Consider the following 90,063-nt stretch of genomic DNA (forward strand, 5'->3'; position numbering starts at 1 on the left):
GCGTCCGGTCAACCTTCATCTGGAAGGATTCCGTGCGCTTGGAGCCAATATCGATATGGACGGCGGATATGTGATAGCAGAAGCTCCCGGCGGCAGGCTTCCGGGTGGTTCCTTTGAAATGAAACCGAGCAGTGTCGGGGCCACGGTGAACCTGGTACTGGCTGCGGTGCGGGCCAAAGGCACCTCGGTCATCCGCAATGCTGCCATGGAGCCTGATGTGGTGAACCTGTGTCACAATCTGAACAGGATCGGCGCGAAAATACACGGTGCGGGTACGCCTGTGCTTGAGATAGAAGGTGTTGAGAGCCTGTCCGGAGGTACGCTTGACAACATTCCGGACCGTATCGAGACCGGCACGTTCATGATTGCAGCGGCAATGATACCGGACTCGGATGTGACACTGACCCGGACATCAAAAAAGGATCTGGGTTCATTTCCGGAAACATTTGCAAAAACCGGCGCATCGGTATCTTACAATGACAGCGATATCCGTGTCAAGGCTCCCGACCGTCTGCCTCCCGTTTCCATTGAAACAACCATCTATCCGGGCTTTCCGACCGACCTGCAGGCGCAATGGGCAACCATGATGACCGGTGCCGACGGGAAAACGACCGTTACCGATCATATCTACCCTGACCGGTTCAGCTATGTTCCTGAACTGGCACGGCTCGGAGCACAAATTGAGCGCCATGACAATACGGCTGTTATCAAGGGTCCGCAGCCTCTGAAGGGGGCGTCGGTGATGAGTACCGACCTCAGAGCCAGTGTGAGTCTTGTCATGGCCGGACTGGCTGCCTCAGGCGAGACGGAGGTGCTGCGTGTCTACCATCTTGACCGGGGATATGAAACACTGGAAGACAAGCTTAATGCCGTTGGTGCCGATATAAAACGGGTTTCTGAGTAACCTTCAGTCTGTCCGGCATTAATCCGGTTTTTAAAAAAAAAGCGCCGCCCGGAACGGGATTATCCGAACCGGCGTCTTCATACATTGTTCATACGCGGAATAATATCGACTGTCTTTATTCTTAATTTTACATTATATTGATGGTCAATGTATCGGTATTCTCAGTAAACACAAATTCCGTAGCCGGATTGTCGGTATTTTATACCGGCAGATGAAGTGTCCGGCACTTCCAAACCCGATACACTGTGTTTGCATACACGTTAATGAAATTTTGTACAGTTGAATCTTCCTGCAGATCTCTGATTGATTTGCACATTGCAGCCGGAGGCACATGCCAGAATCACGGCTGCCTCACAAGCAGGAAAGAAATAATGCGACTGTAGTTGAAATATCATTTTTTGAAATTTTCTTTATAAGCAGATTTGCATGTTCGAGTCAATAAACATTACGACATCAACTTTATTGAATGACAGAAATCCACTGACCTGCCCAATCAGAGATCTGGTTTTTGATTCCTGCATCGTCTGCTTATCAACCTGGAATCAACATGAAAAACCAAATCATAATACACGCGGCGGCCAACCAAACCCGTGTGGCTCTGATTGAAAATGGTGAATTAGCCCAACTTTTTATAGAATCCCCCGAAAACCAACGCACCGTTGGCAATATCTATCTCGCCGAAGTACACAAGGTGATGGCGGGCATTCGGGCTGCGTTCATCAATATGGGAACGCAGAAAGACGCGTTCCTCCATTTTTCAGATACCGGTGAGCATCTGGAAAATTACCTGATCATGCTCAACGGCAAAGATGCCCTGCCTGACCGGTCGAAGCAGGAGGAGAAAGCCAAACAGATCAAAAACACCGGTAACGGCTCGGTCACCGAAGAGCAGAACCGCATGGGCGCCCTGCTCGCACCCAAGCAAAAAGTGCTCGTCCAGATCGTAAAGGAACCCATTGGTTCCAAAGGCCCCCGTGTTTCGACGAACATTACGGTAGCCGGACGGTTTCTGGTACTCATCCCCATGGGAGAATATGTGGCCGTTTCCAAACGGATACGCAGCCACAAAGAACGCCGGCGGCTGCGGTCGTGCATATCCTCCGTCCTGCCTGAAGGTTTCGGCGTTATTGTCAGAACACTGGCTGACGGGCAGACCGAAGAGGCACTTCACGAAGATCTCAAGGATGTGCTCGACAAATGGAACGCCATTCTCGAAAAACTCAAAGAAGCCAAGCCTCCGGCCCTTCTGCATCAGGATATGGACATGACCGAGAGTCTTGTGCGGGATCTGTTTGCCAAGGATTACAGCCGTATCCTAATCGATGACGCAAAGATTTTCCGGTCCATCAAGTCCTATATCTCCCGGGTTGCGCCGAATATGGTGCCCAATATTGAGCTTTACAAAGGGTCGGAGCACATTTTCGACTACATGAAAATTTCGCGGGATGTGGATTCGGTATTCAGTCCCCGCGTTAAAATGCCCAGCGGCGGATACCTGATCTTCGAGCAGACGGAGGCGATGTATGTGGTGGATGTCAACTCCGGTCGTTATGCTGCCAAGCGGGAGCAGGAAGAGAATTCGCTGAAAACAAATCTCGAGTCGGCCAGGGAAATTGCCAAACAGCTGCGGCTGAGGGATATAGGTGGTATCATTGTGGTCGACTTTATCGATTTGCGGGAGGATTCAAACCGCAAAAAAGTGTATGATGAGCTGCGCCGGGAGTTCCGCAAGGACAGAGCCAAAACCAATGTTCTGCCCATGAGCGACTTCGGTCTGGTACAGATTACCCGGCAGCGCATCCGCCCGAGTGTGGTCAAGTCGGTCTCCAAGGTCTGTCCCATGTGCGGCGGATCCGGCAATATCGTATCCCAGAACACCGTGGTGGCCGACATCGAAGGATGGCTGACCAAGTTCAAGTACAATTACAAAGGCCACTATTCGCTGGATCTTCATCTGAACCCCTATCTGAAATCCATGATTCAGAAAGGATGGTTCAGTCAGAGAATCAAGTGGCTGTTTAGCTACCGCCTGAATATCAATATCCTGGGCGATGAAACGCTCTCAATGAACGACTACAAGTTCATGCTGCCCAATTCGGAAATCGACATCACCGATACAGTTCTGAATGATCAGCCGCTGGAGAAGGCCATAACGGAAACCGATCTGCGTATAGATGATTCACGCGGTGAGAAAAAGAATGATGATCCGGGACTGGATTATTTCCAGAAAGACCAGAAAAAGGCAAAACCCTCCGGACAGGGCAGCGGTCGTCAGGGGCAGCGTAGTACTGGCAGTACAAAACCAGGAAGTCAAAAAGGCAAACCCCCTTCCTCGCGGCAAAGTGATAAAAAAAAGCAAGCCAGACAGGAACAGTCCGGAAAAGACCCGGTGGGTCCAAAAGGCAAGCAAAAGCCGGCTTCCGATTCAGTAAAATCAAAGGCAACGGACAGCAAACCGGCTGACAGCAAGGAAAAAAAAGAGCCGCAAACCGGGAAGCAGACCGGGAAAAAGACCGACGTACCGCAATCTGCGCCCAAAAGATCCGGCTCCAAAGCGAAGTATTATAAATCCAGCCGGGACGACTCCGGTCAGGAAACGGCCTCTGAAAAGCCGGCAAAGCAGTCCGGGGCCCCTGCTGAAGACAAAGGGCAAAAGGAACAGCCGTCAAAAGATCAAGATGATACTGCCGGACTGCCATCTGCCGTTGAGGTAGCAAGACAGCACCGACTCGAAAAAGAGAAAGAAGAGGCTGCGAAAAAAGAAGGAGAAACCGGAGGTGATAAAGACTCCGCAGGAAGCAAAGATTCCGGTGAAAAAAAGACTTCTGAGCAGAATCAGGATAAACAAGAGACTGAAAACCAGACAGCTCCGAATGAAAGCGAAAAGTCAACCAAATAATCCAACGAAAACAGAATGACATTTAACCTTGATGCAACCACCGTACTTGGCATTATTCATGACGGTAAAGCCTGCATCGGTGGCGACGGTCAGGCCACTTTGGACAAGGTAGTGATGAAGGCCAATGTCCAGAAAGTGCGCTTTCTCTACAACAAGCAGGTCCTTGCCGGTTTTGCCGGATCTACCGCAGACGCTTTTACGCTCTTTGAACGTTTTGAAGATAAACTCAATCAGTACAACGGTACCATTGAACGGGCAGCTGTAGAGCTTGCCAAAGACTGGCGCAAGGATCGTTACCTGCGCAAACTCGAAGCCCTTCTGGCGGTCATGAACAAGGAGCGCGGACTCCTGATATCCGGACAGGGCGATGTCATCGAACCTGACGACCACATCCTTTCCATTGGCAGCGGCGGATCGTACGCCCAGGCAGCGGCAAGGGCTCTCAAGCAAGATGCCCCGTCCCTGTCGGCAAGGGAAATGGTCGAAAAATCACTGAATATAGCTGCCGATATCTGCATCTACACCAATCACAATTTAACCCTGCTTGACCTTGAGTGATCAGAATCTCATACAAAAGGAAAACAGTCTGACCCCGCGCCAGATCGTCGAAGCGCTGGATACCTACATCATCGGACAAAGTGATGCCAAAAAATCTGTTGCCATAGCTCTCAGGAACCGGTGGCGCCGTCTGAATTCAGACGAATCCATCCGGGACGAAATCGTGCCGAACAATATCATCCTGATCGGCCCCACCGGCGTGGGAAAAACCGAAATTGCGCGGCGGCTCGCCAAACTTGCCAAAGCACCGTTTATCAAAGTTGAGGCTTCAAAGTTTACTGAAGTTGGTTATGTCGGGCGTGATGTCGAATCCATGATCCGTGATCTCACGGATATTGCCGTTTCCATGGTAAAATCCGAAATGCAGCAGCGGGTAATGAAAAAAGCGGCTGAACAGGTGGAAGAACGCCTGCTTGACCTGCTCATTCCCCCAATCCGGAAAACCTCCCGGGATAAAAAAACAGGTTTCGAGACCACAGACAGCTCATTTGATCCGGAAAGTGCAACGGATGATGAACTCAACCACCGGACACGTGAGAAATTCCGCGAGAAACTCCGCAACGGCGATCTTGAAGACCGGAAAGTGGAAATCAACGTTCAGCCATCCGGACAGAATCCGATGATGCAGATTTTCGGGCCCGGCGGCATGGAAGAGATGGGGATGAACCTGCAGGATATGCTCGGCAGCCTGACCAAATCCCGCTCAAAAAAACGTCAGATGAAAATCAGCGATGCCCGTCCCATCCTCCTTAACGAAGAGACCGAAAAACTGATTGATCACGATGCGGCAAACCAGGAGGCCATCGAGCGGGTCCAGAACTCCGGTATCGTATTTATTGATGAGATTGACAAGGTGGCCGGCGGCACGACAGGTGACGGCCGGAGCGGTCCGGATGTCAGCCGCCAGGGCGTTCAGCGCGACATGCTTCCCATAGTGGAAGGTTCGAATGTATCAACCAAGTACGGCATGGTCAAAACCGACCACATTCTTTTCATTGCATCGGGCGCATTTCATACCGCCAAGCCATCCGACCTGATTCCCGAACTTCAGGGGCGGTTTCCGATCCGTGTGGAAATGGATTCGCTCACCGAGGAGGATTTTTACAACATCCTGACCAGGCCCAAAAATGCCCTGACCAAGCAGTATATCGCCATGATGAAAAGCGAGGGTGTTGACCTTCAGTTCTCGGATGACGCCATACGCGAGATCGCCAAGGTGGGAGCCGAAGTAAATGCCGCCATCGAAAACATCGGAGCGCGCAGGCTTCACACCATCCTCTCTACTGTGCTTGAGGAACTGCAGTTTGCTATTCCTGATGATATCGGAAGCGGCAACATCACAATCGACAAGGAATACGTCGACCGGCAGCTTGAAAAACTTACCCGTGACAAGGATTTGAGCCATTATATACTTTGATGAAAGTGGCTCAGACTGCTTCACGTATCAGCCTGAAATTTCATAACCCTGACGCAATAACAATGTTCCTGGAATGCCGTTACCTACTGTGTGCGTTATAGGAAACCAATGGCTGGATTATCTGGTTGAAACAGCCTTTCTTTTTATTTATCCCGAATGAACCGCAAGCAAGATAACCTGAGCATGACATTCAAACAGTTTGTAACCCCACCTCTGGTCTCTGCAATCATCCTGACACTGCTTTATCTGAGTGGTGTGGACCGTGTTGCCGCCATTGACAAAGACCATGAAACCAATCTCAGAAAATACACTGAGGTTCAGCGTAAAATCATCGAAAATCACGTCGAGGAAACCAGCATTGACGAACTGTTCAAAAACAGTATGAAAGGCTTCGTCAGAAATATCGCTGACACCACGATGGATATTTCGGGAACACCGCTGGACACTACCTTTACGGATGTTGAAATCGGTTCAATCAGGGAATCATTCTCGAAATTCGAAAACGCCTACATGTACCTCATGAACAATTCGGGTGAGGATGAAGACATGGTAGCGCTGGTTGAGCATTCCATCCGTGAAATGTTCCGTCCTCTTGATCCGCATTCGGTCTACATCAAGCCTGAAACCAGCGAAAGTATTCAGGAGGAGTTTTCCGGAAAATTCGAAGGCATAGGAATTCAGTTTCAGGTTATCGATGATACCATCACGGTTATTTCTGCGATTTCCAACGGACCCAGTGATCAGCTGGGCATTCAATCCGGTGACCGTATCGTAAAAATCGACGGCGATTCGGCTATCGGTTTCAGCGAACAGGATGTTGTCAGCAGCCTTCGCGGTCCCAAAGGATCGAAAGTAACCGTCGGCATTCAGCGTCCCGGCAACAATCAGCTGCTGGATTTTGAGATTACACGCGATGAGATTCCGTTGTATACACTCGACAGTTCATATATGCTGGATGATGAAACCGGTTATATCAGGATCAACCGATTTGCAGCCACGACACATGAGGAATTCACCGAGGCTATGAAGGACCTCCGGAATCAGGATATGGAGCGGCTCATCCTTGATCTGAGGGGCAATCCCGGCGGCTATCTGGAGCAGGCTGTAAGAATGACCAACGATTTCTTCCCGAGAGGAACCAAACTCGTTGCAACGGAGAGCAGACACGCCCGCTTCACCTCTGAATACAGAGCACGCTATGACGGTCCCTACCGTGATATCCCGCTTATTGTTCTTGTGAATGAAGGTTCCGCATCCGGAAGCGAAATTGTGAGCGGTGCTGTGCAGGATCATGACCGCGGACTTGTCGTTGGCCGGAGGACATTCGGCAAAGGCCTGGTTCAGCAGCAGTATGAGCTTGCCGACAAGAGCAACATCCGGATCACCATTTCCCGTTATCTCACACCTAGCGGACGTGAAATTCAAAAACCGTTCAAGGACGGACGCGAAAAATATCTCTATGAAATTTACTCCCGTGATGACAGCGCAAGTGGTGATGTGGATCAGTTCGTGGAGAATGTCCCCGACTCACTAAGATATAAAACTGCTTCCGGCAGAGAAGTTTACGGCGGCGGCGGCGTTGTGCCGGATCATATTGTTGATGTCGACCGGTCCAATGAGCTTTTTGTACTTATGAGACGCAACAATGTCGGATCAACGTTTGTGCGCAACTATATAGACCGACAGGGCGATCAGTTCCGTTCCGACTGGAAAGACCGCTTCGGGGAATTCCGGAGTGATTTCAAATGGAGTGAAAATCAGCGTGACGACTTTGTCAGGCAGCTTTCCGACAATGGTCTCGTACTCGCTGACACAGTAACCACCGCACACTTTGATGACAACAAGCTTTACCTGAATGATTCGCTCCTTGAGGAACAGCTGGAAATTCCGCTTGGCTGGATGAAAGCCGACCTGGCACGTCAGGTCTGGGGCAACGAGTATTTCTATCCCGTAATCAATGATGAGGTGGATATGACGGTTAATATCGCATTAACGTTGTGGCCGGAAGTTCAGAAACTGCAGGTGATGCGCGATGAAAGCGAATCTTCGGGTGATATGCTTGACAATATCATTCCCCGCAGAAATTGACCTGCAGAAATCATGTCTTCCGGACAGACAAAAAGTCACCTTTAAAAGCATAAAAGCGGTCTTACCTGTTGCCCGCCCGGCCCGCTAAAGACCTGTAGCTGAATCGGTAACCGGTTGCCGGCTCGTTAAACTCCGGCAAGCGTCAATAAAGCACAGGCTGCCGTTTCTGTTCGCAGTCTGTTGCTGCCGAGGTTTACAAACTGTGCTGCCGAAGCAATAGCCTGATCCTTCTCTTTCCCGGAGAACCCTCCTTCCGGACCGACCATCAGCAAGGCGGGATTCCTGCCCGGGTGCCAATCCCGCGAAGTCACGCCCTCCGGATCAGCCATGATCACGGTCCGGTTATCCCGGTATGCAGAAAGCACGTCATAAAAACTATCACGCTCCTCCCATACCGGCAGATGGCATCTCCTGCTTTGCTTCATGGCAGAAATGATGGTTTTTTCTATGCGGGCTGGCTTGACGGTCATCGTTCCGGAATGATCAGAATGGACCAGCACCAGCCGGGTGACCCCCAGCTCTACCGCCTTTTCGACAGCAAACTCCAGCCTGTCGCGCTGTCTTATCAGTCCCATTGCAAGAACCCGTTCCGGTCCGGCCGATATCTCCCGGGATTGCACAATTTCACCCGCGGCCTTCTTTTTGTCCACGACTATCAGCTCCACATCCAGCAGTCTGCCGGTGCCATCCGTGGCCTGGACAAAATCTCCGGCCTGTTTGCGGAGTACTTTTCCGATGTGCCTGACTTCCTCCTCCGGAAACCACATCCTCTCTTCCCGGATATCCTCCGGAGGTATGTAAAACAAAAAATGCTCATCCATGCTCATTCATCCCTTTTACTCAAAGCTGCATTACCTGATTGCGGCTGCCTGATGCCTGTTGCTGAAACCGACATTATCTGCTGACCGCTGACTGATCCCTGAAATGTTTTCCAAGTTTAAGTGCCTGACCCTGATAATTACTCTTAAGGTCCTCACCATAAACATAATCCGGCAGCAGGGTGTTCGGTTCGAAAACCATCCGGAAAAACGTCTGTCCGTCTTCCACCAGAAACGGCACGTCATGGGAACGGACTTCAAGAACCGCCCTGGCCCCGCCGTCCTCGATCGATCCGCCAAATCCGCTGTCAAAAAAACCGGCATAATGCGTGCGCAGCTCTCCCGATCCGGTGTCATAGGGAACCATCTCGGCAGCAAGGTGTCTCGGAATGCGGCAACGCTCTTTCGATGCGAATATGTAGAAGGCCTCCGGCTCCAGAATCAGATAGTCATCTTTTTGCGCATAGATGGGATCCCAGAACTCCCTCACTTCATAATGGTCTGTCTTCTGCAGATCGATCAGATCACGGTGCTTTTTTGCCTTGTACCCGACAATCGCCCCTTCCGGTCCCTGAAGGCTCACCCGCATGAACAGTCCGTCCCTCACATTGAGGTCGTCAACAGGCAGCGCACTTCCGTTCTCATCAAACAGGATGGGATTCTGCAGGTGCGTATGAAGGATATCCTGGTCGCTGAGCAGAGCCTGCCCGTGACGGATACGCAGCTGATTGAGACGCTGGCCGGTCTGCACACGGACCGGAAACGACTTCGGCACCACCTCCAGGTAGAGACGACCGCTGTAACCCTGGGCGATTTCCTCGAACCGGTGAGAATAGTCGGTGATCAGCCGGGTGAAAATATCCAGTCTCCCTGTGCTGCTCTTCGGATTGGCTTTGGCAGTGAGCGGTTCTTCAGTGATGATCGGGCCGTCGGGTTGCGAGTTCACCGGCAGGTGCAGCTCTTCAAGCAGCGGAATCAGATAGGTGCAGTTCTGTTCGAGTACAGCTCCTTTTTTCAAATCGATGGTGTGCTGCGAGAGGCGGCGCATCTTGCTGACCACGGTTTCATTCTCCGGAAGAAAACTGCAGCGCACGCGGTACGCTTTCTCCCCGAGACGCAGATCCATGGAATTGGGCTGAAACTGATCATCGTGAATCGGATAGCGCGGATCAGATTTCAGCACACCGAATTCACGCAATTTCTTCAGCTGCTGAATGGGAAGGATGCCGCGGGTCCGGATGACCAGCCTGTCGCGGGAGGCGGATCTGCTGCCGGGTTGTCCGGTATCCTTTCGGTCATTATTACTCATATCGGATCTCTGCCGGCCAGTTCGTGAACAATATTCCACTCCTGCTCTGTTACCGGCTGAATCGACAACCGGCTGCCCTTTTTGATCAGCATCATGTCCTCAAGTCCGGCTGTTTCCTTGATCTGCTCACGGGTTACCGGTGGATCAAACCTGGCAGTGAACTGCACATCGACCAGCATCCACCTCGGGTTCTCTTTTGTGCTTTTTGGATCAAAATACTTTGAGTCAGGGTCAAATTGAGTCGGGTCCGGATACGGTTCACTTGCCACATTCATTGTGCCGACCACAGCCAGCGGCTTTGCCCTTGAGTGATAGAAAAGTACACCATCGCCCGGCTGCATCTCATCCCTCATGAAATTCCGGGCCTGATAGTTGCGGATTCCGTCCCAGTGAACGGTACTGTTTTCAGCTTTTATCAGATCATCTATGCTGAACTCATCAGGTTCAGACTTCATCAGCCAGAACTTTCTTGCCATTGCTTCTCCTTTTGCATTCAATTTTTCTTGTTACGATGGATATACCACCGGACTGTTTCCCTGAGCTGCTCATCAAACTGCATCAGGGGTTTCCAGCCCAGCTCTCTTTCGATTTTGCCCGGATCGATGGCGTACCGGAGGTCGTGTCCTGCCCTGTCTGTGACAAAGGTAATCAGGTTTTTGTAATCTCCATCCGGCCCTTCGCCTTTTTCCTCATTGAGCAAATCACAAAGCAGCCTGACCAGATCAATATTTTTCCATTCATTATGTCCGCCAACGATATACGTCTCACCCTGCCTGCCGCTTTCGAAAACACTCTGAATAGCACGGCAGTGGTCGGTGACATACAGCCAGTCCCGCACATTTTCGCCCTTGCCGTAAACGGGTATCTCCTCGTGGTTCAGCGCTTTTCGGATAACGGTCGGGATCAGCTTCTCATCGTGCTGATGGGGACCGAAATTATTGGAGCAGTTGGTGGTAACCACATTCATGTTAAACGTCTTGTGGTAAGACCGCACCAGAAAATCACTCCCGGCTTTGGTCGCGGAATAGGGTGAATTGGGTGCATACGGCGTCTCTTCGTTAAACGTGCCCTCATCACCGAGGGAGCCGTAGACTTCATCGGTTGAGACATGCAAAAACCGTTTGTCAGCGTATCCGTTGGGATCGGACAGCCACAGCTGGCGGCACTCTTCAAGTATATTGAAGGTTCCGACGACATTCGACATCACAAATGGTTCGGGCCCCTTGATGGAATTGTCGACATGAGACTCTGCGGCCAGATGCATCACCCCGTCAGGCCTGAAATCATTGACGATCTCCCGCACCGCATCGCGATTCACAAGATCCACTTTTTCGAAGCGGTAGGACGGATGATCCTCAACCGGTTCGAGAAACGAGAGATCGGATGCATATGTAAGCTTGTCGATATTCAGCAGCGTGATGTTCTGATTTTGCTGCATCAGATGAAGAACAAGATTTGACCCGATAAATCCTGCTCCGCCTGTTACCAATAATCGCATAGGAACTGATCGAATTAATTATGTTGGTACATGGAAATGTGATCCATTGTAAAGTACGGGACATCTGCTGCCGGCCGGATGCTGCTTCATGAGTGCTGCTTCATGAGTGCAGTTCCCGCAGTACTATTCCGGCAGGTCCTGTTCTCCGATATCCGAAAGAAACGGAAGTTTTTGATCTTTTTCAGATAAAACAGGATCCGCGTCCGGCCAGTCGATGTTGATATCGGGATCATCCCACCGGACCCCCCGCTCCCCGGCCGGATTATAATAGTCACTGCATTTATACATGAACGTGGCCTGTTCAGACAGCACAAAAAAACCGTGCGCAAACCCTTCCGGGATGTAGAGCATCTCGCGGTTTTTATACGACAGCACACAGCTTACATACTTCCCGAAATTGGGCGAGTTGCGGCGTATGTCGACGGCTACGTCCAGAATCTCTCCGGATGTCACCATAACAAGCTTTGCCTGCGGATTCAGAATCTGATAATGCAGCCCCCTGAGTGTGTTCCTTACCGATCCGGACAGGTTGTCCTGCACGAACGGTTTCCGGATGCCGGCCTGATTGTATTTGTTAAGCCGGAACGTCTCGGTAAAAAAACCGCGCTTGTCCTCAAAGACCCGCGGACGGATAATGATAACTTCTTCCAGTCGGGTAGGGATGAATTCCATGAATTGTGTTATTCAGAAACGTTTTGATGATTGATTACAGACATTTAGAAGAACTGCCTGCTGCCTGCTGCAAACATAGCGCAATTGTAATGGCCGGACAAGTTCATTACCCGGTTTTTAGAGATTTCAGAAGGATTTCGGTCTCCTGCTGCCATGGTAATAAACGATTACCCGGCAAACCGGACAAAGAGCCCGTATCAAGGAGTGACCATGCCGGTCTTTTCGCCCTGGTCGGAAATTCGGAGCTCGGGACCGGCACTACTTCCACGTTTTTTTTTGCAAGACTGAAAATCAGGCTGGCAAAATGGTACCATGTTGTTTCCCCCCGGGATGTGACATGCCATGTGTTTCTTGCTCCCTGCTCGAGCAGGACGAGCGTATTGTGGACCACAGGTGCAGTAAAAGTGGGAGTGCCAAACTGGTCATTCACAACGGTCAGCCGGTCCCGCTCTTCTGCGAGTCTGAGCATGGTATGGACAAAATTGCGGCCTGACTTTCCGCACAGCCATGATACACGCAGAATAAGATGCGGTCCGCCGGCACTCCGGACCGCCTGTTCTCCCAGCCACTTTGTTCGTCCGTATGAATTGACCGGTTCGGGAGGAAAATCAACCGGATAACCCGCAGGATGTCGGACGCGGTCCTCCATCCTTCCGGGAAAAACATAATCCGTAGAGTAATGAACAAGCATACGGTCATCAGCAGCGCAGAGGGCGGCCAGATGTCCGGCCGCATCCACGTTGATACTGCTGGCCGACTCTATTTCGTCTTCAGCCTGGTCAACTTTGGTATATGCCGTGCAGTTAATAACAACATCGGGGTCATAATCCGACAGAGCCCGTTCCACCGCAGTTTTGTCGGTAATATCCAGCTCCTTCCTTGTAAGCCCGAGATAATCAGCCCCGGATCGCTCCATCCATTCCACCCATTCGCTTCCCAGCTGTCCGCCTGCACCGAGAATCAGCCACCGCCTGTAGTGCTGCGGAGGCCTTGCAGGCTCCGGAACCTGCTGCGGTGACAGATCTTCATTGCGCCCTTTCATCAGATCACCCACCATCAGTACGGTGCATCAATTCATTGGCGCGCCACAGTGACTGCGGGGTTCCGGCGTCGGTCCACCAGCCTTTCATGACGCTGTAGTACATCTTTCCTTCCCGGATGTAGTGGTTGTTGACGTCGGTGATTTCAAGTTCTCCACGGCCCGACGGCTTAAGAGTCCGGATATAGTCAAAAACCTTTGCATCGTACATGTATACTCCGGTGACGCAGAGGTTGGATTTCGGCTTTTCCGGCTTTTCCTCGATCCCGGCAATCCGGTCACCGTCCAGTTCAACCACGCCGTAACGCGTGGGATCCTCCACCTCTTTGAGCATAATCCCGGCGCCGGAACCGGGATAGGCCGCCATGGCAGCCGAAAGATCATCCTCAAAAATATTGTCTCCCAGGATGACGGTCATGGTGTCACCTCCAGCAAAGTTTTCAGCCAGACCGAGCGCCTGGGCAATTCCGCCGGCTTCATCCTGAACCTTGTATGTAAAACGGCATCCGAATTCACGGCCTGAACCCAGGAGGCTGACGACATCGCCCATGTGTTCCGTTCCAGTTACAATCAGAATTTCCTCAATCCCGGCGCCGGTGAGCTTCTCGATCGGATAATAGATCATGGGTTTGTTGCCGACCGGCAGCAGGTGCTTGTTTGTGACTTTGGTCAGCGGATACAAACGAGAACCTGTTCCGCCCGCAAGTACAATACCTTTCATGTGTTTAAATGTTTGGATTTATGTCGTCACATGTAATGTCATGACCGTATGTAATCATGCGCCTGTGTGTCCGGGCGCCGACCCGGTCATGTTCATTTCATCTGTTTAAAATTTTTGGATTTATATCGTCACATGAACCGAAGGTCACCAAGTGAAATGCCATGACTGTCATGACAGTTTCAATCACACGTTTGTGCAGCAGAGCCTATGCCCCGTCATGAGTTTTTCATAATACACTGTTCGTCAGATCTTAGATGTCGTCGTGATATTTCATGTCTGAAGTTATTCTGACGCACAATGGTTGTCCGCATAATAGGATATTCGCAGGAATACATAAAGCGGACGTGTCATATTTTTTCGGGCCGGGTCACCAGCAGCACAAGCCGGTCCTGATGGTCTGACAGGGCAAACAGGTGGGCATCATCGCCCATCTTCAGATTTAGTTTACGATAGAGCTGATCAACAGTGTGCGGAAAACCACGCTGATGAATATGCACCCTCTCATAGCCCTGTTGTTTCAGCCGGGTTTTGACTTTGCGCGGTTTGAATTCCAGTATTTCTTCGATTTTGTACACCTTTCCGGGAAAGTCTGACGCAAGATGACTGCCGGTCAGGTAACCGGCATCGCGATGCAGCCTGCCGAGTCCGAACTGCACGGCAACCTGATCGATGAGTTTCATTTTATGCAGTGCAGGATCGGGATCGTAAAGCCACTCATCCGGCGGCATGATATCGGCGGCAGCCCGGTCGGCCTTGTCTGCGGGGCCGGTCACCCGGAATTTCTCATAACCCCGGCTGTCCAGCAGTACCACCTCCGGAACAGGACGGCTTAGTTCATGTTGATCATCCGGTTGCTCAGACTGATCCTGATGCAGGCCCTGATGCTTTCCCTTCCGGACGCCATGATGCCCGATGCCCTCAACAAGCAACTCCTTGACCTCCCCTTCGACTGAAACGGCAACAATCGTCCGGCATCCCTCAAACTCACGCCCGGCAAGGTTAGCATCCATCATCGGCGACAGTTTCACCAGATACCTGCTTCCCGCTGAGCGGATGAGATCCAGATGCTGCAATACAGGCGGTTCGCTGTCATCCGGCGTAACGACACGCCTGCCCCGGCTGCGACGCGACGGATCGATATAAACGATATCACAAAATGGTTCCCCGGGTTTTTCCCCGGACCTGGATGCCAGCCAGGACACAGCATCGTCATTCATGTGGAAAATCTTTCCTTCAAGTCCCAGCAACCGGTGATTGTGAGCGGCAATTTCAGCCAGTTCTGTATTCTTTTCACAATAGTACACCCCGGTACCTGCCCGTGCCCACGCAGCGCTATCGATCCCGAGTCCGCCGGTCAGATCAGCTGCTGAAGATGCGGACCAGCGCCTGGCACGATATGTTGCTGCGGCAAATCCGGACGACTGCTCCAGGGGTTCCCGAAGATAGATCATTCCCGGAGTGTGCAGATCGAGCAGCTTGCGTTCGGCGCGCGGATAGCAGTGCAGCTGTTCGGCAATCTCCCGGACCGGCCACTCCTTTTTCCCGGAGTAGTTCAGCGCAAACGCAGCTGGTGACCAGTCGCGGTGCTGCTCAAGAATATCTGTCCAGCCGGTAGTGTGTATTAAAAGCATCAGTCAGGAAGCCACCTTTTTTGTTATCCACCATTCCCTAAACGGAAACAGAAAAGTAGCCCTTTCCGCCATCATGCCCAAGTTCTGCTCGAAAATTCACCTGGCCGCCCTCATGCTCTGTAAAGCCCAACCCTATGATTTTTCAGCCCTTGCAATAAAATCATTAGATATTGGCTTATAATTTTTGTATTCTTCAATTTCTGTGTGGTTTATGAAAAAACGGACCAGAACGTTCGCTTTCCGGGATAGCATCACACTGACACATATGCCTCCCCGGTTGGTTTATTCAGAACATCTGTTTGGATACTATTACTTATGACACTTGTACATTCGTTTCACATCCCGGTAATGGGGACGGGACACTCCATTGACACCCCCATTCGAGTAGCTCCTTTTGGTATTGATTCTGTCATTTCCGTTGTGGATGACCTGCTGGTTGAGAAAATCCGCAAATATTATGCTGCCCAATACGATTTGCCTTACGAAAACATTCCCCGGAATGCGGATGACGGACGGGCCAGAAGAATCACCGCCTATCTTGATACCGTTGAGGATGTCGTAAAAAAGAAATTTTACGAGATCCGCAACCAGCCCTTCTTCTCCGAGAACGACAAGGCAAAATTCTTTGAAATGCTTCCCGATGCATCAACGCTGAAATCAGGCTGGGAACAGCTCAAAAGCATGGCCCCTTCTTTTGAACGGGAGAAAATGGAGGAAAAACTCACTGCCATGATGAAACCCGGCGCTATTGATGTCAACATCATGGCCAAGGTCGACCGGCTGCTGAACGACGACAGCGGCACCCCGATGAGCAGTGAATTCAGTGACGCAAATGCCGCATTCCGCGGATTCGCAAAAAGCAAACTCCGTTCTTCTGTCGTACTCTCAGCGGGCTTCAACCCCCGCCTGTACAACTACATGTCAGAATTCCGCGACTTCTACCGCGATGCGTCCGGTGATCTGAAGAAGAAGATCATTCTTAAAGTCAGCGATTTCCGCTCGGCCCTGATCCAGGGGAAATTCCTGGCTAAAAAAGGTCTGGAGATTGCCGAATTCCGCATTGAATCCGGACTGAATTGCGGCGGACACGCTTTCGCATCAGACGGACAGCTTCTGCCCGTGATACTGGATGAGTTTCGTGAAAAAAAGGAGCAGCTCAGCCGCACCTTCCAGCCCCTTATTACCTCCTTTTATGAAAGTATGGGCTGGGATTATCCCGAATCAGCTTACACAGAGGAGCCGCTCATAACCGTTCAGGGCGGCATCGGCACAAGCGGTGAAAACCTCAGGCTGCTCGAAGAATACGAAATGGACAAAACCGGCTGGGGAACACCATTTCTGCTTGTGCCGGAAGCGACACCGGTAGACGAACCCACCCGGGAATTGCTCCGGAATGCCGGTGAAGATGATCTGTATCTCAGCGGAGTTTCGCCGCTTGGGGTCCCCTTCAACAATGTCAGAAATACCGGTTCGGAAAACTGGACAGCCCGGCGCTCAAAAACCGAAAAGCCGGGTTCCCCTTGCCCGAAAGGGTTTCTACAGTTCAACACCGAGTTCACCAACAACCCGATCTGCACCGCATCAAGTCAGTACCAGATTCTCAAGATCGATGAGATCAATCGTTCGGAGCTGGATGAAACCGCCAAGCAAAAACGCAAGGCGGAAGTCCTCGAGAAAACATGTCTCTGTGACCATCTTGGCAACGGTGCACTGATCGCACTCGGGATTCAGGGAGAAAGCCGCTCGCCCCAGGCCGTCTGCCCCGGCCCCAACCTGGCCTGGTTTAACGGTATCTACTCTCTCCGTGAAATGATTGACCATATTTACGGGCGGGAAAAATCTCTGGTTCCGCGGGAACGTCCGCACATGTTTGCCAAAGAGATGGCCATGTACGTGGATTACCTTTCCCGCCAGCTGGAACTGGCTGATACATCGGACGAAAAAGAGATGAAGCGCATTAACAAGCTTTTCAAAAATCTTCGGAGCAGTATCGACTACTGTGAGGAGATAGCCGGTGGCAAAGCATACGTAGATGAAAATCTGGCTTCACTGCGGGATGCCGTCAGTGTACAGCGCGCCCGGCTTGAGGAGCTTTCTCCCGAAATGGTGGCAAACTGATCAGAAACCCCATGGCGGAGGCGGCGCCTCGACCGGTGTGGTGAGATCAAAATCCACCCGGAACGTCCACTCGTTGCCTCTCATGGTGCCATAGGTAAATCGCTCGTGGGGATGAATCTCAACCCGCCAGCCCATGAACTTGCCGACTTCCTCGGTCCTGGGAGGATATATAAAGCGCTGCCAGTTCCCTTCACCTTCAACGGCATCACCGCCATACCAGGTTTCTTCCTCTTCGGAGCCATCCTCATGGCGATGGTCATGACGCAGCTCCAGTTCGTCATCCCCGTGATTGAAAAACACCCATGTCCGCGAACGGTCCCATTCCCCGGTTGCGGTTTCAATATGAAAAGGCAGCCGGGTTTCAAAATCGGTGCAGCTCCGGAAGTGCACGATGATGGTCTCACTGCCATCAAGCAAATCAACACCTTCGGCAGCTTCGGCGAGTTCCCCTTCAAAAGCGAGCCCGCAGTGTTCATGCAGTTTTGACCAGAAAATCTCTTCGGATGTGGGTTCACCCATGCTTTCAAGCATTTCCTGCTCTTCCTGCGTCATATCTTCTGGGACGTCGGCGGACGCATCCTCATTATCCGGCTGCTCTTCGCCGCATCCGGCAAGCATCACAAATACAAGCATCAAGACAGTCAGGACAGAAGCATTCAGGTTAAACATTGCAGATGATTGCATATCAGTCTCCTATCATATAGTCACCGGTAAGATGAAAAGGCAGTCGGGTTTTATCTTTAAAAGCGGGATGATCAATTTTGACATCGCCGTCTCCGCGGATGTCATACTCCAGCTTTCTGTTTCCCCTGAGCATATCTATCACCGTGCTCCCCAGATCACCAAGTCCGAAGCTGAAACGAACAGGCACTTCGGCATTTTCACCGGATTCAAAGGAGATATCACCGACATTGATGTCGGCTAGTTCCGTTCCGCTTACCGTTGCTCCAAGATTCAGATCTGAAAGTGTCATTCCAAGCGGGTTCGGATTGGACACATCCAGATAAAGTGACACATCTACTCCGGAAAATGAAAAATCGTGCACTTCAAAACGCGAAAAGGCGACTTCCGGCATTCTGAGCACGGGAAGATCTCCTTCCACCCTCACGGGGATTTTTGCATTTCCATATACCGGGATATCCACACTGACTTCCGTGTCCAGTGCATAGGAAAAACTGTCGGACCGCACCACCGATGAAACCGACTCATAAAGGTCCTTGTAGGAAAGTGTCAGGGGAAGCGATACTGTTGCTTTGGAACGCGACTCCACCTCCAGCTTTTCCGTGTGTGTTCCTGACAGAAAATCGCTGTCATTAATGGCAAGAGAGTAGATGTACTCTTCAAGCTTCACCCCTACCCTGTTGGGATTGTCAACTTCAAAATGAAACATCAGATCGATGCTTTCAAGGGATATGCCCTCGACACTCACATCCTTGTAGGACACATCCGGAGACTCGTATCCGGCTAATCCCCTGATGGTGCTGCAGCCTGAAACGGTCAGCAAGACCACCAGCAACAGTATCCCCGCACGGTTCATATTCACACTCCATTGTCGTATTGTCGTCAAATACCAATCCGGCTGAACCGGATGGCTGAAATTGTTACAGGTTCAATAAAATACGACATTCAGCCTAAATAAACAGACAAGCAGCAATACGCAGGTGGATCACCGCCATAATAAGCCGGGAATGTTATTATCTGCCGCTACAAATTGCACATGCCGCCGGGGCAGCATCCGCCTCCGGTATCAGGCGGCAGGTCATTTCCACCGCTGCTTCCCTGAGTCAGGGCTATCCCTCCAAAAACCTGCGAGAAACTCCGGGATCCGCAGTCTTCACATATGAGAGATCCTGCCATTTCTGCTTTGTTATCCATGGATGACCGGAACTCTGTAACTTTTCCGCAATCTTTGCATTTGTACTCGTAAAGTGGCATGACTGTAATACGGTTAATAGTTTAGTAGTGTCCGGTTTGCTGTGGCAGCTGCCTCAGGGCTTTTTGACCTCCAGCTGAACAGGCGCACCGGTATTTACATATATACTTATTTATATAATAACAAATAATTTCTGCCCCGTCAACCTGAATAACTGTTGCCCGTGTGCCGGTTTATGAAATTTGAAAAACTTTTCCCGGTTTTACAGGCCAGACAGGAGTCTAACGCATTTTCAGCGCGCGGCAAATTTGCCGGGTTGCCTGACGGATGCGATGGGTGTTTTCGACCAGGCTCATGCGAACATATCCTTCGCCGGCACTGCCGAATCCGGTTCCGGGCGTGACCAGCACCTCGGCCTCATCAAGAAGCCATTCGGCAAACCGGTACGATCCGGCTTCACGGAATGGTTCAGGCACAGGTGCCCAGACAAACATGGCCCCTCTTTTCCGTGGAATGTGCCACTCACCCCGGGATAATCCATCGACAAGGGTGTCACGACGGGCCTCGTATTTTTGAGCGAGTTCCCTTACTTCGTCCTGATCTTTTCTGAGCGATACAATCGCGGCAACCTGTATAGGTGTGAACATTCCGTAGTCAAAAAACGCCTTGATCCGGCTGAGCAGGGCAATAATCTCCGGATTCCCGAGGCAAAATCCGCATCTCCATCCGGCCATATTGTACGATTTGCTCATAGTGAAGAACTCCACCGCTACATCCCTGGCTCCCTCAACCTGCATGACACTCGGCGCCTGATAGTCACCGAATGTGATATCCTTGTAGGCAAAGTCGTGGATCAGAATAACCGAATGCTCACGACACCAGCTGACCATATCTTCGAAAAAAGAAAGATCAACCGTGGTTCCGGTGGGATTGTGGGGATAGTTGAGATACAGAACCTTCGGTGTTTCGGGAAGCGCCTCGATTGAGGCGATAAGCTCTGCCGCATCATCGGTAACCGGAATGTTCCGTACCTCGGCTCCGGCGATGACGGCACTCCACATGTGTACCGGAAAATAGGGCTCCGGTACGGCGCAGGTCTCGCCGGGTCCAAGCAGGGCAAGTGAAAGATGGGACAATCCTTCCTTGCTGCCGATCGTCGATATAATCTCCGACTCCGGATCGAGCGTTACGCCATACACATTTTTGTAATGATCAGCCACGGCATCCAGCAAATGAGGAATGCCTGTTGCGCGTGAGTATCGGTGAACCTTGGTATCATCCAGAACCTCCCTGATCTTTTCCACAGCATCGCGCGATGCCGGCATATCGGGATTTCCCATTCCGAAATCGATGATATCGATCCCCCGGGAGCGGCGGTGCTGTTTCTCGGCATTAAGCCGTCCGAACACATATTCGGGCAGCTGCTGCATGCGCGAGGCCGGTTTGATAAATTGCTTTTGCTGTTGAGCACTCATGGTTTGATCATTTTGTAGATGTCGGTGTGTACAGATAACTGAATCGTATCCGGCAGGATGCTGGTATAATAACCCAGTTATCGCAAAGAATCTTCCAGGGCCAGGGATGCATCGCTTTTTTCATCCCGGTATTTGATTATCAAAGCGCAGTTCATCTGGAATCCTGCCTGGCTCGCCCATGAGAACCGCCCGGAAACCGGACGTGTTCCGGAGACAACCACTGCCCGTTCCGGGACAGGTTCACCCCGGTCCAGCTGCCGCTCGTTAACACAATCAAAAACCGGCACACCCTGCGAAAGCACCACACCCGGGGCAATAACGGCATTTTGCAGCACCTGCACCCCTTCCACCAGTATCGCTCCGGCACCGATAAAAGCACCGTCCTCGACAATAACGGGCGACTGATTTACCGGTTCCAGCACGCCTCCTATCTGTACACCTGCCGATAAGTGGACACTCCTGCCAATCTGTGCGCATGATCCGACCAGCACATGCGAATCGATCATGGTTCCTTCATCTACATATGCTCCGATATTGATGTACGATGGCGGCATGACAATCACTCCGGGCGCCACATAGGATCCGGTCCGTACAGCGCTTCCGCCCGGCACAACCCGGACCTTCCGCTCAACCGTAAATTTCTGCGGCCTAAGATTGTGCTTGTCTACAAATTCATCCATTTCGGTCAATTCACCGGCACGAAACGCATCCAGAATTGCCTGTTTCACTTCCGGATTGGCCTTCCATTCACCGTTTTCCTTCCGGGCACTCCGGACTCCCCCGGCCTGCAATCCTTCCAGAACCTGCTTCCAGTCACTCATTTCTAAAATCCTTCTTTATAATTATTTCGATTTTCATTTTTTGCTATTTATGCTATTTATGCTGCCGTACCTGCCGGTTTATGATAGCCATTTCCGTTTTGCGATCATAAACTGGCGTCAACTGCTTTACCGGACTTCCGCCGGTTTTCTGCTTCTTTCTGCATGCCAGTCAGTTACCTGGTCTGAAACTGACCTCAGATATTCAAGACGAACCATATCGTCTCTGTGCAGTGGCAGCTTTACCTCATCCGTGCGGATACGCTCCCCTGCACAAAGCAGCGCCTTGGCCGGTACCGGGTTTGACGCAACAAAAAGTGCTTTTGAAGCCTCCTGCCAGAAAGAACGCTCAATTTCGGACAGCTGATTCTCCAGTGCCAGCTCACAAAACAGCCGGGTCGCTTCCGGCCAGACATTGCCGGCCACGGAAACTACACCCGCAGCGCCGTGCGGTGCAAATTCGGGCAGCATGGCATCATCGCCGCTGTAAACCAGTGCATCTCCGGCTGCCGAGCGGTACCGGCGGAACTCCTCCACGGACCCGCTTGCCTCCTTGATCGCCCAGAAATTGCGGTGATTTCTAAGCCTTTCAACAGTTTCAAGATGAAGAGAAGTGCCGGTCCTGCCGGGAACATTATACAGCATGACTGGCCGGCTGACGAAATCCATCAGTGTTGTAAACCAGTTATACTGTCCTTCCGGACCCGGTTTCGCATAGATAGGTGTCACCATCAGATAGGCATCCACCGCTTTGGTTTCGAGGTAACAGAGCCATGAAATAATATCCGGAAGATGATGGCCTCCGACACCTGCCATAACAGGAACATCCAGGTTCAGCGACGTTGTGAAATCGATGATCAGTTTTCTTTCAGATTCACCGAGATTAAGCGCCTCACCGGTGCTTCCAAGAATCAGTACACCGTTGCCGGCATTTTCCTGTTCCCGGAGCAGCGATTCAAGACTACTCAGGTCCGGCTGGCCGGATGCGGTCAAAGGGGTTACAAGGGCCGTCCACAGGGGGTTTTGAAGGTCAGTTTGTGCTGTCATAATATGATTTGTTGTTTTGGAAGTGACAGATTATCAGTTTCGGGACTGGATATGACGCAGGACAAATTGCTGGATGTCATAAAGTCCGGGTTCAAGCCTGTTTTGATCTGACAGCAGGCGGGATGCTGTCCACAAGGCTCCGGATGCGAATATCTGCCGGTCTTTGGCCATGTGGTGGATACTGATTTTTTCAAAAGGTGTATCCAGCGTAAGTGTATGCTGCCCGACTACATCGCCTGTTCGCTCCGATGTGATGGTGGCAGGCTGATCCAGCCAGCGCTTCCAGGCAAGGGCCGTTCCGCTCGGGGCATCCTTTTTTTGCGCATGATGGATGTCAAGAATCGAAAAGCGGTGTTCGTCGTACATGGTTGCCGCCATTCCCATGATCTGGATCATCTCGTGGATGAGATTCATTCCCAGGCTGAAGTTGCTGGCATGAATCCACACCAGCCCGGCACCGGCGATGCGCCTGGAGAAATCCTCGCGTCCATCCGGCCAGTCAAATCCGGTTGATCCCGAAACAACAGGTTTTCCGGATGCGATCAATTCCGGGATATATTCGGCAAAGGCATCTCCCGGAAGGAAACTGATAATGACATCGTGTTCAGCGAGCAAGTTGCGTTCGGGCGGACGGGATCGGTTAAAAACGGTAACGGAAATGCCGGACTGTCCGTCGGCCAGATCATTGACCCGGCTTCCGGTTTTTCCGTTTCCAAGCAGTGCAATATTCATCAGGGTGATACTTTAGAGAAACCAGTGCCGCTGTAAAGGCAGCAAACAGGTTTCCGGTTCAGGTTTGTAACATGCACCTGAAAAGCATCACGACGGAATCATTCGCCGGGGCAGGATTAAGGAAGGCAGAAGGCGAATTACTGTGTCATGCACTGTTCATCACTCCTAAAGCACTCCACGACCTGCTCGCAAATGAGTCAGCGTGACAGTCCCAGGGATTCAACCACTGGACCCAACTTTTCAAATCACCGGCGGACTTGAAAAGCTTCGGCAACAACGCCCCCTGGCCATCGGTCACTGGCAGCTCCCGCAACGGGAGTCCGGCACCTCGCGATGGTTGCCTGACGGTTGCACCTCTTCAGGTAACAATATTTAAGGAACAATAAAAAAGTGAGAGGGCGTCATTGTCACACTGCCTGTACGGATGGGCTTGTGCAGGTGTGATCAAACCCGAATGAGAAAGGGCCAGAAGCACTCCACAAGCTGTTTCGCACTGAAACAGTGTGACAGGAACCGGGATTCAGCCCGAAAACCCAACAAACCGGAAAGCCGTTTTCCCGGATTGCTTCGGCAAGTCATCCCCTCACCGTCGGTCGCAGGTTATGTCCGTTTCCGGACCGGCACCTTGCGACGGCTGCCTGATGCTTGCACCTCTTCAATCAAGTCTCAATTATAATGATCCCATTATTAAAATCAAAATAAAAAATGAGCTACGTTGAGAACCCCTCCAAATCCTTGCCCATGGTCAGCTCGTCCACATAACGGCCGTCAATGCGCATGGATTTCGGATGATGCCCCTCGATGCGGTATCCCATCTTTTTATACAGGGCAACCGCAGCTTTGTTTTCCTCGATCACGGTCAGACAGATACGGTTGATTCCGTGCTTTCTGCACCAGGTTTCCAGCTCACTCATTAAACGGGTTCCCACCCCCCTTCCTGCGAACTGCTGAAGAATTCCGATTACTATGTAGACTCGATGACGTACCTTTTGCCAAGGCATCCGCCGCACTTCCAGATAGCCGGCCATTCTCATTTCACCGTCATGACCGATGCCTTCAGCGGCAAATACCGTCCCGTTTTCAGGTGGCTTCATGGACGTTAATTTTTTTTTCCACTCCCGGACATCTGCCGGACGTTCGCCCGGTTCATACAGCAAATACTTTGTCTCCCGGTCAAGCTGCAGCATCAGCTTAACCAGTGCTTCGGCGTCATCGCCGGTTATTTCCCTGATTTCTATCATTATTCCCCGTAATTTTGTTATTCTTGATGCTCCGGCTCCTTCACAGCCGGGGTAATGCCATTATATTACCGCCGGTATCCTTTTTCAAGCAGCTTTTGATTCATGATGCAATATTCCCGAAACGCACTGCTGATGCTCTCCCTCGCATCGGCTGCAGTTTATGTCTCACTGACACTGATCATCGTGCACTATGCACATGACGATGGTATTGCGTCACTGTTCGACCATGGATTCCCGCTGGCCGGGCAGCTTGTTTCGGGATTTTTGTTCGGCATACTGGCTGCCGGATTCGTGGCATTCGTCATGTTCCGCACCCCAGTTTCGAGAATTCTGCGTGACTATACCATCGTTGACATGCTTTCGGGCATGAAGTTCCGCCGGTTTGACCGCGCCCAGGTCTCCTTTTTTGCGGGCGTCGGCGAGGAGCTTTTGTTCCGCGGTGCGCTTCAGCCGGTTATCGGGCTCTGGCTGACCTCCCTGCTGTTTGTCGCACTCCACGGATATTTCAAGTTCACTTCGATACTGCATGTGCTTTTCGGAGTGATGATGTTCGGGCTGAGTGTCGGCCTTGGTTTGCTGTTTGAATGGGCGGGACTGATTGCCGCAATGACCGCTCACGCTGTATATGACTACATCATGCTCATCATCGGGGAAAAGTATGAGTTCGGTGGGAAGGAACAATCCGGGACATACGAACAGTCTGATTCACCTGAAAATTTCGAGTCACCTGGTCAGTCTGAATCAACCGGTCATTCTCAGAAACCGGATTGACCGGAATTGCGGGTCAGCAGGTACCACATGATCATTCATCCCGTTCCCTTTCGCCGGAACCGGGGGCAAAATCCGGCGGAATCTTCTCATGATAACCGGTTGCCATTTGCCAGGCCCGTGCCAGTGAAAGCACGGTTCCTTCATCATAAAGATGGCCGTTGAATGTAATGCTGACGGGAAGTCCTGATTCCACATCAAATCCGGTCGGAACGGAAACCGACGGATGTCCGGTCAGATTGGTAACCTGCAGATTCCCCCCCACAAATGAAGGCGATACATAGACATCGACATCACTGATGGCCTCGTCCATCTGCTTCATCAAAAGCGTGCGGATCCTGTTTGCCTGAATATATTCCACGGCGGGCACAAAACGGGCAGCCCGGAACACATTTGGCCAGGCATCTCTCACCTGCCGCACCATCATGGTGTCTTTACCGCTTCGGGTCACCTCATCGAAAGCAGCGGCTGCCTCTACGTTCAGGATAATGCGCATTGGCGCTGCAGTAATTTCCGGTAATGAAACCGGCACCAGTTCCGCCCCCAGATCCCTGAGTTTTTCAAGCACTCGTTTGTCGAATTCATGATAGCCGTGTTCGGATTCAAATGCATCAGCGATGTATCCGATGCGTTTGTTCTCAAAATCAAACTCAGGGTCGTAATTAAACGGGATATCCCGTACCGACGGATCTTTTTCGTACCCGCTTCCGGTGGCATCGCCGCCATCGCCGGAGGCATCCGTTCTGTTCGCCGGACCATAAATGGCGTCAAAAACAATAGCGGCATCGTGAGCCGAGCGGGTAACCGGACCGATTTTGTCCATACTCCAGCTCAGAGCCATGACCCCCTGGCGGCTGACTCTTCCGAATGTGGGGCGGAACCCGGTCACTCCGTTTCTTGTGGCCGGCGAAATGATAGAGCCCAGGGTTTCGGAACCGATCGAAAATGGAATGAGTCCCGCGGCCACGGCGGATGCCGAACCGGCGCTTGATCCGCTGCTGCCGTACTGCGTATTCCAGGGAGTCCGGGTCATTCCACCGAACCAGACATCGCCCCAGGCAAGTTCGCCCAGTGACAACTTGGCGACATGTACTGCTCCGGCTGCTTCCAGCTTGCTGATGACCGCAGCCGTGTAATCGGGCTCCCGCCCGGCATATATCTTCGAGCCCCAGGATGCAGGATACCCTTTCAAGTCCAGCAGGTCTTTTGTTCCGTACGGGATGCCGTGAAGTAAACCGCGGTAATTGCCTTCAGCAATCTCCCGGTCAGCCCGGCGTGCCTGCGCAAGCGCAAGCGAATCCGTCAGTGTAACCACGGTTTTGAGTTCATCATCGTACCGGCGGATGCGCTCAAGGAACATGCGGGTAAGTTCTTCGGAAGTCACAGCTCCGCTTTGAATGAGCACAGCCAGTTTTTCAACCGGATAAAACGCCAGTTCTTCGGGTTCATCAGGCAATTCAACCTGCTCATCAAGCATCCAGTCGATGGAATGCTGCTCTTCTTCGGACTGATGCCACGGAAGCATCGGATCGAAGTGCATGGCTGGCATCACATCATTTCCGATATCATAGCCTCTGAGTTCTTCATAGTATCCAAGCTGTGTGATCACGTCTTTCATCATGGAGTCACGATGGGCATCACTGAATGACAATCCGTACAGCTTTTCCGCTTCCCTGATACTTTCTGCTGTAAACGACGGCAGTGTATCCTGCATATTCCGGTACCGTGCTGATTCACTCACGGAATCATAACCGCCTCCGATGGAGGTAATACCGGCCAGAGGCCCCCGGTCCGCAATTCCGATGAACATCAGCGATGCGGCCATGACTCCGGCGAAAAAAAAGGAAGCTGCGGTTTTCCAGTGTCTGATAAGGTGTGTCATATATCGAATTTCGGAGTGATGCTTCAGGCGGGAAGCCGGACCGGAATGACCCCCTCTAAACATCCCGCCCGGTTTTATCCTTCTGCCCTGAGAACTTCAAGCGGTTTGCTTTGCAATATACCACGGAAATTCAAAAATCCGACAATGAGTGTCAGAGCGATCACAACCACTGAAGCAGCCAGCAGTGCCCACAGGTCAGGCACAAAAATCAGATCGAAATACAGCAGCGCAAGCAGCCATCCGGCAATCAAGGCCAGCAGAAGGCCGGTCAGGCAGGACAAGGCCCCAAGCCAGAGATATTCCACAAACTGAATCCCGAGAATCTGCCTGCGGGTAGCTCCGATAGTGCGAAGCAGAACGGATTCTTTCAGACGCTGAAACCGGCTTATGGCGATGGCACTTGCAAGCACGATCAGACCGGTCAGAATACTGAAGAGAGCCATAAACTGAACAGCCATGGCAACCTTGTCCAGAAATGTCTCGACACTTTGCAGCACGAGTCCGACATCAATGGCCGACACATTAGGATGGGATTGAACAACAGCCTGCTGGATTCGTGCCCCGGTCTGCTCATCCGGCGTCCTCAGGGTCAGTGCATGGAACTGAGGCGCCGATTCCAGCACACCGGCCGGAAAAAGCACAAAGAAATTGGGCTGGGGGCGCTGAAAATCGACTTCGCGTATCGAGGCCACGCGGGTGTCCACGGGCACGCCCTGTATATCAAATGTAAGTGTATCACCAAGCCCGGCAGCGAGATCATCCGCCAGCCGGTAATCCAGTGAAACCGGAACCGGTTTCCCCGAGCCGATGCCTTCCGACTGTCCGATCCATTCTCCCTCACGGATGGTTTCCGCCTCGTTCAACTCCTCACGGTAGGTAACCCGGTATTCTCTGGTCAGCGCCCAGGAGCTTGCCGTACTTGTGGTATCATCCCTGATCTCGCGGACCGGACGATGATTCCGGTGTGTTAGCCGCATGGAGACAATCGGGACCGTTTCAAGCACCCGTGCGCCTTCATCGCGGCTGATATCCGTGACATCGTCCAGCTGGTCTGACTGGATATCATAAAACACAAGGTTGGACTGGTCCTCACCGGTCCGGAAGTCAATGCGCTGCAGTATCATTTCCTGTGACAAATACATCGAGCCGATCAGAAGCATGCCCATACCCAGTGTCGTTACCAGTACAGAAGTCTGGTTGTTGGGCCGGAACATGTTGGCAATTCCCTGGCGCCAAACGTAGGACAGAGACCGCAGCCTGAGCGAGCGCACGGTACGGATCAGCAGGGATGACATGGCAAGCAGTACAAGTATCGATGCGATAATACCTGCAATGAATAATGCGGCAGCCGTAATGCTCTGCAGAAGTGCGGCAAGAATCAGTGTCAGGGCCAGAATCACTGTTGCACCAATGCCGGTCTTGACCCGCCGTGAAACGTGGGCAAGCGGGGAAAAATCGGTGATTCTGACGGCAAGAAGCGGCGGGATGCTGCTGATGCTCATCAGCGGCATGACCGCCAGTGCAATGCTTGTTGCCATGCCCGTCAGGAGTCCCAGCCCGACTGCCGGAAGGGATACCTGCTGAACCAGCTCAAAAGGCAGAAAATCGGTGAACAGAAGCGGCAAAAACCGCTGGACAAGCAATCCGAGCAAGGCACCGGCAACAGCTCCGGCAAATCCGAGTCCGACCACCTGAATGCCGAATATGTACAGCACCTGCCGTGAGGAAGCCCCAAGGCAGCGGAGAGTTGCCACTGTTGCACTTTTCCGCTTGATGTAGACGTAAACGGCGCTTGCCACACCGAGGGCTCCCAGCATCAGAGCTATGAATCCGACCATACCCAGAAAGCGGGTCAGGTTGTCTATGATCTGCGCGAAATCCTGTTTTCTGGATGCCACCGTTGTAACATTGATCCTGCTGTCCCCGGCAATCTCACGCACTTCTGACGCCATCTGCCCGATCTCATCTTCATCCGGAATATGCTCCCGGCGGACCTCCTGTCCGTCACGGGTCACTCCCGGTTGTGAATGGCTTCCGAACCGGAACCATGTCTTGTACTGCACCCTGCTGCCACGATCCAGCAGCCGCGAACCGGCTACTGCATCCTTCGGTACAATTATGCGGGGACCGATGAGTGAAAAAGCAGCCGATTCACCGGGCACTTCCAGTATTTTTCCTGAAATCCGGATCCATTCCGTGCCAAGGCGGATGGAGTCTCCGACCTGCAGATCAAGCTGCTCCATAATCGGCCGGTCAACAAGCGCCTTCCGCTCCTGCTGATAGGTTTGCGCGGCTGTTTCCGGACTGGTTTTGATTTCACCATAAAACGGAAATGGACCTTCGATTGCACGTATTTGCGACAGCCGCGTCACATCCCCGTACATCACCATTGACGAAAATTCAATCGATCGGGCCTGGTCACCTCCCACCGAATCAATCCAGGCAACCAGTTCATTGCTGTAGGGCCGGCCTTGCGAAATCTCGAGATCGGCCCCGAGCAGCTCGCGGGACTGCTCATCGACGGTCATAAGCACATCACTCCGGAAGGAAAGGATGGCTACGAGCGCCGCCACGCCGGCCACAATACCGCCGCAATAGACCAGCAGGCTTTTGTACTGGGAGCGGGCATCACGCCAGGCCGTTTTAATGCTGAAAATATCGGGCATCAGAGTCATGTGGAGACTCCCTGTTTCAGATCTGTTTGTTCCGGAATACTGTCAGTCTGCAGGCTGTCGTTCGCAATACGCCCGCCCTTCAGCCGGATGGTCCGGTCACATTTATCTGCCAGTTCGGAATCATGAGTTACGATAACCAGTGTGGTACCTTCTTTTCTGTTCAGCTCAAACAGGATCTCCTCCACTTGTGCTCCAGTTTCTGCATCGAGGTTCCCGGTCGGTTCGTCGGCAAAAAGAATATCGGGCTTGTGGATAAATGCCCTGGCAATACCCACACGCTGCTGCTCACCACCGGACAGCTGCGAGGGATAGTGATGGAGACGTCCTGCGAGTCCGACCTCGCCAAGAAGCCGGCGTGCCCTTTCCGCCACATCCTCATAGCGGTCGCCCCGCAGCTCCAGCGGGACCATTACATTTTCCAGCGCTGTCAGTGTGGGGATGAGCTGAAATGACTGAAAGATAAACCCGATGTGCTGATTGCGGATGGCTGCGAGCCGGTCTTCATCCATCCGGCCCAATTCATGCTCTCTGAGATGCACCTGTCCGGATGTCGCCTTGTCCAGGCCGGCACAAAGGCCCAGGAGTGTGGTTTTCCCGCTTCCGGATGGTCCCACAACAGCGCAGATCGTTCCGGCTTCAATTGTGAAAGTTACATGATCAAGCACGGTGAGCGAGCCTGTTCCGCTGCGATAGGTTTTTGTGAGGTCGGTTACTCGGAGCATAGCTTTTCCGGATCAAAAATATTGCTGAAAAAAAATCTTGTTACAGGTAGATCCCGCACACTAAATGATAAAACTTAATCCGTCGAAAAATCGTTGACTGAATAACAGATATGCTCAAAATAATTACCATGCTTCCATGATCACTGCATTGCGAATATTATACGCCGGATGTCTGCTGACAGTTGCGCTGCCTCTTATGGTTGCTGCGGTACCACGGACAACAGACGTCGATGCCAGCAATAACTCCGGTTCTGACGAAACCACTACCATCCTTTTTTTTGGTGACAGTATAACTGCAGGCTACGGACTTGACATGGATCAGGCATTTCCGGCCGTAATCCGGGAAATTGCAGACTCGCTTGGATATAAGATTGAGCCGGTCAACTCGGGGGTCAGCGGCGAAACATCAGCCGGAGGTTTGCGGCGCATTGACTGGGTTCTTCAGCGGCCGTTCGATATATTTGTGCTGGAACTGGGCGGCAATGACGGACTCAGGGGAATTGATCCCGGACACACCATGGAAAATCTCCAGCAAATCATGGACAAGGTCAGGGCGGAGCGGCCCGACGCACAGATTGTGCTGACCGGCATGGAGGCCCCGCCCAATATGGGAGATTCGTACACCAGCGCTTTCCGGAATATTTTCAACGAACTTGCCGAAAATAATGACGTGGTTTTCATGCCATTCATACTTGAAGATGTGGCAGGAGAACCGGATTATAATCAGGAGGACGGGATTCATCCCACTGCGGAGGGGCATCGCATTATTGCAAATAATCTCTGGGATGTACTCGAACCGCTGTTGAGATAGCAGAATCAACTGCACCGGTCAGAAACAAATGGCAGACACAGGAAACCTGAATCATAACACTAGTGTGAAATAATGGCGCGATTTCTGATTCTTGCCGGCATTATCTTTTTGATTGTGGGGATTATCCTGCAAATGTATCCGGGATTGATGAACTGGCTTGGCCGGCTGCCCGGAGATTTGCGATTTGAATCCGGAAACACCCGGATATATTTCCCCATTACTACCATGATACTTGTGAGTATCATCCTTACCATCTTGCTAAATCTGCTCCGGCGCATATTTTGAACCCAGCGCACCATTAATTGTCACTTTTAACATCGGAGAAACACTATGTCAGACCGCCATCGACTGCTTGAGCCCGAGTTTCGTTATATCGGCTGGTCTCCGGGTTACTCTCTGTTTCACAAACTGTACCTGAGCCTGGAGTTTATTTTCCTTTTTCTGGCAATTCCGGCTCTGATTTTCTATGACTTGGTTCCGTTCTCAAAAATCGGATTGCTGCTTGGATTCACGCTGCTTTGTGCCTTCATTCTCTGGCGGGACGGTCGGTTCAACAGGAAGAAACTCTGGAACACGAAGGGTGTGCGTAAATCGGCCCGGGGCATTTTCATGCGGTTCATTCCTGCGGCGGTTTTCCTGGCCATAATCATACTGATGCTCGAGCCGGACCAGCTTTTCAATATGGTCAGGAATGACTTCGGGTCCTGGTTGTTTGTGGTGATCGCCTATCCGCTTTTTTCAGTGTACCCCCAGGAGGTTATTTATCGCGGTTTTGTATTTCACCGCTACGAACCGATCTTCCCAAAGCAGCGGTTTATGATCCACGTAAATGCCCTTAGCTTCGGTTATCTTCACATTATTTTCGGTAACTACCCGGCTGTTTTTCTCACCTACGGAGCAGGGTACCTCTTCGCCAGGACCTACGCAGAAACCAAATCATTACTTGCCGTATCGCTGGAGCACGCTCTGTACGGCATACTCATATTCACGATCGGGTTCAACGACTACTTCCTGAACTCGGTGGTCCTGGATCTGGATATCTTTTTCCGTTGAACCCGATGCTGCAATTTGTGAACAAGTGTACCTGCTCACATTGAATTATTTAGCGTAATTCCCTGCCGGATTCAGAACACTACCTGAGTTTCCGTAACAGTAAAGGGAGCTTCCAGTCCGTCAACACGCAGAACGAATCCGCCCTCCTCTACAATCCACTCATTATTGTCATTGACAAATGCCAGCTTGCTGACCGGCACCCGGAATGTCACTTCTTCAGTCGCGCCGGCTGCAATTTCGATCTTCTCAAAATCACGAAGGCGTTTTACCGGAGGTGTGATAGATGCATAATCCTGGGAGGAAAACAGCATGACGGTTTCTTTCCCGTCACGATCAGATACATTCTGAACTTCCACAGTCACCTCAATGATGTCATCCACTCCGTAAGAAGAAGCATCTGTTGACAGAGAGACATACTCAAATTCGGAATAGCTCAGGCCGAACCCGAATTCATACTGAGGATAAAACTGAGTGCCGGTGGGGGTGCCTTCAAGCTCCAGGTTTTCCGTGTGCTTGTGGTAGTAGGGAATCAGCTTGTTCGGATAGCGCGGATAGGTGTACGGCAGCCTTCCGGAGAAGTTGGATTCACCGAAAAGCAGAGACACAAGTGCTTCACCGCCATAATTGCTGGGCAAATAGGCATTGACGATGGCAGGCACCAGCGGTTCTACTTTGCTGATAATGCGCGGGCGGCCCTGGGCAAGCACCATGACCACCGGTTTGCCGGTTTCCGCAGCTACACGAACCAGCTTTTGCTGATAGTCCGACAGATAAAGGTCGTCCAGGTCTCCCTCACCCTCGCAATAGGAGTTTTCTCCGACAGCCAGTACGATGACATCCTTGTCTTCGGCTTTTTGCCTGAAAGCATCAAAATCATCCACAAATTCATCATCAAACGCACCGTCATGATCGAAGCGGACGGTTTCGTACAGGGTTACATTTCCTTCGCCCAGTTTCTCCGAAAAAGCGTCGTAAATCGTCAGGTAATCTTCGGTAAACTCATCCACCAGATCTCCCTGCCAGGAGTAGCTCCAGCCGCCGTTGAGCGGCCGCATGGTGTTTGCGGCGGGACCGGCAATCAGTGCGGAAATATCCGGATCAAGAGGCAGAACATTGTCTTCGTTTTTGAGCAGCGTGATGGATTCCAGTGCGGTCTGACGCGAGGCATCGGCAAAAGCTTCGGATGCAAATTCCGGATAATCATCCAAAACCGTATAGGGAGTTTCAAACAGTCCCATTTTCACCTTTACCGTCAGTATCCGGCGCACAGCATCATCGATCCGGTCCATCGGGACCTCTCCCTCATTGACCAGTTCCACAAGATATCTGGAAAAGTCAAAATCGTAGGGAACCATGGACATATCCACACCGGCATTGATGGCCATTCGTACAGCGTCTTTATAATCGGCGGCGACGCGGTGGCGGGTATAGAGGTAAATGATATCCTGCCAGTCGGTCAGAACAAAACCTTCAAAGCCCATCTCCTCTTTCAGCAGGCCGGTAATCAGTTCTTTGCTGGAGTGAAACGGAATCCCGTTGATCTCTCCGGAGTTGAGCATGACGGTGAGCGCACCGGCATCGATACCTCCGCCTTCGAAGGGAGGCACATGGTACTCGCGAAGCTGTGACTCGGGTATCCATGCTGGTGAACGGTCGCGCCCGCTGAGTGTATGGGAATATCCCAGAAAATGTTTGGGGCAGGATGCAATCTGATAGGGGTTGCCAATGTCATTGTCTTCACCTTCATATCCTTTCACCAGTTCGTACCCCAAAACTTCAGACAGATAGGGATCTTCGCCGAAGGTTTCCCAGTGCCGGGGCCATCGCGGATCGACACCAAGGTCGAGTACGGGAGAAAACGTCCATGCCACACCGGTAGCCCTTGTTTCATAGGCTGTTATTTCACCGGCCCGGCGCACGAGTTCCGGATTCCAGGTAGCGGCCATGCCGATTTGCTGGGGAAAAAGCGTGGCGCCGTCGACATAGGAAGCACCGTGGATCATGTCCAGTCCGTATATGACAGGAATATCCTGTCCGGACTCTTCAATGGCATATCCCTGAATTTCAGACAGCAGTTCATTCCAGAACTCCGGAGTGCGGGCGCGGTTGTTGGCGGTGTTCAGTACCGATCCCACCTGGTAGGTACGGAACGCCTTTTCCATCATTTCCGGATCCAGCTCAAACGGTTCATAGCTGCTGTATACATCCTCTCCCTTGCCAAGTACATCGAGGGTGATCTGGGTCATCTGTCCCACTTTCTCCTCAAGTGTCATTTCGGCGATCAGCCCGTCCACCTTCTCGCGAGTTTCGGCTGATATGACGGATTCTGTTTCCGCCTGATCGTGTGCCGCCTGTTCCGTTCCGGCTGCGGCATCCTCCCCGTTTCCGTCATCTGCGGCCGTCTGATTCATCGCGGAACCGCAGGATGCGATCAGGAACAGCGCCAGAACAAGCATGGTTTTGTTTAGAAATTGCATGGACCGGCTTAATAAGGTATGGATGATATCAATCCGCCCTGATGACACAACCGACTGATTCTCTACTGTTTTGAAAGTTTTCATATAATTATTTTTAAAGTTTTTAAACTGGCAGGAATAATTCTTTACCACAGGAATGTACCAAGAGTCCGGCCGGCTAAAGAATACCGGAATTTACCACTATTTGACCGAACCTGAAAAGTTTGTGCCTGCTGCGACCGGTTTATTATCACCAGTTTGTGCTCTCCTTCTTCATTGATAAAAGCCAGATAGTTCAAATCTTGCTGAGGCGCGGTAGACTGAATCCTGTAATCTCCCGGTCTCACATGCCTGGCCATGTGCGCCAGTATGTAATACTCTTCATTGCGTGACAGGAACTCCTCATTTTCCGGAATGGTAACAACACCGCGGCAGTTCGGACATCCCCCGTTCTGGGGCCCGTCCTGCTCGTCCAGTGCCAGGTTCCAAAAAATTGCATTTCTGGAATAGTTTCGCACGGAGCCCAGAAAGATGTGATCCATATTCCAGGTTATATTCTCCCAGAAATCAGTAGCCCAGCCTCCTCCGGAAATTTCCGTAAAATAGAGATGCTTGTCGGGGTGTGCCTCGGCCACGTGTGACATTTGTCCGACGTCACCTCCATAACCGTGAAATGCAGAACCTTTCACATACTGCCGTGTGTCTTCATCATCAAGTATGTTAATGGGATATTGAAAATTGTCCCAGTTGTGATCATAAATAATAATATCTGTCTGAATGTTTTCCTTTTCAAACAGGGGACCCAGATAATCACGGATCAGCTTGCTCTGATCCTGCCAGGGCATGTACATGGTCGGATACCCGGAAGTTTCATGAAGCGGCTCGTTTTGAACCGTAATTGCATGGATCGGAATACCTTTGTCTTCATATGCCTGAATAAACATTTTCAGGTATCGTGAAAAGTTTTCGAAATGCTGTTCCTCCAGACGCCCGCCTCTCATACTGTTGTTGTTTTTCATCCAGCCCGGGGCGCTCCAGGGACTTGCCATAATCCACAGATCAGGATTGATCTCAAGAACTTCCTGCATGACAGGTATTACATCCCTGAGATCGACTTCGGGAATCCGAAAATTTTCCAGCCCGGGTTCATCGCAGTAAGAGTACGTTCCCAGTGAAAAATCGGATGAACCGATTGTAAGACGGATATTGGATATACCTATTCCCTCTTCCGGATCAAAAAGTTCTGTGAGAAGCTCCCTGCGATCCTCGTTATCCATCTTTTTCAGCAGGTAAGCCGACGAACCGGTCATGGCCGCACCAAAACCCGTGATTGACTGCATACGCTGATCTGCATCAACTTCGATCACAATACTTGCGGAATCATCCGAAAATGCAATGGGATTTTGCCGGTCATTGAGTGCCAGTCTGTTGCCGGATGTCAGATAAACGGTTACGTCACCCGTTACCTCCGAATTGTCATTCCCGTTCTCACCCGGTTCGCCGCCATTGTTTGACGACGTAGGGGAGTCATCGCTGCAGGACAGCAGGACAAATACGGCAAGAATCATCACAAGTGGCCGGATCCGGTTCAGATATGCTGCGGTCATTTCATTACTCCTTATTTCAAAAGCCTACATTTTGTTCAAGTTGCGGATTTCTGTCCAGTTCTGTCTGAGGTATTGGCCAGACCAGTTTAAATTCAGCAACATCATAATCAAGAAGACTGCCGTCTGCACCGCGCAAATTGCTCATGATCTCCAGTGCCCGGCCTGAACGCTTCAGGTCGAAGTACCTGTGACCTTCAAATGCCAGTTCCAGCCGGCGTTCATGAAGCACCAGGTCCAGTGCCTCTTCCGATCCGGATGCCGACACTTGCGGCAGGTCAACGCGGGCACGAACTTCATTCACAAGATCCATGGCCGGACCAACCTGATCCATTCTGGCGTATGCTTCGGCTTTCAGCAGCATAATATCTGCAAGGCGCATCAGAATAAAATTTTGTGAGCCGGTTGTATTACGATATTTGTTGACGAAAGGATAATTGCTCACATCCCAGTGCCGGTCTGTCCAGAGCCCGCTGACATCCCGGAACCGGACCGATGAGTTCAGGCGAATGTCATCTCCTTCAACTTCAAACGCCTGAACCAGATCCCAGGTCGGTGTATTGAACTTTTTCCAGTCGGTACCCTGGAACATGAATACACCCCAGTTACCTCCGGTATCAGATCCGTAGTAGTTAACCTCAAAAATTGCTTCATTTGAGTTCTCTGCGGACCCGTCCCAAAGCGCATCATAATCCGGCAGCAGCGAGTAATTGCCGTTCATTACCTGACCGGCGGCTGTCACCACTTCCGACCAGTTGCCCAACTCGGCATGGACTCTCGCTGTTAACCCCTGTACCGCTCCGGTAGTTGCATACCCTTTGTCAGGAGCCGTTGAGCTCACCCGGGGCAAGGCGGTTTCCAGGTCGCTCAAGATCAATTCGTAAGCCTCTTCAGGTGTGCTGGGCGACGGGTACATCACTTCATACACTTCTTCGATGTTACCAGCATGAATTCCTGAGACATCCCTGGTAATAATCGGAATGTTTTCCCATAACCTGGCAACATCAAAGTAGGCCCAGGCTCTGATGAAAGAAGCCTCTCCAAGGATTCTGTCGCGCTGATTATCAGTAAGCCCTGATACTTTGTCGATATGCTCGATTACCGTGTTGGTTTTGGATATCATGCCATAGAGGTATCCCCAGTCGCGCTCGACAACTTCATTCGTAGCCGATACACGCCACTCTTCCATCTCAAACATGGCAGGGTTATCAGCTCCGGCGTGAGCATTATCTGACTGGGCATCACCAATGAGATAGTAATCCAGCTGAAAGTATTCTGATTTAAAATCGTTATATGCTCCGCCAAGAAGACTTTCGATTTCACCAGCAGAATAGCTCCTTTCATCAATATCGGTTTCGTCTACACCGAGATCTTCATTGGAAAAATTTGAAAGTGGCTCTCTGGTCAGAAAATCATCGCAGGATGTCACCAGCGGCACACACAGTAAAAAGGCAAGTATGGTTGCAATTACATTTTTCATGGCTGACTCACGTTATTATAAATCAATATTAAATCCGAATATGATGGTTCGGGACTGGGGATAGGTACCGTAATCAACGCCCAGCTCGACACCGCTGGTCCCGTAGGCATTTACTTCCGGATCAAAACCGCTGTAGCCTGTGAATGTGTATAGATTCTGGCCTGTCCCGAAGACCGTGAGGTTGCTCATCCTCAGCGGGCTTATCCAGCGGTAGGGAAGCGAATAAGAAAGCGTCAGTGTTTTAATACGCAGGTAGGACCCGTCCTCAACAAACCGGGTGGAATTTCTCACATTTTCCATGCTTGAAGTTGCCCTTGGAATATCGGTAACATCACCCGGCTCCCTCCAGCGGTCGAGCACCTCCGTCGACTGATTTCTGTGATCGAACATTCCCTCAGTATCAATCCGGGATGCATTATAAATATCGTTGCCCTGCACTCCCTGCAGAAATACCATCAGCTCGAATCCGCGGTAACGGAACGTATTTGTCATTCCATAGATAAAATCAGGCTGCGCATTTCCGATTACCGTTCGGTCTGCAGCAGTTATTGTACCCGTTCCGGTCAGGTCACGATACTCAATCATTCCGGTTTCCGGATTGACCCCGTCCGAAATATAGCCGTAGAATGTTCCCAAACTCATACCCGGCTCCATGCGGATCACATTTTCATTGTTGGAATAAATCTGTGCGTAATCATATACCTGATTCAAACCAAGCTCAGTAACCTCATTCCGGTTGAATGAAATGTTAAACCCGGTATCCCACTGAAACCTGTTGCCGGTGATGTTTCTTGTTTCGACAACAAATTCGAGGCCGCGATTTTCCATTTTTCCGTCATTTCGGGTAATATAGTCTGCGGACCCGATGCGTGGAACCACCACATTGAGCAGGAGATCATCGGTTTTCTTCAGATAGGCATCGGCTGAAAAGGTAATCCGGCCGTCAAATGCCATGATGTCCAGACCAACATTGGTTTGCGTTGTTGTTTCCCATTTCAGATCCCGGTTTTCAAAACTGGTCCGGAACATGGAAGGTCCTGACAGCGGCTGGGTCGGAGGGCGCCTGCTGGTGCCGAACAAGCCATACGAAGCATAATTGCCAATTCCTTCCTGATTCCCGGTCACACCCCAGCCGGCACGAATTTTCAGGTCGTCAAGAAAATCCACTCCATTCATGAAAGACTCCCCGGTGACACGCCAGGCAGCGGAAACCGAAGGAAAGACTCCCCAACGGTTGCCCTCGGCAAGCTTCGAAGACCCGTCATACCTGATCGTCGAAGATATGATATAGCGGCTCTGGTAGTTATAACTCACCCGGCCGAGGAATGATATCAGCGCCCAGTCAGCGGCCACTGTACCGGCGTTGATAATCTGATTGGCGACATTCAGTGTCTGAACTGACGTGTTGGACGGGAAGTCATTGACGCTTATGTAATTCTGATCCCATCGGTTATGCTGCATGGTAAACCCGCCAAGGGTTCCGAAGCTGTGATTGCCAAGTTCAAAATCGTAGGCCAGTGTGTTTTCAAGCAGCCAGTTGTACTCCCGGTTTTCGTTATCGGTAGCCTGTCCGTTCTCCTGGCGGCCGAAGGAGGTCTGAATCGGATCAATGAACTGATACCAGTTCCATCGGTTATGGTCGACTCCGAAATTGGTTCTCCAAAGCACATTTTCGTGCAGATTCACATTGAATATGACGTTTCCTGACAACCGGTCACTTCTGTCCCAGCCGGCCCGTGACATATAGGCGAGCGGATTTTCCCACGATGGCTGATAGGGGTTGGGCATAAACTGGCCGCTCCTTTCAGGATCCGTGCTCCAGACTTCAAGGAACGGTGGGGTGTTGATGGAGCTGAGAATGGTACCTCCTCTCGCGACACTCTGACTGTCCTCGGTGTCTCTTCTCTCCCTTCTTGAGTACGACAAATTGGTGGATACCTTGAACCAGCTGCGAATTTGATTATCCAGGTTCACCCTGAAATTGTAACGTTCATTTGAGGCCGGACTGACGATACCCTCTTCACTCAGATATCCCAAAGAAAGGTAATACTGCATGAAGTCGGTTCCGCCGGATGTTGAAAGCTGATAATCCTGGTAGGCTCCGGTTCCGAAGGTCTTGTCCATCCAGTCCGTATCCGTTGTTATGGATTCCGGTACGGTGCCCGGCCCGGATATTTCGGTCATCAGTTCACGATACTGGGCGGTATTCAGTGCATCCATCTGTATGGGCAGGTCGGAAAAACCAAAGTTGGTCTGAAAATTGACTGTGGACTCGCCTTCCCGTCCCCGCTTGGTTGTTATCAAAACTACCCCGTTTGCGCCTCTTGACCCGTAAATGGCGGCAGAAGATGCATCTTTCAGGATTTGAAGGGAAGCAATATCGTTGGGATTGAGATTCTGAATGTTATTTGTCGGCACTCCGTCCACAACATACAGAGGCTCATTGCCGGCCTGCACGGAAGTAGACCCCCTGACCCTTACCGTCAGGCCGGTTCCCGGTTTGCCTGAAGGCTGGCTTACCTGTACCCCGGCCGCACGGCCCTGAATGGCCTGACTTACATCGGTGATCGGCGTTCTGCCCACCTCATCCATACGAACAACAGAAACAGCGGTACTCAGATCCCGAATTCGCTCTGTCCCGTATCCGACGACTACAACATCATCCATCCACAGAACATCTTCACTCAGTTCAATCGTGATCTCCGACTGTCCGTCTACCGGTACGGCCATCGATACAAATCCGACATAGGTTATTTCCAGAACGGCATCGGCGCCCGGAACGGTCAGACTGAACTCACCCTGCTGGTTGGTGACGGTTCCGATGGTTTCATCCCTTACCGCTATGGTAGCTCCAACGAGCGGCTCACCGGTGGCAGCATCTGTGACTTGTCCGGTTACGCGGTGATTCTGGCTTTCCTGATTCGGAGCAGGTGCCTCTGCGGCATTGGCAGCCCCGTTTATCACGATCATGTTACCATTAATCGCGTAACTGACATCCAGATCGGTGAAAAGCTGCTGGAGCAGTTCTTCTACCGAACCATCTTCAACATGCACTGAAACCGATGGAGCGGATTCAAGATCAACGTTCCGGTAAAAGAAACTGTAATCTGTTTCTTCTTCGATTATTTTCATGGCATCAAGCGGACTGATCTGATCCGTTATGATCGTAACCTGATGCTCCTGAGCTGCCGCGTCAGCAAAAACAGGAGTGATTGCATGCATAAAAAATGCAGCAATGAGCAACCTCTTCATGTACTTCCAGAGCGTCAAATTGTCTGAAATGATGCGGAAGGCCCGGTAAAAGTAACTTGCATCCATGCGTACACCTGTGTTTTTAAGTAATGAGTTTACATTGTATGAAAGGGCTTCCACATCGGGACACAGTTGTGCTGCATGAGGAAACCGGTAAACAGATATTTTTGCCGTGCAGAAACCGCCAGGAACTGCAGAAATATCACTTACAATAATTTATGGATCCGAGGATTCCATTCGTCGTGCTTTGCTTCGATCGTTCTGCTACTTAATAATTACTTTGTTGTTTTCAGTCCTGTATTCAAAAGGAGTAGTACTTTTTATGGCTTCCAGTACCTGGTCAATGTTTTCACGATTCCGGAAAGTGCCGCTGTATTCGGTATCGTTAAACTTGTCGATGTCATAAGAAATCTCAACATCAAACCACATTTCAAGGCGATTGGCCAGCTCATCAAAAGTAGCGTTCCGGAAGACCAGGACACCATTTCTCCAGGCTGTGTACTCCATGGTATTGATATCTGAAATTTCCAGCATATCATTTGACTTGTCGTAAACAGCCCGCTGGCCTGGTGACAGTGCGGCAAGCTTTTCCGCCGAACCATTCAGGTTTGAATTCAGGAGTTTCACACCCCCTCTTTCGAGCACGGTTTCAATGCTGTTCTCATCGGGATAAGCCCTCACATTAAACGCTGTACCCGTAACCTGCACATCCATGTGTGACGTGGACACCACCAGATTTCCGGCCCTGCTTTCCGGAGACTCGAAATAAGCCTCACCCTCGAGTTGTAATCTGGTTTCTCCTTTATAATCGCCGGCGGCATGAGTGAGTCGTGAATCGGAGTTCAGCCAGACCCGGGTACTGTCTGCCAGCATAAACTGTGAGCGTTGTCCCATTTCTGTCTGTACCGATACAATAGCTGATTCCATTGTATCTCCGTATCGCACAAACAGAACCGCTGTGGTAATGACCAGCGGGAGAAACAGTATGGCTGCCGCATTGCGAATAAAAAAGAGTACGCTGGTCTTTCTGGCGTTCGCGTTTGCTTTCTCCTTATTCTGAAACTCTTTCAGATCTGTGCTGCTGACAATGCGATCCCATGCTGCCTGCTCATCGGGATTGAATTTATTGGAAAGATCCGAGCTGGCTACATTCCAGGCCAGACTGATCTTTTTAAATGCTTTCCGGTTGGATTCTGATTCAGCAAGCCACTCATCAAGCAGCTTCTGTTCACGATCATCTAATGAATCTTTCAAGGCTTTATGAATCAGACTCCAGGGTATGTGCTCACTTTTTTTCATTCTATTGCTTCGTTCCGTTTCCGGGAAGACACGGAATTGCCGTAATCCCCCCAAAAATTATTTAATTCCCCACACGATGGTAGCTGCGCTCTGCGGCGGGATTTCAGCCAGGGCGCTTTTTCCTTCACTGGTCAACCGGAACTCTGAAACAGTTTCAGCCGGATTGTACATAATTAAAACTGTGCCGCCGTCTGGCCGCCTGAATGCTACATTGGGCAGTTCCTCAGTATCAGTGGAGTAAATCCGCACCGATCCCGGATGCACGAATTTTGAGGCATGTGCTATGAAATAATAGGCGTCATTACGGGTCACCTCATCGCCGTCGATCGTGATGGCCCCGAGACATAGTGTGCAGCCACCGTCGGTATGCGGCTCAAGATCCGGATTCGAAACCATATTCCATTGCAGGACATTCCTGCTCCAGTTACGGGGAGCGCCTATCATGAGATTTTGCATATGCCAGGGCAGGTTCTCTGAAAACTCACTGTTGGCACCAACCCATTGCTCTGTAAAATAGAGCTTTTTCTCAGGGTATTGTTCGTGCACCTTGCTCATTGATTCAATTTCCCCGCCATACAAATGAAAGGCCGTTCCGTCTACATATTGAGCCGCCTCAGCATCACCAAGGACATCCAGAGGGTAGTCGATACGGTCAAGGTTGTGATCGTAAATAATAATTTTTGTATCAATGTCATGTTCTTCAAAAGCCGGACCAAGATGATTCTTTATAAATTCAGCCTGTTCATCCGCTTTCATCAGCAGGCTCGGGTTGTTTCCCGGATGGAGCGGCTCGTTCTGTACGGTGATGGCATCTATGCGGATCCCCTCCTTTTTCATTTTCTGAACATACCTCACGAAATAAAGCGCATAGGCATCATAAAATTCCGGGAGCAGGCTTCCGCCAATTGAATGCTGATTGCTTTTCATCCACACCGGCGGCGACCAGGGTGAGCCCAAAATGGGGATGTCAGGTGCCAGCTCCAGAATTTCTTTCAGCATTGGAATCAGGTACTTGCGGTCGGGGTCCAGGGTAAAGTGCTCCATTTCCGTATCCGTTTCTCCCTTCTCAAGATCGCTGTAGGAAAAAACATGCGGATCGAGATCAGAAGCACCGATACTCACCCGCAAATAACTGACACCAATTCCCTGCTCATCAGTAGTAAATAATTCTCTCAGCAGCTCAGACCGGGCCTGATCACTCATTTCAGAGAGCCATAATGCACTTCCACCAGTTAAGGTATAACCGAAACCATCCATTTCCTGATAGGTCTGCTCCGGATTCAAGGCAATTTCGGTGATATCACCATCCCCCCTCTGCGTATTAATTTCCGAAAACGAGATCTTTTGTTCCTGCTCCTCAAATAAAAAAGACTTGTCAGCACTTGTTATCCAAACAGATGCGTCCATGGACGGACTTTCATTCTGGCAGGAAACGGTCAGCCAGCTTGCTGCTGCAAGCAGCGCCGCCGGAAACAAAAGCAGTCTTGTAAATACGTTATTTTCAGCCTTCATAAGTAATAAATTAGGTTTGGAAGGTAGTTAATTTGAACTGATCGCTGCAACTGCAGGTGAAATAATGTAATAGCTGCTCAGCGATTTTGTCAGGTTAACACACCATCAGGACACGGCCGGACGGACTTACCCCCAATCACAGATGCAGGTTCATACAAACTGAAACAGATGCAGCAGCACACTGCATGTTATTATTAAAATTTTGTCCAGGTGCGGACCAAGGTTCATCCGAAGCTTCTTCAATGCTATCGTTATTTGGTTTTCAACGGTTTTTTCAGACAGGCCGAGCTTTTGAGCAATTTCTTTATTCGTCAGTTCGGTATTCCGGCTCATATTGAATATCAAGCGGCATCGTTCCGGCAATTCCCTGATCGCCTGCAACGCCAGACCGTGAAGGCTGCGCATTGCCTGATCGTGTTCGTCGGCTTCAAGTTCCGGTTCCGTTTCATCTCCCGGCATGTCATCCTCCAAATCAAGGCGATCCAGATTAAACCGCCGGTTGTCTCTTAAATAATTAAGGCTTCGGTTGCGCGTGGAGCGAAATAGATAACTCCTGACAGAAACAGTTATGGATATGCTTTTCCGGTTATTCCAGAGTGTGATAAAAAGATCCTGAACTATATCCTCGGCACATTGCTTATCCCGGACAAAGGTAATGGCATGCTGGCAAAGCGAAGCATACCACTGGTCAAACAGCATCCGGAATGCCTCAGCGTCATCATTTCGTATACGGGTAAAGAGCTTATCTGAGTCTCCGCGAGCCATGGCTGCTATCTGGAAATTTTACTTTTGGACACAAACCTGAACAAACCTCTGACATGTTGTCATATCGACACGCCCCTGGCAGCGCGCAATCAGTTTAAATAATATCGCAAAACCGATACCAACTGAAACAACAAGTTAAAACTTTTTCACAAACCGGCAATTATAATCAAAACGCCCGCCCCGCAAATTACAAAAATCACTGTCATACAAACCCCTGTTTCGCATCTCCCAGGTTATGTAAAATCTTGTTTGGGGGTATGCTTTATCAATCGTGTCATCCTAAAAAGGATGCTTCATCCTTATTTAATAACTACAAATCCATCACTATGAAAAATGTATACAAGTTCACGCTTCTTGTTTCCTTTTCGCTTTTCCTGACAGGAGCGGCACTGGGACAGGATAATGTTCTCCAGGGAGCAGATATGGAGAATGAAGATTATTGGAATGTTACGCTTGTGGGAGGATCCGAGGCAGATCATCCCGAGTATGAGTTCAATTACACGGATGCCACACCCGCTCACGGTGATGGCGGCGCCCTGCGTGTCGCCTCGGTTACTCCTCACGGCAGCATCCTGTTCTGGCAGGAGGTAACTCTGGAAGGCGGTAAAACCTATTCCTTCGATGGCGCTTTCAAAGATCATGGGGGACTGGATAATTTCTGGGGTGAAATCGCCATATCTGACCGGGTTCCTGAAGCCGGGGAAGACTGGGGAGAAGGTATTGCCTTTTCCGGATTCAATACCTGGGATGGCTGCGGCCCCGGAGTTGACGGTACTTTCACAGAAGACGGATGCGTTGGTGACGGCATATTTACTGTTGAAGGTGAAGGAGAACAAAATCTCATTTTTGGCATGAAGTTTGGCATATGGGATGGTGAAATGGATTTTTTGGTTGACAATGTCTTACTTGTTGTCACCGACGATGCCGTGTACCATGATGTGACCTTTAATGTGGATATGTCCGGTGCCGACGGCTTCAATCCCGATAATCATGTCGTTTACGTATCCGGCAGCATGGCAGGCTGGGCAGAGCCCGGTTCAGTTGAAGATTACAGAATGGAAATAGTAGAAGATGGTTCTGACTATCACACATTGACCATTCCGATTCTCGAGGGAGAAATTGAATACAAATACTTCTGGGTTGCAGAAGGCGAAACCGGCTGGAGCGGTGAAGAATGGGCGGGTGACCCTAACCGCCAGCTCATGGTTACTGGGGATACCGAAACCAATGACGTTTTCGGAGATCAGCCGCCTCAGGATACCGGTGCTGATCAGATCTCAGAAAGGCCTGTGGCAGTCAGCCTGAATCAAAATTATCCGAACCCCTTCAATCCGACTACCACCATCTCATTTGACATTCCTGAAGAATCCGGTATCGTCAGTCTGAAGGTTTACAATGCACTCGGTCAGAAGGTTGCCACACTGGTGAACGAGTCACTCAGCTCCGGTTCACATACGGTGACCTTTGATGCCGGCTCGCTTTCAAGCGGTATCTATATTTACCAACTTCATACCGGAAACGGTGTCGTATCACGAACCATGACACTGTTGAAGTAGCACCCGGATTGAGAACAGAGGTGATAAACCTCTGAATTATTGCAAAAAGGGTATTCCTTCTTACGGGGATACCCTTTTTTTATATCCGCCTGTCTTTCAGTTACCTGAAAAATCCTTTCCTGAAATGATGAAATGCTGTCCAGGCTGCCGGGGTTTTATTCTACACTGATGCTTTTCACTGGCTGCAAATTCACGCCGTCAGGTTTGCAAATAACATGAAGCATTGTTACAATTTGAGTTACTGCTTGATATATTCTACAGCTGCGATAGACGTAACTGCTTTCTGTAACCCGACACCCTGCCATGGCCAAACTCAAACTTGACCTGCACGATATTTACAACAAGGGGCACCTGATCGATCAGGAACTGAATAATATTATTGAAGAGGCTGTTGAGAAGAAGATCAAGACAGTGGAAATCATCCCCGGCAAAGGCAGCGGCCAGCTGAAAAAACGTGTGCTTAAATTTCTGGAGCAGCCGGAAATCAAATCTCAGTACCACCGGATCGACAAAGACAGCAAAAATCACGGACGGATTTTTGTCTATTTCAAAAAATAGAGGTTTCCGTTTGCCTTACCTTTAGGCCGGATGTCCGCTCCACAACCGGCCGGCTGCTAAGGCTGCAATCCGCGAATTTCTTCAAGCCCGGTCTTCAGCTCATTGTCACTGAATGTGTGGTCGGAAAGAACGCCCTCAAAATAATCCTCGTACGCTTTCATGTCGACAAATCCGTGTCCGCACATGTTGAACAGGATGGTCTTCTGCGTTCCTTCTTTTTTGGCCTGTTCCGCTTCGCGGATGACCTGGGCTACGGCGTGAGTCGCTTCCGGTGCCGCAATGATTCCCTCTGACTGTGCGAATGTAATGCCGGCCCGGAAACACTCAAGCTGCTGCAGAGCAACGGCTTCGATCAAATTATCCTTTAGCAGCTGGCTGCAGAGGACACTTGCGCCATGATAACGCAAACCTCCGGCATGGATGGCAGCCGGACGAAAATTATGACCGAGAGTGTACATGGGCAGCAAGGGGGTGTACCCGGCAGAGTCGCCATGATCATAGAGAAATTCGCCCTGCGTAAGCTTGGGGCAGGATGCCGGTTCTACGGCGATGCACCTTGTATTTTTACCTTCGGTGATGTTTTTGCCAATAAAGGGAAATGAGATTCCGGCAAAATTCGACCCGCCTCCAAGCGGTGCGATGATGACATCCGGATAGTCACCGGCGATTTCAAGCTGCTTTTCCGCTTCCTGCCCGATGACCGTCTGATGGAGAAGTACATGGTTCAGCACCGAACCCAGTGCATATTTGTTGGTTTCATCCTTCAGAGCCATTTCGATGGCCTCCGAAATGGCAATTCCAAGACTACCGGATGACCCGGGATCTTCAGCCAGCACGTTGCGGCCCGCCTGAGTACGGTTGCTCGGCGACGGAAATACATCCGCCCCGAAGGTATTCATCATAATCTTGCGGTACGGCTTCTGATCATAGCTGATCCGTACCATGTACACTTCACAATCCAGTCCGAGTTGTGTGCAGGCAAAGGCGAGAGCCGTGCCCCATTGTCCGGCGCCGGTCTCTGTGATCACTTTTTTGACGCCCTCCTGCTTGTTGTAATAGGCCTGGGCAACAGCGGTGTTCGGTTTGTGAGATCCGCTCGGGCTGACACCTTCGTACTTGTAGTAAATTTTTACGGGTGCATCGAGTGCCTTCTCGAGTCCGCGTGCACGATACAGAGGCGACGGACGCCAGATATTGTAGATATCCTGCACCTCATCCGGAATTTCAATCATTTTTTCGGTTGAGACCTCCTGCTGGATGAGTCCCATTGGAAAAATGGGAGAAAGGTCATCGGGTCCCGCCGGCTTTCTGGTGGCAGGATTCAGCGGTGGCTGCGGCTTGTTTGGCATGTCTGCCGCGATGTTATACCAGTGTGTCGGTTTTTCTGATTCGTTCAGAAATATCTTTCTGCTTTCCATAAGGTTATCTGCGTTTGAATCCGTTGTGATTCTGTGATCAAAATTCCTGCAAAAAATCCTGCAACAAGTTTTGCAGTCCCGGAGCAGGTGTTATTGCGGACAAATCCGGCCCCTTTTATCCGTACTAACGGCGAAACAGAATAACACATAATCCGAAAAAATTCCTGAAAAAAATGATAAAGAGGATTTACACAGGCACAACAACTTTCTCTAAGCGTATATAATTCCATACGTTCCCGTTAACATTCCACTTATTTGTATGATGCAGAAAAAATACCGCCAAAGTGTGCTTATGCACGGCACATGAATACTCTTTTGGTCTCATATTCGTTTGCAGACAAAATCAATCACCTGTATAACTAAACATAACATATGAACTGGACCATCTATCTCGCCGGTGAAATTCATTCTGACTGGCGCACGCAACTCATTGAAATGATCAACGAGCGCAACATGCCTGTACTGTGCACGGGTCCTGCTATTGACCATGAAGCCAGCGACAATTGCGGTGTGGCCATTCTGGGCGAAGAGGAATCTTCCTTCTGGAAAGACCGCAAGGGTGCCGGCATCAACGCCATCCGCAACCGGACGCTCATAAAGCAGGCCGATGTTGTTGTTGTCAAGTTCGGCGAAACGTACCGCCAATGGAATGCTGCTTTTGATGCCGGTTATGCAGCCGCACTGGGCAAACCGGTAATAACTGTTCATCCCGAGGAACTCGATCACGCATTGAAAGAGGTCGATGAAGCGGCCAACGCGGTGGCCCGCGAACCCGGGCAGGTTGTGGAAATCATGCAGTATGTACTCACCGGAAAACTTCCTTGATGCCTGAAGCACAAAGCGTTTCCCGAACGGCTTGACGACACAACCTCAATTCCGGCATCCGGCAATCACCACCAGCGCAGAAATTGCTGCTTTTGATTACCCTGCCCGGATATTCACATATTCTAACACATCCGTATGCCCACAATCATTATCTTTAGCGGATTTACAAACCCTTTTCATCAAAATCATTACTATGGTAACAGATATTAGAAGTATAGCACTGATCACATCTGTTTTTATCCTGCTCAGCGGATGCAGCCCTGAAACGGCTGATTCTATCGAGTCAGAGTCCCGGGAAGATACCGAAGAGCAGCCGGAAGAAAACCGGCCGGAGGACCTGATTCCCGATGCATCCGAGCTTGGCTCCGGCATCAACCGGGAAAACATGGATCCGGAGGTTCCGCCCCATGATAATTTCTACCGCTTTGTCAATGGCCGTTGGCTCGAAGAAACCGAAATCCCGTCAGACAGATCCCGCTGGGGCAGTTTTGACGAACTCCGGGAAACGGCGGAGCAGCAGGTTCTGGAAATCATAACCGAACTTGCAGAAGAAGAGGCTGAATTCGGATCCGACAATCAGAAAATCGGTGACATGTTCCGCTCATTCAAAGATACCGTCAGAATTGAAGAAGCCGGTTTGTCACCGCTTGAAGAGGAGTTTCAAAATATTGATACCCTCTCCTCACATCAGGGCTTGCTCGCATTCTGGGGACACTATCAGCCCTACCGTTTTGGCGCACCCTTTTCGGTTTCGGTCGCACAGGACCTGAAGAAATCCGATCAGTACATAACCTATTCCGGACAGTCGGGCCTCGGTCTGCCTGATCGCGATTTTTACCTTAACGATGACGAGCGGTCGCAGCAGTTGCTGCAGCAGTACAAAAACTATATTTCCAGAATCTGGGATGCTGCCCGATGGGAAGGCGGAGAAGAAGCGGCTGAACGCATTCTTGACCTGGAGACGAGCATTGCCGAAATTCACTGGACCAGAGTGGAAAACCGGGACCGGCAGGCCACCTACAACAAGAAGAGCCTGGATGAACTAACCGAACTGGCCCCTGCGATTGACTGGAAGCTGTTCCTCGATCAGGCTCAGCTGGATGAAATCGACGAAATTGTGGTTCGCCAGCCCAGCTATCTCGAAAACCTTTCCGAACTGTGGCAGGAAATCGATCTCGAAGACTGGAAAACCTATCTCAGGTTCCATCTCATCCGGCAAGCTGCCTCCAATCTGAGCAGTGAGTTTGCAGATGCCCATTTCGATTTCTACGGCCGTGTTCTGAGTGGTCAGCCTGAGCAGCGAAGCAGGGAGCGCCGGGCAGTATCGGCAACGGAAAGCGCCCTTGGCTTTCTTGTCGGTAAAAAGTACATCGACCGTCACTTTCCTGAAGAGGCCAGTGCGCGGATGGATGAAATGATCGATAACCTGACGGTGGCTTTTGAAGAGTCGATCAAAGAGCTTGAATGGATGACCGACGAAACCAAAGAAGAGGCCCTCAACAAACTGGATAACTTCAATGCCAAAATCGGCTATCCGGAAGTCTGGCGGGATTATGATTGTGTCGAGATTCAGCCCGATGATCTGATGGGCAATATGCGTCGTGCAGCGGTTTGTGAATACGAGCGTAACATCGGCCGTCTCGGCGAGGAAGTGGATCCCGAAGAGTGGGGTATGACACCTCAGACGGTCAATGCCTATTATAGTGTATCACTCAACGAAATTGTCTTCCCGGCTGGAATTCTGCAGCCACCGTTTTTCGATGTGGAAGCGGAAGATGCAGTCAATTATGGCGGCATCGGAGCTGTCATCGGACACGAAATTACTCATGGGTTTGACGATCAGGGCCGGCGGTCTGACGGCGACGGCAACCTGCGTGACTGGTGGACCGACGAGGATGAAGAGCAGTTTGAAAAACGAGCCCAGTTGATGATCGATCAGTACAATGAATATAATCCGGTCGATGACATGAATATCAATGGTGCGCTTGCCCTTGGAGAGAACATTGCCGATCTGGGCGGTGTCAATGTCGCCTATCGTGCCTACATGAATTCTCTGGATGGTGAAGAATCGCCCGTCATTGACGGTTTCACCGGTGAACAGCGGTTCTTCATGGGCTGGGGACAAGTCTGGCGGATCAAGTTCCGGGACGAAGCCCTTCGCCAGCAGCTTATGACCGGCCCCCATTCCCCCGGCAAATACCGGGTCATCGGGGTACTGTCCAACATGCCGGAGTTCTATGAAGCCTTTGATGTCTCCCCGGGCGATGAAATGTACCGTGAAGAGGAAAAGCGGGTCCGGATCTGGTAAACCCGGACCGGGCTCTTCCTGACGGGTCAGGCTTTTGCCGGATGACAATTTTCACCAAATCACGTTTAGCAGATCGGGTATTTCACCAGAACCAGATTACGATAGCAAACGTAACTGCAAGAAGCAGAATCGACTGGATGCGGTAATTCTGGTACCATGGTTTGTTTTTCAGTTCGATGGTTTCCTGCCGGTATGTTTCCGGAGTCCATATGTATGATGCAATGGACGATCTTTCGGGTGCAGTTCCGGCAAGACTCCATCCTGCTGTGACCGCAAGCGAGCTGATCAGAATGATGGGAGCCACATATAAAAAGTGGATGTCAATCACTTCAAAGACCATGATCATCAGGAATAGCGCCAGCGATACCAGATGTCCGGCTATGAGTCCGGCAAACGCACCGTGCCTGTTCATCCGGACGGAAAATATGCCCAGAAGGAGCACCGCAACAAACGGGGGACTCTGATAGGCAAGCACGGATTGCAGGTACTCCCAAAGTGTCGGGAATTGCGTAATGACAGGAGCCCAGGCAGCCGCAATGACCATGAAGATGAACGTGGTAACGCGGCCGGCGACAAGAAGCTGCCTCTGATTCCATTCCGGCCTGATTTTTTTGGAAAAATCCATGGTGACGAGTGTCGAGGCGGAGTTGAGCGTTGAATCAATGCTCGACATGATTGCGGCAATGAGGGCAATGAGTATGATGCCGCGCAACCCGACCGGAAGCAGATCAAAAAGCAGCACCGGGAATACCATATCCGGCGAAAAGTCTTCCATGGCCGTCAGTTCGGGGTACAGATGCAGTGCAAATATCCCGGGCAGCACCATGATGAACAGCGCCGGCACTTTTAACAGGCCCGCGAAGATGGCTCCCCAACGGCCGTGGTCAACCGAACGGGCTCCCAGCACCCGCTGCACCATGAACTGGTTGGTACACCAGAAATAGAAACCAAGCAGCGGAACCCCGACGATAATACCGGGCCAGGGCAGGAAATCATCATCCGCAGGCTGAATAAGACTGAGCATCTGCGGATCGGTCTGTTCCCTGACCGTTTGCCAGGAACCGATTTCGCCGAGGGCAAGGATACTGACAGCTGTGCATCCGGCCAGGAGCAAAACCGCCTGCAGCAAATCGGTATAAATTACCGCACGGAGTCCGCCGGCAATTGTGTACAGACCGGCAAGCACGGCCAGAATGACCACTGAGTAGATGAAAGGGATTTCCGGATAGAGCAGCGAGACTACCAGCGCTCCGGCATACAGGGCTCCTGCCGTGTCGATAAAAATGTTGCCGAATATGGTGAATGCAGAAAAATAATAGCGAGAGCGGTGATCAAAACGGCGCTCCAGGAATTCCGGCATTGTGAAAATCCTGTTGCGCAGATAAATCGGCAGGATGAACACTGCAAACAGCACCATCAGCACCGCCGCCATCCATTCATAATTATAGACCGAAATGCCCGTGTTGAAGGCACTGCCTGCCATGCCAATAATGCTGGTGCTGGACATGTTCGATGCCAGCAGGGAAAAGCCGATCAGCGACCATGTCAGTGACCGTCCGGCCAGAAAATAGTCGGTGGAATCCTTGACCCGACGGGACACATAGAACCCGATGGCAATAATAATCAGCAGGTAGATCCCGATACTGACCAGATCGAGTGTGTGCAGGGAAAAGTCAGGCATGCGGCTTTTTTTTCTGACGCTTGTATCACAGAAAACCGGGCAATCGGTTTCTGCAAATATGCACAAATTGTCTCTCTATCTCAAAATGGAGTCCTGTGGCTTGTTTCAGGTGGAAACACGGACGGATTATCAGACTGACGAATATGGATTTATCCGGATTTCCCGATGCAACGGCTGTCCTTTTCTTTTTGTTTTGAAGGTAGATATTGGCAAGCAGCTATCAGTTATTTACTGTGTCATGAAGTGATCAACACATGAAATACCCATGGCGGCTTACCGCCACACAGGAGCATGATTATAGCCAACATGGGTATTTCACTTCGTGACCTTCGGTTCATGTGACGTCAGAATCATAAATTATAAACACATGAAAACAGGCATCAACATATTCGGAGAACCGCTGAAACCGTGCAGTAATGATCCCAAAACCGGATTTTACCGGGACGGTTGCTGCAATACGGGCGATGATGATTTCGGAATGCATACGGTATGCGCCGTCGTTACCGATGAGTTTCTGGAGTTCAGCAAAAAGGTCGGCAATGATTTGTCAACACCGCAGCCCCAGTGGAAATTTCCCGGACTCAAGTCCGGAGACCATTGGTGCCTGTGCGCCAGACGCTGGCTCGAAGCCTACAGCGCCGGCGTTGCTCCGAAAGTGGACCTTGAAGCCACCCACGAAAAAACATTGAAAGTGGTGCCGATGAATGTGCTGCTGAAGCATGCATACAAGCCCCGGACTGATTAAGTGGAGCTGAAAAATATCTTAATTCACGGATGCCGGAGTCCGGGGATTTTTTATTTTACGCTTGAGCACTGCAAATGAATGATAGTAACAGAACGATCATCCATGATTACCAAACAACCAGCCTCCGCCGCCTATGTATGGTTCCTTGAAAGACGATCTTCAGAAAGAGCTTGACACCATCAAAAAAGATGGACTTTACAAAACAGAGAGAGTCATCACATCCCCGCAGGGTGCGGTTATCTCCACCGATGACGGCAGGGAAGTTATCAACTTCTGCGCCAACAATTACCTGGGGCTCTCCTCCCATCCCGATATCATTGCGGCAGCCAAAAAAACCATCGATGAACGCGGCTACGGCATGTCATCCGTCCGTTTCATATGCGGCACCCAGGACATCCACCGCGAACTGGAGAAAAAAATCGCAGACTTTGTAGGGATGGAAGATGCGATTCTCTATGCGGCGGCCTTTGACGCCAACGGAGGTGTTTTTGAGCCCTTGTTCGGACCCGATGACGCTATCATTTCCGATCAGCTCAACCACGCCTCCATAATCGACGGGGTCAGACTCACCAAATCGCGACGGATGGTCTACCGCCATAACGACATGGCAGATCTGGAAGACAAGCTCAAGGAAGCATCCGATGCGCGTCACCGCATCATTGTCACCGACGGTGTATTCTCCATGGACGGCACCATCGCACCGCTGGACAAGATTTGCGACCTCGCAGATCAATACGATGCCCTGGTTATGACGGATGAATGCCATGCCACCGGTTTTGTCGGTAAATCGGGACGCGGTGTCCATGAACTGCTTGGCGTGATGGACCGGGTCGATATTGTCACCGGAACATTCGGGAAAGCCCTTGGCGGTGCATCCGGCGGTTTTACCGCTGCCCACAAAGAAATTATTGATCTGCTTCGGCAGCGATCGCGTCCCTATCTGTTTTCAAATACCCTCGCCCCTTCCATTGCCGGCGCCTCCATCAAAGCGCTGGAACTGATCGGCGAAACCAGCGAGCTTCGCGACAGGCTGGATGAAAACACGCGTTTTTTCCGCTCGGAGCTCACAGCGGCCGGGTTCGATATCAAGAAAGGTCGTCACCCCATCGTACCGGTCATGCTGTACGATGCCAAAGTGGCTCAAACCTTTGCCGGTGAACTGTTGGATGAAGGCATCTATGTGATCGGTTTCTATTACCCGGTGGTCCCCAAAGGCCAGGCCCGGATCAGGGTTCAGCTTTCAGCCGTTCATGAGCGTGAACATCTGGAGCGCGCCATCAGCGCATTTAAAAAAATCGGTAAAAAACTTGGAGTCATATCGTGAGTAAAGGAAACATATTGATCACCGGATCGGCCGGACAACTGGGAGTGGAACTGGCAGCTCGTCTTCGTGAGATACACGGGACGGAGCGGGTGATCGCAACCGATATCCGGGAAAGAAACCGTATCGAAGAGGCGGGTCCGTTTGAAATCCTGGATGTGCTGGACCGCGAACAGCTTGCCGGTGCCGTCTCAAAACACAACATCGGCACCATTTACCACCTGGCCGCCATACTCTCGGCAAACGGAGAAAAGCAGATCGGGAAAACATGGCAGCTCAACATGGACGGACTGCTGAATGTGCTTGATCTCGGCCGCAATGATGAAAACAATCCTGCAGGATCCCAAAATGCGGTTTCTCACATCTTCTGGCCGAGCTCCATTGCCGTGTTCGGTCCCGATGCCGACCGGGAAATGACGCCGCAAAACAGTCCGCTCAATCCAACCACCGTTTACGGCATCAGCAAAGTTGCCGGCGAACAGTGGTGCGCCTATTATCATCGCCGGTTTGGTGTGGATGTTCGCAGTCTGCGCTATCCCGGCCTTATCGGATACAAATCAGAGCCGGGCGGCGGTACAACCGACTATGCAGTGGATATGCTGCAGGCCGCTGCCGGAGGAAACGCATACACCTGTCCGCTCGGATCCCATACGCGCCTGCCGATGATGTATATGGATGACGCGGTCAAAGCAGCACTTGATCTTATGGCAGCACCTGAAGAGCTGGTGGATGTGCGCACCAGCTATAACGTCAGTGCGATGAGTTTTACGCCTGATGACATGGCCGGTGTGATTCGCCGGCATGTCCCGGATTTTGATGTTGATTATGCCCCGGATTCGCGCGACGCCATTGCCGCAAGCTGGCCGGACAGTATCGACGACGGCAAAGCCAGACAGGACTGGAACTGGAAACCGGATTTTGATCTCGGCGCGATGGTGAAACATATACTGGATCAACAGGCTTTGTCTTCTGAAGCCTGAATTCTGACTGCACTGTCGATATCATCTGAAGTGCGAATTCTGGCTGAACTGTGAATTTTGGCTGAACTGTCATTCCTATCTGAACTGTGATTTCCGGATGAGCCGGGCAGCCACTGATCTTGATTGTCAGAAAAAAACAACTAAATTTATTATCAATGTGGTGACCGGGACTATGGTCTCCGGATATCACAAAAAGTCATCCAAATTATTTTCAGGAGGGATGGAGTGCATCAGTTACTATTGGCCAATTTCACCAAACGTATTTACTGTCAACGGGAAGCCTTATGAAAAAATCATTTATTTCCGGCGTCGGACACCACCTCCCCGATCGCGTGGTCACAAATCAGGAACTTGAAAAGCTGCTTGAAATCGATGACGCTTCCATTGTGAAGCTGAGCGGGATTCACACTCGCCGCTGGGCGGAAAAAGGTGATACGGTCAGTGGAATGGCCGTTGAGGCATCCCGCATGGCACTCGGCAGGGCCGGCCTGACACCGGCCGATATCGGAATGATCGTTTTTTCATCCATGGGTTCCGATCATCAGTTTCCGGGCGGCGGAGGTGATTTGCAGCGCAAACTCGATATGCCGGGCATTCCGGCGCTGGATATCCGCAATGCCTGCAACGGGTTTGTTTACGGGCTTTCCATTGCCGATCAGTATATACGGACCGGAATGTACAAACATATTCTGCTTGTCGGATCGGAAATACAGAGCACCTCGCTCGACCTGACACCGAATGGCAAAAATGTATCCATTCTGTTTGGCGACGGAGCTGGTGCTGCGGTCATCAGTCAGTGCAGTGACAACAGCCGGGGTATTTTGAATACCCAGATGTATTCTGACGGACAGCATTACAGAAAACTCATCATGGAAGCACCGTCACCCAATGACCATCCGCGTATTTCGGATGAAATGGTTGCTTCCGACCGCATCTACCCCTACATGGACGGCAGGGCTGTGTTCAAGCATGCGGTCACCCGGTTTCCGGAAGTCATCCTCGAAGCCGTGGAAAATGAGGACATGGACATATCCGACCTTGATCTGATCATTCCGCATCAGGCGAATTTGCGGATCAGTGAAATGGTAGCAAAAAAGCTGAAGATTGACAGAAAAATGGTCTACAGCAACATCCAGCATTACGGCAATACGACATCCGCATCCATCCCGATTGCCATGAGTGAAGCCGTCGAAAAAGGCATGCTGAATGAGGGCGATCTGGTTTGCGCCGCCGCATTTGGAGCCGGATTCGCCTGGAGCTCGGCTCTTATTCGCTGGTAACCATCGGGAGCCGGTCAGTCCTGCCTGCCTCCGGGCATGGGAACTGCCAGGCCTTTGCGGAACAGCTCCCTGCGGTTTTTCGATATGCCGATGACAATGGCCGGAACAACGAATAATGTAAGTATGGTGGCAAAAGCGAGTCCGCCGATCACTGATTTTGCGAGCGGGCTCCAGGTTTCTGATCCCACCCCTACCTCAAGTGCCAGCGGAATCATGGAAAAAATCGTGGTCATGGCTGTAAGCAGAATTGGCCTCATTCTGCGTTTGCACGCCTGAAGAAAAGCTACGAGATACACCCGGTCCGCATTGAGTACCGCTTTGGATGACGCGCCGGACTCTGATTCTTCATCAGTCAGTTTTCCTCTGTGATCCAGACCACGCGCGGTTTTCTGGTGAATGAAATCCACCAGTACAATACCGTTGTTGACCACAATGCCTACAAGGATGACAATACCAATATAGGCCGGCACGCTCAGGGCGGTATTTGTCATAAACAGGAACACCAGTGATCCGAAAAAGGCAAGCGGCACGGTGAACATGATGATAAACGGATCCCGGAAGTTTTCAAACAGCGAGGCCATGACCATATAGGTCAGAAGCAGGGCAAACAGGAATGCGATCCCCATCTCCCTGGCACTGTCATCCTGCATTCTCATCCTTCCACTGAAATCGTAACGGTATCCGTCGGGAAGTACGATATCATCGGAGATGATGTCAGCAATGACGCTGCGATAGGCCTCCGGATTTTCCCTGGTCATGATATTCAGGTCAAGCACCACTTCGCGGTCACGACGGCTCAGCCGCTGCATGCTTTCCGTAAGTTCGAAGTTGCCCAGGGATGTGATTGGCATGCGGACGTCATCCACCTGAAGCAACTCCAGGCTGAACATGTCGCTCCGGTTCTGAAACGTTTTGCGGTCATTCCGGACTTCGATCGGAATTTCACGTCCGTCTTCCCTGAAATATCCGGCACGGCTGCCCCTTGACTGGGTACCAAAGGCACTGGCAATCTGACTGGTCGGCACATCAAGACGCGCGATACGCTCCCGGTCGGGATGGAACTCAAACTCGGGGCCGGGGCGTGTTCTGGGGTTGGAAACAGACATGACTTCCGGTTCCTGGAGCATCCGGTCCTCGATACGATAGGAAATATCGCGCAGCACCTGCATATCGGAGCCATAGAGGGTCAGCTGAACACCACGGCCTTCCCCCCATCTGCCGCCACGCATCCCTCCCGGACCCGAACCGGCGATAGAAAATTCAAGATCAACCCCCGGATCATCAAAACGCGACTCCACTTCCTCCATTACCTCGTCGGTTGAACGGCTTCGCTCACGCTGATCGACCAGAAGGACATTCAACTGTCCGACATTGCTTTGCCTTGACCACCGCTGCCTGCCGATGCTGGTGATAACGGTACGTATTTCCGGCATTTCGAGCAGTTCGTCGGTATAGCCTCTCAGAAGTTCCGCAGTAGCCGGCAGTTGTGTACCGGCAGGCAGGTCCACCCTGACATCAAATTCGCCGGTATCGCTTTCGGGGAAGAATTCTCCCGGAATGGTCCGGAAAAAATAAAATGAGCCGAAAATTATGGCAACGACAAACAGCATCACTACGTATTTCCGGCGGAGGATCCAGAAGAGAATTTTTCCGTAGTTTTTTTCAACCTTTCCGATCAGCCGGAACATGAAGTTCCTGTTGTCAAATTGTCCCGGTTTCATGACGATTGATGCCAGCACGGGTATCAGAATGATGGAAGCCAGAAAAGAGCTGGTGATAGCAATCGAGATGGTCAGAGCCAGATCCCGTGTAACGGTGCCTGTTACTCCGGTCACTCCGAGAATTGGGATAAATACGGCGAGCGTGGTAAGTGTTGAGCCCAGCAAAGCGCCTCCGACTTCATTGGTTCCATCCAGCGCTGCCCGGAAACGGCCGTGACCCTGCACCATTTTGTAGGCGATGCTTTCGGTGACAACAATAGAGTTATCAACCAGCAGGCCGATTGCCAGGGCCAGACCTGTGATGGATATAATATTCAGTGTGATTCCGGCAAAGTACATCGCTGCAAATGTGGCTGTTAGCGAAACGGGGATACTCATGGCCACGACAAAGGCAATCCGCCATCCGCCCATGAAGATCAGGAGAATAATAACAACCACGGTCAGGGCGATGAGGGCTGACTGTGCCAGGTTGTTGATAGAATTGGCTATGAAATCACCTTCGTTGCTGAGCACCTGCATCGTCACGCTTGATGGCAGCAGGCTGGCCATGCGATTCATTTCGGCCACGGCACTTTGCGCAACGTCAAGAGTGTTGGCATCAGATTGTTTCTGAACCTGGACGGTAACACTGTTTTTGCCGTTGACCTCTTCCACCGAGCTGATGTCGGCAAAGGTGTTTTCCACATTCGCCACATCAGATACGCGAACCGGAATACCCTCATCATTCTGTCGGATTACCGTTTGCTCTATTTCTTCGAGTGATTTGAAAATAGCTTCGGCACGGACACTGTAGCTGATGCGGTCGGTCGTCAGATTTCCTATGGGTTGATTGACGTTGTTGTTTCTGAGCGCTGAGAGAACTTCTGAGGGCATTACCCGGTGACGGCTCAATGCATAGGGATCCAGACTGACAAAAAAGTTGCGTTCAAGTCCGCCCTGGGTTTCTGCGGATGCCACTCCGGGCAGCCGTTCAAATCTGGGCTCAATAAATTCAACGGATAACTGGCGCAAATCATCCAGCCCCAGCACAGATGATTCGACACTGAACTGCACAATGGGAGCACTGTCGGGATCAAACTGAAATATGACCGGTTCGTTGGCTTCCGAAGGCAGCTGGGCCCGGATCCTGTCCATCGCTTCCCGCACCTTCATTTCCGTTGACTGGATGTGGACTCCGGGCTTGAGCCTCAGAATGATAAATGCTCCGCCTCTGCGTACGTTCGACTCCAGCTCGTCGATGCCTTCGACACCCATAATCGCCCCTTCGATGGGTTCTACGACCAGCCGGGACATATCTTCCGGTGCCACGTTTGAATAATTTACCGATACCGCCAGTACCGGGATGTTGAATTCCGGCATAAGGGTCACACGCAGGTTGGTCAGCGAAAACAGACCAAATCCCACCACCATCAATGACAGCATAAATACCGTCACCGGGCGCTTCAGGATTTTCTCTGTTATCGTAATCTTTCTCATGCTTCCTGCGTCAGCGGATCGTCTTTGCTTACAGTGTCAAAACCGGCTTTTTCGACTAATTTGGTAACAAGATTGTACATGGACGGGACGGCGAAAAGCATCAGGATAGTGGACATGGCCAGTCCGCCGATAACCGTGCGTGCCATCGGACTCCAGGTTTCAGCCCCGGCCCCAAGCTGCAGGGCAAGCGGGGTCATGGCAAGAATGGTCGTCAGAGCTGTCATCAAAATAGGACGCAGACGACGGGTGGCGCCGTTGACGATGGCCTGATGGCGCTCCTGTCCGCGGGCCCTGAGAATTTTGATGTAGTCGATCATCACAATTCCGTTGTTCACCACAATACCGGTCAGAAGGACAAGACCGACCATCGCCGTTACACTGACCGGAGTTCCGGTGAACCACAGCATAAGCAGCACGCCGGTCAACGCCAGCGGTATGGTGACAATAATGATAAACGGTTCGAGCAGGCTTTCAAACTGCGATGCCATGACCATGTAGGTCAGCAGTCCGGCCACCATGAATGCGATCATCAGGTAAAAGAACGAACTTTGCTGATCTTCGGCGGCCCCTCCTACTTCATAGCGGTATCCTTCAGGCCAGTTCATCTGATTCAGGGCACTTCGTGTCTGCTCTGTGGCCGTCCGCAGATCCAGACCGCCGAGCTCTGCATTGATTTCAACCATGCGTTCCTGATTGATTCGGTGGATGCTGGCGGGGCCGGTCACCCGCTCGATTTGCGCGAGGTTTTTGAGCGGCATCCAGTCACCGGCCGGCGACCGTAGCTGGATATCGTCGAGCATTCCCGAGTGAGCGCGGTCGAACGGATCCAGCTGTACCATCACTTCGAACTCCACGCCCTGATCCACAAACGTGGTGGCAACATTTCCTCTTACAGCATCACTGACGGCGCTGGTTACCTGTGCCGTGCTCATCCCGACCCTGGCGATGCGTTCACGATCCATATTGATCCGCAGCTCCGGCCGGCCCTGATCAACCGAACTGAACAGTCCGGCAATGCCGTCAATGTTACGCATCTGCTGCATTGCGGAAAAAGCAAGATCTTCGCGCACTTCCGGGTCAAACCCGTAGATCTGAACAATAAGCCCGGTCTCACCGTCCGGACTCAGCGGGTCTTCGCGAAGCTCGCGGATTTCTGCAGCGGGGACATCCTGCATGGCCCGGAGCAATGATGCGGTGATTTCCTGCTGACTCCGCGAGCGCTCTCCCACAGGAACCAGCTCCAGCCTCACGACACCCTGGTTTCCTCCCGGATTTTCAGCACCTTCGATTCCCGTTTTGTCACCGTAATCAGATACCACTAGCCGGGCTTCGGGAACGTCACGTTCAATGATTTCCTCCATCTGAAGAATCGTGCGTTCCAGCTCAAAAAGGTTTACTCCCGGCTCACGCTGCACCTCAAGAACGATGTTGTTTTCATCCACCGTCGGGAAAAACTCACCGCCAAGCCGGTAGAAAATGGGGATGGACGCGGCAAGCAGGGCAAACGCAAGGAAGACGGTGAAACCGCTGTAAGACAGCACCTTGTCGATACTTCTGCGGTAGCGGTTTTCGACACTGTCGAATGCACGACCGAGAACCGGTGCGATTTTTTCAGAAAAGAATCTCCCGATGATGCCGAACAGCAGCGCCAGCATCATGTAAAATGGATAAAGCGGAAGCAGGACCAGAAAAGCGGGAATACTGATGATTCTTTTGATGACGGATGTCCGGCGCCACGCCATCAGCCGCTGCAGCGGAGTCAATGCGCGGCTCTCCCCTTCAGAGCCGGCACCTTCTGCCTTCTTTTTGCTTTCGGCTTCACGCTGCGTTTCCCTGCTGAAAAACCGGGATGCCATCACGGGGATGAGTGTCAGAGCTACCAATACCGAAACAATCAGGGCAAATGAGACCGTGAGCGCCAGATCCCGGAACAGGAGTCCGGCAATGCCGGGAACAAACAGCACCGGCAGAAAAACGACAAGCGTAGTGAGTGTCGACATAACCACCGGCGCGGACACCTCCTGCGCACCAAGAACAGCAGACCTGGCACCGTCCTCCCCGTCCTCACGGAACCGGAATATGTTCTCGAGCACCACCACGGCATTGTCAACGACCAGACCAACGGCGAGGGTCAGTCCCGAAAGCGAAATGATATTCATGCTCACATCCGCCCAGTGCATGATGCTGAAGGTGGCTATGATCGAGACCGGAATGGATATCGCCACAATCAGTGATGACCGCCCGCTTCGCAGGAAGAGCAGCAACATCAGCATGACAAGAAATACTGCCTGAAAGGCTGTCAGGATAAGGTTCCGGATGGACATCTCGATGAAATCAGCCTGATTTGTCAGGACATCCAGCTGCACGCCGGCCGGCAGGATCCGTTGGAGATCCTCTATCGATTCCATCACTCCCCCGGCAGCCATGACCACATTGCTGTCGCTTTGCCGGTATACGTTGATGATCACACCGTCATTACCCTGTACGCGGACATTACCGATCGGCTGGGCGATTCCGTCCTCCACCCGGGCGACATCCTTCAGATAGACCGGACTACCCTCATTGTTTCCGACAACGGTCTGACGAATCTGATCAATATTCCGGAAGTCACCAACCGTACGCAGTGAGTAGGTGGTCTCTCCCTCCTCAAGCTCACCCGCAGGCACCTGAATATTCTCATCACGCAGCGTGCCGGCGATATCGGATATACTCAGGTTGTACGCGCGCATGTCGGCGCTGCGAATCCGGATATTGATCTGGCGGTCGTAACCACCTGCGGTAGCGGCCGATGCCACGCCGCTGATGCGTTCAATGCGTTGTTCCAGCTGCTGGGTGGCGATGGTGCGCAGTTCGCGGGGACTCCGGTTGTTGCTGGTCAAAGTAAGCACGACAACAGGCTCGTCATTCGGATCATACGAAAAGACGATGGGCTGCTCGGCATCATCCGGCAGACTCCGCCGGATCATATCAAGACGTTTGCGAACCTCGGTCTCTGCAAAAAACAGATCCGTGCCCCAGTTGAAGTTCAGCCGCACTACCGACGCCCCCTGGCTGGACTGTGACCGGACCCGCTCGATGCCCGACACGCTGCCCACGGATTCTTCGATGGGCCTGGTGATGAGCGTTTCCATATCTTCCGGAGCCACACCTTCGTATGTGGTATAAATGGTGACGGTCGGAAACGAAACATCCGGATAGAGGTTCAGCCTGAGATTCATCAGGCCGAAAATTCCGAAACCGATCAGGATCAGGCTTGCCATCAAAAAAGTGACCGGCCTTTTAACTGCAAGTCGGGATAAGTTCTTCATATGCAACTATTACCGGTTACTTCCCGCTGTTTCTGACGGCGGTTCGCCCTCAAGGTGTTGTTCCTGCCCGGGCCGGCGATCCTGTCCGGCGACGCGTATCCGGTCCCCGTCGCTGATGTTCCGCTGACCGGTGATAATCAGCTTTTCATCCGGCTCAAGTCCGGACAGCACCTCAACACGTTCGCCTTGCTCAAGCCCGATTTCAATCTGGCGCTGCTCGGCAACGGTGTCGCCAACAGCAACGAATGCGGCATAGTTACGCCGGATTTCCACCGTATTTGTTTCCGGCTCGATATAGGTTTCGATTTGCTCGATGGTTGCTGAACGCGGGATGACGACGGAGTTTTCGTTGGTCCTGAGCGTTACGCGTGACTCCATAAGTGATCCCTGGCGGACGCGCGGAGAGATATCAGTAAGACTGACCACTACCTCACCAAGGCCGGTTGCTTCGTTCAACTGCGGACTGATTCTGGATACAACCCCTTCGGCGGCAATTCCGTCCCGATTGGAAAACCGCAGTTCAACAGGCAGCCCCACCGTAATCTCTTCCCAGTCCTGCGTCGGCAGGAAGAGCCTGGTTTCATAACCGACGATATTGGCTATCTCAAATGCCGGCTCTCCGGTGCGGGCAAGATCACCCTGGGCCACCATCCGGTTTGTCACAACGCCATCGACCGGAGACCGGATTTCGGTATTTTCCAGATCTTCACGGCTTTGCGTGAGCGCGGCTCTGGCGGATTCATACTGGGCTCTGCTGCTTTCGTATGCCGACCGGGCATCATCCAGTTCGCTCCGGCTTGCGGCATTGCGCTCATACAGCTGCTGCTGCCGCTCATAACTCGTGCTGTCCCGCTGGTAAGCCGACCGGCTTTGGCGAAGCTGCGCTTGTGCCTGCTCGAGGGCATCCCGGTAGGGAACGTCATAAATTTTTGCAAGAACATCACCCTGGCTTACGGAATCGCCGAGATCGGCATCAATGCGGACAATCCGGTTACTGACTTGCGGGATAACGGTAACCACATCCTGAGCCTTGATAGATCCGAAAGCTCTGATCTGTTCGGAAATGGAAGAAGTGGAAACAGATGCCACTTCAACGCTGACAGCTTCCCGTTCCTGCTGCCATCCGCCGCCGCCACGTCCCTGGCCGCCGGAATCGCTTCCGCATGATGTCATCAAAAATAGTGAAGCTAAAAAAATTGCGGTACAAGTAAATCGTGTAATCAAGACATCCGGATTAAGCTATGAAAGGTTACAGATAACGGTCAATGTTACGGGTACTGGATTAAACTATGACAGCAAACTACTTATCATCTCATTAGACGAACAGAACAGCAAATTGTTGGAAAAAATTTGCCGCCCGGATTTTTTTTGGGGGAGACGGCTGCACTTTAAGAAAGAGACTGTTTTCACAGGAAACAGCTGCACTTTCAGAAAGCAGCTGCATTCTCAAGATTTGGCTGCAATTTGAGGAAGTTGCTGAAAAGCCGCCCGGGCATGGCATCTGCCTGATGAAATCCTGTCCTGCATCGCAACAGGTAAACGGGCGATGAGATGGAGTACAGACCGGATGCTGTCTCCACTTTCTCATCGCATCATTCAATCCGTTCATCCCATATACGGATACTCCCACTCCTTCGGCGGTTCGTGGGTTTCCTTGATGGCACGTGCCGAGAGCCAGCGAAGCATGTTCTGCTTGCTTCCGGCCTTATCATTGGTACCGGATTTGCGTGCGCCTCCAAACGGCTGCTGGTTGACTACGGCTGCGGTCGGCTTGTCATTGATATAGAAATTGCCGGCCGCATCCTGAAGGGCATCTGACATCTGATTGATGACATACCGGTTTTTGGCAAAAATCGCTCCGGTAAGACCGTATGGTGATGTCTTGTTGCAAAGATCGAGGGTCGCTTCGAAATCATCATCCTTGTAGACATAGATCGTGAGCACCGGTCCGAATATTTCCTCCTGCATGGTTTTGAAATGCGGGTTACCGGTAAGGATGACGGTCGGTTCCACAAAGTAGCCGGTGCTGTCATCGTATGAGCCTCCGGCGATTATCTCCGCGTCATCGGCTTCACTTGCAAAATCGATATACCCGGTAATGCTGTCGAAGGCTTTTTTATCTATTACCGCTCCCATGAAAGTGGAAAAGTCCGATATGTCGCCGGTCTTGATTTTTGCCACTTCGGCCAGAAATGTCTCTTTGAATTCCGGCCAGATCGACTCCGGAACATACATCCGTGATGCAGCGGAGCATTTTTGACCCTGGTATTCATATGCTCCCCGGAGTGCAGCAACGGCAAGTTCCTTGACATCTGCTGAGTTGTGGGCAAAAATAAAGTCCTTCCCGCCGGTTTCTCCGACAATCCGCGGGTAAGAGTGGTACTTGTCCAGGTTTTCAGCTGTCTTCTTCCAAAGATGATTGAATGTGCCTTCGGATCCGGTAAACTGGAGTCCGGCAAATTGGGGGCTTTCCATGACCGGATCACCGACATCCGGACCGGAACCCGGAACAAAGTTGATGACACCATCGGGCAGACCCGCTTCCTGAAGCAGTTTCATCATGAAAAAATTCGAGTAAATGGAACTGGTTGCCGGTTTCCAGACCACCACATTGCCGCACATCGCCATGGAAGTGGGCAGGTTAACGGCAATGGCCGTGAAATTAAACGGCGTTACTGCGAACAGGAATCCTTCGAGCGGACGGTATTCTACTCTGTTCCACATACCATCAGGCGAGTAAGGCTGATCGGACATTACGCCTGTAAGATAGTGGGCGTTGAAACGAAGAAAATCGGCCAGTTCGCCGACAGCCTCGATTTCGGCCTGCTGCGGTGTTTTTGATTGACCGAGCATGGTGGCGGCATTGATCGTATACCGCCAGTTGCCGGTCAGCATATCTGCTGCTTTGAGAAATACGGCGACGCGGTCCTGCCATGGTGTTGCTGCCCACTCTTTGCGCGCTTCGAGTGCTGCCTCGATGGCCATATTGACCTCTTTATTATTTGCAAGGTGCAATGTACCGAGTTTGTGACCGTGATTATGAGGCATCACGACAGGCTTGGTGCTGTTTGTCCGTACTTCCTTCCCTCCGATAATCAGTGGAATTTCAACTTCTTCGGAGCTTAACCGTTTCAGTTCGGCCTGCAGCCCTGATCTGCCGGGAGTGCCCGGGGCGTACGACAGATACGGTTCGTTTTTCGGTTCCGGGACGTTAAAATATGCCTGTGTCATGCTTTCTCCTGTTTTTTAAAGTTCAAAATCCGCAATTACCGGGTGTTGTTTCTTATAATACGGTTGTTTTTCACTACAATATCTGACAAGGGTAACAATATGCGCCTCTTCATGATTTCATAAAGCGCTTTTTCAGATTGAGAGCGTTGGTTTTCACAGGCAAAATAAGGGATAGTCAATTTAAGATTCCAGTAATTAAAAAAACTTCTTTCAGGTCATTTCGCGCTGGTTCCTGATTATTCCACTCCGTGCGTTCCCGTGCTGATTTTAAATGCAGCATCCTGTCTTTGCTCCTTTTCCATATTAATTACTTGTCACGATACATAAAAAAAGTGTTCGTTATTCCATTTTATATTAAAATAAAAGCGTTTCCAAAAAGGGCTTTCATACATTTTTGTGTCATTATTCTATTGAAAGCGTTTTTACATGGCTGCTATACTACAAAAAACCGCTTTCACATTTTTGTAAATTTTTAGTCCATTATTCCATACCCCTTATATATACATGGAAAAGCCCTTCCACTACACGGTAAATTATTGCACCAAAACATTTTACAGCAACAAAGAGAACCTTTTGAACGCAATTTTGGTTATATTATCACGTATCAAAAACAGAGTAAAATCCTGTGTACGGATAACAAAAAGAATAGCACCATTTGCACAAATGCAGGAATCTGCCTGCTTTTAAAAATTGAGAGAAAATATCTCTTCCTATTCTTTTTAAATGTGAACAAAAACCAGACAATATCATTATGAGATATCCAAACACAAAAAACACAACAGCAATATTTGCAGCTTTTATTCCGCTGCTTATCATAACACTCTTCTTTATAACTCAGGGTGAGTCAACGACTAATAATATGGACGGCAATCAGGAAACTGTTCAGAATCAGTCAATGAACTGGGCCTTTGACGCTGATAATGTTGTTTTCACATCAAGTGAAATGAGCCGTCTCGCCAGAGAGCTGCATGAAGAATCAGAGGGCTATCAGCGTGCTGCAGTACTTGATTCGTTGCTTTTGCAGATCACAGCCAGGCTGACAACCAATGAACAGCCTGTACCAATGGCACTCACCGACTTGCTCCGCGATGTATCTGTAGCACATCCGGAAAGTGAAACCAGGCTGTTTGCATACACGGCAATGATGAAGGCGCTCGAAAACGAAGAGCTCAGCTATGAAACCCATGAAGAGTTCGCTTCAAACTAAACAGACGTCCATACCAGCGCACATGACATCATGTGCTCCTTCATACCGTTTAAATAAACGAAGCACCCATATCAAACCATCATAACTTTCCGTATCGGGATAAACTGTACCAATACAGTATTATTCCCGATGAACAGCGGAAACGGGCAGTAAAAACATCCCTCAAAACACGGGATCCCGTTTCCCTCCCGGCGGAAGCCCTTTCCTCCCCGGATCACTTTTCACCGCTTTTTTCCCGCACTTCCCCGCTTCTTTTCACCTTTCTTCCTCACTCTCCCCCATTCGGTTCCGCTTTTTTCGGCACTTTCCCAGATTCCATTTCTCTTTTTCCTTTTTACACTTTTCTCTCCGTTGCGGATGTATTCTGTCAGGCTCATTAACGAATCATTTCTTATTATTGAGCAAATCCTTTTGACAGTTTCCTTTTTTGACATTCCCGGCATTTTTAATATCCAACCCAGATGTCATCATGTGACATAGCGTAACAATGCACCGCAGCTTCACATCCCGGCCTGCACAACATTCCGGATTCAGATCATACCCGCTTGCTTTTGTATCCGCTCTTGCGGTTATACTCATTGTGACAACCACATCCTGCAATGACAAGCAGGCTTACGATGATCACGACGGAACAGATGACCCCTCCACCGAAAACCACTCCACGGAGAGTCATACACCGGCGCTGGCATCCGGCGAACCGCTCTATGCCGATCTTGAACGAAATGTGTATATCCCGGCAATGGAAGATCTGGTCCGGCCACTTGATGTGGCATTCACCTACAATGAAGACTCGGTACGTGTACATTTTCGATTCGAAACGGACAGACCTTCATGGTACCACCAATATCTGGTGTATGAGGATGGAGAATGGAATCGCTATGGCAGCGGCGGTCAGGGTCCTGACAAGCATGGTTTATATGAGGACCGTGTTTCCATGATGCTTGACGACGGATCGGTTGAGGGTTTTGCTGAAATCGGTGGTTTTGTGACCGTGCATCCCGGCATGCGGTCCCTCACAAATGCTGCTCCGCCATCTTCCGTAGAAGTTCACCCTCATCTTGGCGGGAATCTGGGACGTTCTGATGTGAGAAAATTCATCAGGGAATCAAGGGAGGAAGTGCAGGATGAATATCACTGGTCACAAACGCGGTCCACCGAAGAGTTGGATCAGCTGCGTGAAGAAGGCGCTTTTCTTGATTTATGGCAGTGGCGGGCGCACCGGTCAAACCCGCTCGGATATGCTGACAATGGTTATGTTCTCGAATACCGGCACGGGTCTGAAGGTACAGGAATGTTTACGGATAACAACGATGACTCCGGTCAGCCCAAATTTATGTTCGATCCTCAGGTAGTCGGTCGGTATGCGCTTCGCAAGGACAGCCTTCTGGATCGTCAATACGGCCAGGAAGACCCTTACTACATCTATGTGGGTAATTCTGTTCCGTTTGATCCGGATCACGACTGGCTGGACGGTGACGCTCTGCCTCAGCGCTTCCTTCAGGAACCGGAGGGCAGCCGTGGAGCTCTGAAGGCAGATGGTTACTGGAGCGACGGGTTCTGGGATATCACAATTACGCGTACCCTTGATGCACCCGGTCCCAAGGACAGCAAGACCATCGCAGAAGGCAACACATATAATGTCGCATTTGCCGCACATACTGATGGGGCCGGCGCGAGGTGGCATTACGTATCCGTGCCTTACGGAGTTGCCTTCGGAGACTCTGACAACACAAACTCAAGCGACCATCCGGACGGCCTGACGGTCATCCATGCCAAATTCACCGATGGTCCACTGGATAAAGCAGAGCCGGACTGGTTCGAAACATCTCTTTTCTACCCGGGACAAGTGGATCTTAGCTGGCTCGAAAATATAGATCATCCCGGGCATCAGTTTGTTCGTGACGGCTCGATGCATATGCTGGAAATACATGACCTGGAAGTTTTGAGTCAGTTTATCGTACGCCATGAGCTTGAAATGCTTGGACTGGATCCCGAAGAATTCGGCGTCAGTCCGGAGCTTTCGTACTGACAGCAGTTTTCCCCGGGGCGTTTACAGCTCAAAATCGAATCCGGCAGAGACCCAGCGTCCGGGTTGCGGAACGTTGGCGATATCCACGTAACGGGTATCGAACACATTGGTGACATTTCCAAAGAGCCGGAACCGGCCTATGTGCTGATAAGCGCTCAGATCCGTCAGCCAAAACGAATCGAACGGTTGGGTTCCGGTGAAATCCCCGTCCTCATAGAGCAGGTATCCGCCGGCCCGGTCCTGCCAGGAAATTTTTGCGGTAAAGCCATTGCTGCCGGTAAAGGGCACATTCAGGCGAATATCCAGTTTGTGACTGAGGTGATCCAGGGCGTAGTTGGAAATAACATCTCCGCTGTGCTTGTCCGCGTGAAGATAGGTATACTGAACGCGCAGGCGTCGATTCGGGCCAGAATTTTCACCGCCTAGCAACCTTGTAACGGGAACACTGATACCCGCTTCAAATCCGGTAATGGTGACATCCGTAAGATTGTCGCTGCGCCATATGTTCTCATCAGCGATTATATGCACATTGTTATTGTGACCACGCATTTGCTCATCAGCCGATGCAAAAACATAGCGCTCATTGACTTCCGGACGAACCCAGTCGATGATATCCCTTCCCCATCGCCGAAAAACAGCAATGTCGGCCTTCATCCCTCCAAAACTGCTGTTCAGGCCGGTCTCCACGGTAACCGCCTTTTCCGGTTCAAGATCGGGATTGCCGATATTATCCGGCCCGCTGTAAAACAGATCTGTGAATGTCGGGAGCCGCAACGTGCGATTGGCGGATGCATACCACCTCAGGTTATCGTGTAACTGCCAGCCCAGGTCCAGTCCCGGGAACAGGGTAAGAGCAGCATCCAGATCCGAGTTAGTGTGAATTAACGTACCTCCGGACACCGAAAACGGTCCCGAAGCATAACTTTGCTCAACCATCAGGCTAAGCCCCGAGCGGCTGTAAGCATGTGTATACCAGGCATGGTCGTCATCGGTTGGATCGCCGGCCTGAAGGTACCCCGGCACACGCACGGGCTGCGACATTTCCTCTCCGAGGACATTGCTGTAAATGTGCTCATAGCGATAGTCCAGTCCGGCCGATGTGGTCCCCAGCCTGTTTACATGCACCCAGTTCAAAGCCGCGCCGATGACATCCGTGCGGTGATAATTGTGGCCTTCGTACCAATCCGGACTGTCGTGGCGAAACAGTTCGAAGCGGTCATGATGACGACGCCAGTAGACCGAAGGCGTCAGTCGCAAAGCTCCGTCAGGAAGCCATCGGAGCGACAAAAACCCCGCCCGGGTATGTTCGTACTGATCCGGGAATTGCGGAGTGTAAAAGCTGTTGGCGCCAAATGCTTTTTCGTTATATCCGGCCTGCAAGTCGAAGCGGCCGGACTCTGCGGCAAATTGTGAGCGATAAAAAACATTGCCTGATGTAAAATCGGTGTTATCCGTAAATCCGTCGCTTCTCATGCCGCTCAGTGAGAGATGATGGGAGACGGGGCCGGTCTGAAAGCCTGTCCGGATATTTCCATGACCAAGCCCCTTCTGGCCTCCTGTAAAAGATCCGCCGGTTTGTGACTCACCGGGCTCTTTTGTGATAATGTTGACAGCTCCGTTGAACGCATCCGGACCGAAGATACGCGCGCCCGGTCCATGCAGAACTTCTATGCGCTCAATGCTCTGCAAATCGACCGGCACGTTGAGATTGTGGTGTCCGGTCTGCGGATCGGTGACATTCACACCATTCAGAAGTACCAATGTCTGATCGAACGTGCCACCCCGGATGCTGATATCCGACTGCATTCCGAAAGTCCCGCGATGACGGATATCGACACTTTGCACACCGGAAAGAAGATTGGTCAGATCCTGCGAAGAAGAAACAGCAATTTCGCTGCGCTCAATGACCCTAACGGATCGCCGCAGATCCGAATGGCGTACCGGAGTGCGCTGAGCGCTGATAATCACCTCATCCAGATCCTTGTGAAGGATCGAATCGGGTGAAACAAAAATTCGATTGCGGTCCTGGTTGCTCTCGCTCGTTTCCGCAGAGGCGTATTCGGGATTTGAACTGGCTGTTTCTTGAATATCAAAGGCGAATGCCGGAGAAATTGAAGTAAATTCAGGATTAGAAGTAAAAGCATCAGGAGCATCAGGAGCATCAGGAACATCTGGAGCAATTTCAGTGATAGAGGCGGAAATTACAGGAGTAACTAAAGCTATTTCAGAAATAGCTGAAAAAATCTCGGAAGTATCAGAATTAAACTCCGGAGTTTTATGGGGCACAGCCTCCATAGTCCCGGATCCGGCTGGAAGGATGACGTTTCCGTATATAAAAACGATTAAATACAGCAAAGCATAGAATGGCACCATTGTCTGGCAATATTATATTTTCCAAGTCCTGTTATAACAGCAAGATGGTACTCGCCGAAGGGTTCAAAGATAACACAGGCAGGGGAAAAATGAGACCTGAATCTGCATAATCCCGTTGCTTTCCGATTGCAAACGTGCTAATATGAACCTGGAACCGCTTTTCTGTCAATTATTTCGAACTCAAGTGAGGAGGATCCCATGATCGTTTATCTGGCTGACAAACTGCCGGAAGCGGCGCTGAAAGAACTTGGAAGTCTGGGCTGCGAAGTAGAAAACCATCCTGATGCCACTTCATCCGATATCGCAAACGGCATCGGTAAAGCGATGGTCCTGGTTGTCCGGTCCACGGTTGTTACCAAAGAATGCATAAATAACAGTCCCAATCTGACCCTGATCATCCGGGCGGGCGCTGGTGTAAACAATATCGACCTTGATGCCGCCAGCAAATCAGGGATATTTGTTGCCAACTGTCCGGGGCAGAATTCCATCGCTGTGGCCGAGCTGACTATGGGGCTGATACTCTCACTTGACCGGTTCTTACCGGACAATGTCATTGACTTCCGAAGCGGAAACTGGAAAAAAGCTGTGTACAGCAAGGCGGACGGACTCTATGGAAAAACCCTCGGAATCATCGGAACCGGACAAATCGGAACCGAGGTCATCCGTCGTGCCCGGGCTTTCGGGATGCCGGTGGTTGCCTGGTCCCGGTCGCTGACACCTGAAAAAGCAGAACAGCTGGATGTCACCTGCGCTGCAAGCGTGAAGGAAGTCGCCTCTCAGTGCGATATTCTGAGTATTCACCTTGCAATGAGTCCCGAAACCAAAAGCCTTATTTCATCCGATGTGCTGTCCGGACTCAAAGACGGTGCGTTTTTCATTAATACGGCGCGGGCCGAAGTGGTCGATGAGGAGGCGCTGTACAGGGAGCTGAATTCGGGCCGGATCAGGGCGGGACTGGATGTCTTTTCGGACGAGCCGGAATTCAAAAAGGGAGAATTCACAAGCCGCTTTCAGAAGCTGGACAATGTGTATATCACCCACCATATCGGGGCCAGCACAAAACAGGCCCAGATGGCTGTGGCAATGGATGCCGTCGACATCGTCAGGGGGTATCTGCAGGAAGGCACCGTTCGCAACTGGCTGAACCGCTGCGAGAAAACCCAGGCACCGTGGCAGCTTATCGTCCGGCATTTCGACAAACCGGGAGTGCTGGCCAATGTCCTTGCCGAGCTGAAAGATGCCGGAATCAATGCCCAGGAGATGGAAAACGTGATTTTCGACGGTATGAAGACGGCCTGTTGCAGCATCCAGCTGGACGTAAAGCCTGATGACGGCGTCATCGATGCGATCAACGAGCGTCATGACGAGGTGATCACCGCGGTACTGCTTCCGACCCGCACATAACAGCAGGGTACTGGCTGAGATTACTTTGTCAGAGATTACTGGTTTGGATTTCTATCAGAGACCACTTCCCGGGTTTACTGACTGAAGATATTGCACGGGATTACTGCCCAGGAGTTACTCGCTGAGATCACTCTGGCTGGGACTAATACCCTGGTTCACTCGATGGAACTACCGGCAGGGATCACCGCCCGGCAGTCTTGACTGCCAGCGCCATGCAAGCCTGATTGTCCGTCTACTTCTTTTTTTGCTTTTTTGCCCAGGTATCGCGCAGGGTGACAGTCCGGTTGAAGATCTGCTTCTCCTTTGTTGAGTACTTGTCGGGGACATAATACCCTTTGCGCATGAACTGGTAATACTCCTTCGGTCCGTTCTCTGCGACGGACGGCTCATCAGCCATTGCCGGTTCTGCATAGGCTTCACTGATGATATTCAGGCTGTTTTTGTTGATGTAATCGGTGAAATCGTGCTTTTGTAAGCTTTCTGCCGAATTTGAAGCATCTTCAGGCGATGTCGCATCTTGTGAACTACCGGCTGCTCCCGGATTTGAGGGTTTACCAGCATGTGTGTCCTCTGCCGCCTTACCGGAATTTTTCGATTTACCGGCATTTTCCGCTTTAACGGCATTTTCCGCTTTACCGGCTTCCTTCGCTTTACCGGCTTCCTTCGCTTTACCGGCTTCCTTCGCTTTACCGGACTCTTCCGCCTTAGCTGCTTTGGCCGCTTCGTCAACAGGATTTTCGGCATCAAACAGGCGGTCATATTCCCGGACTTCGATTTTGTGCGCATGCGGAATACTTACCCAGTGCAGTGTTCCTTTGGCCTTGATTCCGGATGTATCGCTGCCACTGCGGCTGTCCGGATGATACCGGCAATGCACCTCGGTCACATTTCCATCCTCATCCTTCACAAAATCATCACATGTGACGATAAAAGCACTCTTCAGACGCACACTTCGTCCGGGTCCCAGCCGGAAAAACTTGCGCGGCGGATCCTCCATAAAATCACCGCGCTCGATGTACAGTTCACCGCTGAACGGGATCATCCGGTTACCGGCCGCATCATCCTCGGGATTGTTCTCACTTACCAGCTGCTCGACCTGTCCCTCCGGCCAGTTGGTGATCACCAGTTTGATCGGATCAAAAACCACCATCCGCCTGAGCGATATTTTGTTGAGATGCTCCCTGGCGCAGAATTCCAGAAGTGACACATCGATCAGATTGTCGCGTTTGGCCACACCGATTCGGGTGCAGAAATTCCGGATAGCTTCGGGGGTGTATCCGCGCCGGCGCAGGCCGGATATGGTCGGCATCCGGGGGTCATCCCATCCGTCGACATAATTTTCCTCGACCAGTCTGAGCAGTCTTCGCTTGCTCATGATGGTGTACGACATGTTGAGGCGGGCAAATTCATACTGGCGGGATGGAAACAGTTCCAGCTTTTCGATGAACCAGTCGTAAAGCTCACGATGCGGCATGAATTCCAGGGTACAGATGGAATGGGTGATCTTTTCGATGGCGTCGGATTGTCCGTGGGCCATGTCGTAGGTTGGGTAGATGCACCATTTGTCGCCGGTTCGATGGTGCGGAGCGTGTTTGATGCGGTAAATGACCGGATCGCGCATCAGCATATTTGGCGATGCCATATCGATTTTTGCGCGCAGAGTGCGGGTTCCTTCCGGAAACTCGCCGTCCCGCATCCGCCGGAAAAGGTCTTCATTTTCTTCCGGACTGCGGTCGCGATACGGGCTGTTTGTCCCGGGGCGGGTCGGGGTGCCCTTGGCGGCGGCAATTTCTTCGGAACTCGAGTCGTCAACATAGGCCAGGCCCTTGCGGATCAGCGTGATGGCGAACCCGAACAGATCCTCGAAATAATTGCTGGCATACAGTTCGCGTGCCCATTCATAGCCCAGCCAGCGCACATCGTGTTTGATGTTTTCGACATACTCGATGGTTTCGGTGACCGGATTGGTGTCATCAAAGCGAAGGTTCGTTTCCCCGCCGTATTGATCAGCCAGACCGAAATTCACAGAGATCGACTTGGCATGGCCGATGTGAAGATAGCCGTTGGGTTCGGGTGGAAAGCGTGTGAGTACCGATTCTTGGCGTCCCTCCTTCAGATCCTTTTCAATAATCTCCTCAAGGAAATTCTTCGGGGTGCGTTCTTCACTGCTTCCGTTATCCTGACTTTTATGCTCACTCATTTCTTTCATTGCCTGCGTTAATCAAATGTTTCTGTCGGACCGGCCATTTATTTCAATGGGTATTCCGGCCTTTTATTTAAATCCGTGTTTCGACGAATCCGGTGTTTCGACCATTTATTCCAATGGATTTTTCAGCTGGTACTTCATCAGGTCTTTCATCTGGTACTTCATCAGATGTTTCGGCTGGCAAGATATGACAAGTTGCCGGATTATGACAGTTTCAATGCAGGAGAAAAACCGGACAAGTGAAATGACCGTCGGGGCATCGGGAACGGTTTTACAACTTATGCGGTCGTGCCCGTACAGTCCTGCTCGTGCACTCGTGCCCGTGCAATCGTGCCCATTTGTGGAGATATGCTCAACCTGATACTTTTGTCCTGATATTCTTCTCCTGATATCTTTGTCCTTATACCATGTTTTTTATGCCACTATATTGATTAGCAGTTGTCAAAGAATTATAATGATAGGGTTACACTGATAAAAAGATGCGGGAGTTGTGGTATCAGCAGCGTCTGCAGGACGATATCCCGCTACGAATTCAGGCTCAATGTGAGCGCACATAATACCCGATGAATTCCGAATACATACACAAGAGCAGAATTATTCCTCAATCTGAGACCAGTACCGCTTTTCCAGGCTGTTATCGGCTGGCTGATGTGAGCAGGCGAATGACACTAAGCCCCCTGCGCGGTCACAGATCAATGTGATTTTGGAATTCATTCCGGCACTTGGATGGAGTCCGTTTTGGGATTTAACCTTATGACGAATCGGTTCCCGGCAGTCAGATAAGGTGATTTTCGGAGTGATATGTGGGACTTACAAGGCGGAGCTGTAAAAAATGGCAGAAAGTGTTATCCCAAACTCCCGCAATACTTTATGCCAGACCATCCCGCAATATCTTAGACTGAATACCTGATAAGCCCTTAGACTGAAAAACAGATAAGGCCTTAACCCAAACACCTGATAAGAACATAGACTGAATGCCCGGTAAAATCTTATCATGCAAGCATGACAAGGCCTTAGCCTGAGCGCCCGGCAAAGCCCCTGGGGTTAACAGTTGCATCGAGCGGGCTTCTGACGGCATGACCGCCCGTTTTGAGAATGTGAGTATAGATCATGGTCGTTGAAACATCATTATGTCCAAGCAGTTCCTGGACGGTCCGGATGTCATAACCGGCCTGCAACAGGTGTGTTGCAAAAGAGTGCCTCAGCGTGTGGGTTGTGACCTTTTTCGATACTCCTGCAAGTCTGACAGCCCGTTGCAATTCCCGGTGCATTGACTCTCTGGAAATATGAAACCGGGATATCTTTTTCGTCCGGGGGTCACGGCTTAGTTTGCCGGATGGAAAAAGAAACTGCCAGTTGATGCTTTTTCCGGCTGATGGATACTTTTTTTGCAAGGCATAAGGCAGGACGACCTCACCATATCCCCTGCTCAAATCATGATCATGAATTCTTTTGACAAGGCGAACTTGCCGGCTGATACCGTCGATCAGTGCATCAGGAGCAACGGTGGTTCGGTCCTTTTTCCCTTTGCCGTCCCGGATGATAAGTTGCCGGTACTCCAGATCAAGATCCTGAACCCTTAGTCTGATGCATTCCGATACCCGCAAGCCGGCGCCATACATCAGTTTCAACGGAAGCAATGCTTTCCCCTGAAGCAGATCCATTACCTTTGTAACCTCATCAACACTCAGCACGACGGGAATCCTTTTAGCTTTCTTCGACCACTCGACTTTGTCCACATAAAAATCTTCCATTCCCAGAAGCTGCCGGTACAAAAAAATCAAAGCACAAAGGGCCTGATTCTGGGTCGATGGGGATACACGGCGCTTGTTAACCAGATACGTAAGAAAATCCGTCACCTCATCCTGTCCCATATCCACCGGATGTTTCTTGTCATGAAAAAGCACATATTCACGAGTCCATTTCACATAATTCTTCTCGGTACTGAGGCTGTAGCCCTTTCTTCGGATGGCATCCCTGAGTTGCTGAAGCAATTTCTTTTTTTTAGCCGGCATAGATTATCGTGTCATCATTGAAAAAATTGAAGAACAGGCTGAGCAGACGATATATAAGACAATAGTATCTCTGAAATCAGCTTTTCTCATAAGACAATAAACCAGCCCAAATCCTTACACAACACAAGTAGATTTTTTGTCTCCCTTACGTGACTTTTTTATAAATTATCTTTGCAATTGAATCCTTTATGTGACTTTTTCCTTAAAGGTGTTTTTGCAATCTATTAAATAGTTAGCGCTCTGACTCAATAACACATTCAGAAGCATTCTTTTCAGATTCGTTTTGAAAATATACGCCATTGACGTACTTTTGGAGAAATTCAATCGTTACCTATGGAGTTTGTTGAAACACCCATTTTTACAAAACGAATCAAACAGTTGATTTCCGACAAGGACTATCACCTGTTGCAGCTTGAACTTACTATCAGACCTGAATCCGGTGATCTTATCAAACAAAGTGGCGGAATTCGGAAAAAACGCTGGGCCGCTTCCGGACGGGGTAAAAGTGGTGGCATTCGTGTCATTTACTACTACATCGATTCCTCTAACCAGATCTACATGCTTTTTGCGTATCCCAAAAATGAAGCAGATGACCTGTCACCGGATCAAATCAAGCAACTCAGACATTTAGTCCAGGAGTATCTAAAATGAAAGAAGAACTTTTCAATGAGCTTACCCAGAGCATCAAACAAGCTGGAAAAATACGACATGGTAAGTTACCAGCCTCCAAAAGAACCGTCATAGAGGACCCTGACGTGGCTCAGATCAGAAGGAAATACAATATGAACCAACAAGAGTTTTCTGCTTTACTTGGTATCAGTGTCGGCACACTTCGTAATTGGGAGCAAGGACGAAGAAAGCCCCATGGGCCGGCAAAAGTACTTCTTAAAATTGCCGAAAAGAAGCCAAAGGCTATTCTGGAATCACTTTCAAGCTGATCATCGCGCTAACATACGCATCAACCGGGCGTGGGAGAGGCTACTGCCCTCTCCTTTTTAACTTATAGCCACGCCGGTTATGCGTTGACCGTTAGACCTCTTCCATCCCCGGCTTAATAACCCACAAATATTTGACTTTCATCATCGATACTATTTTTACAGTGTTCACGTTTTTGTTAACTTCAAGGCATGAGACAAATTCAGTTCTACAAAACACACTCTTGGAAATCCCCAGTAGAAGAGTTTTTAGATGCTCTGAATGCCAAACAGGCCAAAAAGGTCTTGTGGGTTTTGAATTTAATCGAATCAACGAATTGAGTCCCCAGGGAATATTTTAAAAAACTCTCAGGAACTCATGACATCTGGGAAGTTCGCATACAATCCGGATCCAATATCTTTCGTCTGCTCGGCTTTTGGTATAAAGGCAAAATCATCATCCTCACAAATGGATTTACTAAAAAGTCCCAGAAAACTCCGAAAAACGAAATCCTCATCGCCGAACAACGAAAAACAGATTTTCTAAGCCGTAAAGGAGATAACCAATGAGTGACCTGGAAGCGTACATCGAAAAACGAAAAGCCAAAGATCCCAAATTTGCGGAGAACTTTGAGTCCGGCTATCAAAAGTTTAAAATCGGGGCAATGCTCAAATTGGCTCGTGAAGACTCCGGCTTAACACAGCAGCAACTCGCCGAACGACTCAATACCAAGAAATCTGCAATTTCAAGGATTGAAAATCATGCCGAAGACATTCGTTTGTCTACTCTTGAAAAGTATGCCCAGGCATTTGGAAAGACGTTACGTCTGGAACTCGAAGATTCAACAGAGGTCTAACACTCGCATCAACCGGGCGTGTACGAGGCTTGCGCTCAACTATTAATAAGTTGCCACGCCGGTTATGCGTGGGCCGTTAGAGCAGCTACAGATTTTTGCTCATATTGCTTTACTGTACCAGTTTATGTATCATGTATGGTACATAAACGTAACTTACACGTACGCTCATGAAACGCATCCATCTCGATAAAGACATACAACCTCTTTCGGCTTTTCGCGCTAACGCTGCTTCTATTATTCAGAAAGTCAAGAAAGACCACAGACCGGTTGTCATTACTCAACACGGCAAAGGATCTGCTATCCTACTCGATGTAACCGACTATGAGGAAATGGTTGACACTATCGAGATGCTTCTGGAAGTCAACCAAGCACGCAGAGAATTGGACCAGGGTAAAGGTGTCCCTCACCAAAGTGCAATGAAATCTGTAAGAGAACGATTGAAACAGCTTAAATGAAAATAATTTGGTCTCCCCTTTCTCTTCAAAAGCTTGACTACTACGCTGATTACATCGCACGGGACAACATCGATGCCGCTTTAGCTTTTATTGACGAAGTTGAGGATAAAGCTTTGAGTCTGAAAGATCATCCGCTAAAAGGGCGAATGATTCCGACTTTAAACGATGAGATGAAACGCGAGTTGATTATTAAAGGCAATTATCTGCTCATATACGAGATTGGTGACGATCTCATTGAAATTCTGACGATTCGTCATGTCAAACAAAAACCTAAGTAACCAAGCTATTAGCAATTCCATAAGTAGCTTGCTCTAACATACGCATCAACCGGTCGTGTGGGGCGTTTCCGCCCCAAGATAACCGGCTGTCCACGCCGGTTATGCGTTTGCCGTTAGCACACCATAATTTTCAATCGTGCTCGAATCACTTATATTCCGAGCATGATCCCGAATAATCCAGATAAACATATCATTATTGTTGCCGGACCCAACGGATCGGGTAAAACTACCGTTGCAAGGGAAATCATTGAAAATCAAAACATGCGTTATATCAGTGCTGATGATATTGCTTATCAGATCTCTCCTTCCGATCCTTTATCGGCTAGAATTCAAGCTGGAAAACTGTTTTTCTCTACTTTAGACGAGGCAGTTCTAAATCGCGAAAACATTATCATCGAATCCACTCTTTCCGGTAAATCTCTACTGCCTAAAATTCTTAATTACCGACAAAATCATAACTTTACCATCACTATCGTATATGTTTTTCTTGCTAACCCTGAAATGTGTCATAAGCGTGTCACTATTCGTGTACGAAAAGGTGGGCATCATGTCCCCTATCAGGATATTTCCCGGAGGTTCGGGCGTAGCCTGGTGATTTTTGGCACTTTTATAGGGAGCAATGCGATCAATGGAATCTGATTTACAATGCCGAGGACGACTTTCAGGAAGTCGCTCGATTTGAAAATCAGCAAAATTATGTGTTTGACGAGTCGTTATTCGTTACCTTTAAGGAAATGGTAAATTACTATGAAAAATAACGGGAATTATAACCAGAACTTTTCCGCTGAATTAATCAGGTTGGGTAATCGCGGTGTGCGTAAGGCCCAGGAAGAAAATCGAAGGCTTGGCATTCCCAACGTCTATTTCAAGAACGGAAAAATCTATTACCAGCTTCCTGACGGGGAGATCACTTCTAAAGAGCCAAAAGAACTGACTGACGACGGCTAATCTGGTGTCTTAGTATCAACTTTGAAGTGCAACAATTAAAATCTTCGTTCATAGCATTCTTCCGGTGTTTTATAGCCCAATCGCTTTCTGGGTCTGGTGTTTAGTTTTTCAGCAATGGCATTACAATGATGCTGATTGATGTGACTCATACTTTTTCTTTTTGGCAGGTACTGACGAATCAGTCCATTCGTATTTTCATTACTTCCCCGCTGCCAGGAGTGATATGGTGTGGCGAAGTAAAACCTAACCCCTAAGCGCTCTTCGATATCCAGGTAGCTGTGAAACGGGTCAAGTTAATTTTCTGGGGATTAGGCATACAGTTTACAGATCCGGAACAAAAAGAACTTGGTGTCACGTACTCCTTTTTGATTCGCCCGGAATAACTTGATCCGTGCATTGAATGATTCCGCTGATGCATTGGTAGTCCGGTTATCAAAGAAGTTCAGAATGGTTTCCCGGTGCCATTTCAGGCTTTTAGCAGCACTGTAAAACTCTTTGAAGCACTTGTCTTTACTCTTCTTTATCCACGCATCCAACCGAATTTGAGCTACACGGCGATCTTTGAGGTTAAAAATTTCACGCAATTGCAGGGTATGCCTGTAGGCTTGTTCCAGTTCCGGATACCGTTCAAAGGCTGTTCTAAGCCGCAACCATTGATTATTATCCTTTATTTGGGAATCAAACTTCATAAGTGAAAACCGACAGCGTGCCAGCAGTTGTTTGGGCGTATCGCCATTAACCAGTTCTTCTGGCCGGTATTTCTGCCCAAATTTATGAGCCAGGGCCATTTCTTCGTTTTCATTTTCCAACTCCTTACGCCATTGCTGAATTCGGACTTGTTGCAAGCAGCGTTGAGCCAGCTGAACAACGTGAAAGCGGTCGGTAACAATTTTAGCATTGAAAAAAACTTCCCTGACAGCCGATTCAATGTTTTTGGCCATATCCATCGATATTTCCAGAATAGTTGCCCGCAGCCGGGCCGGGAGTTTAAGCAATACCCAGGCCAGATCTCGCGTGCGGGTACCTTGTATACTGGCCACCAGACTGCCTTTTCGGCCTTTTCCTGACTTGTTGGTCAACAGCGTATATAACTCACCATTGGACATACTTACTTCGTCTATGCTCAAATTCGGACCTACATTTTCCGGAAATAACAACCACTTATCAGCGTGGGAGGCTTGATCCCAGTCTTTAAAACCACTGCTGTGTTTCTTGTACTGGCGAATAAGGGTAGCCGGTTTGACCATATTCAATTCAGCGATCGTTTTAAAGGTCTCTTCACGCTCCTCGACCAGTATCTTTTAAAAAAGCCGACAGGTCCCTGGTCATTTTGGCCCCTTCGGCAAGAAAACTGAAGTCATTGCGGATGATTCTGTCTTTATCAGTCTTATGACGCCACCTTCTGCATTTAAGTACCAAATAGACCATTTTTCCACGAATCGGAAAGTCTTGAACGGTTTTGGGGTCGGTAAACCCTTTGGATTCCCATTCATCGGCTTTGCAACCTTCTGGCAAAATGTTCTTTTCACTCAGATAAATGCGCATCTCAAAGCGCTGGGTCTTTGGTATCGGCTTCTGCTCGATCTTCTCCACATCAAAATGTTCCACAAGCTGTGAAGGTAAAAAGTGTTTTATGAGTTCGGTTCCCATAAACCGAATTTACTAAATTCAACTTACTCCCCAAGAAATTGATTTGATCCTGTGAAACTCGGTGCCATTATCTGCAGTAATCGTTTTAAATCGCTTTTGATCCTGTTCTATCAATTTTATAGCTCGTTTTTTAGTCTCAAGTTTGCTTCTGTTGGGAAGTTTGCCAATCAGCACATATCCGGTTTTGCGTTCAACCAGCGTCAGGATACTATGCTGATCCCCGGATCCGACAACCGTATCGACTTCCCAATGGCCGATTCGCTCCCTTTTCTCAATCGATGCCGGCCGTTCGGAAATATGTCGCTTCCCGGCAAGTCTTCCCCTGCTGTCATAACTCTTATAACGCTTGCGGCGCTGTTTGCTGGCTCCGCGCAGATGCGTGTACAAAACCCCACCAGCGGCTTTATCTGCCCATATGTGCCGATAAATCGTCTCATGCGAGATATTCAAAAGCTTGTTGCGCTTCAACCTTCCGGCGATCTGCTCAGGACTCCACTGTCGGCGCAGAAAAAAATGGACCTTGAGATAATCCCGGTCACCAAACTGCTCATTACGCCGGGAGCGCGATCGGCGGCCGTTGGACTTCTCCTGAGCCTTAAACGGGCGATAATGGCCAAGGCGACTGCTGTTACGGCGAAATTCTCGACCGATCGTGCTGCGATGACGGTCCGTTTGCCGGGCAATTTCCGCCTGGCTGAAACCCTGTTTTCTTAGGTGTGAAATGATATATCTTTCCTGTGAGGTGATTTGGCTGTACTCTTTCATGGTTTTCCAATCCTTGGTCGGTGAGAAAAACCAAAGGTACGCCAGGTCACCTCTCTTTTAAAATCATGTGTTGCACTTAGTATATGAATCCAAGTGTGCTAACATACGCATCAACCGGACGTGTGGGGCGTTCCCGCCCCATGATAACTGATTGACCACGCCGGTTATGCGTTTGCCGTTAACGGATTAATTTCTTGCTCGAATTCTTCATGCACATAGATTTAATTATTGAACTGATTCCTGCACATGGAGTTTAGAAAAACTCTTAAAAAACTGGTTGAAGACGAACAGAACAAATGGGGAAGAATCTTCAACCTTTTTGTCAAGGTACTGATCGTTTTATCGCTCATTAGCATTTCGGTCGAAACACTACCGGGTTTGGATTCACGCGTTGTCGCATTTCTTGAGCTATTTGAATTATTAACGATCATAATATTTACGATTGAATACATTCTACGAGTCATTGTAGCTGACAAAAAGTTGAGGTTCATTTTCAGCTTTTACGGAATTATTGATCTTGTTGCCATTCTGCCATTCTATATCGCAATTGGTCTGGATTTACGCTCGGTGAGGATATTTCGACTGCTCCGCATTATCAGAATGATGAAATTCTCCCGCTATAATGACGCTATAAATCGCCTTATTGGGGCATTTCAGACCATCAAAGCGGAGCTGGTCGTGTTTTTTATGATCACACTTTGTGTTCTGTATGTTTCTGCCCTTGGCATATATTACTTTGAAAATCCAGCTCAACCAGATAAATACGTGTCGGTTTTTCACAGCCTGTGGTGGTCTGTGGCAACTTTAACCACTGTCGGTTATGGTGATGTTTATCCCTTAACTATTGGTGGTCGAATTTTCACTTTTTTCATCTTGATGATTGGCCTCGGATTGATATCAGTACCGACCGGCTTAATTGCTTCTGCTTTGACCAAAACACTGAAAAACGATAACGAAAATTAAGAGCTCAAATATGAGTAAGCTACCTGAATTTGTAAAAAAAGGTGAACCTGCACGACTAATCCCTGTAGTAGCCGACACCAATAGAGAGCAACGAACAGCATCTGTAATTCTGGCAGCGATGAGAGGGGTCTACGAGTTCCGCCAAGCAATGTTAAGATCTCTTGGCATCAGAGTAGGTAAACGTGCAACCCTTCATGCATGGACGGAAGTAACCCTGGCTGACGAAATAAAGAATAAAGGAAAAGCATCAAATAATGGCCGGCCAGATGGTTTATTAGTACTTGATACCGGAAAGAACAAATGGATGGCATTGGTTGAAGCGAAAACCGGGAATTCAGAAGTTGGTGAGCAACAACTTGAAAACTATCTAAATCAGGCAAAGCAGCATAAAATAAATGCCGTGATTACAATCACAAACCAATTTGTTGCATTGCCATCTCACCACCCTGTGAAAATTCCGAAGAAACTAAAAAAGGGTGTCGAACTCTACCATTGGGCTTGGACGTACCTGCTTACACAAGCATCCCTCCTACTTGAAAGCAATGAAATTGAATCAGAAGATCAACGGTTCTTGCTAGAAGAAGTCGTGCGTCATCTTCGCCATCCATCCAGTGGTATTAGTCGGTTTGACAGTATGAACCGTGAGTGGAAAGACGTGCTGGGCAAAGTAAAAAGTAATGCTTCCTTAAATAAGGCATCCGAGGAGGTTGAAAACACTGTTTCAGCCTGGCATCAAGAACAACGCGACCTATGTCTTGTCATGAGTCGTAAACTTGGCCTTACAGTCACACTTCGTTTATCACGAACTCACAGAACCGATCCACAAAAACGACTAAAAGACGATATCGAAGAACTGGTCAAAACGAAAGCACTTAATTGTAGTTTAGAAATTCCAGATGCCGCGGCTGACTTAAATGTTACTGCTGATTTGGCAACCAGAACGATAGTAAGTTCCATGCGATTAGATGCTCCTCAAGACAAAAAAAGTACAAGTGCTCGTGTAAATTGGCTCCGTCGTCAGTTAAAGGGTGTCTATACAACTGACATGTACATCAAAGCGATTCGTATCGGTAGATCAGAAGACACACAGGCAACTCTCGCAGAGGTGCTTGCAGATCCCGATGTATTATCATCAGATACCACTGATGTAGTTCCAAAAACATTCGAGATTTTCCATATGGTAGATTTGGCAGGCCGTTTTTCCGGTAGCAGAGTATTCATTGATGAGTTAGAACAAGCCGTTCCACATTTTTATGAACAGGCGGGGCAAAAACTCAGGGAATGGGTGCCACCACCGCCAAAAATTAAAAAAGATAAATCAGATGTGACTTCAAAATCTGATAATGATGGACAGAGTAAAGATCAAAAGAGTCTAGATAATGACTCATAACGATTTTTTTCTAAACTCATCATTTTATTGTAGTTGATATACCGTTAACATGGGTTTCAACCTGACAGCGGTCATAGTTTTCTGCTTTTTCTAAATTCACAGCCGGCGAGAATGCTTATCGCATTCTCTGGGTGTAGCGTTCCCGCTGCAGGTTAAACCTGGGCCGTTATGCGTCTTGATTCTAATTTCAACCAAATTAATCGATCAATATGAAACGTAATGCAAGATTTTATCGAGTACATGTAGATGACCAAGGTCAGAGAGCGAGCCATATTGCTATTACTTATAATTTACATCCTCATGATGAGGTCACATTCTTTGAATTTTATAGATTAGTATATGATAGTTCTATGGGGGCTTCATTAAACTCCATTCCCCCAGGTAAAGAGCTGAGTTTTAGAGAAGAACTAAGGGTTATGGATTACAGCGTCCATGCCGAGAGTGTCCTTTCCGATGAATATAACGATGTTATCGAAAGAAAAATGAAAGAAGCATATGGTAAGAATACAGAAGTTCAAATTGAAATAATAATAAGTGAAAATGAATAGTCATTATGATAATGCTTAATGATATAAATAGCACATTTAGATCACCAGCTCTTTCATCTAGTAATAGAGTTTTGAAATGGGCAATTTGGGTTACTGCTAGGATTAAATTCACATCAGATGAAGCAGAAAGACTTGATGGGTATAACTTTGATGGTTTGACTTCACCATTAGAATATGAGATGTTTACAGGTGAATTAGAACTTATAAATTTTGAGATCGTCGACCCATTACCTGAGCAAGAGATTACAAAACGGATCGAACGATTGAGAACTGAATTAAATGACAAGCTTTTAGAAATACAAGAATCGCTCGTTGATGAATTTGATTTTCAAATTGAAAATTAATTATCTGGAGCATAACAAAGCATATGTGCGATTTTTTTGACTAATAAAATATAATGGATTCCTTTTTTGAAAATATACCCGAACCGCTCATTATCATTCTAATGATATTGTTAATGATTCTTGTAGTTGTATTAATATCATTGATTATACATGCATACATTAGTGGTAGACCTTTTCAACTATGGCCTCCATCTTTTGGAATGGGTGAAAACAAAAAACCTAAAAAAATAGAATATCCTAAAAATGATTTTGATGATATAGATGATCAAGCGATGAAAGTCCTGAAGGGGCTTCAAATAAAATTACATAAAGTATCTGGTTCGTATGTATTCAATGATAATACAGTTGAAAACTCAAAAACAGCATCACAGTTATACAATTTATTATCAGGTGAAATTATCGGAACATGTTTTTTTGAAGACCCTTCTAGTTATGGCGAAAATGATTTTGCTAAATTCATCAATACTGGTACTAAATTTCATCGTTTAGCAACTGACTCTAATTGTCCACCTCAATCAAAAGAAAAAGTTGAATCAGCATTTAAAAGTTTAAATTGTGATGCCACTTTAACTGTGCTCAGTGAAAATTACACTATTTCAAAGATTGGAGGAATATTTTCTAAACTTCCGGATAGAAGTTATTTGGCATTTATCGCTTTGAATAATACAGATGACAATGGTAATAGGGGCGTAGTATTTTGCGGTGAAATAGCCAAGCAACTGTTTGAATATTACCTTGGTGCTATCAATGATACGCATAACAATGCAAATCAAGCGGACGGGTAGTAAAACTAATCTTGACTTTGATATCCCTGCCCCGCCGCTTATTTGCGGGGCGTTGTGCGCTTAATATTGTGTCATCTAATTAATAATACATCATGAAAGTAATTGAGAAGATTGAAGTAAACTACTTCAGATCAATTTATTCTTCAACACTCAGCAAAACTAATGACTTGAACATTATAATCGGAGGCAATGATTGTGGAAAATCGAACTTTCTAAGAGCTCTTAATCTATTCTTTAACAACGATACAGATATTGATACACCATATTCTTTTAAAAATGATCTATGTAGGATAAGAGAAGAAGAAGCAAGAGCTACAAAAGGTCGTGCTTTTTTGTGGATAAAAATTACATTTCTGAATTATCTAAACTGGAATTCATTACCCGATAGTTTTTACATAAAAAAGTCTTGGAATCGATATTCACATTTACCTGAAATTAATTTTTCTAGAGATCTCAACCAGCAAACTGTATCCCGTTTTTTAAATAATTTGAATTATCAGTATATACCTGCTGTCCGAGGTCGTGATATGTTTTCATATTTCTTAGGAAACTTGCATGATTCACTTTATGAAGGTGAAAGAAACAATATTAATGAATCGGCCAAACAATTATCTGATGAGATAAATAAGAGCACTGAAACAATGTCTGCTCGAATTAAAGATAGACTTGGATTTCAAAGCAATATTCAGGCACCAAATGACTTAAGGACCTTATTTGCTGCTATGGATTTCTCTACAAGATTTTCAAATTTTGATATTCCCCTACAAATGCGTGGTGATGGAATTCAAGCAAGACATATCCCATTCATATTGGATTTCATTTCAAAGGAATCAAAACAAACATATATATGGGGCTATGAGGAACCTGAAAACTCTTTAGAACTGAGTAGGTCTTTTGATTTGGCAGATCAGTTTAAAGAAGATTTTTCAAAAAATAACCAACTATTTGTAACAACTCATTCACCGGCATTTTATGATATTGAGGGAGATAATGTAAATAAATATCACGTCAGATCTATTGATAAAGACGATTCAAGAAGAATAAGTGACATTGAACTTATTAATGATACAACTGATCCTGATATAACACTTGGTGTAGCAGCATTAATTTCAGATCGAGCACGTGATTTATATCAGAGAATTGAAACTTTAAATCAAAAGAATAAATCGTTAATTGATAAATTAAAAGAAGCAGATTTACCACTCATTGTATTGGAAGGTGATACTGATGTTATAATTATTAAAAACGCATTTACAACTCGGCTAATTAACAATTGAAGTGCCCGATTCTGGGGGAAAAGTTTAAATCCGGGGGGCTAGCCCCCCGGATTTTTCGCGAAGTTTTGTAGCTTCCGTCTTTTCTCCTACCAAAGAGTCGAGCACATGAA

72 protein-coding genes, 3 pseudogenes and 2 riboswitches (1 of these 77 running past the window's edge) are annotated in these 90,063 nt (G+C 49.7%); of the genes and pseudogenes, 35 read left to right on the top strand and 40 right to left on the bottom strand.

What is annotated here, in order from left to right:
- From murA to NATSA_RS08310, 5 genes are all read left to right on the top strand, one after another.
- A protein-coding gene (gene murA, locus NATSA_RS08290) for a UDP-N-acetylglucosamine 1-carboxyvinyltransferase (protein ID WP_210511569.1) crosses the window boundary here: on the top strand, nucleotides 1-904 show its 3' portion. 365 nt of this gene lie to the left of the window's left edge; only the last 904 of its 1,269 coding nucleotides appear in the window; the start codon falls outside the window, past its left edge; its stop codon occupies nucleotides 902-904.
- 547 nt (nucleotides 905-1,451) lie between these two features.
- Nucleotides 1,452-3,803, top strand: a complete 2,352-nt coding sequence (locus tag NATSA_RS08295) for an Rne/Rng family ribonuclease (protein WP_210511571.1) — start codon at nucleotides 1,452-1,454, stop codon at nucleotides 3,801-3,803.
- Nucleotides 3,804-3,818: 15 nt separating this feature from the next.
- Nucleotides 3,819-4,361 carry an ATP-dependent protease subunit HslV gene (hslV, locus tag NATSA_RS08300; RefSeq protein ID WP_210511573.1) on the top strand — a complete coding sequence of 181 codons (543 nt, stop codon included), beginning with the start codon at nucleotides 3,819-3,821 and terminating at the stop codon, nucleotides 4,359-4,361.
- Nucleotides 4,354-5,778 carry an ATP-dependent protease ATPase subunit HslU gene (hslU, locus tag NATSA_RS08305; RefSeq protein ID WP_246481748.1) on the top strand — a complete coding sequence of 475 codons (1,425 nt, stop codon included), beginning with the start codon at nucleotides 4,354-4,356 and terminating at the stop codon, nucleotides 5,776-5,778. Before hslV ends, hslU begins: the two co-directional genes overlap by 8 nt.
- A gap of 156 nt (nucleotides 5,779-5,934) precedes the next feature.
- Nucleotides 5,935-7,866, top strand: coding sequence for a S41 family peptidase (locus NATSA_RS08310; protein WP_246481749.1), 1,932 nt, complete (start codon nucleotides 5,935-5,937; stop codon nucleotides 7,864-7,866).
- Between the two features lie 125 nt (nucleotides 7,867-7,991).
- On the opposite strand, the gene NATSA_RS08315 is transcribed toward NATSA_RS08310, so the two are convergent.
- The 8 genes from NATSA_RS08315 to NATSA_RS08350 all read right to left on the bottom strand — a co-directional run bounded on the left by NATSA_RS08315 (nucleotide 7,992) and on the right by NATSA_RS08350 (nucleotide 15,554).
- Nucleotides 7,992-8,687, bottom strand: a complete 696-nt coding sequence (locus tag NATSA_RS08315; protein WP_210511575.1) for an RsmE family RNA methyltransferase — start codon at nucleotides 8,685-8,687, stop codon at nucleotides 7,992-7,994.
- A 73-nt stretch (nucleotides 8,688-8,760) separates the two neighbouring features.
- On the bottom strand, nucleotides 8,761-9,993 hold the full coding sequence (locus NATSA_RS08320) for a 2'-deoxycytidine 5'-triphosphate deaminase (protein ID WP_210511577.1): 1,233 nt from the start codon (nucleotides 9,991-9,993) through the stop codon (nucleotides 8,761-8,763).
- A complete protein-coding gene (locus tag NATSA_RS08325; RefSeq protein WP_246481750.1) occupies nucleotides 9,990-10,469 on the bottom strand; it encodes an EVE domain-containing protein in 480 nt (159 codons plus the stop codon). The genes NATSA_RS08320 and NATSA_RS08325 overlap by 4 nt, the downstream gene beginning before the upstream one ends.
- A 17-nt stretch (nucleotides 10,470-10,486) precedes the next feature.
- The gene (rfbB, locus tag NATSA_RS08330; RefSeq protein WP_210511578.1) at nucleotides 10,487-11,491 is read right to left on the bottom strand and encodes a dTDP-glucose 4,6-dehydratase; all 1,005 of its coding nucleotides are present in this window, start codon (nucleotides 11,489-11,491) and stop codon (nucleotides 10,487-10,489) included.
- 123 nt (nucleotides 11,492-11,614) lie between these two features.
- Nucleotides 11,615-12,163 (bottom strand): dTDP-4-dehydrorhamnose 3,5-epimerase, encoded by a 549-nt coding sequence (rfbC, locus tag NATSA_RS08335; RefSeq protein WP_210511580.1) that lies wholly within the window; start codon nucleotides 12,161-12,163, stop codon nucleotides 11,615-11,617.
- Nucleotides 12,164-12,269: 106 nt separating this feature from the next.
- A complete protein-coding gene (rfbD, locus tag NATSA_RS08340) occupies nucleotides 12,270-13,220 on the bottom strand; it encodes a dTDP-4-dehydrorhamnose reductase (RefSeq protein WP_210511582.1) in 951 nt (316 codons plus the stop codon).
- Entirely contained in the window at nucleotides 13,210-13,923 is a 714-nt protein-coding gene (locus NATSA_RS08345; RefSeq protein ID WP_210511584.1) for a sugar phosphate nucleotidyltransferase, read from the bottom strand. Before NATSA_RS08345 ends, rfbD begins: the two co-directional genes overlap by 11 nt.
- 347 nt (nucleotides 13,924-14,270) lie before the next feature.
- Nucleotides 14,271-15,554, bottom strand: coding sequence for a THUMP-like domain-containing protein (locus tag NATSA_RS08350; protein ID WP_210511586.1), 1,284 nt, complete (start codon nucleotides 15,552-15,554; stop codon nucleotides 14,271-14,273).
- 315 nt (nucleotides 15,555-15,869) lie between these two features.
- On the opposite strand from NATSA_RS08350, the gene NATSA_RS08355 reads away from it, so the two are divergent.
- Entirely contained in the window at nucleotides 15,870-17,672 is a 1,803-nt protein-coding gene (locus NATSA_RS08355) for a hypothetical protein (RefSeq protein WP_210511588.1), read from the top strand.
- Here NATSA_RS08355 and NATSA_RS08360 read toward each other — a convergent pair whose 3' ends face one another.
- From NATSA_RS08360 to NATSA_RS08395, 8 genes are all read right to left on the bottom strand, one after another.
- Entirely contained in the window at nucleotides 17,673-18,356 is a 684-nt protein-coding gene (locus NATSA_RS08360) for a hypothetical protein (protein ID WP_210511589.1), read from the bottom strand. It lies immediately after the preceding gene.
- A gap of 1 nt (nucleotide 18,357) precedes the next feature.
- A complete protein-coding gene (locus NATSA_RS08365) occupies nucleotides 18,358-19,239 on the bottom strand; it encodes an LEA/WHy family protein (RefSeq protein ID WP_210511591.1) in 882 nt (293 codons plus the stop codon).
- A 137-nt stretch (nucleotides 19,240-19,376) separates the two neighbouring features.
- A complete protein-coding gene (locus NATSA_RS08370) occupies nucleotides 19,377-19,607 on the bottom strand; it encodes an FmdB family zinc ribbon protein (RefSeq protein WP_210511593.1) in 231 nt (76 codons plus the stop codon).
- A gap of 219 nt (nucleotides 19,608-19,826) precedes the next feature.
- Entirely contained in the window at nucleotides 19,827-21,020 is a 1,194-nt protein-coding gene (locus tag NATSA_RS08375) for an aminotransferase class I/II-fold pyridoxal phosphate-dependent enzyme (protein WP_210511595.1), read from the bottom strand.
- Between the two features lie 77 nt (nucleotides 21,021-21,097).
- The gene (locus NATSA_RS08380) at nucleotides 21,098-21,841 is read right to left on the bottom strand and encodes a 2,3,4,5-tetrahydropyridine-2,6-dicarboxylate N-succinyltransferase (RefSeq protein ID WP_210511597.1); all 744 of its coding nucleotides are present in this window, start codon (nucleotides 21,839-21,841) and stop codon (nucleotides 21,098-21,100) included.
- Between the two features lie 126 nt (nucleotides 21,842-21,967).
- Nucleotides 21,968-22,885, bottom strand: a complete 918-nt coding sequence (gene dapA / locus NATSA_RS08385) for a 4-hydroxy-tetrahydrodipicolinate synthase (RefSeq protein ID WP_210511599.1) — start codon at nucleotides 22,883-22,885, stop codon at nucleotides 21,968-21,970.
- 33 nt (nucleotides 22,886-22,918) lie between these two features.
- Complete coding sequence (locus NATSA_RS08390) at nucleotides 22,919-23,617, bottom strand: 4-hydroxy-tetrahydrodipicolinate reductase (protein WP_210511601.1); 699 nt, start codon at nucleotides 23,615-23,617, stop codon at nucleotides 22,919-22,921.
- 160 nt (nucleotides 23,618-23,777) lie between these two features.
- A riboswitch (Lysine riboswitch) is annotated at nucleotides 23,778-23,984 on the bottom strand.
- 94 nt (nucleotides 23,985-24,078) lie between these two features.
- Nucleotides 24,079-24,281: riboswitch (Lysine riboswitch) on the bottom strand.
- 46 nt (nucleotides 24,282-24,327) lie between these two features.
- Complete coding sequence (locus NATSA_RS08395; RefSeq protein ID WP_210511603.1) at nucleotides 24,328-24,858, bottom strand: GNAT family N-acetyltransferase; 531 nt, start codon at nucleotides 24,856-24,858, stop codon at nucleotides 24,328-24,330.
- A gap of 102 nt (nucleotides 24,859-24,960) precedes the next feature.
- Between NATSA_RS08395 and NATSA_RS08400 the strand changes: the two genes are divergently transcribed.
- Nucleotides 24,961-25,629: a CPBP family intramembrane glutamic endopeptidase gene (locus NATSA_RS08400; protein WP_210511605.1), complete on the top strand. Its 669-nt coding sequence runs from the start codon at nucleotides 24,961-24,963 to the stop codon at nucleotides 25,627-25,629.
- Between the two features lie 31 nt (nucleotides 25,630-25,660).
- On the opposite strand, the gene NATSA_RS08405 is transcribed toward NATSA_RS08400, so the two are convergent.
- The 3 genes from NATSA_RS08405 to NATSA_RS08415 form a co-directional block, all read right to left on the bottom strand.
- On the bottom strand, nucleotides 25,661-27,508 hold the full coding sequence (locus tag NATSA_RS08405) for an amidase (RefSeq protein WP_246481751.1): 1,848 nt from the start codon (nucleotides 27,506-27,508) through the stop codon (nucleotides 25,661-25,663).
- A gap of 74 nt (nucleotides 27,509-27,582) precedes the next feature.
- Nucleotides 27,583-30,183 (bottom strand): ABC transporter permease, encoded by a 2,601-nt coding sequence (locus tag NATSA_RS08410; RefSeq protein WP_210511607.1) that lies wholly within the window; start codon nucleotides 30,181-30,183, stop codon nucleotides 27,583-27,585.
- On the bottom strand, nucleotides 30,180-30,905 hold the full coding sequence (locus NATSA_RS08415; RefSeq protein WP_210511609.1) for an ABC transporter ATP-binding protein: 726 nt from the start codon (nucleotides 30,903-30,905) through the stop codon (nucleotides 30,180-30,182). The genes NATSA_RS08410 and NATSA_RS08415 overlap by 4 nt, the downstream gene beginning before the upstream one ends.
- 136 nt (nucleotides 30,906-31,041) lie before the next feature.
- Between NATSA_RS08415 and NATSA_RS08420 the strand changes: the two genes are divergently transcribed.
- The 3 genes from NATSA_RS08420 to NATSA_RS08430 all read left to right on the top strand — a co-directional run bounded on the left by NATSA_RS08420 (nucleotide 31,042) and on the right by NATSA_RS08430 (nucleotide 32,769).
- The gene (locus NATSA_RS08420; protein WP_246481752.1) at nucleotides 31,042-31,716 is read left to right on the top strand and encodes an arylesterase; all 675 of its coding nucleotides are present in this window, start codon (nucleotides 31,042-31,044) and stop codon (nucleotides 31,714-31,716) included.
- Between the two features lie 72 nt (nucleotides 31,717-31,788).
- Nucleotides 31,789-32,001, top strand: a complete 213-nt coding sequence (locus NATSA_RS08425) for a DUF2905 domain-containing protein (protein WP_210511610.1) — start codon at nucleotides 31,789-31,791, stop codon at nucleotides 31,999-32,001.
- Between the two features lie 45 nt (nucleotides 32,002-32,046).
- Nucleotides 32,047-32,769, top strand: coding sequence for a CPBP family glutamic-type intramembrane protease (locus NATSA_RS08430; protein ID WP_210511612.1), 723 nt, complete (start codon nucleotides 32,047-32,049; stop codon nucleotides 32,767-32,769).
- 71 nt (nucleotides 32,770-32,840) lie between these two features.
- On the opposite strand, the gene NATSA_RS08435 is transcribed toward NATSA_RS08430, so the two are convergent.
- From NATSA_RS08435 to NATSA_RS08465, 7 genes are all read right to left on the bottom strand, one after another.
- The gene (locus tag NATSA_RS08435; RefSeq protein WP_210511614.1) at nucleotides 32,841-35,246 is read right to left on the bottom strand and encodes a glycoside hydrolase family 3 protein; all 2,406 of its coding nucleotides are present in this window, start codon (nucleotides 35,244-35,246) and stop codon (nucleotides 32,841-32,843) included.
- Nucleotides 35,247-35,371: 125 nt separating this feature from the next.
- A complete protein-coding gene (locus NATSA_RS08440) occupies nucleotides 35,372-36,832 on the bottom strand; it encodes a glycoside hydrolase family 30 protein (RefSeq protein ID WP_210511616.1) in 1,461 nt (486 codons plus the stop codon).
- A gap of 16 nt (nucleotides 36,833-36,848) precedes the next feature.
- Nucleotides 36,849-38,309 (bottom strand): RagB/SusD family nutrient uptake outer membrane protein, encoded by a 1,461-nt coding sequence (locus NATSA_RS08445; protein WP_210511618.1) that lies wholly within the window; start codon nucleotides 38,307-38,309, stop codon nucleotides 36,849-36,851.
- Between the two features lie 15 nt (nucleotides 38,310-38,324).
- A complete protein-coding gene (locus NATSA_RS08450) occupies nucleotides 38,325-41,627 on the bottom strand; it encodes a TonB-dependent receptor (protein WP_210511620.1) in 3,303 nt (1,100 codons plus the stop codon).
- A gap of 198 nt (nucleotides 41,628-41,825) precedes the next feature.
- Nucleotides 41,826-42,860 (bottom strand): FecR family protein, encoded by a 1,035-nt coding sequence (locus NATSA_RS08455; RefSeq protein WP_210511622.1) that lies wholly within the window; start codon nucleotides 42,858-42,860, stop codon nucleotides 41,826-41,828.
- Nucleotides 42,861-42,917: 57 nt separating this feature from the next.
- Nucleotides 42,918-44,372: a glycoside hydrolase family 30 protein gene (locus NATSA_RS08460; RefSeq protein ID WP_210511624.1), complete on the bottom strand. Its 1,455-nt coding sequence runs from the start codon at nucleotides 44,370-44,372 to the stop codon at nucleotides 42,918-42,920.
- A 150-nt stretch (nucleotides 44,373-44,522) separates the two neighbouring features.
- Nucleotides 44,523-45,137 carry an RNA polymerase sigma-70 factor gene (locus NATSA_RS08465; RefSeq protein ID WP_210511625.1) on the bottom strand — a complete coding sequence of 205 codons (615 nt, stop codon included), beginning with the start codon at nucleotides 45,135-45,137 and terminating at the stop codon, nucleotides 44,523-44,525.
- Nucleotides 45,138-45,463: 326 nt separating this feature from the next.
- Between NATSA_RS08465 and NATSA_RS08470 the strand changes: the two genes are divergently transcribed.
- On the top strand, nucleotides 45,464-46,693 hold the full coding sequence (locus NATSA_RS08470) for a T9SS type A sorting domain-containing protein (protein WP_246481753.1): 1,230 nt from the start codon (nucleotides 45,464-45,466) through the stop codon (nucleotides 46,691-46,693).
- A gap of 303 nt (nucleotides 46,694-46,996) precedes the next feature.
- Entirely contained in the window at nucleotides 46,997-47,251 is a 255-nt protein-coding gene (locus tag NATSA_RS08475) for a Smr/MutS family protein (RefSeq protein WP_210511629.1), read from the top strand.
- Nucleotides 47,252-47,307: 56 nt separating this feature from the next.
- Here NATSA_RS08475 and NATSA_RS08480 read toward each other — a convergent pair whose 3' ends face one another.
- Nucleotides 47,308-48,669 carry a TrpB-like pyridoxal phosphate-dependent enzyme gene (locus NATSA_RS08480; protein ID WP_210511631.1) on the bottom strand — a complete coding sequence of 454 codons (1,362 nt, stop codon included), beginning with the start codon at nucleotides 48,667-48,669 and terminating at the stop codon, nucleotides 47,308-47,310.
- A 372-nt stretch (nucleotides 48,670-49,041) separates the two neighbouring features.
- On the opposite strand from NATSA_RS08480, the gene NATSA_RS08485 reads away from it, so the two are divergent.
- Complete coding sequence (locus NATSA_RS08485) at nucleotides 49,042-49,494, top strand: YtoQ family protein (protein ID WP_210511633.1); 453 nt, start codon at nucleotides 49,042-49,044, stop codon at nucleotides 49,492-49,494.
- Nucleotides 49,495-49,687: 193 nt separating this feature from the next.
- Entirely contained in the window at nucleotides 49,688-51,802 is a 2,115-nt protein-coding gene (locus NATSA_RS08490) for a M13 family metallopeptidase (protein WP_210511635.1), read from the top strand.
- Between the two features lie 82 nt (nucleotides 51,803-51,884).
- On the opposite strand, the gene NATSA_RS08495 is transcribed toward NATSA_RS08490, so the two are convergent.
- Nucleotides 51,885-53,483, bottom strand: a complete 1,599-nt coding sequence (locus tag NATSA_RS08495; protein ID WP_210511637.1) for a sodium:solute symporter — start codon at nucleotides 53,481-53,483, stop codon at nucleotides 51,885-51,887.
- Nucleotides 53,484-53,850: 367 nt separating this feature from the next.
- Here NATSA_RS08495 and NATSA_RS08500 point away from each other — a divergent pair, with 367 nt between their 5' ends.
- From NATSA_RS08500 to NATSA_RS08515, 4 genes are all read left to right on the top strand, one after another.
- Nucleotides 53,851-54,228, top strand: a complete 378-nt coding sequence (locus NATSA_RS08500) for a DUF2237 family protein (protein ID WP_210511639.1) — start codon at nucleotides 53,851-53,853, stop codon at nucleotides 54,226-54,228.
- 133 nt (nucleotides 54,229-54,361) lie between these two features.
- Nucleotides 54,362-55,552: a glycine C-acetyltransferase gene (gene kbl, locus NATSA_RS08505; RefSeq protein ID WP_210511640.1), complete on the top strand. Its 1,191-nt coding sequence runs from the start codon at nucleotides 54,362-54,364 to the stop codon at nucleotides 55,550-55,552.
- Nucleotides 55,549-56,529 carry an NAD-dependent epimerase/dehydratase family protein gene (locus tag NATSA_RS08510; RefSeq protein WP_210511642.1) on the top strand — a complete coding sequence of 327 codons (981 nt, stop codon included), beginning with the start codon at nucleotides 55,549-55,551 and terminating at the stop codon, nucleotides 56,527-56,529. Before kbl ends, NATSA_RS08510 begins: the two co-directional genes overlap by 4 nt.
- A 284-nt stretch (nucleotides 56,530-56,813) precedes the next feature.
- A complete protein-coding gene (locus NATSA_RS08515; protein ID WP_210511644.1) occupies nucleotides 56,814-57,809 on the top strand; it encodes a 3-oxoacyl-ACP synthase III family protein in 996 nt (331 codons plus the stop codon).
- A 14-nt stretch (nucleotides 57,810-57,823) separates the two neighbouring features.
- On the opposite strand, the gene NATSA_RS08520 is transcribed toward NATSA_RS08515, so the two are convergent.
- From NATSA_RS08520 to pruA, 4 genes are all read right to left on the bottom strand, one after another.
- Nucleotides 57,824-61,006, bottom strand: a complete 3,183-nt coding sequence (locus NATSA_RS08520) for an efflux RND transporter permease subunit (RefSeq protein WP_210511646.1) — start codon at nucleotides 61,004-61,006, stop codon at nucleotides 57,824-57,826.
- Nucleotides 61,003-64,314: an efflux RND transporter permease subunit gene (locus NATSA_RS15460; RefSeq protein ID WP_246481754.1), complete on the bottom strand. Its 3,312-nt coding sequence runs from the start codon at nucleotides 64,312-64,314 to the stop codon at nucleotides 61,003-61,005. Before NATSA_RS15460 ends, NATSA_RS08520 begins: the two co-directional genes overlap by 4 nt.
- A 9-nt stretch (nucleotides 64,315-64,323) precedes the next feature.
- On the bottom strand, nucleotides 64,324-65,487 hold the full coding sequence (locus NATSA_RS08530; RefSeq protein ID WP_246481761.1) for an efflux RND transporter periplasmic adaptor subunit: 1,164 nt from the start codon (nucleotides 65,485-65,487) through the stop codon (nucleotides 64,324-64,326).
- A 432-nt stretch (nucleotides 65,488-65,919) separates the two neighbouring features.
- A complete protein-coding gene (gene pruA / locus NATSA_RS08535) occupies nucleotides 65,920-67,545 on the bottom strand; it encodes an L-glutamate gamma-semialdehyde dehydrogenase (protein ID WP_210511649.1) in 1,626 nt (541 codons plus the stop codon).
- 751 nt (nucleotides 67,546-68,296) lie between these two features.
- Between pruA and NATSA_RS08540 the strand changes: the two genes are divergently transcribed.
- Nucleotides 68,297-68,752: a hypothetical protein gene (locus NATSA_RS08540; RefSeq protein ID WP_210511651.1), complete on the top strand. Its 456-nt coding sequence runs from the start codon at nucleotides 68,297-68,299 to the stop codon at nucleotides 68,750-68,752.
- A 221-nt stretch (nucleotides 68,753-68,973) separates the two neighbouring features.
- Here NATSA_RS08540 and NATSA_RS08545 read toward each other — a convergent pair whose 3' ends face one another.
- Nucleotides 68,974-69,129 (bottom strand): hypothetical protein, encoded by a 156-nt coding sequence (locus NATSA_RS08545; protein WP_210511653.1) that lies wholly within the window; start codon nucleotides 69,127-69,129, stop codon nucleotides 68,974-68,976.
- A 305-nt stretch (nucleotides 69,130-69,434) separates the two neighbouring features.
- Between NATSA_RS08545 and NATSA_RS08550 the strand changes: the two genes are divergently transcribed.
- The gene (locus NATSA_RS08550) at nucleotides 69,435-70,781 is read left to right on the top strand and encodes an ethylbenzene dehydrogenase-related protein (RefSeq protein WP_419539862.1); all 1,347 of its coding nucleotides are present in this window, start codon (nucleotides 69,435-69,437) and stop codon (nucleotides 70,779-70,781) included.
- Nucleotides 70,782-70,802: 21 nt separating this feature from the next.
- Here the strand turns inward: NATSA_RS08550 and NATSA_RS08555 are convergent, their stop codons facing one another.
- Complete coding sequence (locus NATSA_RS08555; RefSeq protein WP_210511656.1) at nucleotides 70,803-73,067, bottom strand: TonB-dependent receptor; 2,265 nt, start codon at nucleotides 73,065-73,067, stop codon at nucleotides 70,803-70,805.
- A gap of 285 nt (nucleotides 73,068-73,352) precedes the next feature.
- Here NATSA_RS08555 and NATSA_RS08560 point away from each other — a divergent pair, with 285 nt between their 5' ends.
- The gene (locus NATSA_RS08560) at nucleotides 73,353-74,558 is read left to right on the top strand and encodes a 3-phosphoglycerate dehydrogenase family protein (protein ID WP_210511658.1); all 1,206 of its coding nucleotides are present in this window, start codon (nucleotides 73,353-73,355) and stop codon (nucleotides 74,556-74,558) included.
- A 232-nt stretch (nucleotides 74,559-74,790) separates the two neighbouring features.
- Here NATSA_RS08560 and NATSA_RS08565 read toward each other — a convergent pair whose 3' ends face one another.
- Nucleotides 74,791-76,758 (bottom strand): glutamine--tRNA ligase/YqeY domain fusion protein, encoded by a 1,968-nt coding sequence (locus NATSA_RS08565; RefSeq protein ID WP_210511660.1) that lies wholly within the window; start codon nucleotides 76,756-76,758, stop codon nucleotides 74,791-74,793.
- A 1,019-nt stretch (nucleotides 76,759-77,777) separates the two neighbouring features.
- A complete protein-coding gene (locus NATSA_RS08570) occupies nucleotides 77,778-78,779 on the bottom strand; it encodes an integron integrase (protein WP_210511662.1) in 1,002 nt (333 codons plus the stop codon).
- Nucleotides 78,780-79,112: 333 nt separating this feature from the next.
- Here NATSA_RS08570 and NATSA_RS08575 point away from each other — a divergent pair, with 333 nt between their 5' ends.
- The 8 genes and pseudogenes from NATSA_RS08575 (at nucleotide 79,113) to NATSA_RS08610 (ending at nucleotide 82,231) form a co-directional block, all read left to right on the top strand.
- Nucleotides 79,113-79,430: a type II toxin-antitoxin system RelE/ParE family toxin gene (locus tag NATSA_RS08575; protein ID WP_210511663.1), complete on the top strand. Its 318-nt coding sequence runs from the start codon at nucleotides 79,113-79,115 to the stop codon at nucleotides 79,428-79,430.
- Nucleotides 79,427-79,717, top strand: coding sequence for a NadS family protein (gene nadS, locus NATSA_RS08580; RefSeq protein WP_210511664.1), 291 nt, complete (start codon nucleotides 79,427-79,429; stop codon nucleotides 79,715-79,717). The genes NATSA_RS08575 and nadS overlap by 4 nt, the downstream gene beginning before the upstream one ends.
- Nucleotides 79,718-80,050: 333 nt before the next feature.
- Nucleotides 80,051-80,263, top strand: a pseudogene (locus NATSA_RS15760) (type II toxin-antitoxin system RelE/ParE family toxin); the annotation flags it as partial.
- Nucleotides 80,260-80,550, top strand: coding sequence for a helix-turn-helix domain-containing protein (locus NATSA_RS08590; protein WP_210511665.1), 291 nt, complete (start codon nucleotides 80,260-80,262; stop codon nucleotides 80,548-80,550). The pseudogene NATSA_RS15760 and the gene NATSA_RS08590, both read left to right, overlap by 4 nt.
- Before the next feature lie 167 nt (nucleotides 80,551-80,717).
- Complete coding sequence (locus tag NATSA_RS08595) at nucleotides 80,718-81,005, top strand: type II toxin-antitoxin system Phd/YefM family antitoxin (RefSeq protein WP_210511667.1); 288 nt, start codon at nucleotides 80,718-80,720, stop codon at nucleotides 81,003-81,005.
- Nucleotides 81,002-81,283 (top strand): type II toxin-antitoxin system RelE/ParE family toxin, encoded by a 282-nt coding sequence (locus NATSA_RS08600; RefSeq protein ID WP_210511669.1) that lies wholly within the window; start codon nucleotides 81,002-81,004, stop codon nucleotides 81,281-81,283. Before NATSA_RS08595 ends, NATSA_RS08600 begins: the two co-directional genes overlap by 4 nt.
- A gap of 162 nt (nucleotides 81,284-81,445) precedes the next feature.
- Nucleotides 81,446-81,922 carry an ATPase gene (locus NATSA_RS08605; RefSeq protein WP_210511671.1) on the top strand — a complete coding sequence of 159 codons (477 nt, stop codon included), beginning with the start codon at nucleotides 81,446-81,448 and terminating at the stop codon, nucleotides 81,920-81,922.
- Nucleotides 81,923-82,030: 108 nt separating this feature from the next.
- Nucleotides 82,031-82,231, top strand: coding sequence for a hypothetical protein (locus tag NATSA_RS08610; RefSeq protein ID WP_210511673.1), 201 nt, complete (start codon nucleotides 82,031-82,033; stop codon nucleotides 82,229-82,231).
- Between the two features lie 35 nt (nucleotides 82,232-82,266).
- On the opposite strand, the pseudogene NATSA_RS08615 reads toward NATSA_RS08610, so the two are convergent.
- The 4 genes and pseudogenes from NATSA_RS08615 to NATSA_RS15765 all read right to left on the bottom strand — a co-directional run.
- A pseudogene (locus tag NATSA_RS08615) lies at nucleotides 82,267-82,515 on the bottom strand (IS30 family transposase); the annotation flags it as partial.
- A 24-nt stretch (nucleotides 82,516-82,539) separates the two neighbouring features.
- Nucleotides 82,540-83,478 (bottom strand): ISAon1 family transposase, encoded by a 939-nt coding sequence (locus NATSA_RS08620; protein ID WP_210511675.1) that lies wholly within the window; start codon nucleotides 83,476-83,478, stop codon nucleotides 82,540-82,542.
- Between the two features lie 31 nt (nucleotides 83,479-83,509).
- Nucleotides 83,510-83,881, bottom strand: coding sequence for an ISAon1 family transposase N-terminal region protein (locus tag NATSA_RS08625; protein ID WP_210511677.1), 372 nt, complete (start codon nucleotides 83,879-83,881; stop codon nucleotides 83,510-83,512).
- Nucleotides 83,882-83,917: 36 nt separating this feature from the next.
- Nucleotides 83,918-84,646, bottom strand: a pseudogene (locus NATSA_RS15765) (IS30 family transposase); the annotation flags it as partial.
- Nucleotides 84,647-84,892: 246 nt separating this feature from the next.
- On the opposite strand from NATSA_RS15765, the gene NATSA_RS08635 reads away from it, so the two are divergent.
- The 6 genes from NATSA_RS08635 to NATSA_RS08660 all read left to right on the top strand — a co-directional run bounded on the left by NATSA_RS08635 (nucleotide 84,893) and on the right by NATSA_RS08660 (nucleotide 89,953).
- The gene (locus tag NATSA_RS08635) at nucleotides 84,893-85,609 is read left to right on the top strand and encodes an ion transporter (protein WP_210511681.1); all 717 of its coding nucleotides are present in this window, start codon (nucleotides 84,893-84,895) and stop codon (nucleotides 85,607-85,609) included.
- Between the two features lie 10 nt (nucleotides 85,610-85,619).
- Nucleotides 85,620-86,999, top strand: a complete 1,380-nt coding sequence (locus NATSA_RS08640) for a hypothetical protein (protein WP_210511683.1) — start codon at nucleotides 85,620-85,622, stop codon at nucleotides 86,997-86,999.
- A 209-nt stretch (nucleotides 87,000-87,208) separates the two neighbouring features.
- On the top strand, nucleotides 87,209-87,547 hold the full coding sequence (locus NATSA_RS08645; protein WP_210511685.1) for a hypothetical protein: 339 nt from the start codon (nucleotides 87,209-87,211) through the stop codon (nucleotides 87,545-87,547).
- Between the two features lie 11 nt (nucleotides 87,548-87,558).
- Entirely contained in the window at nucleotides 87,559-87,891 is a 333-nt protein-coding gene (locus NATSA_RS08650; protein ID WP_210511687.1) for a hypothetical protein, read from the top strand.
- Between the two features lie 53 nt (nucleotides 87,892-87,944).
- Nucleotides 87,945-88,676: a hypothetical protein gene (locus NATSA_RS08655; RefSeq protein WP_210511689.1), complete on the top strand. Its 732-nt coding sequence runs from the start codon at nucleotides 87,945-87,947 to the stop codon at nucleotides 88,674-88,676.
- Nucleotides 88,677-88,768: 92 nt separating this feature from the next.
- Nucleotides 88,769-89,953, top strand: a complete 1,185-nt coding sequence (locus tag NATSA_RS08660; protein WP_210511691.1) for an ATP-dependent nuclease — start codon at nucleotides 88,769-88,771, stop codon at nucleotides 89,951-89,953.
- Nucleotides 89,954-90,063 lie beyond the last annotated feature (110 nt).

Source organism: Natronogracilivirga saccharolytica, assembly GCF_017921895.1.
GTDB lineage: Bacteria > Bacteroidota > Rhodothermia > Balneolales > Natronogracilivirgulaceae > Natronogracilivirga > Natronogracilivirga saccharolytica.

Excerpts from the sequence above, each read along its gene's own strand:
- NATSA_RS08295 (WP_210511571.1), top strand. The coding sequence starts at position 1,452 with ATGAAAAACCAAATCATAATACACGCGGCGGCCAACCAAACCCGTGTG.
- hslV (WP_210511573.1), top strand. The coding sequence starts at position 3,819 with ATGACATTTAACCTTGATGCAACCACCGTACTTGGCATTATTCATGAC.
- NATSA_RS08310 (WP_246481749.1), top strand. The coding sequence starts at position 5,935 with ATGAACCGCAAGCAAGATAACCTGAGCATGACATTCAAACAGTTTGTA.
- NATSA_RS08315 (WP_210511575.1), bottom strand. The coding sequence starts at position 8,687 with ATGGATGAGCATTTTTTGTTTTACATACCTCCGGAGGATATCCGGGAA.
- NATSA_RS08320 (WP_210511577.1), bottom strand. The coding sequence starts at position 9,993 with ATGAGTAATAATGACCGAAAGGATACCGGACAACCCGGCAGCAGATCC.
- NATSA_RS08325 (WP_246481750.1), bottom strand. The coding sequence starts at position 10,469 with ATGGCAAGAAAGTTCTGGCTGATGAAGTCTGAACCTGATGAGTTCAGC.
- rfbB (WP_210511578.1), bottom strand. The coding sequence starts at position 11,491 with ATGCGATTATTGGTAACAGGCGGAGCAGGATTTATCGGGTCAAATCTT.
- rfbC (WP_210511580.1), bottom strand. The coding sequence starts at position 12,163 with ATGGAATTCATCCCTACCCGACTGGAAGAAGTTATCATTATCCGTCCG.
- rfbD (WP_210511582.1), bottom strand. The coding sequence starts at position 13,220 with ATGGTGGGTGATCTGATGAAAGGGCGCAATGAAGATCTGTCACCGCAG.
- NATSA_RS08345 (WP_210511584.1), bottom strand. The coding sequence starts at position 13,923 with ATGAAAGGTATTGTACTTGCGGGCGGAACAGGTTCTCGTTTGTATCCG.
- NATSA_RS08350 (WP_210511586.1), bottom strand. The coding sequence starts at position 15,554 with ATGCTTTTAATACACACTACCGGCTGGACAGATATTCTTGAGCAGCAC.
- NATSA_RS08355 (WP_210511588.1), top strand. The coding sequence starts at position 15,870 with ATGACACTTGTACATTCGTTTCACATCCCGGTAATGGGGACGGGACAC.
- NATSA_RS08360 (WP_210511589.1), bottom strand. The coding sequence starts at position 18,356 with ATGCAATCATCTGCAATGTTTAACCTGAATGCTTCTGTCCTGACTGTC.
- NATSA_RS08370 (WP_210511593.1), bottom strand. The coding sequence starts at position 19,607 with ATGCCACTTTACGAGTACAAATGCAAAGATTGCGGAAAAGTTACAGAG.
- NATSA_RS08375 (WP_210511595.1), bottom strand. The coding sequence starts at position 21,020 with ATGAGTGCTCAACAGCAAAAGCAATTTATCAAACCGGCCTCGCGCATG.
- NATSA_RS08380 (WP_210511597.1), bottom strand. The coding sequence starts at position 21,841 with ATGAGTGACTGGAAGCAGGTTCTGGAAGGATTGCAGGCCGGGGGAGTC.
- dapA (WP_210511599.1), bottom strand. The coding sequence starts at position 22,885 with ATGACAGCACAAACTGACCTTCAAAACCCCCTGTGGACGGCCCTTGTA.
- NATSA_RS08390 (WP_210511601.1), bottom strand. The coding sequence starts at position 23,617 with ATGAATATTGCACTGCTTGGAAACGGAAAAACCGGAAGCCGGGTCAAT.
- NATSA_RS08395 (WP_210511603.1), bottom strand. The coding sequence starts at position 24,858 with ATGATAGAAATCAGGGAAATAACCGGCGATGACGCCGAAGCACTGGTT.
- NATSA_RS08400 (WP_210511605.1), top strand. The coding sequence starts at position 24,961 with ATGATGCAATATTCCCGAAACGCACTGCTGATGCTCTCCCTCGCATCG.
- NATSA_RS08405 (WP_246481751.1), bottom strand. The coding sequence starts at position 27,508 with ATGACACACCTTATCAGACACTGGAAAACCGCAGCTTCCTTTTTTTTC.
- NATSA_RS08410 (WP_210511607.1), bottom strand. The coding sequence starts at position 30,183 with ATGACTCTGATGCCCGATATTTTCAGCATTAAAACGGCCTGGCGTGAT.
- NATSA_RS08415 (WP_210511609.1), bottom strand. The coding sequence starts at position 30,905 with ATGCTCCGAGTAACCGACCTCACAAAAACCTATCGCAGCGGAACAGGC.
- NATSA_RS08420 (WP_246481752.1), top strand. The coding sequence starts at position 31,042 with ATGATCACTGCATTGCGAATATTATACGCCGGATGTCTGCTGACAGTT.
- NATSA_RS08425 (WP_210511610.1), top strand. The coding sequence starts at position 31,789 with ATGGCGCGATTTCTGATTCTTGCCGGCATTATCTTTTTGATTGTGGGG.
- NATSA_RS08430 (WP_210511612.1), top strand. The coding sequence starts at position 32,047 with ATGTCAGACCGCCATCGACTGCTTGAGCCCGAGTTTCGTTATATCGGC.
- NATSA_RS08435 (WP_210511614.1), bottom strand. The coding sequence starts at position 35,246 with ATGCAATTTCTAAACAAAACCATGCTTGTTCTGGCGCTGTTCCTGATC.
- NATSA_RS08440 (WP_210511616.1), bottom strand. The coding sequence starts at position 36,832 with ATGACCGCAGCATATCTGAACCGGATCCGGCCACTTGTGATGATTCTT.
- NATSA_RS08445 (WP_210511618.1), bottom strand. The coding sequence starts at position 38,309 with ATGAAAAATGTAATTGCAACCATACTTGCCTTTTTACTGTGTGTGCCG.
- NATSA_RS08450 (WP_210511620.1), bottom strand. The coding sequence starts at position 41,627 with ATGGATGCAAGTTACTTTTACCGGGCCTTCCGCATCATTTCAGACAAT.
- NATSA_RS08455 (WP_210511622.1), bottom strand. The coding sequence starts at position 42,860 with ATGAAAAAAAGTGAGCACATACCCTGGAGTCTGATTCATAAAGCCTTG.
- NATSA_RS08460 (WP_210511624.1), bottom strand. The coding sequence starts at position 44,372 with ATGAAGGCTGAAAATAACGTATTTACAAGACTGCTTTTGTTTCCGGCG.
- NATSA_RS08465 (WP_210511625.1), bottom strand. The coding sequence starts at position 45,137 with ATGGCTCGCGGAGACTCAGATAAGCTCTTTACCCGTATACGAAATGAT.
- NATSA_RS08470 (WP_246481753.1), top strand. The coding sequence starts at position 45,464 with ATGAAAAATGTATACAAGTTCACGCTTCTTGTTTCCTTTTCGCTTTTC.
- NATSA_RS08475 (WP_210511629.1), top strand. The coding sequence starts at position 46,997 with ATGGCCAAACTCAAACTTGACCTGCACGATATTTACAACAAGGGGCAC.
- NATSA_RS08480 (WP_210511631.1), bottom strand. The coding sequence starts at position 48,669 with ATGGAAAGCAGAAAGATATTTCTGAACGAATCAGAAAAACCGACACAC.
- NATSA_RS08485 (WP_210511633.1), top strand. The coding sequence starts at position 49,042 with ATGAACTGGACCATCTATCTCGCCGGTGAAATTCATTCTGACTGGCGC.
- NATSA_RS08490 (WP_210511635.1), top strand. The coding sequence starts at position 49,688 with ATGGTAACAGATATTAGAAGTATAGCACTGATCACATCTGTTTTTATC.
- NATSA_RS08495 (WP_210511637.1), bottom strand. The coding sequence starts at position 53,483 with ATGCCTGACTTTTCCCTGCACACACTCGATCTGGTCAGTATCGGGATC.
- NATSA_RS08500 (WP_210511639.1), top strand. The coding sequence starts at position 53,851 with ATGAAAACAGGCATCAACATATTCGGAGAACCGCTGAAACCGTGCAGT.
- kbl (WP_210511640.1), top strand. The coding sequence starts at position 54,362 with ATGTATGGTTCCTTGAAAGACGATCTTCAGAAAGAGCTTGACACCATC.
- NATSA_RS08515 (WP_210511644.1), top strand. The coding sequence starts at position 56,814 with ATGAAAAAATCATTTATTTCCGGCGTCGGACACCACCTCCCCGATCGC.
- NATSA_RS08520 (WP_210511646.1), bottom strand. The coding sequence starts at position 61,006 with ATGAGAAAGATTACGATAACAGAGAAAATCCTGAAGCGCCCGGTGACG.
- NATSA_RS15460 (WP_246481754.1), bottom strand. The coding sequence starts at position 64,314 with ATGAAGAACTTATCCCGACTTGCAGTTAAAAGGCCGGTCACTTTTTTG.
- NATSA_RS08530 (WP_246481761.1), bottom strand. The coding sequence starts at position 65,487 with ATGACATCATGCGGAAGCGATTCCGGCGGCCAGGGACGTGGCGGCGGC.
- pruA (WP_210511649.1), bottom strand. The coding sequence starts at position 67,545 with ATGACACAGGCATATTTTAACGTCCCGGAACCGAAAAACGAACCGTAT.
- NATSA_RS08540 (WP_210511651.1), top strand. The coding sequence starts at position 68,297 with ATGAGATATCCAAACACAAAAAACACAACAGCAATATTTGCAGCTTTT.
- NATSA_RS08545 (WP_210511653.1), bottom strand. The coding sequence starts at position 69,129 with ATGAGCCTGACAGAATACATCCGCAACGGAGAGAAAAGTGTAAAAAGG.
- NATSA_RS08560 (WP_210511658.1), top strand. The coding sequence starts at position 73,353 with ATGATCGTTTATCTGGCTGACAAACTGCCGGAAGCGGCGCTGAAAGAA.
- NATSA_RS08565 (WP_210511660.1), bottom strand. The coding sequence starts at position 76,758 with ATGAGTGAGCATAAAAGTCAGGATAACGGAAGCAGTGAAGAACGCACC.
- NATSA_RS08570 (WP_210511662.1), bottom strand. The coding sequence starts at position 78,779 with ATGCCGGCTAAAAAAAAGAAATTGCTTCAGCAACTCAGGGATGCCATC.
- NATSA_RS08575 (WP_210511663.1), top strand. The coding sequence starts at position 79,113 with ATGGAGTTTGTTGAAACACCCATTTTTACAAAACGAATCAAACAGTTG.
- nadS (WP_210511664.1), top strand. The coding sequence starts at position 79,427 with ATGAAAGAAGAACTTTTCAATGAGCTTACCCAGAGCATCAAACAAGCT.
- NATSA_RS08590 (WP_210511665.1), top strand. The coding sequence starts at position 80,260 with ATGAGTGACCTGGAAGCGTACATCGAAAAACGAAAAGCCAAAGATCCC.
- NATSA_RS08595 (WP_210511667.1), top strand. The coding sequence starts at position 80,718 with ATGAAACGCATCCATCTCGATAAAGACATACAACCTCTTTCGGCTTTT.
- NATSA_RS08600 (WP_210511669.1), top strand. The coding sequence starts at position 81,002 with ATGAAAATAATTTGGTCTCCCCTTTCTCTTCAAAAGCTTGACTACTAC.
- NATSA_RS08605 (WP_210511671.1), top strand. The coding sequence starts at position 81,446 with ATGATCCCGAATAATCCAGATAAACATATCATTATTGTTGCCGGACCC.
- NATSA_RS08610 (WP_210511673.1), top strand. The coding sequence starts at position 82,031 with ATGAAAAATAACGGGAATTATAACCAGAACTTTTCCGCTGAATTAATC.
- NATSA_RS08620 (WP_210511675.1), bottom strand. The coding sequence starts at position 83,478 with ATGGTCAAACCGGCTACCCTTATTCGCCAGTACAAGAAACACAGCAGT.
- NATSA_RS08625 (WP_210511677.1), bottom strand. The coding sequence starts at position 83,881 with ATGGGAACCGAACTCATAAAACACTTTTTACCTTCACAGCTTGTGGAA.
- NATSA_RS08635 (WP_210511681.1), top strand. The coding sequence starts at position 84,893 with ATGGAGTTTAGAAAAACTCTTAAAAAACTGGTTGAAGACGAACAGAAC.
- NATSA_RS08640 (WP_210511683.1), top strand. The coding sequence starts at position 85,620 with ATGAGTAAGCTACCTGAATTTGTAAAAAAAGGTGAACCTGCACGACTA.
- NATSA_RS08645 (WP_210511685.1), top strand. The coding sequence starts at position 87,209 with ATGAAACGTAATGCAAGATTTTATCGAGTACATGTAGATGACCAAGGT.
- NATSA_RS08650 (WP_210511687.1), top strand. The coding sequence starts at position 87,559 with ATGCTTAATGATATAAATAGCACATTTAGATCACCAGCTCTTTCATCT.
- NATSA_RS08655 (WP_210511689.1), top strand. The coding sequence starts at position 87,945 with ATGGATTCCTTTTTTGAAAATATACCCGAACCGCTCATTATCATTCTA.
- NATSA_RS08660 (WP_210511691.1), top strand. The coding sequence starts at position 88,769 with ATGAAAGTAATTGAGAAGATTGAAGTAAACTACTTCAGATCAATTTAT.